The organism is Flavobacterium lipolyticum (assembly GCF_020905335.1).
GTDB classification, from domain to species: Bacteria; Bacteroidota; Bacteroidia; order Flavobacteriales; family Flavobacteriaceae; genus Flavobacterium; species Flavobacterium lipolyticum.
The window spans coordinates 1-115,343 of record NZ_JAJJMN010000001.1 but is presented as its reverse complement, the minus strand read 5'-3'; the positions used below and the strand labels follow the sequence as shown (position 1 = coordinate 115,343).

Sequence of the window (115,343 nt, the reverse complement as noted above, 5' to 3'; positions counted from 1 at the left end):
TCTATGCACAAATGAGGGTACTAGTTCTAAGGATAGTTTTTCGCTAACTTTTCTAGATATTAGTAATTGTTGTACATAAGTCATACGGTGCTTAAATTCTAAACCAGGATATTGATCTTTTTCCAAAAATGTATTGATATCCGCAACACTGTAGCTAACAATGTCTAAAGGAAAGCTGTCGCTTTGTCTCATCATTCGGTATTTCACTCCTGTTTCATATAATTTATTTAAGGTATGTCTGGACAGGCTTACGGATAGCCAATCGGTAACACCATAAATACCGCCAAGTTTTGTGGTGGCATTATCAAGGCCAAAAAAACTGTCAAAACCATCTTTAACAGTGCCAAAACGGTGTGAGACTACAAAATAGAACTCTTTTTTTGCAGGCATTTTTGTGGTCTGTAAGGTCACCAGCTGCAAGGCTTTAAACGTTGCTGTAGAAAAGTTTTTTTGTACCTGAGCAGAGTCAAGGCTGTTTAGTAAATCATCTTGCGAATAGGCTATAGTAGCCAGGAAGAAGCAGATTGGGACTAAAATTTTTTTCATAAATGGAGGAATTGATTTATTGATTAATGGTGCATTGGTCTAGTTTGACTTCTTGAAATAATTCATCAAAGCCAATGCATTTGCCTTTAACGGTTACTTTACTGTTCAATAATTTGTCTTTTGTTTTTTGGGTTAACAGGCAAAAAATGTTGTTTTCAAGTATCACGGCAGAATCGGTTTCTTTGGTTACTTTTCCGGTTATTTCTATCGTTTTATTGAGATATAATGAATCTGCTTTTTCTGTATTTGAGTTATAATCATCAAGCAATTTTGCTGTTGTTATGCTAAACTCAGGTATTTCAGATTCTATATTGCGTGCTTCCTTGAAGAGAAAACCGTAATAAAAATAGAGGCCTGTCGAAATCAATACTAACAAGGCTGTAATTGCAAATGCGATTTTTTTTGGGTTCATTTTTTATTCTTTTTTTGATAGGGTTCAGTAGTAAAACAGCTTTAATGCGGATTACCCTACTTTAAAAGCGATATTTTTAAAAAAAAGTACGATATTTTTTAAAATTCGGTTAGTAATAGTGTGAGGATGAGGTTTTAAGGCCTAGGCTCTTTAGTTGTTGTAAGGTTGGAGAAAAGGTAAAAAATCAAGTTAGCCCAACCGAAAGTTGAACTAACTTGAATAATAGCAGGCTAAGTGAGCGTATAAATGAATTGGATAGAAATAGTATGTTTCTTAGATCGCAAGCGGCGAATCTTTTACGGGTACTGGCCAAACAGCAGGACTTGGAAAACTAATTCCTTTATTGGCGCCTCTTACGTTAGCATCTTGACCAAAATAATACAAAGGCCAACCGTTGTAAACCAATTGAGATTTGCCAAATACCGTAATGACAGAAAATTTTGATTTGTCAAGAGTAGAAGGAACGACTATTTTGTCTGTTTCATAGATAGGCCAAACGGCATTGTTTGAAAAATCTGCTTTTGTAAAATTGTTTTTCTTGAAATTATCATTCTTAAAAGTATACAGCGTCAGTCCTTTTGCGTCTGTAAAGTACGTTGTAAGGCCATCACCAACAGTGTAATCAGATTTGTAGTTTTTTCCGTCATGTCCCAGAAGCTGACTTCTGACTAACATAATCGAATAGTCCGGTTTGGCTATAAACCAAACACCGCCAACACCATCTCCTGTTGTTTGTCCGGCAGTTTCGGGTGTATTAGTTCCGTTTACACTTGGCGCATAGTAATACAATGGCCATCCTTTGTAAGTCAGCTGTTTTTTACCCGATGTGGTGGTTATGGTAGCAAAATCAGAGAGTGTTAATCCGCTACTTAATTTTTCAGCAGTTAAATTGTCTATATAAAATGGAGGCCACACAGCTTCGCATCCGCCTGTACACGAGGCTTGCCCCTTGGCGTCTGTTGTGAAAAAATATAAAGATTTTCCATCTTTATCAGAAAGATAAGAACCTAATGTGGTACTTGTGGAAAGTGCAATTTCTTTTTTGGCTTCCGGACTAATCGTATCGTTGTCTTTGTCATTGCTACAGCCTGCAAAAAATAGGATTGCCGTAAGAGCAGTAAAAGCTAGTTTAAATGGTTTTGATTTCATGGTTTTTTAATTTAGGTTATATGAAGTGGGAAATGTGCTTTACATCTTTAGTAAAGTGTTTTATTATAATGTCCAGATATCAGCAAGAGGTACTTGCTTTGGGTAGGTAATTCGCGTAATGAATTTGATGTCTATGAACTGTCATAGAAAAAATACGCTAAATGGTATTGGATGAAGTTGTTTCCTAAAGTCACTTTTTATTTTTTTTGATAAGATTCAATAGTAAAACAGCTTTGATAAAGGTTACCCTACCAAAGAAATGTTGTTTTATGAAAAAAAAGAAAAAGTAATTTTAGGTAGACCTTGTGGAATAAGGTTAGAATGAAACTCTAAAACTCATGTTTGGAGTTCTTTGCAATGAGAAAGTTTCAACTTCTTCTATAGAATTAGTTAAAGAGCTTACTCTGTAATATTCACTGATTTCATTCTTTCGGTTTAGGATATTTAGAATCGACAAACCTAGTTTGTATTGAATTCCATTTGTAGTTTCCCACTTGTACGTAGAGGAAATGTTAACTTGTGAAAAAATATGGACATTGGTATTGTTTGGTTTGTTGTACACCAATACAGGATCTGAGAGATTAATTTGCGAAAAATCAGGCGAGGTTTTTGGTCTGCCGGACGACCATTTTGTACCCAGGGCTATTTTGAAATTGTTCTTTTCGTAAATTCCTGCCCACGATACCGTATGCATTACCTCAAAATTGTTGGGAAAACTTGGAGGTTCAAAATTGGAGAAATAATAATTATTGTGGTTATATGTATAACTCAACCAGGTTAAAAAGTGATTCATTTTTTTCTGAACCAACATTTCAGTTCCAAAAACCTCATAATCACCAGTCATTCGAACAAATTCCAATTGATTCTGAAAACCCTGACTCGAGGTTATAATTCCCGATACTTTTTTGTAGAAATTTTCTATATCCAGTAGCCAGTTGTTCTTTTTGTAGAATAAATTTAAAGAAACTTGTTTACTCCTTTGAATGGGAATGGTTGAATTGTTCGAAACAATCCAGCGTCTTTTTTCGATACCAAAATAATCTTTTTGCAAATCAATAATTTGCTGCGAATTTTGGCTTTTTAACTCAGCCAGCAGTTCTAAATTTAAACTCTTGTTGATGCCATAATTAAATTGAATGCGAGGTTCAATATTGTATTTTTTAAATTTTTCAATATAATTAAGACGAGCCCCTGCTTTAAAATAGATTCGGGAAAGTGTGTCGTTGTATTTTCCTTCTAAAATTAACGCATGGGTTTTTAGTACATCTTTTACTTTACGATAAAAATCTGGATTAGTTACTTGTTCTAAATTAGCAACACCAATCTCGTTGAACTGATAGCCATCGCTAAAGCTAAATCGGGAGTTGATAATATGGTGGTTTTCCAGATTAATTCCGTTATTATTCACCGTATTCTCCTGAATCACGATTTGATCTCCAATAGTCGTTTTTTGGTTGGCCAAAAGTTCATAAGCCGAATTATAAACATTAATTTTGGTTGTATTATAGTTGTTCCAGTTTCTTTTCCACGACAAATTTCCGCCATAATTTTGTTGGCGTAAAACATTGTTTTCCGATTTGTTCATGTTGTATACCGTTGCACTTTGAAAAACTTCCAGGTTGTCTTTAATCGTAATTAAATCGAGTACAATTTGATCTTTAGCACCTATTTTGTGCGTATATTTTAAGGTAGCATCATAAAAGTTAAATTTTTTATCACTGCGATAATTTATATTTTGTTTTTCTGAAAAGTCGGTGATCGTAGTGTTTTGAAATACTTTATTAAAATATTCCTTATAGGTTGGGGTTTCTACAAAATCGGTAATCGATTTACGTGCCGAAATTTCGATAGAACTCTTTTTGGAAAGATTGTACTTCGCGTAAACATCAGCGTTTATCATATTGATTCCGGCGCTAAAAGTATTTTTTTCAATTGTTTCAGGAGTAGAGGAAATGGCTACAACGCTGGACACACTCTCACCGTAGAATGCAGAGCTCCCGTTTTTGTAAATAGAAATGGTATGTGCTAAATTGGGGTTAAAAACAGATATTAAGCCAAAAAAATGTCCGGTTTGGAACATTCGTATGCCATTCCATAAAAATAAATTCTGATCGTGAGTGCCACCGCGTACGTTAATGCTGGAAACACTTTCGTCAAGACTGTTGACACCTGGAATTTGCTGCATGGTTTGCAAAGCATCAGGTTCTATAAGTCCTGGTAGAATACCAAATTTCTTAGGTTTAATTTCAAAAGATCCGTCCGGGCTTTTTGAAATCCCTGAAGCTAAAATAGCATTGGCTTTAATTTCTTGAAGCTCTGTTATTTCAGACTCTAATGTTATGTGCAGGCAATTTTTGAAAGAGGAATTATTGACTACAATTTTTTTGGTGATAAAGCCAACATGACTGACCAGAAGGGTGCTTTTGGAGTCTTTTTTAAATTCAAAGTAGCCATTGGAATCGGTTGAAACCTGAGTTTTGTTAAGCAGGTTAACATTGGCATTTTCAATAGGTTTTTTAGTGTCATTAGAAAAAACATAACCACAAATTAGTGGGACTTCGGTTTCGTTTTTATAAATATTGATAAATTGGTTTTCTATGTTTTCAAACGACAGATTCGTTTTTTCTGTCAGATATTGTAGTTTCTCATCTAAAGTAAGCGATTTTTTAGGAGGATTTAGTTGTAGACCGCTAATATTGTCTTCTGTGTAATTGAAGCTTACCTTATGTTGTTTTTCAATAGTCGCTATAATTTTTTTAAAAGGCACAGCTTTTCCTTTGTCTTGAGAGAAAACATTCAGGACAAGAAAAAATATAAAAAACAAAAAATGAAACCGTTTGGAGAATGACATTTATTTCTCGTCAAATATTATCTTATTTTTGGAGACTTTTTTAGCCTCTAAATGATAGGTTGTACTAATAATTTGTATCGCTGTATTTAAATCCTTAGCGGGTAATTTTCCGGTAAATAGAGAGGTGGTATCTTTTGTATTTAGTTCGATTGTAATGTTGTATTGTCTTTCAACTTCGTCCAGTATCGTTCTAATGTTTTCTTGGTAGAAATATATTTGATTGTCAATCCATTCGGGTTTTAACGAGTTTATAGTGGTGTTTACCTGTTTGCCATTTTCAAAATTAACGCTTTGTCCGTGAGTTAACACAATTTGAGTGTTTGCATAATTCACTCTTACACGTCCTTCATAACAAACGACATCAAACTTGTTTTTTCTTACCTTAACATTAAATTGAGTTCCTAAAACGGATACTTTTCCCAGGCTGGTCTGTACTTCAAATCGTTGGCCTTTGGCCACCTTAAAATAAGCTTCTCCTTTTAATTCAAGGTGTCTGTTGTTGGTCCAGTTCCATTTTTTATACCTTATTTCAGAACCGGAGTTTAGGACTACTTCAGAATTATCGGGTAACGAAAAAGTGGTTTTCTCTCCAAAATTTGCGGTTTGAGTCTGAGGAATCAAAAGTTTCATAACAAACGTAATTCCGAGTACCAACACAAAGACAGCGGCAGCTCGAAACATCCAGTTTTTGCGTAGCGGAATTACTTTTGGAGTTGCCTTTTTCTGATTCAGTATGTTAGATAGCATGGCATTTTCATCCAAATCACCTACTTCTAAGTGAGTAGTATAATTCTTGATTTTTTGGTATTTTTCAAAATCGGGACTTGCTTCAAATTCAGCTAATTCATCTTGAGATAAATCATTGTTAAGCCATTTTGCTAATAAGCGATTTTTTTTCATTATGCTGGTATTATGTTGTTAAAACAATTGAATCTAAATTTACCCTACTTCTATAAATCAATTTCTTTGCGTAAGCTTAACAAAGCTAGATGAATACGTTTTTCAACTGCCTTTATGCTAATATCTAACGCTATGGCAATTTCGCTGTATTTTTTTCCGTCAATTCGATGCATCAGAAAAGCGATACGTTGTTTTTCGTTTAAATTTTCAATGGCTTTCAAAAGTTTAGCTTGAAATTGTTTCTCTTCCAGAATATATTCCGGATTTTCATTTGTTTTATCTAAGCCGCTGAAGTTTTTCTCATATCTCAAAACAACTTTTTGATGTGCAATTGCGTTGAGACTGCTATTATTGGCAATCGTATAGAGGTATGATTTTGCTTTTTCCAGCGGTACCGAAGCGCAGTTTTGCCAAAGTTTTACAAATGCCTCCTGGGCTAAATCTTCTGCTTGATCGATATTGCCAAATTTGTAAAAAAGAAAATTGCGAAGTGCCTTTATGTGACTTTTAAAAAAATTCGAAAAGATCATTTCGTCGCAAGTATTGGATTGGTTTTTTTGTGGCATTTCGTTTTTCAGTTGTTACCTTGCAAAAGTATTTGTTTTTGGTTTAAGTAGGGTAAAAGCAAAGCTGATTGTTTTATACAAACAGGAAATATTGATTTCTGTTGATAATTAATGTTTTATAAAATGAAATGGAAGTCCCTGACGAGGATTTATTAGAAAACAAATTCTGAATTTTTGTTACCTTTGTAAAAATATAAGTATGTTCCCTTTAAAAAAATATTTATCTATAGTGGTCCTCTTGTTCTTATTGTCTTGTCAGAGCGAAACAGACGAGAAAGACGATACGGCACAAGGAACAGTCACAAATGTTTCGCCACTTGCTACTTATCTGCAAAGGGTTGCAATGGTACAAACAGTTCAGGATAATGTGATCGACGGATCGAGTTATTGTACCATTAGGTTGCCATATACCGTTACGGTTAACAATGTAAAAATTGCTATAAATTCCACTGCCGATTATAAAAAAGTCACAGACAATATAAATGCAAATGCATATGATGATGATATTGTTAAAATAGATTTTCCTGTAAAAATGGTATATTATAATTACATTGAAAAAAACATACCAGCTGAATCTGACTTCAAAGCTTTAATCGACTATTGGAATCTTAACCCTGATTTGTTGTCTAAAATTAATGGACTAAACATTAATTATCCCATAACGATTAATAGCTATAACAGTTCAAATCAAATTGCAAGTTCTGTTTCTATTATTAGTGATCAGGCTTTCTTCAATTTTATAAAAAATTTGAATAGCAGTCAGTATATCTCATTAAGATATCCCATTTCGATAGCAGATTATAATAATCAAACAAAATCAATTGCGAATAATTTAGAGTTCGAGAATGCAATAAAATATGCCATTGACAATGCTCCTGAAAATAATCTTGTAACACTCGATTTTGTGCAAACCATAACAAAGGGGAGTTGGGAGATACCATATTTTTTTGATGATTCAGAAAAGACGCCCTCTTATACAGGTTATTCATTTGTTTTTAAAAGTGACAAATCTGTAGTGGCTACTAAAGGAGCGGCATCACAAACTGGACAATGGGAAAGCACATTGCAAAATGGGGTTAGAGAAGTTAAAATAGAGTTTAATTCAGAGCCACTAAATAAATTGAATCGAAACTGGAAGTTGTTTGAGTTTAATAATTCTCAAGTTCGATTGCGTGATGTCAGTACTACTACTGATTATCTTTATTTGCAAAAACAATGATACTCGCAGAACAATGTTTTTCATGTCAGCCAGATGATTTTGCATGTACTCTTATTACAAAAGAAATTATTGATCGTTTAAATTAAATACCTGCTTATATAGAGTAACAACCCTACAGGTTTTAAAATCTGTAGGGTTTGTTTTTTGTTCCTATATATAAGAGTGGTTTTTGTCCAGCTGAGCGAAGTCGAAGCTTGGTGTTTGGAATTCTATACTATAATATAAGGAGTGATTTTGTCCAGCTGAGCGAAGTCGAAGCTTGGTATTCGAGATTCTATACTATATATAAAGAGTGATTCTGTCCAGCTGAGCGAAAATGCAAGAAAAGTAGTTTCTGTCCGGCTGAGCGAAGTTGAAGCTTGGTATTTGAGATTCTATACTATAATGTAAAGAGTTATTTTGTCCGGCTGAGCGAAGTCGAAGCCTTTATCCACTGCTATCGGGGCTAGGGGATGGGTTTTCAAAGGAAAGATCGGTCATAAAACAAAAACTTCGCGCCTTTGCGTCATTGCGAGATTAGTAAAAACCCAGTAAAAATGGGGCTTTGTATCTAAGAGTTTCATTTGAGAGAAGAAAAATCTTTCAAACCTGAAAATAGTTTAATTTGTAAAAGAGGTGTTATCAGACTGTTAAGAAGAAGTTTTAAAAAAGATTAAAAATAAGTTTAGAAAAAGCTTGTGAAAGCGGATAAAGTGACTACTTTTGCACCCGCAACAGCGATAAACGTTCACCGAAATACTGACAAGCAAAGGAGTTAAGGCGAAAAGAAATTTTCAAAAAAAGATTCGAAAAAGCTTGCGAGATTCGAAAACGGGTATTACATTTGCACCCCGCAAAACATGGGAAGTTCATTGAAAGATTGGTAAGGAGGGAAGTTAAAAATGAAAAGAAATTTTCTAAAAAAAAAACTTCAAAAAACTCTTGCCGATTAGAAATAAGTTTTCTACTTTTGCATCCGCTTTGAGAGATAAGCGAAACAATAAAAAGAACACGTTCGTAGACATATTGAATTGACAGCCGTTTCGATGAAAATCGGAACAAAAGAATAAGAGTAATAGAATCGTAAGATTCGAAAAGAACCGATAGATATTCATCGCAATATAATATTAAAATATACGATGAAGAGTTTGATCCTGGCTCAGGATGAACGCTAGCGGCAGGCTTAACACATGCAAGTCGAGGGGTATATGTCTTCGGATGTAGAGACCGGCGCACGGGTGCGTAACGCGTATGCAATCTACCTTTTACAGAGGGATAGCCCAGAGAAATTTGGATTAATACCTCATAGCATAGCAGTCTCGCATGAGATCACTATTAAAGTCACAACGGTAAAAGATGAGCATGCGTCCCATTAGCTAGTTGGTAAGGTAACGGCTTACCAAGGCTACGATGGGTAGGGGTCCTGAGAGGGAGATCCCCCACACTGGTACTGAGACACGGACCAGACTCCTACGGGAGGCAGCAGTGAGGAATATTGGACAATGGGCGCAAGCCTGATCCAGCCATGCCGCGTGCAGGATGACGGTCCTATGGATTGTAAACTGCTTTTGTACGAGAAGAAACACCCCGACGTGTCGGGACTTGACGGTATCGTAAGAATAAGGATCGGCTAACTCCGTGCCAGCAGCCGCGGTAATACGGAGGATCCAAGCGTTATCCGGAATCATTGGGTTTAAAGGGTCCGTAGGCGGTTTAGTAAGTCAGTGGTGAAAGCCCATCGCTCAACGGTGGAACGGCCATTGATACTGCTAAACTTGAATTATTAGGAAGTAACTAGAATATGTAGTGTAGCGGTGAAATGCTTAGAGATTACATGGAATACCAATTGCGAAGGCAGGTTACTACTAATGGATTGACGCTGATGGACGAAAGCGTGGGTAGCGAACAGGATTAGATACCCTGGTAGTCCACGCCGTAAACGATGGATACTAGCTGTTGGAAGCAATTTCAGTGGCTAAGCGAAAGTGATAAGTATCCCACCTGGGGAGTACGTTCGCAAGAATGAAACTCAAAGGAATTGACGGGGGCCCGCACAAGCGGTGGAGCATGTGGTTTAATTCGATGATACGCGAGGAACCTTACCAAGGCTTAAATGTAGTTTGACCGGTTTGGAAACAGATCTTTCGCAAGACAAATTACAAGGTGCTGCATGGTTGTCGTCAGCTCGTGCCGTGAGGTGTCAGGTTAAGTCCTATAACGAGCGCAACCCCTGTTGTTAGTTGCCAGCGAGTGAAGTCGGGAACTCTAACAAGACTGCCAGTGCAAACTGTGAGGAAGGTGGGGATGACGTCAAATCATCACGGCCCTTACGCCTTGGGCTACACACGTGCTACAATGGCCGGTACAGAGAGCAGCCACTGGGTGACCAGGAGCGAATCTATAAAACCGGTCACAGTTCGGATCGGAGTCTGCAACTCGACTCCGTGAAGCTGGAATCGCTAGTAATCGGATATCAGCCATGATCCGGTGAATACGTTCCCGGGCCTTGTACACACCGCCCGTCAAGCCATGGAAGCTGGGGGTGCCTGAAGTCGGTGACCGCAAGGAGCTGCCTAGGGTAAAACTGGTAACTAGGGCTAAGTCGTAACAAGGTAGCCGTACCGGAAGGTGCGGCTGGAACACCTCCTTTCTAGAGCCTTAATGTTAGCCTAGTGCACGTTAAGGAAAAAAGATGATTATTTATGGGTCTCTGAATTGGAGATTGTATTACTCTTGCTGTTAATTTAAAAAAATGAAAAGAATTAAGTAAAAACAGAGTCTCGTAGCTCAGCTGGTTAGAGTACTACACTGATAATGTAGGGGTCGGCAGTTCGAGTCTGCCCGGGACTACTTTTTAAAACAATTGACAATTGATAATTAACAATTGATAATTAATAACTAAAAAGACTGTAAGTTTAATTTAAAAGGAAATTTTAGAGGTTGAGTGACCGTTTTAAGTACTGTTAACTGAGAACTGTTAACTGACAACTAAAAAATGGGGGATTAGCTCAGCTGGCTAGAGCGCCTGCCTTGCACGCAGGAGGTCAACGGTTCGACTCCGTTATTCTCCACTAAGGGCTATAAGCTATAAGCTGTAGGCCGTAAGCTAAAAAGCTTAAAGCGTATTGCTTAAAGCCTAAAGCGAAACAAAGTTCATTGACATATTGAGATAAGAAAATAATAAGAAAGTAGAAAGCGTTTTTTGTTATTCGTAACAAAAGACAAAGAAAAACGGTCTTGTTTTATAGCAAGATTGGTACAATAAGCAAAATAAGGGCGTATGGGGGATGCCTAGGCTCTCAGAGGCGAAGAAGGACGTGATAAGCTGCGAAAAGCTACGGGGACGAGCACACATCGATTGATCCGTAGATATCCGAATGGGGCAACCCACTATGTTGAAGACATAGTACACCGATAGGTGGGCAAACCCGCTGAACTGAAACATCTAAGTAGGCGGAGGAGAAGAAAACAAAAGTGATTCCGTAAGTAGTGGCGAGCGAACGCGGATTAGCCCAAACCAATGATGTTACGGCATTGTTGGGGTTGTAGGACCACGACATTTTATGTACAAGGAACCAGAATCGACTGGAAAGTCGAGCCATAGAGAGTGATAGCCTCGTATGGGTAACAAGTATAATAGATAGTGGTATCCTGAGTAGGGCGGGGCACGTGAAACCCTGTCTGAATTTGGCGGGACCATCCGCTAAGGCTAAATACTCCTGAGAGACCGATAGTGAACCAGTACCGTGAGGGAAAGGTGAAAAGAACCGTGAATAACGGAGTGAAATAGATCCTGAAACCATACGCTTACAAGCGGTCGGAGCCCTTTAGTGGGGTGACGGCGTGCCTTTTGCATAATGAGCCTACGAGTTAACGTTGCTGGCAAGGTTAAGTGATTAAGTCACGGATCCGTAGCGAAAGCGAGTCTGAATAGGGCGCTTTAGTCAGTAGTGTTAGACGCGAAACCGTGTGATCTACCCATGGGCAGGATGAAGCGCTGGTAACACAGTGTGGAGGTCCGAACCGGTTGACGTTGAAAAGTCTTCGGATGACCTGTGGGTAGGGGTGAAAGGCCAATCAAACTCGGAAATAGCTCGTACTCCCCGAAATGCATTTAGGTGCAGCGTTATTTTAGTTATATAGAGGTAGAGCTACTGATTGGATGCGGGGGCTTCACCGCCTACCAATTCCTGACAAACTCCGAATGCTATATAATGATTGATAACAGTGAGGGCTTGGGTGCTAAGGTCCAAGTCCGAGAGGGAAAGAACCCAGACCATCAGCTAAGGTCCCCAAATATATGCTAAGTTGAAAGAACGAGGTTTGTCTGCCCAGACAGCTAGGATGTTGGCTTGGAAGCAGCCATTCATTTAAAGAGTGCGTAACAGCTCACTAGTCGAGCGGACGAGCATGGATAATAATCGGGCATAAGCATATTACCGAAGCTATGGATTTTGTAGTAATACAAAGTGGTAGGGGAGCATTCTAACAGGGTTGAAGGTGTATCGTAAGGTATGCTGGACTGGTTAGAAAAGAAAATGTAGGCATAAGTAACGATAATGCGGGCGAGAAACCCGCACACCGAAAAACTAAGGTTTCCACAGCTATGCTAATCAGCTGTGGGTTAGTCTGGTCCTAAGGCGAACCCGAAAGGGACAGTCGATGGCCAACGGGTTAATATTCCCGTACTACTAATTACTGTGATGGGGTGACGGAGTGATGAAAGCGCCGCGAACTGACGGAATAGTTCGTTGAAGTACCTAGCTATATTCTCTATAGGCAAATCCGTAGAGAATGGTGAAATACGATAGTACTCGGAGTCTTCGGACAAAGAGATAGTGCGCCTAAGGGCTTCCAAGAAAAACCTCTAAACTTCAGGTAATTAGTACCAGTACCGTAAACCGACACAGGTAGTTGAGGAGAGAATCCTAAGGTGCTCGAGAGATTCATGGCTAAGGAATTAGGCAAAATAGACCCGTAACTTCGGGAGAAGGGTCGCCCCGAGTAATCGGGGCCGCAGTGAAGAGGTCCAGGCGACTGTTTATCAAAAACACAGGGCTCTGCAAAATCGTAAGATGAAGTATAGGGCCTGACACCTGCCCGGTGCTGGAAGGTTAAGAGGAGATGTTATCTTCGGAGAAGCATTGAATTGAAGCCCCAGTAAACGGCGGCCGTAACTATAACGGTCCTAAGGTAGCGAAATTCCTTGTCGGGTAAGTTCCGACCTGCACGAATGGTGTAACGATCTGGACACTGTCTCAGCCATGAGCTCGGTGAAATTGTAGTAACGGTGAAGATGCCGTTTACCCGCAGTGGGACGAAAAGACCCTGTGCACCTTTACTATAGCTTAGTATTGACCTTGGATAAATGATGTGTAGGATAGGTTGGAGACTGTGAAGTGGCGTCGCCAGGCGTTGTGGAGTCATTGTTGAAATACAACCCTTTGTTTATCTGAGGCCTAACTCTTCGATGAAGAGGACAGTGCTTGGTGGGTAGTTTGACTGGGGTGGTCGCCTCCAAAAGAGTAACGGAGGCTTCTAAAGGTTCCCTCAGTACGCTTGGTAACCGTGCGTAGAGTGCAATGGCATAAGGGAGCTTGACTGAGAGACATACAGGTCGATCAGGTACGAAAGTAGAGCATAGTGATCCGGTGGTTCCGCATGGAAGGGCCATCGCTCAAAGGATAAAAGGTACGCCGGGGATAACAGGCTGATCTCCCCCAAGAGCTCATATCGACGGGGGGGTTTGGCACCTCGATGTCGGCTCGTCACATCCTGGGGCTGGAGAAGGTCCCAAGGGTTGGGCTGTTCGCCCATTAAAGTGGCACGCGAGCTGGGTTCAGAACGTCGTGAGACAGTTCGGTCTCTATCTACTGTGGGCGTTAGAAATTTGAGTGGATCTGATTCTAGTACGAGAGGACCGAATTGGACAAACCTCTAGTGTATCTGTTGTCCCGCCAGGGGCACCGCAGAGTAGCTACGTTTGGAAGGGATAAGCGCTGAAAGCATATAAGCGCGAAACCCACCACAAGATGAGATTTCTTTTAAGGATCGTGGAAGATGACCACGTTGATAGGCTATAGATGTAAAGGCAGTAATGTCATAGTCGAGTAGTACTAATAATCCGTAAGCTTATGTACACCCTTTTCCCTCCGAGCAATCGGAGGGAGGAAACTTTCTCTCTTCGACTCCAGCTCAGAGCTGAGTGAAGTCTTATTTGTTTCTTTATCTCAGTATGTTAAAATATTGTCCGCACGCGGAAAGTGACTAGTGAAGAGTGGCTAGTAAAGAGTCTAGGGACTAATTACTAAGGGCTAATAACTAATTACTAATGACCTTAAGGTGGTTATTGCGGCGGGGCTCACCTCTTCCCATCCCGAACAGAGAAGTTAAGCCCGCCTGCGCAGATGGTACTGCAGTTATGTGGGAGAGTATGTCGTCGCCTTTCTTTGAAAACCCTGTTCGTAATAAAACGGGGTTTTTTATTCTAATTTTGTTTAAATGAAAATTTAAATAAAAAAGGTACCTTAGCTCAGATGGTAGAGCAATGGACTGAAAATCCATGTGTCCCTGGTTCGATCCCTGGAGGTACCACATAATGCTCGGATGGTGAAATTGGTAGACACGCTGGACTTAAAATCCAGTGAACAGCAATGTTCGTGCGGGTTCAAGTCCCGCTCTGAGTACTAAATAAACTTCAACTGGTTGTACTAGTTGAAGTTTTTTTTCGAATAAAAGAGAGCTCAAGTTGTTCTCAAAGAAAAAACAACGGTTAAAGTTGTAAAATATTGGACGCATAGCTCAGCTGGATAGAGCACCTGCCTTCTAAGCAGGCGGTCGAAGGTTCGAATCCTTCTGCGTTCACAAAAAGCCACTCTAATCGGGTGGTTTTTTTGTTTTATATAGTTTTCGTGGATAGCTCAGCCGGATAGTGCATGGATCAGGTTCAAAAGTTGGGATCAGGCTCAAAAGTTGGGGATTAAGCAAAAAGCGGATCAGGTTCAAAAGGGATCAGGTTCAAAAGTTGGGGATTAAGCAAAAAGATTAGATAATCTGAACAAGAAAAAATCGGATCAGGTTCAAAAGTTGGGGATTAAGCAAAAAGCCACTCTAACCGAGTGTTTTTTTTTGTTTTATATAGTTTTCGTGGATAGCTCAGCCGGATAGTGCGTCCCGGTTTTTTATCGGGACGGTCGAAGGTTCGAATCCTTCTGCGTTCACAAAAAGCCACTCTAATCGAGTGGTTTTTTTGTTTTATATAGTTTTCGTGGATAGCTGAGCCGGATAGTGCATCCCGATTTTTATCGGGACGGTCGAAGGTTCGAATCCTTCTGCGTTCACAAAAAGCCACTCTAATCGAGTGGTTTTTTTGTTTTATATAGTTTTCGTGAATAGCTCAGGCGGATAGTGTATCCCGATTTTTATCGGGACGGTCGAAGGTTCAAATCCTTCTGCGTTCACAAAAAGCCACTCTAATCGAGTGGTTTTTTTGTTTTATATAGTTTTCGTGGATAGCTGAGCCGGATAGTGCATCCCGATTTTATCGGGACGGTTGAAGGTTCGAATCCTTCTGCGTTCACAAAAAGCCACTCAATTTGAACATGCTCCAAATAGTGTCTAGCTTTTTGGGGCATGTTTACTTAATTGGAGTGGCTTTTTATTTTGTATGGATTTTAGGGATATAGCTCGGTAGGAGAGAGCAGATCAAAAATGTACAAGCATTTATTGCATCATGCCCTTCATTTATTACATCAGATGCTTCAATTATTACAATTAATTACAGGTGAATTCTTGTTAAATTATATTTGTTGCGAATTGCAAGGTTCCGAGAAGGGTAAATCATTGTGAGGGAAATAAAACTGGGATTATTCCAAACCAAAAATGAATCTTGCATCAAAACTGTAACAAATGAATCTAACTAACGTCTTACGTGTTTATTATCAACCAAAAAAATAAATTTACCAATGGAATTAATCATTAAAAACCTGGACAAAAAGTACAGTAATGGCGTGCATGCACTGAATGATGTGTCACTTCATATTAAAAAAGGAATGTTTGGGTTACTTGGACCAAATGGAGCAGGAAAATCTTCTTTAATGCGAACACTGGCTACTTTGCAGGATGTTGACAGCGGTTCAGTTACTCTTGGAGACATTGACGTACTGAACAACAAAGAAGCGGTTCGTAAAGTTCTGGGTTATTTGCCACAGGAATTTGGCGTATATCCAAGAACTTCAGCGGTGGAACTTCTGGATCATTTAGCGTTGCTGAAAGGATTTGATAAAAAGTCTGATCGTAAACAAATCATAGAACAATTACTGGTCAAAGTCAATCTGTGGGAACATCGAAAAAATGCTGTGAGCAGTTACAGTGGAGGGATGCGCCAGCGTTTTGGGATTGCACAATGTTTAATAGGTAATCCACAGTTGGTTATTGTAGATGAGCCTACTGCAGGATTGGATCCTGGCGAGAGAAATCGTTTTTATAATATCTTGAGTGAAATTGGTGAAAATACTGTGGTTATCCTTTCTACTCATATTGTTCAGGATGTTCGTGAACTTTGCACAGAAATGGCGATAATGAACCAAGGAAGAGTTTTATTTAGCGGGAATACTGATGATGCTTTATTGCAAGTGAAAAGTAAAGTTTGGGAGAAAAAAGTAACCAAACTGGAATTACCTGAATACCAAAAAGACTACAAAGTCATTTCGAATAAATTAGTTGGCGGACAACCTTTGATTCACGTTTTTTCGAATACACATTTGAACAACGGATTCAGTCCGGCAGAGGAAAATCTCGAAGATGTGTTTTTCGCGAAATTAAACGAATTAGTTTAAGAAAAAAATGGTGGACTACCAGGATTATAGAAAGTTAGTCTGGTAGCCCCTCAGTATTGAAAAACGTCAATCTTTTATCCCTTTTTAAACAAAAAATTATGTGGAAATTTATACGATATGAATTAAAATATTGGTTGCAAACACCAATGATATGGATCTTTTTATTCATTAATACCCTGATCGTTTTTTTCGCGGTAGGATCAGAGCAGGTTACCATTGGCGAAAGCATTGGTAACATACACAAAAATGCACCTTTTGTAGTAGAACAATTCTACGGCATACTTTCAGTGATTTGTTTATTGATGACCACAGCTTTTATGAATGCCACGGCTAACCGTGATTTTCAAAGTGGAATGTATCAATTTATATTTTCCTCCCCGATCAAAAAGAGGGACTATTATTTCGGAAAATTTATTGGAGCATCGATTGTTTCGGTAATTCCTTTACTGGGTATTTCTCTCGGTGCCCTGATTGCCCCAATATTAGCTCCCATTTTTAATATGTGTCCGGCGGAAAGGTTTGGCGAAATCATTTGGTCCGGACACTTGCAAGGTCTTTTGGTTTTCGGAATTCCAAATGTCATTATTTCAGGTGTATTACTATTTGCTTTAGCGATTATTTTTAGAAGCAATATTGTATCCTTCATAGGGGCTATGCTTATTTTGGTATTTTATGTAGTCTCTTCCGGATTTACTAAAGATATTCATAAAGAATGGTTAGCCAATTTGCTCGATCCTTTTGGGCTTCGTCCGTTTAAGATTATGACCAAATATGCCACTGTTGCTGAAAAAAACTTAAACGCAGTCTCCTTGCATGGCGATTTATTAACCAACCGTTTGCTCTGGATAGGAGTAAGTTTGATTATTTTAGTGGCAGTTTATTTTAAATTTTCTTTTAATGCTAAAAAAGAAAAAAGTAAAGAAAGTAAAACAACAAAAGTATCTGAAGCTCCTTTTGTTGTTTCAAATAAGGTATTTGAAACAACAAAAGCCGATGTTTTTTCGATAAGTACCTTTTGGAATTTGGTAAAATTTGAAACTAAATCCATTATCAAAAATCCGACTTTTATTATCATTATTTCCATTGGAATGATTAATCTGATTGCAAGTCTTACGAGTTTTACAGGCCGTTACGGAATTGCTCAGTATCCTGTTACTTATGATGTAATCGACACTATAAGAGGTGCCTTTGGTATTTTTATGATTGGATTTATTACTTTTTATACCGGTGTTTTAGTGTGGAAAGAACGCGATGCCAAAATCAATGAAATTCAGGATGCAACCCCCATCAGAACGGGTACTTTATTCTCCTCCAAATTGGTAGCTCTTATTATTGCTTTAGCCATTGTTTTTGGCTTAACAATAGTTGTTGGGATTATTTCACAAACAGCTCATGGGTATTACAATTACAAATTGGATGTTTATTTTAAATCAATAATGTTGGTGTCTTTGCTGAGTTATTCTTTTATGGCGGTAATCTCTCTGTTATTTCATTATTTAATCAATAACCGCTATATCGCTTATTTTGCTTTCGTCACTTTTGTTATCGTTAATAATTTCATCTGGGGATTGCTCGAAATCAATACCAATATGTTGAATTTTGGTAACACACCAGCCATTACTTACTCGGACATGAATGGGTTTGGACCTTTTGTTTCCTCTACCATTTGGTTCAACATATATTGGATATTGTTTTGTTTGATCTTGTGTTTTGTCATTACGGCATTTTACATTCGTGGTAAAGAGCAGCAATTTAAATACAGATGGGTAAATGCAAAAGTACAGCTTAGAAAAAATAAGATTTCGATAGCCATTAGTTTGATTGCATTTGGACTTTGCGGTAGTTTTGTTTATTACAATACCAAAGTTTTAAACACTTACGATTCTTCAAAAGAGCAGGAGAACAAACAAGTGGAGTATGAGAAAAAGTATAAAAAATTTGAAAATTTGGTACAGCCACGTTTTTATAAATTCAATTACACGATTGACCTCATGCCCGAACAACGGAACATGACTGCAAAAATAGAAGCTTGGGCAAAAAACAAATCTAATGTATCGATACGAGAGCTCCATTTTACGTTGCCACAATTATCTGATAGTTTAAAAATTAGTATTGCCAGAGCAAAATTGAAGCTAAAAGATTCCCGTTTAGAGTATCAGATTTATGAATTAGATAAACCTTTATTGCCAAATGATTCCATTAGGATTAACATCGATGTAAAGAAATGGACAAAAGGATTCGAAAACGAAGTTAGTTTTACACAACTGACACAAAACGGAACCTTTTTCAATAATTCAGATATTTTACCTTCTTTCGGATATAATAGTGACGTGGAGATTTCAGATAAAAACAAACGAATCAAACTGAAATTGCCGAAGAGAGACAGAATGCCAAAACTGGATGAGGGAAATCTTTCGGCCAGAGCCAACACCTACCTCGGAAATGATTCGGATTGGGTTGAAGTGAATACTACGATAAGCACATCACCAGATCAAACGGCTATTGCTCCGGGATCATTATTAAAAACCTGGGAAGCCAACGGAAGAAAGTATTTCACTTATAAATTGGATCAAAAATCATTGAATTTTTATTCCTTTATTTCTGCAAAATATGAAGTAGTGCGCAAAAAATGGAATGGCGTTGATTTGGAAGTTTATTATGATAAGGAGCATGCCTATAACGTTCCGAATATGCTCAAAAGCATGCAAAAATCATTAGAATACTATACGAAGAACTTTGGGCCTTACTACCATAAACAATGCAGAATTATCGAGTTTCCAAGATATCAAAGTTTTGCACAAGCTTTCCCGGGTACTATGCCTTTTAGTGAGGGGATCGGTTTTATTGTGGATTTACGCGAAGTAAATAAAGATGATATCGATCAGGTTTATTATGTCACGGCACACGAAATGGGGCATCAGTATTGGGCACATCAGGTTTGCGGAGCCAATATGCAGGGAAGTGAAATGTTTAGCGAAGGTTTCGCACAATATTCTGCCTTGATGGTTATGGAAAAAGAATATGGGAAAGACAAAATGAAAAAGTTCCTGAAGTATGAAATGGATCGTTATTTAAGCGGTCGAAGCTCTGAACTTGAAGGAGAACAGCCTTTGATGAAAACCGAGCATCAACAATACATTCACTATCAAAAAGCAAGTGTCGTTATGTATTATTTAAAAGAAATGATTGGGGAGAAAAAAGTAAATCAAGCGCTGAAAAATTTGGTTGATGCTTATGCTTATAAAAACCCGCCGTTCCCAACTTCGATAGATGCCGTAAGTGAATTGCGAAAAGTAACTCCCGATAGTTTGCAATATTTAATTTCGGATATGTTCGAAAACATTACCTTATTTTCGAATCGAATGCTTGAAGCCAAGTATAAAAAAGTAGGGGCTGAGTACGAAATCACTTTAAAAACGTCTTCAGAAAAATTAAGATCGGATGCACTTGGAAAAGAAACTCAGGTACCGGTTGCGGATTATATTGATATTGCCGTTTTTGCAGAACCAAAAAATGATTCTGGTTTAGGAAAAGTTTTGGTTTACAAAAGATTGAAAATAACAAAAAAAGACAATGTTTATGTTTTTAGGACTAAAGAGAAACCTTTTGAAGCTGGTATTGATCCCTACAATTATTTGATTGATCGAATTCCGGATGACAATTTGAAGAAAGCAGAGGATTAATTTTTTAAGCAAAACTGCTAAAATATCGATTTAATTAAAAGATTTTAAATGAATTTTACCCTTTTTTTAAGGGTTTATGTTAATTCGAATGCTTGTGCGTTCGCAAAAAGCTACTCAAATCGAGTGGTTTTTTTGTTTATATCAGTTTCAACTACATAGTTCCGGATTGATACAAAAAATGGATCAGGTTTAAAAGTTGGTAATTTTGAAAAACTAAGCTAAGTGGAGATAAACATTAGCAATGGGTTCAGCCATTGTAATAAAGTAAATCTAGTAGAGAATAACAAGAGATCGCGACAGTGCTAATCTCACCAGATTAAGCCACTGGCAATAATCGAATCGAGAATAGACCAGGAGAAGTAAAAAAGGGTTTAGCTAGGATGAATGATCCTACTTTGTTTGGAAATAGAATAGCTAAAGGTTTTGAAGAGTATTCTTTTATGAAATCAGTAATTGTTGACTAACATATCGAATCTTGTAGCTAAAAAAAAAATCAAACTTTATACAAAAGCTAAAGTTGTATAAAGTTTGATAGTATTTTAAGAATGCTTCTTTTAATTCTCAATAAACACTCCTATTTGTTGCAGATGTTTTTCGGTTTGATATTTATTAAAGTTATTCCATTTCGGAGGTGAACTTGTTTTTTTTCCGTACATAAGATCCAAGCAGACGTTATTGTCTTTATATTTATCGTGTAAAACAGCCAAAATCTTAAAGAAAAACTGATCCAGTATAACAATGCCTTCAAATTCGGATTTTAGTTCATTATAATTACTATCTGATGGATTTAGTAATTGCAATAAGGTTAGGATTGTGTCTTTTTCAGTCTCAGTGATTTCGGTCAGGTAGCCAGTTTTTAAGGTTTTGAATACTAAATTGTTCCAAACCTTACTATCGTGTCCCCATTGAACGTCAGGTAGATTTAAGGAATGTTCGCAAATTAGAATAATCGAAAAAAGAACATCATTTAAGTATTCTGCCGGAAATTCGTCAAAACTTCTGAATTCAAAACCGCTTTGGTACATTTTCTCCTGATTAAAATCCAGACCCACTTCAGAAAGTAATTCGTACTCCATTTCTGTCTCAATCTGGTCGCGCCACCAAATATTATCTTCTTTTTTGAATTTTAGCAATTTTCTAAAGTCATCCACTTTATAGGTTAGAATTTTGCCTTTAGGCATTGCTTTATTAAAAGTTCCTACACCGATGTAGCGTGACATGGCATTTCTCATAGAACCTAGAGTAAATTTCTTGTCCAAACTATAGGTGTTGCTTATCACTCCCATAATATCAGGACTTCCAAGGGTGGCGATAAAAAAAGGCTCGAACCATTGCAATAAATAAATAGCATTGGCATGTGTTTTATTAAAATCACTATAATCGAGAATACGGCTGTCTTTTGTTAGCGAGGGTAAAGTAATGTGAAAATGATATGTTCCGTTATTAAACAAAACAAGATTTTCCTGGTTGGTCATGAACATGTTAAGGCCATTGTTGTAATCCGGAAAATTTAATTTACCATTAAGTATTGCTGAGTCATTAATTTTATCAAGAAATAACTTTTTGGTTGCCTTTAATTCTTTGCATGAATCAGCTATTGTTCGATTTTCAAAATATTTAGTTACAAATTCTATAGAATCACCATCGAAATGAACAGATCCCATCGTTTTGTTTCTTTGGGTAATCATGCTTTGAATATTGTATGGTTGATCTTCAAGGAAAAGTTCCATAATGGATTTTCCAAGATATTCCGGATTTTCAAGTGGTTGTGTATTTGCTTCAGCGGATTCGGCAGTAGGAACCAATGATTTTACGGGGGATAATGTTTTGTGCTGATAGTTTATATCCAGTTTTTCCAGCGAATGACTGTTCATCATTCTGCTCACTTTATAGCTCTCGTTTGTGTCAAAAGCTTTTTTAAGTACAGGTGCCAAACTTTCTGGTTTGTAGCATTTTCGATAGTCAATGCTGTATTTTTCAAACCCAATTTTTTTTTGTATAAATTCACCAGAAACTATTAGGGATTCTTCAAATTGCATGTAGGTTTCGTTTTCTAATCCAATTCCCCAAAAATATTTTTTTGTCTGATTGTCTTTCATTTATACTAATTTTCTTTTTTAAGGTTGTTTTAAAGTGTTTATTTTTATGCTAAACTAAGAAGTTCATCTACTGAAATTCTGAGTCGTAAGATCTTTTAACAGATAAGACCTAATGGCTTGCATCTCTTAAAAAAGCTTTGTTTTGTTTGTAAAATGGTATGAATTAATAGTAGTCTGGGAAGTTGTGTACTTGTATCGATTGAAAAATTGATTAAATAATTTTATAATGAGGGTATAAAATTATTATTCTTGTTAATTATCTTTTTATCAATTGTTTAAGTAAGCGTATAGCCGAATTACAACTCTTGCGATTTCTGTTTTTTTCAGGTTGCGAAAGTAGTTCTTTATTATGTTATTTCCAAACCGTTAAAAGGTTGTAAATCAGTAATGTTTGGTTATGCGGAGAATTGAAGGTATTCTTTTTATTTATTCATGGTAATAAAATACGTAGGAGGAGTATAATTCGTCATTCCACCAGTCTTTTCTAACTTCTGAAAAATAATTATAATTAAGCTTTCCTGCCTGTGATTGCAGGGGATATAGGACTACGCCATTCTCTCGATAGGCCAGATTTAAATTTGTTTCGGGAACAACGGGAACGATATGACCAGATAGTCCTTTTTCTCTTCTTTTAGCACAAATTATTCCTATTCCACCATTGGTATTTACTTTGTTTTGAATTTCATCGGGAGTAAACATTCTTTCCCAGCCAAATTGAGGACCCCATTTTAGAAACCAATCGTGTATAGCACTGGAGTAAATGCGTTCAACGGTTTGCTCAAAAACAGCTTCCACTTCCTTTCCTTGCACTATTTTTTCGAGTGCTTCTTCAGTCCACCAAACAGTTGGGAGATAAACGCCGCTGAAATAGCAATAATCATAAGAGTAAACATTACAGTAGGTATCTTCTACTGTCCTTTGATATCTAATATTGGTTTCGACATCGAGTTTATCGATAAGTTGGCTAATGCTTTTTTTCTTACTGGAAACATCTGTTTGATCTCTAAATGGGATGCTGGAATCAGAAAGGGGTCTTTCTTTCATGTAAACAGAATCTAAACGGGATTGGGGATCCGGTAATAAATCGGCTTTTTTTAGTTTACTATCCCATGTTAGATGTCCGTCTAGTGTTAAGGGTGTGGTTTCTGCTGTATATTTCTCCATCTTGACTGCTTATTATGAACTAGCATAACAGGGGGAATCGATTGTGTCCATAGTGTTATTCGGCTAGGTAAAAAGTAAATATAAGAATTTTAAGCTTTCCAATATGTTTTTTTACCGCCCCAAAGGTTAATAGTTGAGTTAATCGAATAAATAGAAGACGGACATTTTTTTATATTGAAGAAAAAAGAGTGTAAATAATTAATTAATAATGATTTATGATTTTGTTGAATTTTGTTATAAGAATTTCGGGCAATATCTGTTCTGGAAAAATAGCAACGCCCGTCTTATCATGCTGTCTGGTTAGTTTTTAGAGAGCTAAAAGGCAAGGGAGCAAAGGAAAATATCATGCAGACAGGTTAGATTTAGAAGTTTGATTGGATTAGCTTACGTGGATTTGTTTATATTTACTTCTTTCAATATATATTTATCATGAAATTAAGTTCTTCTTCCGCTCATACTTTATTTTTTCTGTTTGGACTTTTCTTTTATGGACTTTCTTCAAATGCTCAAAATGAATCCTATTCATCTGAGGATAACGAAGAAATTGCCGACACCACTTTTGTGAATTTAAAAGATTACAGTAGTGATTTCGTTTATGATATGAAATATGCTACAGAAGATAATTTTTTGAAGGCTAAAGTCTATGATTGTGCCGAATGTTTGTTGCGTTATAAAACGGTAAAAGCGCTGATAGCGGCGAATAAAGATTTTATGAAAGATGGGTGTAAGATAAAACTTTTCGATTGTTACAGGCCTTTATCGATTCAGAAAAAGATGTGGGAGATTGTATCGAATCCGGAGTATGTGGCAGATCCAAAAAAAGGCTCCATCCATAACAAAGGAGGAGCCGTTGATATAACTTTAGTAAATGCGAAGGGAGAGGAGCTGGAAATGGGTACTAATTTTGATTTTTTTGGCATTGAGGCCAGTCATAATTATAAAAAATTTCCAGTGTCAGTCAAAGCAAATCGAAAATATTTAAAAAGAGTGATGATCAAAAACGGATTCAATTCTTTTGATTCGGAGTGGTGGCATTATAATTTAAAGACAGGTCTAAAGGATAAAGTCTCGAACCAAAAGTGGAAATGCGATTAATTATTCAACACATCTTATGTTTTCCATGAAGTAAGTATTCGGATGGTAAACTTTACCATTCAGTTCAGAGGTTAATTCTCTTTTTACAATGTAATCTTCTATATTAGTCAGATACTTTATTCGCATAATTGAAATAGGGGATTTTTTGAGCTCTTCAAAACCTTCTTTCATGAACATAAAAATACCGGTATTGATACGATTGTCAAATCCTTTTTCATCATGAATAAGTGTACCACAACTTTCTTTGTCGATATGAATTAATGTTACGATTTTTCCGTTTTCTAATTGTAAAAAAACTTTTGAATTTTTATCAAAGCAGTTGGCTTTTATAAAATCTTTACTTTTTTGGATAAGTTGTAAATTTAAGGTCGGTAGACCGTCAGTTTGTGCGAGCGCGAAAAAGACATAATTAAAAGTGCCTCCAAAGTATTTTTCGCTGACCATGTAGTCGTTTGTTACTTTATAAGTCCCAAGGGAGTCAGTTACATTCGCACTGTATTCACATGGTTTTTGTGCAAAGGCGGTAAAGGTTAGTAAAAAAAAGGTTAGTGTAATTAGTTGTTTCATTTTTAAGTTATTTTTCTGCAAATTAAAACTATTTTGTTATCATTTTTATCCGTTGTAAAAAAACAATATAAATTTCCGCCGTTTTTTATTTTCCATTTTTTTCGAATGTTTTCTACTGTGTCCGGAAAGTTTCGCGTTGTGATATTGGCCTGCTGATTGGCAAGTTCAATTTTCATCTCATTCTTACTGTAGGAGATTGTTTTTTCGATTTCAAAACGTCGTCCCGGAAACTCGATTAAAGCTTCTGAGGTATAGAGATGGGAATGTTTATGAAGTTTGTTGATCTTAAAAATAGTACTTACTTCATCGAATCCTCCTGATTTCATAATAGACGAGTTGGGCTCGTAAACGTATTTTTGAGGAAGCTCGTAAGAAGGAAGATTAATTTCATTTCCTAAAATAAAATCAAAAGTATCGATTTTATCTTTTAGAATATTGGCCGTTTTTATAGTGATTGCGCCGGAATAATTTTTACGAATCTCAAAAAGCAATTCTTTTACTTCGTTTTCAAGGGCAATAACATGTATGTTTTTAACAAACTGTAGTTCGGATAATCCTGCAGAAAGATCTAATAACGGAGCTGTTTTTATCAGTATGGAATCTGTTTTCTCAAAGTAAAAATTTAGCAAATCAGGAACATTGGGTAAGCAGTCTTTCAGCATAAAAACTTTACCTTTAGCGTCGTTTCTGCGGGACGGATCAATATAAATCCAATCCCATTTTTTATTGGATTGATTTAAAACTGAAGTAGAATCATCAGCATAAAAAGTACAGTTTTCGACTTTAAGCTGTTTGAAATTATGTTTTACAATTTCCGATAAATCTTTATTGATTTCGCAATGCGCTATGTTTTTGAATTTTTGAGAGAAATAGTAATCATCGACTCCAAAACCTCCAGTAAGATCAATTAAACTCTCTCCGGAAAGTAAAGTTGCTTTATAAGCGGCAGTTCTTTCGGATGAAGTTTGTTCAACCGATATTTTAGAGGGATAAATAATATTTTCGGCAGCAAACCAGGTAGGCAACTTGTCTTTTGCTTTCGATTTTGCTTCTATCTGATTTAAAATTACAATCCAGTCTATTTCAGGAAATGGGTTTTTCTGAAGCGCTAATTTTGTAATCGGGACACCACTATTTTGAGTTATGAATTCCTGAATGTTTGGGGCTAAAATAGCAGTATTCAATGTTAAATTCTTTCGGTTAATACAGAGACAATTTTGTTGTCAGGAAAAAATTCCTTTAAAATTACTTTCACCATAGTAAAGGCCGGAATAGCAATAATCATCCCAACAATTCCAAAAGTAATTCCACTGATTAAAGTAATCAGGAATATTTCTAACGGGTGCGAATTTACGCTTTTTGATGAGATTATGGGCTGACTGATGTTGTTATCAATAGCCTGAACCAACAGAAAACCTATAAGCACATAGATTGTTTTAGGTAGTATTTCAGATTGAAAATCACTTCCGATCATACTAATCATGGTTAAAAGCCCTGCCAGTATGGTTCCTATAATTGGTCCTATGTAGGGAATAATATTCAAAATGGCACATAAAAAAGCAATAACAAAGGCATTTTTATTTCCAAAAATCATTAAAACAATTAAATACAGGATGAATACAACCGTTAACTGCAGTAAAAGCCCAACAAAATAGCGGGTCAGAAAATGGTTTATTTTGGTTATTGAATTTAAGATTTTGTCTTCATTGGTGTCAGGAAGAATTTTTCGGGCACTAACTTTAAAGGCATCCTGATCTTTGATAAAGAAAAAGGTAATAAAAAATACAGATACCAATCCCATTCCCATATTGGCCATGAAGCCTATAATTGAATTCAGGAAACCAGTAAAGTAACTGAAATCGATTATGGATGTGATTTTGGATTCTTTTAAAACCTTATTGAGATCCAGATGCTGTATATTAAAGTAATTTTCAATACTGCGTTCTGTTTCGAGAAATTGCTGTTGCAGAGTTTGAGTATCGAGTAATGATAAATTGTTGGCTTGCGAAATGATTAATGGTACAAACAATAAAATAAAACCAACAATTGCAAGTATGAATAAGATTAGCGCTGTAGTGGCGGCCAGTGAATTACTGAACTTTAGTTTATTCTTTAAAAATTGGATTAACGGATTGGCAATTAAACACAATAACAGCGAAATGCACAGATAGACAATTACGGTCTGAATTTGGTATAGAAAATATAGGACAGCTGCGACAATTAGGATTGTTGTTAGAGCTCTTAAAATTCCGTTAGATATTGTTTTCGATGTTATCATGATTCGATTTTAGATGATAAATATAGGAAAAAGCTTTTGAAATTTTATAGTAAACAAAAAAAAGCGGGATGTTGCCATCCCGCTTTTCAGTTTGTCTTTTATACTTGTTTTGTATTAGATTCCAAAAGAAGCTCTTGGACCTCCGGTAACAAATATCGCAGCCATTCTGCTTTTTTGTCCTTGAGAGAACATATACATTGCGTTGTCATCAACGTAATCCATGTAGTTCATCGTCATTTCAACAGGAGTTCCTGAACAAGTGCTATAGTGAGGATAAGCTGGTACACCATAGTTTGCTGTGTTGTGTGTAGGAGTATCTGATACTAAATCGCTTCCACAAGTTGCATCTCCCCAGATGTGACGTAAGTTCATCCAGTGGCCTACTTCGTGAGTAGCTGTTCTTCCTAAGTTAAACGGTGCATTTGAAGCTCCGGAAAGACCAACATATTTAGGGTCAACTACAACACCGTCTGTAGCAGAAGCTCCTCCAGGAAATTGAGCATAACCTAAGATTCCACCACCAATTGTGCAAGACCAAAAGTTAAGTTTTGTAGTTGGTGAAGTTGGTGCAATACCACCCTGAGCTGTTTTTTTCATGGCGTCATTTGTTCCCCATGAAGTTTTGGTAGTCGATTTTCTAATTACCTGATCTAAAACGAATGTAATTCCAACATTTGCTTTTACACCAGAAAAAAGAGCTGGTACACTATTGTAATCTGAATTTAAGGCATTGAAATCTTTATTTAAGACATCAATTTGTGTTTGAATTTGCGCATTAGAAATGTTTTCTGCTGCAGTTCTGTAAAGAACATTAACTACGACCGGAATTTCAATTTTACCGTTTACAAGACGTTTTGTCAAGATGGCATTTTCGGTAAATGCATTGATTTCGTTCATTCTGATTGCTAAGGTTGGATCAGCTTTCAGTTGAGCTTCTAAAACTTCCTGACTTGCGCATCCGCGATGTGCAATAGCTTCAACTTTTGAATCCGCAGATTCTGATTGGTCGTTTTGGCAAGAAAACAGCACTAATGCTGTAAATGCAGTAACAATGATTTTTTTCATAATAACTTGGGTTTTTGTTATAAAAAATTTGTTTTGGTTAATTATAATGCAATTTTATAACAAAAAAATTATTGTAACAAAAAAAACAGATAATATTATTTGTGAGAATTTTACAATCCCTTGTATAATCTAGTTCTTACAAAAAAATCGCAATAATAATTAAGAAGTAAATTCGTACAATGCTGTTTTTGAGAATGTTATTGTGTCGATTTTCATCGTTTATGGAAGATTTTTTTGACAAATATTACAAAGTGAAATTTTAGTAAGTATTTATACGTAAGAATAACTGTTAAATTAATGGTAATTTTGGTCAAATTAGCCATGAGATTCCATACGACAGTTGTCTTACATTTTGGACAATAATTCCTGTTGTTTCTTCATTTGGAGTAAATCCCGAAGAAACAACAAAAGCTAGCATCAAAGTAAGTTGTATACTTACAATTTAAAAGGTGAAAAAAATTAAAAAGAAGTAATTTCATAAAGTGCAATACTTGCCGCTTGCACAACATTCATACTGCTGTTCTTTCCACACATATTGATGTGGACAATTTGGTTTGAAATTTTTAAAAGCTCTTCAGAGATTCCGTTAATCTCACTTCCAATTAGAAGTGCAATTTTTTGATTTTCAGGAATAAGAACTTCTCTTAGTGGTTTGCTGTTGCTTGCGATCTCTAAAGCAATAATCTCGAAATTATTTTGAAGCAGATAGTCAGCCAGGTCAGCTGTTTCTTCAATGATGGTGTGGGCTACATGAAGATGGGTACTTCGTGAAGTTTTATTTATTTTTCGGGGAGTTAACGGAATATCTTTTCCTAAAAAAATGATATTTTCCACTCCAAATGCCTCACTGATTCTAAAAAGAGAACCAATATTTTGCTGAAAATAAATGTGATCACAAACTAATGTTATCGGAAATGTTTTTCTTTCAAATTGATTTTCTTCGTGAGTAAGCTGCACTTTCTAAAATTTAATTGGTAAAAATATAATTGATAATGTTAGCTCCCATTTTAAGAGCTTTATCTCTAACCGCGACAGGATCATTATGAACTTCAGGATCTTCCCAGCCGTCTCCTAAGTCACATTCATATGTATAGAGTAATACCAATTTGTTTTCGATAAAGATACCAAAGGCCTGAGCGCGTGTTCCGTCATGTTCGTGGATTTTTGGCAGACCATTTGGAAACGGGAAAGGTTTTTGAAATATGGGATGATTGGCAGGAATTTCGATTAAGTTATTGTTTGGAAATATTTTTTTAATCTCTTTTCGGATGTATTGATCCATTCCGTAGTTGTCGTCAATATGCAGAAAACCACCACCATTTAAATAATTTCTAAGATTACTTACATCAGCATCGCTAAAAACAACATTTCCATGTCCCGTCATATGAACAAAGGGATAAGAGAGCAGATCCGGATTACTCGGTTCAACTGTTGATGGTTTTGCTTTTATTCTCGTATTGATGTTAGCATTGCAAAACTTAATTAAATTAGGTAAGGATGTTGGATTGGCATACCAATCACCGCCACCGCTATATTTTAACAACGCAATCTCCTGTGAAAAGGAAGAGATTGAAACCATTAGTAATAATAGAAATATTTTTTTCATATCATTTAAGTCGTGGGATGTGAGTTATGGGGTATGAGTTATGAGTTATGAGTTATGAGTTATGAGTTATGGGGACAACTATAAGCGGTAAATTTAAACAATTTCAAATTTTCGGTTAAACAGCAAAACAAATAAACGATTAAACAGTTTAACAATACCGGGTTTAATTTTCATTAAAAAAAACAACACTATGGCAGGCTACAATTGCAGCAGTCTCCGTTCGCAATCGGGTATTTCCTAAAGTAACGGGCTGGAATTTGTGTTCTAAAGCCAGTGCAATTTCTTTTTCAGAAAAGTCTCCTTCCGGTCCAATAAGTAAGGTCACACTTTCATTGGGCTTTAAAACCTCTTTTAAAGATTTTTTATCGGTTTCTTCACAATGTGCTATTAATTGCAGGCCTTCGTTTTTTTGTTTGATGAATTCTTTAAACGAAATGGCTTCATTTAATTTAGGTAGATAGGTTTCGTTGGATTGTTTCATTGCCGATAAAATAATCTTTTCAAAACGCTCCGGATTAATTACTTTTCTTTCTGAACGATCACAAAAAATAGGAGTAATTTCCTGAATTCCTATTTCTGTGGCTTTTTCCAAAAACCATTCAAAACGATCATTCATTTTGGTTGGTGCAACTGCTAAATGCAGTCTGAATTTTGGAGCAGGCGATTTTTGGATCGAAATAACTTCTACTATGCATTTATTGTCTGATGCTAAAGTAATTTGGGTTTCAAACAACAAGCCCAAACCATTGGTTACGTGTAGAATATCGGAATCTTTTTTGCGTAAAACTTTTATAATATGACGGCTTTCTTCCTTGTCAAAAGAAAAGCGTTCTGTAGATTCGTCGATATCAGGATTGTAAAATAATTGCATAATTAAAATTGAATTCGCGCTTTCGAAACTACTGCTGAAGTTTCGAAACGTTTTGATAAATATTTTTGATACCCCACAATTCCTATCATGGCGGCATTGTCGGTAGTATATTCAAATTTTGGAATGAAGGTTTTCCATCCGTATTGAGCTTCGCTTTCTTTCAATCGGGTTCTGATGCCTGAATTAGCCGAAACTCCTCCGCCAATGGCAATTTGTTTGATTCCGGTTTCTTTTACCGCTAATTTCAATTTGTCCATCAAAATTTCGATAATGGTATGTTGAATGGAAGCACAAATATCATTCAGGTTCTCTTCAATAAAATTCGGATTTTCAAGTTTATTTTTTTGAATAAAATACAAGATGGCCGTTTTTAGTCCAGAGAAACTAAAGTCAAGTCCCGGTACTTTCGGTTTGGTAAAAGTAAAGGCTTTTGGATTTCCTAATTTTGCATATTTGTCGATCAGGGGTCCGCCCGGATAAGGAAGTCCAAGGATTTTGGCACTCTTGTCAAAGGCTTCGCCAACGGCATCATCGGTAGTTTCTCCAATAATTTCCATATCAAAAAAACCGTTTACTTTAACGATTTGAGTATGACCTCCGCTAATGGTAAGCGCCAGAAAAGGAAATTCCGGTTTATCAAACCCTTCTTCATCGATAAAATGTGCTAAAATATGGGCATGCATATGATTTACAGCAATTAGCGGAATTTTGAGCGCTAACGACAGTGATTTACTAAAAGAACTACCTACTAATAAAGATCCCATCAAACCGGGACCTTGCGTAAAAGCGATAGCAGTTAGTTGATCTTTTTGTACATTTGCCTTACGAAGTGCGGCATCAATTACCGGAACAATATTTTGCTGGTGTGCTCTTGAAGCTAATTCAGGAACAACACCTCCATATTGATTGTGAATTAGCTGATTGGCCACAACATTTGAGAGTACTTTGTCGTTATGTAGGACCGCGGCAGCAGTATCATCGCATGAACTTTCGATGGCGAGAATAAAAACCTCTGAATTTTGCATATAAAAGCACGATTTTTGGATTATATTTGACGAATCAAATATTTGATTTTCTTTTATTATAAGGAGAAGCCAAAATTAAAGAATTTTTATCAAAAACAGCCGTTCTTTGTCTGTTCAAAGTAAATTTAAAAGAAAACTAAAATATAGCAACTATCAGAAAAGTAAAGAAAATAATATCCCGAACCCTAATTGGTTTAATTTTACTTTTGTTAGCACTTGCTATCATCTTGGCTTTGCCTGTGGTTCAGACCAAAATAGCGAGATATGTTACAGAATCTTTAAACACTGATTTTAAGACTGATATTAGTGTTGAAAAAGTTGCCATAAATATTTTTGGAGGTGTAAAACTCAAGAAGGTTCTGATTCGCGACCATCATAAGAAGACTTTAATCTATTCTGACATCATTACCACTGATATTCTTAGCATTAAAAGATTATTAGATGGTGATTTGCTTTTTGGTGATATTAGGCTGACCGGTATGATTTTTAATCTCAAAACGTATAAAAACGAAGACGAGAATAATATCAACAAGTTTATTAAGCTGTTTGAAACAGGAAAAAAAACACCAAAATCCAACAAGCACTTTTTGTTGACTGCTAAGAATGCTTACATATCGCAAGGGGCTTTTTCTGTTGTGGATGAGAATAAAAACACGCCAAGATTTCTTGATTTTAAAAAATTGAATGCGTACATCAGCGAGTTTAAGTTATACGGACCGGATATAAATACAAATATTCACCGTTTTTCTTTCTTAGACCACCGTGGATTGTATGTATCAAATTTTGCCGGGAAGTTCAGTTACACTAAAAAGCAGATCAAGGTTGAAAATCTGGCGATAAAGACCAAAAGATCTTCTATTTACGGAAAAGCAATTCTGAACTATAAAATAGAGGATTTTCTTCATTTTACCGATAAAGTAAAATTTGATGTAGCCCTGGATTCTGCTTCCATTGCGTCAAATGATATTCGTTATTTTTATGATGGCTTGGGGAAAAACCAGCATTTTAAAATTAAAACAAAAATAAAAGGAACATTGAATGATCTTAATTTAAGACGTCTTAGATTGAGTGATACTAATGGTTCAAGAATCTTTGGGACCATTAACTTCAAGAATCTTTTAGGAAGCAAAACGCAGAAGTTTTCTATGGATGGTAAGTTCGAAAAACTGGTTTCGAGCTACGATAATCTGGTCGTTTTATTGCCGGGTATTTTAGGTAAAACACTTCCAAAGGAATTACGACGAATTGGTAAATTCAATATCGTTGGAAAAGCAAAAGTTTCGACCACAGCCTTAGAAACCGATTTTAAAATGATTACCGATTTAGGTAACGGTCAGGTCGATTTACACATGAATAATATCGATTTTATTGACAAAGCCTCGTATTCAGGAAATGTAATTCTGGAGAATTTTAATATTGGTGCGGTACTGAATCGTAAAGATATTGGAAGAACGACTTTGAATGTAGATGTAGACGGGGTAGGGTTTACCGAAAAATACCTCAATACCATTGTTAAAGGAGATATCGCAAAATTAGATTACAATAAATACACCTATAATAATATTGTTGTTAACGGTAATTTTAAACTGCCTTATTATAAAGGACAGGTTTCTATAAACGATCCAAATTTAAGTTTACTGTTTGATGGAATGGTGGATTTGAGTAAGCGTGAAAATCGCTATGATTTTCATATTAACGTTGAGAATGCCGACTTGCGAAAGCTAAAATTTATAAGCGATTCTATTTCACATTTTAAAGGGGATGCCGTTGTCGCAGTGACCGGAAATTCGATAGAGAACTTACAGGGAACGATTTCGATCAAAGAGGCTGTGTATCAAAACCCACAGGATACCTATGTTTTTGATGATCTTACAGTCAATTCACATTTTGATGCCGATAAACTACGCACAATTACTATTGGTTCTAATGACGTAGTAAAGGGTGAAATAGTAGGTAAGTTTCAATTTGCACAGCTGGACAAGCTGGTCATGAATTCAGTAGGAAGTTTGTATACCAATTATAAACCTTACAAACTTAAGAAAGGGCAATTTTTGCGTTTCAACTTTCATGTGTACGATAAGATAGTGGAGATGTTATATCCGGACATCAAAATTGATTCAAGTACCACAGTGAGAGGAAAAATTGATTCGGATCTTCAGGAGTTTAAATTTAAGTTTAATTCCGAAAAAATTGTCGCTGCCAAAAATACCTTTGACAATATTCGAATTACGATCGACAATAAAAATACGCTTTATAATGCTTATGTAGAGCTGGACAGTATTAAAACACCTTATTATAAAGTACGCGATTTTAATTTGATTAACGTTACGGCTAAAGATACCCTGTTTGTAAGATCCGAATTTAAAGGAGGGGATAAAGGGGAAGATTATTTTAATCTGGATCTCTATCATACCATCGATAAAAATAAAAACAATATCGTAGGGATTAAGAAGTCTGAGATGAAATTTAAAGACTATTTATGGTATCTAAATGAAGATGCTGAAAAAGACAATCAGATTGTTTTTGATCAGTACTTTAAAAATTTCACTATTGATAATATTGTATTGTCTCATGAGAATCAAAAAATAGATTTGAATGGTGTCATAAAAGGGAAAGATTATAAAGATTTGGTGTTGAACTTTGAAGATGTGGATATTAATAAAATCACACCTTTTAATTCTAAGTTCGTATTTAATGGTAATTTAAATGGAAATGTAAATTACAAACAGAATAAAGACGTTTATCAGCCCACGGCCTCTATTGTGATTGATCATCTGAATTTGAATAAAACGGATTTAGGTACGCTTAATTTTGATATTGCGGGAGATGAAAGTTTTAAAAAATTCACTATCAATTCCTCTATCCAAAACGGATTTACAGAATCGTTTAAAGCAGAAGGAACTTTTGCGGTTGAAAATAAGGAGACTTTTTTAGATTTGAGTTTGAAACTCGAAGGATTTAATCTGGCTACCTTAGGGACAGTTGGAGGTGAAGTGCTTTCTAATGTGAGAGGGTCGGTTTCAGGGAATGCCGCCGTGGTAGGGAATCTGAAAAAGCCTGAAATTAATGGACGTTTGTATGTGGAGAAGGCCGGGATGACCATCCCATACCTGAATACAGATTACGAATTAAGCGATCGTACCGTGATTGACTTAACAGATGAAAAATTTCTGTTTCGAAACAATCAGCTAACGGATACCAAATACGGAACAAAAGGCTTGCTGAACGGAAGTATTGAGCATCATAATTTTGGCGACTGGAAGCTGGATTTAAATATTACGTCTAAGCGATTGCTGGCACTGGATACTAAAGACAGTGAAGATGCAGCTTATTTTGGTACGGCATTTATAAATGGTACAGCCAGTATTAAAGGTCCTACAGAAGGATTGTTTATAAAAGTAGAAGCGAAATCAGAAAAAGGAACTCAGGTTAAGATTCCTATAAACAATGCCCAGAGTGTTGGAGAAAGCAACTGGATTCATTTTGTAACACCGCAGGAAAAGTACAATCTGGCAAATGGTATACTTGAAAAGACCAAGAATTACAACGGATTGGAACTGGAGTTTGATTTTGATATTACACCTGATGCCGAGGTAGAGGTAATTTTAGATCGAAGTTCCGGGCATGGAATGAAAGGAAAAGGATACGGATCGTTATTATTTAAAATTAATACACTGGGTAAATTTAATATGTGGGGAGATTTCCAGGCATACGAAGGAACTTATAATTTTAAATACGGTGGTTTAATTGATAAAAAATTCTCCGTTAAAAAAGGAGGATCAATTATTTGGGAAGGAAACCCAATGAAAGCACAATTAAATCTGGAAGCGGTCTATAAAACAACGGCAAATCCGGCAGTACTGTTAGATAATACTTCTTCATTTAATAAAAAAGTTCCGGTTGAGGTGGTAATCGGATTACGTGGAGATTTGGCCAGTCCGGAGCCTAATTTTGATATACAGTTCCCTTCTGTCAGTACTGTGCTTAAATCAGAGATACAATATAAGTTAGACGATAAAGACATTCGTCAGACACAGGCCTTGTATTTGCTATCTACAGGTTCGTTTATGAGTACAGACGGATTTAGTCAGGGCGATTTTTCAGGTACCTTAACCGAAACTGCTTCCAGTTTGTTAGGCGGTATCATAAAATCAGATAATGATAAGGTCAATATCGATTTGAATTATATCTCTGCTGATAAAAGACTTGGGCAGGAGGCCGACGGTCAGTTTGTAGCGAATATTTCTTCTCAGATCAATGAAAGAATTACAATCAACGGAAAATTGGGAGTTCCGGTAGGTGGAGTAAATGAATCTGCTATTGTTGGAGATATCGAAATCTTATATCGTGTAAATGAAGACGGATCGATGAATCTTCGTTTGTTCAATAAAGAAAATGATATTAATTATATAGGACAAGGAATTGGTTATACACAGGGAGTTGGTATTTCGTATGAAGTGGATTTTGATACTTTTAGCGAGCTGGTAAATAAACTTTTCAAAAATCATAAGCTGGAAAGAGCGATCAAAAATTCCACAAACGATTTGCAGGACAACAACCTGAATCCTGATTTTGTTAATTTCTCGAATAAAAAGAACGCAGATAAGAACAAAAAGAAGGAGGAGAAGAAAGAGAAAAAAGAAGAACCAAAAGTTCCTCCACCCATAAATAATGAAGGATTAATTCCTGACAATGACTTTTAGAGGATTTGTTAAAAAGATACAGATAAAAAACCATTCGTTACTGCGAATGGTTTTTTTGTTTTAATTTTAGAGACTTGCTTATTTTTTGCTAATAGGGATAGCTGTCAAATTTTATAACACTTCAGTAATGTATTGTTAATTTTAAATATTCAATTTAAATAGGCAACATTTATTATGGAGAATGAAATTTTTGCTTTAGAAAAACTTATTAACGAAAACGTTTGAATTTAACATATTTTGCTAATTTATTATAAAGATAACCCGATAAGTGGTGAATGTTTGCTAATTTTACACTTTAATACTTAAATAATGCCAAAAACGATAAAAAAAGTTGGTGTTCTAACATCAGGAGGTGACTCACCAGGAATGAATGCCGCAATACGATCAGTTGTTCGAACATGTGCTTATCATAATATAGAATGCATAGGGATTTATAGGGGATATCAAGGAATGATTGAAGGTGACTTCAAAGAAATGGGACCCCGTAGCGTAAATAATATTGTGAACAAAGGCGGAACGATTTTGAAATCAGCTCGTTCAGTTGAGTTTAGAAGCCCGGAAGGTAGAAAAAAAGCGCACGAAAATCTTTTAAAAGCCGGAGTAGATGCTTTGGTTGTTATTGGAGGAGACGGAAGTTTTACCGGAGGATTAATTTTTAATTCAGAATACGGCTTTCCGGTAATGGGTATTCCCGGAACAATTGACAATGATATTTTTGGAACCAGCCATACTTTAGGTTATGACACAGCCTTAAATACTGTTGTAGATTGTATCGATAAAATTAGAGATACTGCAAGTTCGCATAACCGTCTGTTTTTTGTAGAGGTAATGGGTAGAGATGCAGGTCATATTGCTCTTAATGCCGGAATTGGAGCCGGTGCAGAAGAAATTCTTATTCCTGAAGAAGATTTAGGGTTAGACCGATTATTAGATTCTCTTCAAAAAAGTAAAGCTTCAGGAAAATCATCAAGTATAGTAGTTATTGCCGAAGGAGATAAAATAGGTAAAAATGTTTTCGAATTAAAAGATTACGTTGAAGCCAATCTGCCGGAGTACGACGTTAGAGTATCTGTATTAGGACATATGCAGCGTGGAGGTTCTCCATCTTGCTTTGACCGTGTTTTAGCAAGCCGTTTGGGAGTAAAAGCGGTAGAATCTTTAATAGAAGGTAAATCAAATTATATGGTCGGTTTGCAGGCTGATAAAGTTGTTTTGACACCTCTTGAACAAGCAATTAAAGGTAAATCTGAGATTGACAGAGAATTGTTGAGAGTGTCCGATATCATGTCGACATAAAAAAAGTTTAAAAAAGGAAAGAAGTTTATTGTGAGGAAATTAGACTTTGAATTAGTGTAATAAAAAACAAAAAATTAAGTAAAATGTCAAAAGTAAAATTAGGAATAAACGGATTTGGACGTATCGGAAGAATCGTTTTTAGAGAAACTTTCAATAGAGATAATGTAGAAGTAGTAGCAATCAATGATTTGTTAGATGTAGATCACTTGGCTTACTTATTAAAATATGATTCAGTTCACGGACGTTTCAACGGAACTGTAGAAGTAATAGACGGAAAACTTTTTGTAAACGGAAGAAATATTCGTATCACTGCGGAAAGAAATCCTGCTGATTTAAAATGGAACGAAGTAGATGTAGATGTAGTTGCTGAATGTACTGGTATCTTCACAACAATCGAAACTGCAAACGAGCACATCAAAGGTGGTGCTAAAAAAGTAATTATCTCTGCTCCGTCTGCTGATGCACCAATGTTTGTAATGGGAGTAAACCATGAAACAGCAAAAGCTACAGATTTAGTGGTTTCTAACGCTTCTTGTACAACAAACTGTTTAGCTCCTTTAGCTAAAGTAATTCACGATAATTTCGAAATTGTTGAAGGTTTAATGACAACGGTTCACGCAACAACTTCAACTCAAATGACAGCTGATGGTCCTTCAAGAAAAGACTGGAGAGGTGGACGTGCTGCAAGCATCAACATCATTCCTTCTTCAACTGGAGCTGCAAAAGCAGTTGGAAAAGTAATTCCTGCTTTGAATGGGAAATTAACAGGAATGTCTTTCCGTGTTCCTACTGCTGACGTTTCTGTAGTAGATTTAACAGTAAAAGTAGCTAAAGAAACTTCTTATGAAGAAATTATGGCTGTTTTGAAAAACGCTTCCGAAACTACAATGAAAGGTATCTTAGGATATACAGAAGATGCAGTTGTTTCTCAGGATTTTATTTCTGACAAAAGAACTTCAGTAGTGGATGCCGGAGCAGGAATCGGTTTAAATTCAACTTTCTTTAAATTAGTATCCTGGTATGATAATGAGTACGGATATTCAAGTAAATTGATTGATTTGTCTGTGCATATCGCAGGTTTAAAATAATAATATATATTTTTGCAAAATCCCGTTATTGAATAGTAATGGGATTTTCTTATTTTGTTGCTTCTTTAATTAAGGTAAAAACACATTTTTTATTTAGCTAAAGAATGACTAATCCAAAAACTAAATAAAATGAAATTAATAGTTGATAGTGGATCTACTAAAGCCGATTGGATTGCAATTGATGATAATGGAAAAGTATTATTCACCACACAAACTTTAGGATTAAATCCTGAAATTCTTGACGGTCCGGAGATAGTAGAAAGATTAAACGATCGTTTTGATATTCTGCAAAATAAAAAGAACGCTACGCATTTGTTTTTTTACGGTGCAGGTTGCGGAACTGAGAGAATGAAAATAGAACTTTCCCGAATATTTCAGGAATATTTTGAGAATGCAATTGTAGAAGTTCAGGAAGATACTTATGCTGCAGTATATGCAACTACTCCAAAAGGACAAGCTGCCATTGTGAGTATTTTAGGTACCGGTTCTAATTGCAGTTTTTTTGATGGTAAAGTATTGCATCAAAAAGTTCAGTCACTTGGGTTTATCGCAATGGACGACTGCAGCGGAAATGTTTTTGGAAAAGAATTAATCAGAAAGTACTATTTCAATAAAATGCCAAAAGAACTGGCAGTTGAATTTGAGAAAGAGTATAATTTAGAACCTGATTTTATCAAGAATAAATTGTACAAAGAACCAAATCCAAATGCTTATTTGGCGACCTTTGCAAAGTTCCTGATCAAGCATAAAGACACTGAGTTTTGCAGAAAAATTATCTTCAAGGGAATGAAATCTTTCGTGAAAAACTACATCAAGCAATTTGACAATTGTAAAGAAGTTCCTGTTCATTTTGTTGGGTCAATAGCTTTTTATTTAAAAGACGAATTGCAAGAAACCTTTGATAAATACGGACTTCAGTTGGGTAATGTTTTAAGAAGACCGATTGATGGGTTAATTGCTTACCACGTTGCAAATCAATAAATAAAAATAGAATATGGAAATTGCTATCATAGCTCATGATGGGAAAAAAGCAGACATGGTTCAGTTTTTGAATAAAAACAAGACCTTACTGCTTCAGGAAAACATTAAGTTAATCGCAACAGGAACGACAGGGAGTAAAGCTGAAAACGCCGGTTTTAAGGTGAAAAGAATGCTCTCAGGACCAATGGGAGGTGATGCGCAGATTGCTGCGAGAGTGGCAGAAGGAAAGACAAAAATGGTTTTCTTCTTTAAAGATCCGTTGGCAAGCCATGCCCACGAAGTAGACATCAATATGTTGATTCGTGTCTGTGATGTTCATAATGTACCTCTGGCAACTAATGAAGCTTCGGCGCAGTTACTGCTTAATGCCATTGCGCTGCAATTATAGAATTTCTTTTTAGAATATAAAAAAAAACCGTTACGAGCTGTAACGGTTTTTTTGTTTCAGGTTTCAGGTTATGCTCAAAGTGTCAAACTTGAAACCTGAAACTTGAAACATTTTTTTATTGCACAGCAATTATTGAAATCTCTACATTTACATTTTTAGGTAAACAGGCAACCTGAACAGTTTCACGAGCAGGAGCCGTTTTTTCGTCGAAATAAGAACCGTAAACGGTGTTTATAGCTGCGAAATTATTCATGTCCATGATAAAAATCGTAGCTTTTACTACATTTTCAAAAGACATATCGGCAGCTTCTAAAATGGCTGCAATATTTTCCATTACCTGTTTGGTTTCATCATTGATATTGTCTGTTACAAGTTCGCCGGAAGTCGGATTGATCGCGATCTGACCTGAGGCATAAAGTGTGTTTCCTGATAATACAGCCTGATTGTAAGGACCAATTGGAGCCGGTGCCTTTTCGGTAAAGATGATTTTTTTCATAATAAATTATTTTTATTCGATGGTTTATCGATTTGAAGTACTACGCTTGTTCCATTTAATATCACTCAACATTCCGGATTTAATCCCAATAAAGAAGTTCCAGTTGGAGTTTGGACCAATTGGAGTCCAGTTAAAGGCCATTCTCCAGCTTAATAAGTCTCTTTCAAAACGAAATTGTGTAAAAGTAACTCCTTTTTGTACAAAATCGTAACCCGTAGAAACTCCGCCTTTCCATTTAGGTGTAATGTCCATATTGGCAGATATCATGATCGAGTTTCCGATAATTTTATTTTCTCTGGCGGCATTCGAGTAGGTTAGGGAGTATGCCATAGTCATATCCCACGGAAGTTTAGAGCGGAAAAACTCAGTTATCACATCTTTGTCATCATCTTTTTCGTTGGCAAACTGACTATTTCTGCTATCGTTTAGATCTGTATTTGTTCCGAACAAGTCGTCATTACGACCACCATTTCGCTGGCTCTGTGTGTTCTTTTCCTGTGCACCGCCTCCCTTGTTCGAGAAGGAATAGTTTACAGTAAGGTTGGCACTCGTCAATCGGAATAAACTCCCTCCGTTATCAATATTGAAGACATTCATTACTTGCCCTGCATTATCAATCGCATACGGGTTTAAAACAGCTCCGAAGTTCAGATTCATTTTGTTGTCCAAAAGCTGTGTTCCACCACTTATAATCACCGGCTGCCAGGCTAAAGTTTGTTTTCCGTCAGCATTGAAATTATAACTGGTGCTGAAGTTTAAGTTGTTTAGTAACATGATCTTTTTCGGCTCTGTTTTTGTGCTGTCACGATCTCTTACCTTGGCTTCGAAAGTATTGCTTAAAGCAAATGACACAATATTAGAGTTGCTGTTTCCGGGAGCGCCAAAAATACCATTGTCAAACCTGGAATATGTGCTGATTTTTCCGGTTGCGTCTACCGTATAATTGTCGTAATACTGATCAAAACTTGGAGTGTAAGAATACGTCATAGTGGGTCTCATGACGTGACGTATGGATTGAATTTTTTTGTTGTCACCAAAATTAAAAGTACCATAAATGGTAGTTCCTAAATTGGTGCTGAAATTATAAGTTCGGTAAGCATCAAAGCCATTAACAGTTGTGGTTACAGCCTGCCCTTTAGTAGCATCGTATTGTCTGTTTTCGGTTTTAGTTACCCAGGTTTCCTGATAATTGGTAGAGGCTCCGGCACTAAAATATTTAAACAATTTAAAGTTAGTACTAATTGGGATACTGTGTTGCATTCCAATCTTAGCATCTCTAAACATCTGTGGTTTGAAAAACAGGGAATCTGTTGTTGAGATACTGTTTTTACCACTTAAATTATATTGTAAATTGATGTTTTTTATAAATCCTTTTTTAACGCCGTCTTTTCCAACAAAAGGATATACACGATCCACACTTGCCTGTAAGGTTGGTAAAGTCATGTCGATTTTTTCCGTTTGAGTATTTTGCGAGTGCGTGGCAGTTAACGAAATACGTGCTTGAGGTATTGTATTGAATGTTTTGCTGTAGGAAATGGAAGAATTTAAAGTGTTATTTAAATTCGATCCTGCGTTCGCCTGATTAATAGATCGCTTGAAGTACTTACTACTACCCATGTTTACAGAGGCAGAAAAAGTAGAGTTAGGATTTGATTTTGTATCTTTCGAATGCGACCACTGAATGTTGTAGATTTTTTCTTTAGAATAATCAGGGTAACCACGCTCACTGTTGATTAGATTTTCATAACGAATATTAATATTTCCTCTGTATTTGTACTTCGCAGCATACGTTGATTCGAAGCGCATGGCATAACTACCATTGGTATAATAGTCACCCAGAACCGTCAAATCATAATTATCACTCAATGCAAAATAATATCCTCCATTTTGTAAAGAGAAACCTCTTGTATTAGAATCGTTGTAACTAGGTAAAATAATACCCGAAACACTTTTTTCCTGACTCATCGGGAAATAGGCGAAAGGCAATGCCAGAGGGGTAGGGACATCCGCAATGACCATATTCGTTAAACCGGTAATTACTTTTTTACCGGGTATAAATTTTACTTTATTGGTCTGAAAATAGTATTCGGGATTGTCAATGTCTTTTGCGGTTGTAAAACGGGCACCGCGTAAAAAGTAAACCGAGTCGTTTTCTTTTTTGGTAATGGCCGCTTTAATCTTAAATTCACCTTGTTCTGTTCTCGAATTATAGATCAGCGCCTTTTTTGTTTTAAAATTAAATCGAATAGAGTCCGGCTGAACTTCGCTGCCTCCTTGTTTGAAGTTTGGATATTGTATCAAAACACCTGCTGAGTCCCGAATACGTCCGGCATAAACTTCTTCCTTCTCCATGTTTAAAACAATGATACCCGATTTTAATTCGACATCTTTGTAATAAAGTTCGGCTTCATTATATAAGGTAAGAGTTTTTGCTTTTTTGTCGTATTTAGCGTAATCTTTAGCTTTGTATTTGGTAACAGCGTCCAGAAAATTCTTTTTTGCCTTAACCGTATCCAGCTTTATAGTGTCTGAAACGGCAACCTCAGGTTTCTCTGTTGTAGTGCTTTTGGGTTTATCTGTTTGTTTTACAGTAGGTAAAGGCTTTTTTTTGTTTTTTATCTCTTGCGAATATAAATTACCACATCCTAAAGTTAGGAAAAATGATAATAAAACGATATTAAATAAGTTTGTATGCAAAGGTTTAAATGCTATTTTTGTAAAATTATGGCTTGTTTTTTGACATGTCAAACTTACATATAATTTTTTGTCAAAAATAATCAATTGTAAAAATTATAGCTGTAGCGTTTTATTAAAATTAACTTTTAGATTTATGAATGGATTTAACAAAATTAAAGTAATATTTACTTTTTTTCTAACGATATTGTCTTTTTGTGCTTATAGCCAGGCAAATGTTTTTAAAGTAACACTTGATGCTGGACATGGTGATCACGACTTTGGAGCTGTTTACAGCGGACGTATTGAAAAAAATATTGCTTTAGCTATTGTTTTAAAAGTGGGTAAAATCTTAGAAGGAAGTCCTAATGTTAATGTAATTTATACTCGTAAAACGGATGTTTTTATTGATTTGGTCGAAAGAGCCAACATTGCAAACAGAGCAAATTCGAATATTTTTGTATCAATCCACTGTAATGCAAACAAAAACACAGCTGCCGACGGAACAGAAACCTATGTAATGGGTTTAAGTAAAGTAGCATCGAATCTTGAAGCTGCGAAAAAAGAGAACTCGGTAATTACTTTAGAAAAAGATTATAAACGTAAATACGAAGGTTTCGATCCAAATTCACCTGAATCAATGATTGGAATGACTTTAATGCAGGAAGAATATCTAGACAACAGTATTTCTTTGGCCAGTAAAATTGAAGACAATTTTGATAAACTTGGGAAAAAATTGAGACACGGAGGGGTAAAGCAAGCGCCTTTTATGGTACTTCATAAAGCTTATATGCCTAGGGTTTTAGTAGAAACCGGGTTCGTATCCAACCCAACAGAAGGAAATATTCTAAACTCAGAAGAAGGACAAAATGATATTGCAAAAGCGATTGCCGAAGCAATTTTGAGTTATAAAAGCGAATATTTTGGTTCAGGTGTTCCGGAAATAATAGATTCAAGACCGGCAAAAGACACTTCAACTCCGATAAAAACAAAGGAAGTTGAAACTCCTGCGGCAGTTAAAAATACTCCAAAAGGGACATTCTTTAAGGTACAGCTTATTGCCAGTATTAAAAAAACACCATTGGAACCTAAAAATTTTAAAGGACTTAAAAACGTAACCATGCTGTACGAAAATAATATTTATAAATATTTCTATCAGGAAACTTCAAGTTACGATGCTGCCAAAAAATATTTGGAAGAAGCTAAAGATAAAGGATATGGAGCTGCTTTTTTGGTTGCAACCAAAGATGGAGAAAAGATCAGTATTCAAGACGCCATTAAATAATAGCTTCTAGTTCGAATATTTATATTAATTTTGTACAAACACTAAGAATTTTGAAACTAACAAGAGAAATTAAAACGGCTATTTTAGTCATTGCGTCAATTTTATTATTTATTTGGGGCTATAGTTTTTTAAAAGGCAAAGACCTTTTTACAGATTACAAAACATTATATGCAGAATATGATAATGTTGAAGATTTGTCAGCGTCAGCTCCCGTTACCATAAACGGACTTACGATTGGTAAAGTAACTAAAATTACAATCAATGAAGTAACAGGGAAATTATTAGTTGAACTTCAATTAAAAACGGATTTTCCAATTTCTAAAACAAGTCAGGCATCTTTATATTCTCCAAGTTTAATTGGAGGGAAACAGATCAAAATTGTTCCTAATTTTGCAGACAAAGAACTGGCAGTTGATGGTCAGACTTTAGCTTCGGTTGTTGAGCCGGGACTGAAAGAATCTTTGGGTGGAAAAATTGAGCCAATTCAGGTGAAATTAGAAAAAATGTTGGTCAATATTGATAATCTGGTTTCTGGATTAAACAACGTTTTAGATAAAAAAGGACAAGAAGATCTGAAGAAAACTTTGGCTGAATTGAGTCAGACTATGGAGCAGTTTCATAAAGCTTCAGGAAGCATCAATACTATTTTAGATACCAACAAAGGACAGATTAACGGAGTGGTAAGCAACTTTAATAAAATGTCCAGTAACTTCAATAAAATCTCTGATTCTTTAAACAAAGCAGATTTAGGGAAAACTGTTCGAAACTTAAATCAGACATTAGCTAAAGTGGATGGTATTATGAGTAATTTGAACTCAGGAAAAGGTACTGCAGGTAAATTATTGAATGATGATGCTTTGTATAATAATCTGGCTAAAACTTCAAAAGAGCTTGAATTGTTGTTACAGGATGTTCGTCTTTACCCAACACGTTATGTAAATGTTTCGCTTTTCGGAAAGAAAAACAAACCTTATGTAGCACCAACAGAAGACGCTAACACAACCACTAAAAAATAATCAGAATGAGTTATTTAGATAATATTTTATTCGCTATACTTCTTATAATAGGTTTTGGCTTTTTTGCATCGAGCGTAAAAAAGATCATCCGAAACATTAATTTGGGAGTAGATGTAAATCGAAAAGATAATTCTAAAGCACGTTGGAAAAACATGGCATTGATTGCTTTAGGGCAGTCAAAAATGGTGAGACGCCCTGTAGCTGGAATACTTCATATTTTTGTATATGTAGGTTTTATAATTATCAACATCGAATTACTCGAGATCATTATTGACGGACTTTTTGGAACGCATAGAATTTTTGCGCCTTATTTAGGGGTAGTTTATGATGTTTTAATTGCGTCATTTGAGATATTGGCAATACTGGTCATTTTTGCTGTTACCGTTTTTTGGATTAGAAGAAATGTAATCCGATTAAAGCGTTTTGTGAACAAAGACCTGGACGGATTTCCAAAAAGCGATGCTAATTACATCTTGTATTTCGAAACCGTTTTGATGTTATTGTTTTTATTGATGAATGCTTCCGATCTTCATTTGCAAAATGTTCCGGGAGGAGTTTTTCATAAAGCAGGAAGCTTCCCTATTAGTCAGTTTATAGCACCAATTTTTAACGGAATGTCGAATGAATTGGTAGTGCTGTTGTTTGAAGTGTTCTGGTGGCTGCACATAGCGGGTATTTTAGTTTTCATGAACTATTTATATTTTTCTAAACACCTGCACATTCTTTTGGCTTTCCCCAATACGTATTTTGCAAACCTGAACCCTGAAGGTCAGTTTGATAATTTAGAGTCAGTAACCAAAGAGGTAAAGTTGATGATGGATCCAAACGCAGATCCATTTGCGGCTGCTCCGGTTGACGAAAATGCTGCTCCTGCAAAATTTGGAGCAAGCGATGTTCAGGATTTGAACTGGGTACAGCTTTTAAACGCTTATACCTGTACGGAATGTGGTCGTTGTACATCATCATGTCCGGCAAATCAAACGGGTAAAAAATTGTCTCCTCGTAAAATTATGATGGATACGAGAGACCGTTTGCAGGAAGTTGGTAAAAACATCGATGCGAATAAAGGAGTTTTTGTTCCGGATAATAAGACCTTATTGAACGATTATATTACACCTGAAGAATTGTGGGCTTGTACCTCGTGTAACGCCTGTGTAGAAGAATGTCCGGTAAACATCAGTCCGTTGTCTATTATTATGGACATGCGTCGTTATTTGGTGATGGAACAAAGTGCTGCTCCAATGTCATTGAATGCCATGATGACCAATATCGAAAACAATGGAGCGCCTTGGCAGTACAGCCAGCAGGATCGTTTGAATTGGAAAAACGAAAATTAGAAATAAAAGTTTAAAAGGTTATTGGTTTAACCGTTTAATCGATTGGAATAAAATAGTAAGGTTTTTGAGTAGGGTTATCGCAAAGAGTGCGATTAACCAAATAAACAATTAACCGATTTAACAACAAAAGAAGATGTCAGAAAGTTTAGTAGTGCCAACAATGGCTGAGATGCTAGCCCAGGGAACACAGCCTGAAGTTTTATTTTGGGTAGGTTGCGCAGGGAGTTTTGATGATAGAGCAAAAAAAATTACAAAAGCATTTGTGCGAATTTTAAATCGTACCAATGTGTCGTTTGCGGTTTTGGGTACTGAAGAGAGCTGTACCGGAGATCCTGCAAAACGTGCCGGAAATGAGTTCTTGTTTCAAATGCAGGCCATGATGAATATCGAGGTACTTAATGCTTATGAAGCAAAGAAAATTGTTACTGCTTGTCCGCATTGTTTCAATACTTTAAAAAACGAATATCCGGAATTAGGAGGTCAGTACGATGTTATTCATCATACAGAATTCTTAAAATCATTAATTGATGATGGAAGGCTAACCGTAGAAGGAGGTCAGTTTAAAGGAAAGAAAATTACTTTTCACGATCCTTGTTATTTAGGTAGAGCTAACAAAGTATATGAAGCGCCAAGAGACTTGATTCAGAAACTGGATGTTGAACTAGTGGAAATGAAGCGCTCAAAAGCAAACGGACTTTGTTGTGGAGCGGGTGGTGCACAAATGTTTAAAGATGCCGAACCTGGAAATAAAGAAGTAAACGTATTGCGTACCGAAGATGCTTTGGAAGTACAGCCGGATATTATTGCAGCCGGGTGTCCGTTCTGTAATACAATGTTGACCGATGGTATCAAGCATCAGGAAAAAGAAGGACAAGTGAAAGTAATGGATGTTGCGGAGCTAATTGCGAATGCACAGGATCTTTAATTTGAGGTTCTCAGATGCTAAGGCGCTAAGGTTCTAAGTTTTTCAACCTGAACTTGAAACCTGAAACCTGAAACTTTTTCAATCTAAAATCACCAATCTAAAATCTAAAATTAAAATGTATATACCTTTTGAAAATTTACCTGGTGAATCCAGAGTTTGGATTTATCAATCAAACAGAAAATTTTCTGAGGAAGAATTTTCTGAAATAGAAACCGACCTGAAAGCTTTTGTAGAAGAATGGGCGGCACACGGAACAAGTCTTGAGGCTTCGTATCAGCTAAAATACAACCGATTCATTATTTTGGCTGTAAACCAGGAAGTACAAGCGGCAACAGGCTGTTCGATCGATAGTTCGGTGGAGTTTATCCAAAGTTTAGAGAAAAAGTATAACGTTGATTTGTTAGACAAAATGAATGTGACTTTTAAACTGGGGGAACATATTGCACACAAACCTTTAATCGATTTCAAGAAAATGGTTAAAGATAAATCAGTTTCCGAGAACACTATTGTTTTTAATAATCTCGTTAACAATATTGAAGAATTCAACGAATCGTGGGAAGTTCCTGCTGCCGATAGCTGGCACAGCAGATTTTTCTAATAGAAATTTATGATATTTGAAAGGCGCAAAACTTAAGTTTTGCGCCTTTTTTATTGTGATGTGTGGCTTCAAAATCCGGTCACTTTTTTTAGGATCTGGTATAGTTTAGTTTTATTTTTTTTAAAGTAAGTATTTTTAGTAGAAAACCAAATACTAGAGCATATAAGAATGAAATTAGAATATTTTCCTGGAGAAAGGTAAAAATATCATGAGGACTATTTGAAATAATCAGGTATAAATTTTTCGGATATAATAATAGATCTCTAATAGAAGATTCTATAATGATATAGGCCAAGAAATAGGCTATGTATATTTTGCTGATAACGGCATAGGTTAACAACCAGTAGTTAGAAGGTTTATTGAATTTTATAAAAACATTTTTCAATTCTTCATTAAGTCTTTCTGTTAAATTGTGTATGGCGAAAAAATCAGATACTATCCAATACCCATCAGAGCGATATAATGGATCTAATGTATAGATAAAACGAAGCAAATAGATAAAAAGTAAATGTGTGGGATTAAATCTGAAAAATAGATTAGCAGCAAGTAATAGTGTTAGCATAATCATTTCAAAGTACAGACCTCCAAAATTAACGATTAATCGTTGTGCCTTTTTTAACTTCCATACATTAGTGACATCCGTATATAAAACAAGATTTAGTAAGTAAATACCACAGCCGATAGTACATGATTTCTTAGTGTACTTGTATAAACTGGAGGCGTGACCCAATTCATGAAAGATAGTGCTGATAAAGAATGTTATAAGATAGAATGAAAATGAATCATAAATAATCGATTTGTCAATGATAAGGTAATTGTAGAAAAGTAGAAAAATAAGTAAAATGGATGTACTTATAAAAACAGTACGATGAAACAGTGGATAAAGAATGATGCAGAATAAAGCAGTGGACTTTTCGGACAATAAATTACATTTGAATTTTATGTATTGATCTCTATTCTTTTTTAAATCAATATTTGAAGTGTCATCTATCAAAGCGTTAAAAAGATTTTGACTAATTATTGAGATAATTTCATCATTACTGGAATCGCCTAGATTTAGTTTGTTTTTTGCTTCTTCTAAATTTTCACTTTGTTTCCAAATTTGAATGAATTCTGCAATAAATTCATTTATGATAAATGATTTATTATATTTTGGTATAGTTAAAATGTGTCCGAAATCATTTACAGTAATTTCATAATCAGTAGCAATCTTATAAATTTTCTGGTGAGACATTTCATTCTGGATTAAAAGATTTATATTTTTCAATTGCTAATGCACAGAAGCTTGTGGTAATAACTTTATTCGCCCATAAGTAGGGCTTTTTATTTTCAATTGTAAGTGTTTGTTTTATAAAGGGCGATGGTCTAAATTCTCCATCTTCTTTCATTTCTTTTTCAAGAAAGTGGATTCCTTTTTTTATACTTTCTACTATTTCAGAATCTGGTGTTTCTTCGAATAAAAGTGTTAATACAGCGAAAGCTGTTTCCGTGCTGGCATGTTTCTCTTTCCCAAATCGACCTTCCGTTTTATTTTGTGATTTGATAATCCATGATTGTGCCTTTTTTATGGCTTCGTTGTATTTTACGGCATCTACTTTATATAAAAATTTAAGGCAGATGTAGGTAGGGTAGAAGCATCCCGAATACCACCTGCTGCCCAAACCAAAACTTCCGTCTTTTTCCTGATTATTTACAAGGTAATCTGCATTAGTGATTATAATGCGCTCAAAATCAATTTGATTAAGTATATTTGTCTTTTCTTTTGCGATATATAAACCACACCCCATGTTGGCTATGACAGCCAAATCGTTATCTCTTCCCCAGTATTTATCGGTATAAAAATTTAATTGTTTTGAATTTCTTTCAAAAATAGTCCAAGTTGGGAAAATACCATGATTGGACTCTGTTACTTTCAGTAAAGATAGAATTGGATTTTCAAACAAAGTATGAAATAATTCATTATCGTAATACTTTGAAAAAGATTGTAATATTTGACCTAAAGAATCTGCATCATAGGGTACTTCAATTAACAGAGGATGGTACGACCAGCCCATTTTATCAAGTCCGATTTGTGACAGGATGTAATTTTGTTCCTCTGTTATAATTTCTTTTAATGAATCTTTTTTTTGTATTTCAATCAAATGGGTTGTGGCCATCGCTCTTAGAAATGTGTCTCCCAAAGCATAATGCGTTGTAAGCAAATCGTTCAATGAAATAGGAGCCTGTATGTAGTTAAGATCAATAAAATCTTGAGACCATTTCTTTAAAATGTATCTTACCGGTTGGGATAGCGCATTATTGATTTCAGTCTTCTTAACAATTTGAATTTTTTCTTCAAAAGGGATGCTAATCTTGCTCTCGACGCATTCTTTCAGTCGCATATAGTTTTTATTTTCAAAAAGGGCTTTTGTACTTAATAGTCTACGTTCTAAAAGATAAGCATTCATTCCTAAACATAAATTCAAGGCTTTATCGATATAAGTCAAGGCTAATTTATAGAGATCGTCAAAGGCATAAACATAAAGTATTTGACTATTTAAATTTTCAGAGGATAATCCGTTGTCTTTCAAAAGCTTTTTGGTTTTGTGTATGGCAATATTGTACTGACCATTTTTTAGATCTTCATCAAAGTCAATAATGTCATCTAGGATTTGGTAAGCTATGTAGAATAGTTTATGGATTGTTGTTACCTTATCGTAGATGGCTTTACTTCCATTGGAGAATTCTTTGATAAAATCCAAAGGAATTAAAGCGACAGATACTTTTAATTCTGATAATTTTTCAAAATCAGCGATATCAAAGTCTTTAGTTTTGATTTCCTTTTCAAGTTGATACGACTGGTACCATTCTTTTGTACGGTTCTCGATGGCCTCCCAAAGTTTGTCAATACTTACCTTATCTGTACCAAGCTCTGTAACAATGATTCTAAGACTTTCTTTTTCGAGGGCATGTTGAACAAGTGTTACTTTCGAAGTTTGGTCTTTGTCAAATTGCCCGTCCGTTATCTTATCTAAAACCAGCAAAGACATCTTATATAATAATGAGGCATAGCAGATTTTTTCGACAATCTCATAATCGGTAAAGTCAAATGGCTCAGCAAACAGATAGGCGTAATAAATGTAAGGACTCTGGAGATTATTCTCGATTTCTTTCAGTACAAATGGGTGAAAGGGTTTCGGAAGTCTGCCATTTATTAATTGTTTTTTTATCCTTTCAGATTTTATATATTCATTTACTTTTTCTAGATGCATTAGATTATGTTATTTTTAAATTAATTTATGTTTTGTCATGAAAATTGTCAATACAATGACCTAATTGTTTTATACTATGAGTTTTTTTAATTTTATCTTAAAAGAATTTTGTAACTAATTTTCAAGATTTAAGATCATTTTATGGTTGATGGTTTAAAATGTCTTGTTTATTCGTAGAAGTCCATCTTAATTTCGAGGAAAGTGATCTATAACATTCTGCTTTTGGAAAATTAAACATACTTTGTAATAAATCAGTTTTTGTGTTTATTTTACAGAGAAACCTAATATATTATTAAAGGAGTAAGAGGGCATTTGCAGCCCTCTTGTTTTTAGCATTTTAGTGCTTGGGTTACTTCTTTTTCTTCGAAGGTTTACCCATTACGGCATCGCTATACATTGCCATTTCAAGTCGTTGTTCCAGTTCTTCTACGCGAAACTTTTTTACTTCGTTTAAATCAATTTTTTTCATATTAAAAATATTATTAATTATGCCTACTCTTTTAAAGATTTTCAGCTTCCTCTTAAATTGTTTTGATCTATAAGATCTCCATTGAATACAATTAGTTTGAACATACAGATTTTGGACTTAAAAAACATTTTTGGTATCCTTAAATATTGATCGCATGTAATATGAATGTTGCTTTGTTTATGTTTAGATTTTATAATTCAGAGTATTAAATGTATTTTATGATGCGAGCAATTAAGCTGTCTTAAATCAATTATTTTATTGCGAAAGTATTTATGATATGGGTATGGTTTTATCTGTTTGTAATAAGTGGATTAATGATGTAATAAATGGAGTCTTTAGGTAATGTAAGAAAAAACTTTCTTTTTATTTAATCGCGACCCCTGCCTATTTCATCTTAGATGATATTAATTTTAACATATTGAAAAAAAAATATTAAGTTTACTATTCACAAAAATCTAACAGTTTAAAAGAGCAACTAAAAGCTATTTTTAAGTACTTTCGTAGTTACTAAACTTAATACATGAAAATAGCAATAGTTTGTTATCCGACATTTGGTGGTAGTGGTGTAGTTGCTACGGAATTAGGCCTTGAATTAGCCAGACGCGGACACGAAATCCACTTTATTACCTACAGTCAGCCAGTTCGGTTGGCACTTTTAAATCCCAATGTTCATTATCACGAAGTAAACGTTCCTGAATATCCTCTTTTTCATTATCAGCCTTATGAGTTGGCATTGTCCAGTAAATTGGTTGATATGGTGAAATTGTATAAAATAGAAGTACTTCACGTGCATTATGCCATTCCTCATGCATATGCAGGTTATATGGCGAAGCAAATGCTGAAAAATGAAGGGATTAATCTTCCAATGATTACAACGCTTCACGGAACAGATATTACATTGGTCGGGAATCACCCCTTTTATAAACCTGCAGTGACCTTTAGTATCAATAAATCAGATTATGTGACTTCGGTTTCTCAGAGTTTGAAAGATGATACTTTAAAGCTGTTTAAAATCAAGAATAAAATTAAGGTTATCCCTAATTTTATCGAATTGGATAAAGTTAGAAAAGATCCTCAGGCACCTTGTCATCGTTATGTTATGGCCAAGGAGGACGAGCGCATTATCACGCACATTAGTAACTTTAGAAAAGTGAAGAGAATTCCGGATATCATTAAGATTTTCTATAATATTCAGAAAGAAATTCCGTCTAAACTGATGATGGTAGGTGATGGCCCGGAAAAAGAAAAAGCAGAAGTTTTATGTATGGAACTTGGTATCTATGACAAAGTGATTTTCTTTGGAAATAGTAACGAGATTGATAAAATTTTATGTTTTACCGACTTATTCCTGCTTCCATCAGAAACAGAGAGTTTTGGTTTGGCAGCTTTAGAAGCAATGTCAAGCGGAGTTCCGGTAATTTCAAGTAATTCAGGTGGTTTGCCGGAGGTTAATTTTGACGGCTTTTCAGGATATTTGAGCAATGTTGGTAACGTTGAAGAAATGGCTGCCAATGCAATCAAAATACTAAAAGATGATGACGTGTTGAATCAGTTTAAAGCAAATGCACTAGAAGTTGCCCGTAAGTTTGATATCAAAACAATATTGCCTAAGTATGAGGCGTTGTATCAAAAAGCAATTGATGATTACAAACAGGAGAAACACGAAAAACAATAATCTTAAAAGTTAACGTAAATGAAAAAAGTAATTTCGGTACTGGTGATTCTGGTTTTAGTTTCTTGCGGGGTTAAGAAAAACGCTGACGGAACCTCTAAAATTTTGTATGAAGTTCTCACAGAACAATCTGACGGAGGAGGAAATATCAAATTTTTTGAAATTCTGACGGAACCGAACGAAATCAAAATGCTGGAAAATGATCCCCATTTGAAAGCAAAAATGAAACAGGACGATATCAGTAATTCAAATTATGTAATTCTGAATATGGGAGAAAAAAATACCGGTGGCTATTCTATTGGTGTTGAAAAGGTAGAAGAAACGGATAAAAATATTATCATCACCGTTAAGGAAAATAATCCCGCTGCAGATGCTATGGTAACGCAGGTTATTACGTATCCGTACACCGTAATCAAAGTACACTCTAAAAAAGAGATCATCGTGAAGTGAGTTATGAGTTATGAGTTATGAGTTGTGAGTTGTGAGTTGTGAGTTGTGGGGTGTCAGGCTGAGCGAAGTCGAAGCGAATGTCAGGCTGAGCGAAGTCGAAGCCTCAATGTAAACATAAAAAAACCTGTCGCATTAAAAACGACAGGTTTCTTTTTATAATTATTTTTGTCTTTATTTAGAATCTGAATTTCACTCCTAAACCTACGTCAAATCCAAAATTGTCATCGTCATAATATCCGGAACCAACTTCAGGTCTCGCGTCTAATGATAGTGTGATTGGTGCTTCTTTAAATCTGTATTCTATACCAATATCTCCCGCAGCAAAAACATACGTTCCGTTATCTTTGTATCTGTTGTTGTTGGTGTAATAGTCGTGATTCCAGCTTGCAAGACCACCACCAACACCTGCATACCAGTTGAAACCGCCATCAATATTCCAAACCCATTGATAAAGTGCTACACCTTTAATAGCGTCAACGTTACTGCTATTTCTCCATCCTAAATCAAATTCCAGTCTGTTTTTTTGGTTTAATCCTAACTGATAAGATACTTCTCCGCCAAAACCGTTATTATCTCCTAAACGGATACCAAGGGCATGTTTCGAAATTTCTTGTGATTGTGCCGTAAACGCTAAACCTAATAGCATTAGGGCAGATAAAATGATTTTCTTCATAAAAAATGGTTATTAATTTTTATCAAATTTAATCCTCACAATAATTTTGAAACGTATAGGATTATTAAAAATTGTTATATAATTCACATTTTTAAGAAGCAATAAGGCAGGTTTCAAGTAGTTTTATTTGCGATAGGCAGTGTGTTTAGAGGTTTATTTGTTTAGAATGATAGTAGAAATTAACTGAGAGCTCAGTGTGTCCTCCATTTCAAAGAGATTTTCTTCCTCGGTAAAATTACTTTCGGCATAAGAGTATAATTTCCATCGCTTTTTATGGTATTCCAATGCAGTAAGATTTTCCACCCAATCTCCTGAATTAAGGTATAAAGTCGACCCGTGTTTGTTTTCTTTGGTGACAATTTTCGGTTCGTGTATGTGTCCGCAGATGACGTAATCGTATTTTTTTTCAATAGCCAGATCAGTTGCAGTAGTTTCAAAATCAGAAATAAATTTAACGGCTTTTTTCACGCTGGCTTTTATCTTTTTAGAGAAGGAGTAAGGTTCTCGTCCTAGTTTTGCAAGGCACCAGTTGGCAAATCGATTGCTTAGAATTAAGTAATCGTATCCTAGTCCGCCCAGTTTTGCAATCCATTTAGAGTGTTGAACGGAAGCATCAAAGACATCTCCATGAAAAATCCATGCTTTTTTATCGTCCAGTTCCAAAACTAATTTATCGACCAGTGCAAAATTCCCCATGTTCATATCGCTGAATTTCCGAAGAATTTCATCATGGTTTCCGGTGATGTAATATACTTTTGTGCCTTTAGATGCCATGCCGATAATACGCTGAATGACTCTTAAATGTGCTTTTGGAAAGTATGATTTTCTAAATTGCCAGGCATCAATAATGTCACCGTTCAGGACTAATGTTTTAGGCTTTATGCTTGATAAGTAGTTGTTTAGTTCTTTGGCGTGACTTCCGTAAGTTCCTAAATGGACATCTGATATAATGACCAATTCAACATTTCGTTTTTTCAATTTTTCTTTTTTTGAAGTTTAACAAATGAAAGAAACTCTTGTGAGAGAAATTTTATGAAATGGTTACCAATTTGGCTGCAATTTTAACAAATTGTGATTTTTAATCCCCTTAACCTTTGCTTAATAATACCAATTTTAAATTTTTTAATTTAATTCATAAAACTTACATTTGCTCAAAACTAATTACAATGGCAGGAAATAGCTACGGCAATTTATATAAAGTTACAACATTTGGAGAATCTCATGGTGAAGCTTTAGGCGGAATTATAGATGGTTGCCCATCAGGAATTGAACTTGATTTAGATGCAATTGAAGTTGAAATGTCCAGAAGAAAGCCCGGACAGTCGGCAATTGTAACACAACGTAAAGAACCGGATGCAGTTCAGTTTTTATCGGGTATTTTTGAAGGTAAAACGACTGGAACGCCTATTGGTTTTATTATTCCGAATACCAATCAAAAATCAGACGATTACTCCCATATAAAAGACAATTACAGACCTAGTCATGCTGATTATGTATACGACCAGAAATATGGTTTTCGAGACTATCGCGGTGGTGGAAGAAGCTCTGCCAGAGAAACAGCAAGCAGAGTAGTTGCGGGAGCGATAGCAAAACAAATGCTTCCTGAAATAAAAATTAATGCCTACGTTTCGTCGGTTGGTCCAATTCATTTGGATACACCTTATCAGGATTTGGATTTTTCTAAAATAGAGAGCAATCCTGTTCGTTGTCCGGATGAAAAATCGGCAGCGATTATGGAAGAATATATTCGCGATATCCGCAAACAAGGAGATACCGTTGGAGGTGTAGTTTCCTGTGTCATTCAAAATGTTCCGGTAGGTTTAGGAGAGCCGGTTTTTGATAAACTGCATGCTGAATTAGGAAAAGCCATGCTTTCGATCAATGCCGTAAAAGGTTTTGAATACGGAAGCGGATTTTCGGGTTCTGAAATGAAAGGAAGTGAGCACAACGATTTATACAATCCCGACGGAACTACAAAAACAAATCTTTCCGGAGGAATTCAGGGAGGGATAAGCAACGGAATGGATATTTACTTCAGAGTAGCTTTCAAACCTGTTGCGACTATCATGCAGACTCAGGATTCATTAGACAATAAAGGAAATATTACACCAATGACCGGTAAAGGCCGTCATGATCCGTGTGTAGTGCCTCGCGCAGTGCCAATTGTCGAAGCAATGGCTGCGATTGTTTTGGCTGATTTTTATTTGATCAACAAAACGTATTTATAAAAGTTAAGACAGTGAGGGTTTTGACATTTTAATTTAAAACAAACAAATTAATGCAAGAAGTTACAGAAACTAAAAAGAAATCTTTTCTTAAAGGATTAACAGGGCAGATTATTATTGCAATGGTTCTTGGAGCCGCTTTGGGAATAATTTTACACAATTCGATTTCGCCTGAGGCAGCACAATCTTTTAGCAATAAAATTAAAATGCTTGCCACAATCTTTATCAGATTGGTACAGATGATTATTTCTCCGTTAGTATTTACCACTTTAGTTGTAGGTATTGCAAAGCTTGGAGATATCAAAACTGTGGGGAGAATTGGAGGGAAAGCCCTTGGATGGTTTTTTACTGCTTCTTTTATCTCCTTATTGATTGGGTTGTTTTATGTGAATATTTTAGAGCCGGGTGTAGGTTTAAAACTGGATCATGTTGATATGGCTGCTGCTTCAGAAGTAACTGCTAAAACAAAAACATTATCTGTTGAAAATTTTGTAGAGCACATTGTACCTAAAAGTATTTTTGAAGCAATGGCAACCAATGAAATTTTACAGATTGTTGTATTTTCAATCTTCTTCGGGTTAGCTGGTGCCTCTTTGGGAAGTACAGTAAAACCGGTAATCAATGCTTTAGATAAGACTTCGCATATCGTTTTAAAAATGGTAAACTATGTGATGAATTTCGCTCCAATTGGAGTTTTCGGAGCCATTGCTGGAGTATTCGCTATTAGAGATGCCGAAGAGTTGGTCATTACCTATTTTAAATTCTTTGGATCGTTTTTAGTTGGAATCGGTACTTTATGGGTGGTTCTGGTTGCGGTAGGTTATCTTTTTCTGAAAGGAAGAATGACAGAGCTTTTAAGACGTATTACAGGTCCTCTGGCGATTGCTTTCGGTACAACGAGTAGTGAAGCTGTTTTTCCAAAATTAACAGAAGAATTGGAAGATTTTGGTGTAAAAGACAAAATTGTAGCCTTTATGCTGCCGCTTGGATACTCGTTTAACCTTGATGGTAGTATGATGTATATGACTTTTGCCAGTATTTTTATTGCTCAGTTTTATGGAGTGCATCTGGACTTAGGAACGCAAATGGTAATGCTTTTGGTTTTAATGTTAACCAGTAAAGGTATTGCAGGTGTGCCAAGAGCCAGTTTGGTTGTCGTAGCAGCTACTTGCGGTATGTTTGATATTCCGGTTGAAGGAATTGCATTAATCTTACCAATCGATCACTTTTGTGATATGTTCAGAAGTGCTACAAACGTTTTAGGAAATGCGTTGGCAACATCAGTTGTGGGGCAATGGGAGGATGATAAAGACCCTGAAATTGCTTCCGAAAACTTATAATTATTTTTATTCAGGTAGGAAAAGACTTTAAAAACTTTTAAAGTCCAAATAAAAAAGAAGCTGTATTTTTAATAGAAATACAGCTTTTTTTTATTTTTGATGTATATTTGGTCAAATTAGCCTATTTATGCCCCGAATACGGATTCTTTTGCTACTACTGCTGGTGTGTCTGAATTGTTTTGCCAATTCAGCCATTGTGCAATCTGAAACGGTGCCGGAGGCAAAGATTAATAAACTTGTAGAGGAAGCCTGGGGAGACTATAGGAAATCAAATTTTGAAAAGTCACTCATCACCTCGAGAATAGCATTAAACTATGCTACAGCCGCTAAGAATAATAATTTAATAGCAAAATCGTATAAAATAATTGCCGGGAATTACAATGAATTGTCGGAATTTGATAAAGCTATTTTCTTCTATAAAAAAGGATTGTTGTACGCCAGTAAAACCAATAACGATTCCTTAAAATACAGTCTTTATAATAATCTTGGTAATATTTATTGTTTTGAGAAAAAACAGTTCAACCGGGGAATTAATTATTACAAAAAATCCATAGCCTACAGTTTAAAATTAAACGAGATGCCGCAGGTATATTTTACAAACGTAAATATTGCCTGGGCTTATTTTGATATAGGAAAATTTCAAGAAGGATATCCGTTTCTAAAATTTGTAAACGGCAATAAGACTAAATATGGTGATGAGTCTACAGAGATCGTTGTAAACATGCTAAACGGGATGTATTATAGTTACCATAATGATTATGAGTTGGCGAATGTTTTCTTTCTCAAAGCAATTCAGGCAGGTAAAAATAGTGAGGAGCGATCGGATTTGTCGTATTCGCATCAGGAATATTCTAAGTTTTTAAACAAAATAGGGAAGTATGAAGAAGCTTATGTGAATCTGGCCTCATACAATAAGATAACAGAAGAATTGTACAATGAGGAAAAACTCAAAAAAGCCTCTATTGCCGGTTTTAATTTAGAATTAGACGAATACAAAAGGCAGATTGATAAGATTGAAAGCGAGAAAGATTCACAGTATCAAAGTCTTAAAAAGTCAAGGATTATTGTGATTTTATTTGTACTGATTTCACTGATACTTTTGGTTCTCATTATTACTCTAATTAAAAACATCAGGTTTAAGAAAAAACACAATGCAGAGCTTTTAGAAGCAAAAGAAATTGCTGAGGAAGCTTCGCTATTGAAGACTCAGTTTATTTCGACTATAAGTCATGAATTGCGTACGCCATTGTACGGTGTGGTTGGAATCACCAATATGCTGCTCGAAGAACACAAAGAACTGTCCAGAAGTCAGCATTTGAGTTCGTTAAAATTTTCGGCCCGTTATTTATTATCGTTGGTAAATGACATTCTTCAGATTAATAAAATTGAGGAGAATAAAGTGGTATTGGAGAATTTGACATTCAATATTTCCGATGAGATCGTGATGATTAAGAATTCGTTGTCCTTTTTGTCGCAAAAAAACAATGATAAAATCACAGTTTCTATTGATCCCTGTATTCCGGAATATCTGATTGGAGATAAGTTGCGACTTGCTCAGATTTTGATGAATCTGGTCAGTAATGCACTTAAGTTTACGAAAGATGGTGAAGTTGAAATTATCGTAAAACTGAATCGATTTGAAGGAAAGATGTATTTTCTGGATTTTTGGGTAAAAGATAACGGAGTAGGGATTGCAGCTGTAGATCAGGATAAAATTTTTGAGAAATTCGTCCAGGTAGGAAGAAAAGATGAAGATTATCAGGGAACTGGCTTAGGTTTGAGCATTGTAAAACGATTGTTGGGGCTTTTTGGCAGTACAATTGATTTGAAAAGCGAAGTAGGCTTTGGGACTTCATTTTCATTTACCATTCCGTTTGAATTCGATCCTCAAAAAACAAAACTGATTATTGAAGAAATAGAGGTTGATCTGAGTTCAAATGAGGTGTATAAGATTCTAATTGTAGAAGATAATCTCATCAATCAGCTGGTGACGAAAAAAATTATCGAAAAACACAATTATGTCTGCAAAGTAGTTGATGATGGTTTTGCGGCTTTAAAAATGCTGGAGAGCGAAAATTTCGACCTGATTTTAATGGATATCAACATGCCTTTGATGAATGGTTTTGAAACTACGAGAAGGATTCGTTCAAAAGGGCTTAAAACTCCCATTATAGCGCTTACTGCTTTTGATAAAGACGAGATTACAGATGAAGCGATTTCTTCAGGAATAAATGATATTATTATCAAGCCGTTTGAACCGGTACGCCTTTTTAAGATAATGAATTACTTAATACTGGAAACGAAAAACGCCGGTTAGTATCCGGAAGTCTGAACACAAATTCCACTAATTTGCACAAATTTGAATAGGTTAACCTTTTTTGTGAAATTAATTTCACAAACAAATTAGGGGTATTTCGTGTTGCTTTTCATACTTGTATCCACACGGTAGCTCATTATCGTTCCTTAAAAGAGGATGCAAAAAAAACTTTCACATAGCAAGATGTGTGCATTTAAATGTAGTGAAACGTCTTTTTTGCAGGTGTAGCACCTATGTTGCTATGTGTTAAAGTTATCCCCAATATAGTAAAATATTGATACTAAACGGGATAGTTGTAGTCTACCGTGTGAACACAAATTTCACAAATTTGCACAAATCTTAAAAGGATAACCTTGTCTGTGAAATTAATTCCATAAACAAATTAGTGACAATTTGTGCAATTCGTGTTATTTTTTATACTTGTGCCCACACGGTAATTTTAGTACCAGCGTTTTTTATTTTGTTTAGAAGCATTTGATTTTCTCGATTTATGAGCACCACCGCTTCGGTTTGAGTTTTTAGGTTTTTCATCCGTCGCCTCCGGGCTTCCTGAGTGCCATGGGTAAGGATGATCGGTAATGGTTTTTACCTCTACTTTTATAAGTTTCTGAATGTCTTTCCAGTAAGGCTGTTCGTCTTTACCGCAAAACGAAATGGCAATTCCGCCATTTCCGGCACGCCCCGTACGTCCAATTCGGTGTACATAAGTCTCCGGAATGTTGGGTAAATCAAAATTGATAACAAAAGGCAATTGGTCAATATCGATTCCTCTTGCAGCAATATCAGTTGCAACAAGAACGCCAACTTCTTTGTTTTTAAACGCATCTAAAACACGCTGTCTGGCATTTTGAGATTTATCTCCGTGAATAGCCTCGGCAGGAATGTCTTTTTTACGAAGCGCTTTTACCACATTGTCAGCACCATGTTTGGTTCTTGAAAAAACCAGCACATTAGACAGGTTTTCATTTTTGATCAAATGATACAATAAATTTCTTTTCTCTGTTTTTTCTACAAAGTAAATGCGCTGCTCAACTGTTTCTGCCGTTGATGAAACAGGTGAAACTTCTACCTTTTCAGGGTCTTTTAAAAACATTTCAGCCAGTTCGCGAATGGCAATCGGCATAGTAGCAGAGAACAATAAAGTCTGCCTGTTTTTAGGAGTTAGTTTAACAATTTTTTTGACATCATTGATAAAACCCATGTCCAGCATTTGATCGGCTTCATCCAGAACTAAAGTGTGTAAATGATCGAGATCCAGGAATCCTTGTTTGTGTAAATCAAGTAAACGGCCTGGGGTTGCAACTAAAATGTCAACTCCATTTTTTAGAGTGTCTACCTGAGGATTTTGTGAAACCCCTCCAAAAATAGTCAATTGTGTTAAGTTGGTATATTTGGCATAAGTGTCAAAACTTTGTCCAATCTGAACCGCTAATTCACGTGTAGGAGTAACTATAAGAGCACGAACTTGTTTGGCCTTTTTAGACGAGCCTACAATTCGGTGTAATTGATGTATGATTGGAATAGCAAATGCTGCTGTTTTTCCGGTACCGGTTTGTGCACAGCCAATTAAATCTCTTCCTGACAAAACGATCGGGATCGATTGTTCCTGAATAGGAGTAGGATTTAAGTAGCCTTCTTCAAATACGGCTTTTTGTATACTTTTTGAGAGTGACAGATCTTCGAATAACATATCTTGACTTATTAAGAATTTAGTTTTAAGTACTAAAATTCAGTGCAAAGATAGGTTTATTCGTTTAATCCTTTAATTGAATATTGCTTTATTTGGCAAACGCCTATTTTTTTTGATTGTTAAAGTTTCTGTCGCGATTAGATTTTTTCGTTATTCGCTTTAATAAAATCAGTTACTAAATAGCCTATCAGCTTGCCAATTAAATTGTTGTTCGGAGAATCGGCCAAATCTGGCGCACCTTCGCAAATATGCAGATAGGTCGCATTTTTATGTTGCCCGAAAAAGGAAACAAACTGACGTACTTGTTCTACTGAAAAACCGCTGATGGTCATCGCGCTGCTGGCAATGTTCGGAAGAGCATCCAAATCGATTTCGATTCCAAAAGAATCTGTTCTGATGAATTCTAAAGCCAAAGCCATTTCTCTGTCAAAATCTTTTTCCCTGCGAATGCCGACGCTGTCGTACGTATTGTAACGAACGCGGTCTTCCAGTTTTTTGATGATGTCTAAAACGCTTTTAGAAGTATAGTTTTCATGCAGACCAAAAATGAAGTATTTTTTTAAGAAACCTTCCTCATAGGCATACGAAAAACCGTTGCCGCTATGACGTCCTTCAAGGATTCTAAAATCAGAATGTGCATCAAAATTAATAGCATTGATTGGTTTTCCTTTGGCTAAAGCCGATCCTTTTATATTTCCGTAAGCATTATTGTGTCCGCCTCCAATTATGATAGGTGTTTTTCCAGCTTTTATAAGTGTAAAGATAATGTGTGAAACTTCTTTGTCAATTTTTTCGACTAACTGACTTAGCTTGGACCTGTCGTCAATATCATTAAAATCAAGATTTTCGACATCACGCATTTCCTGAGCAACGTCCAACTGTCCTAAAACCAAAATCTGACTGCCTTTAGAGAAACGATTGTGCTGAATATTGGCAATGCTTTTTATCGCACTTTCCCATGCCGATGCTGCTCCGGGTCTGCCGTAATTGGCGCGTACCCCAATATCTTCAGGTATCCCAAAAAGCACATATTTGGCCTCACTTCCTTTTAGAAAATTGATCTTGTCAGCCCCTTTGGGTATGATGACCATTTTTTCTCCAAATTTTATTTCACCACTTCGATGATTGGTGATTTTTGCCAAATCGTTAACAGTAAAAGGAATTAGTTTCTCCATGAAAAAAAAAATATTTTCCAAAAATAATATAATTGTGGCAACTTACGTTATTACCTTATATTAATTCTTAAATTTGTTTTAAAGAAAATTTTTTAAATATGGAAAACCCAAAGAACAACAACTCAAGTCTAAAAGCGGTAATCGCAGTTTTAGCAGTCCTACTGATTGGTAGCTTAGTGTATATTTTTAAATTATCATCTGATACAGATGTAGTTAAAACTGAACTTACAACGACAATGACAGAAAAAGAATCTGTTATGAAAGATTTACAGGAATTAAAAGCAACTTATGATGCTGCGATTGCTGAAAATACTTCAATGTCTGATGAGTTAATTCAGGAAAGAGATAAAGTAGTCGCTCTTATGGATGATTTAAATAAATCTAAAGGAGATGTTTCTAAGTACAGATCACAAGTTCAGGCAATGCAAGGTAAAATGAAAACTTTAGTTGCTGAAAACGATGAGTTGAAAAAACAAAATGGTGTTTTAACAGTTCAAAGAGACAGTACAATTGTAGTGTTAGGAGAGTCTAAGAAATACAATGAAGTTTTGGTTGGTCAAAACGAAGAATTGGCTAAAACAGTTGAAAAAGGAGCTAAATTATCAGTCTTAAATACTAAAACAATTGCTTATAAAGTAAGAAGCTCTGGTAAGCAAATTGAAACTGATAAAGCAAGCCGTGCTGATGTATTGAAAGTAAGCTTTACAATTGCTGAAAATCAAATCGCTAAATCAGGAGATAAAACGTACTATGTTCAGGTTATTGATTCTAAAAACAATGTTTTAGGAGAAAAGAAAACAGAAAGCTTTGGAGATAATACTTTAACGTATAGCTTTAAAACTACTGTGAAATATGAAAATAAAACAGTAAACGTTTCAGAAGATTTAATTGGTAAAGATTTCGAAAAAGGAACTTACTTTATTAACGTTTTTGACAATGACGAATTAGTTTCTAAAACTAGTTTCACTTTAAGATAATACGCCGTTTAGGACAAATACCACTAAAAGTAAAAAAGGTCTGTGATTTTTCACAGACCTTTTTTATGCTTTAACGCGTTGGGTAAACTCGAATGAAATTTAATTTTAGCACGTAGAAACATAGATTTTTACAGCTCTAAAAGAAGGTTGGAGAGGCACGTTTCGTTTACATAGTGTTATGTGGCTTATTTAAAGTGGAGCGCCTTTTTTGTACCAGTACAGAGCTTATGTTTCTATGTGTTAAAACAATTTTCTTCTAGCGATTATTTTACTGTTTTAGAATTTTTCCTTCAAGAAAAACACTTTCGATAAGATTGCTTCCAAAAGCGTAAGGAATTTGATAGTAAGAGGAAACGGGTTTTGTAAGGATCAGATTGGCTTTTTTTCCTCTGGTGATACTTCCGTGTGTTTCTGAAATTCCCATTGCGTAGGCGCCATTTATAGTAGCGGCATTTATAGCTTCTTCAGGAGTCATTTTCATTTTAATACAAGCCGTTGCAACGACAAAATTCATGTTTCCGGATGGAGTAGAACCTGGGTTGAAATCTGTAGCCAGGGCAATTGGCAGACCTGCTTTTATCATTTCACGAGCCGGGGTGTAAGGAATGCTTAAAAAATAAGAACAGGACGGTAAAGCAACAGGCATCGTTTCGGTGTTTTTTAAAGCCTCAATGTCTTCCGGGTTCATAATTTCAAGATGATCCACTGAAAGGGCGTTGTATTTGATTCCAGCCTGTATTCCGCCAATAGAATTGAATTGGTTCACATGAATTTTAGGTTTCAGCCCAAATTGTATTCCGGCTTCCATGATTTTTTCTGTTTCTTCAACTGAAAAGTAACCAGTTTCACAAAAGGCATCTATGTAATCGGCCAGTTTGTTTTGGGCAATCTCAGGCAGCATTTTGGTGATGATTTCATCAATGTAACCTGCTTTGTTTTCTTTGTAATGCAAAGGGAAGGCATGTGCTCCCAGAAAAGTGGCTTTTATGGCAATCGGATAATTCTGAGCTAATTTTTGAATTACGCGAAGCATTTTGAGTTCGCCTTCGATAGTTAGTCCGTAACCTGATTTAATTTCTACCGCTCCGGTTCCCAAATGCATGACTTCTTCTAAACGAAGTTTCGACTGCTCGTAGATTTCCTCTTCAGTAGTTTCATTGAGTTTTTTAGCCGAGTTTAGAATGCCACCGCCACGATTCGCAATTTCTTCATACGAAAATCCATTGATGCGGTCTACAAATTCCTGTTCGCGATTCCCTGCATATACAATGTGGGTGTGGCTGTCGCACCACGTAGGCAGTATAACTCGTCCAGTTGCATCGATTGTCAGATCGGCATTGGTTTCAGGAAGATTTTCCATCAGACCATAATCCTGAATAAGATCGTCTTTTAGAATTAAATAGGCATTTTTCAGTGTTGGAAGTATGGCCATTTCTGCTCCGGAAACTTTAGTGACTGAAGTTTCGCGGACCTGAAGTAATTCTTTTATGTTTGTTATAAGAGTTGTCATTATTTTGAGGTATAAAGTAAAAAGCACAAATTTCACAATTATCACACAATAGATTAGTGAAATTAGTGAAATCTGTGTTTGAAAATTTGTTCTTAATTATCTTATTCTGAAACGGTTATTTCGAAGATTTTGCTCCAGTTTTTACCGGTAACAAAAATAGTTTTAGTTTTGGGGTTGTAAGCAATTCCGTTTAAAACGTCATCTTTAGTCACATCAGTCATCAATTTGCGTAATCCTGACATGTCCAGAATTCCTTCAACGGCTCCGGAAACAGGGTTTACGACAGCAATAGCGTCCTTAAACCAAACGTTGGTATAGATTTTTCCGTTAATCCACTCCAATTCATTAATGGCTTTAATTTTTGAAGTTCCCGAGTATACGTTGATGTAATCTATCATTTTTTGCGTGGCAGGATCCATTTTCCAGATTTTTTCGGTTTTGTCCGTTTGATAAATGTATTTCCCGTCATTCGTCATTCCCCAGCCTTCGATATCTTTCTCGTAAGCAAAGGTTTTTTCCAGTTTTAAAGTGTTGGCATTGTAGATAAAACCTGTTTTGTTTTGCCAGGTTAGCTGAAATAATTTGCCGTTGATGAACGTAATACCTTCACCAAAGTATTTTTTGTCTAAATCAATTTGCTTGAAAATTTTCCCGGTTTTATAATCGTATTTTCTTAAGTAAGAGGCTCCTTCCTGACCGGTGCTTTCGTATAAAGTGTCTTTATAGAACTCTAATCCTTCAGTAAAAGCTTGTTTGTCGTGCGGATAGGTATTGATTATTTTATATTTTAATAATTTAGGTTCTATATTAGAAACCAGCTCCACACGTTTAGTAGCATCTGAGGAATCTGATCCAAAATAAACGGTAGCTTTTAGGTACTGATATCCTAATCTTTGTTCTTTTAATTCAAATTTGAATTTTTCCGCACCTTTAGTGCTTCCCACTTTTTTATCGTTTACAAAGTAGGCAATGCTGTCGATTTCTTTCGAATTTGGGTTTAAAACACCGATCGAAATGGCTTCCTGAGGTAAAAAATGGGCCGGAAAAGCCGAATCATCGATAGTAAACAAAGAATTTTCACCTTTTTTTGTATCTCCACATCCAATTAATGTGATTCCTAATAAAATGACAGTTAGGAAGTTATAATTTTTCATAGTTTAAAATTTGAATAAGCCAATATACGATGATATTTTTATAGCAACAAAGGTCTTGCAAAAATATAAAAAGATTGTATATTTGCACCGGCAAGTCCTACACGACCAGCTCCTGCAGACTCCCCCAGGATGGGAACATAGCAAGGGTACGTGGTTGAGCGGTGCGATGTAGGTCGCTTGCCATTTTTTTTTTTTTTTTAGTTCCCGATCTTTCGGGATTTTTTTTAGAATTAATTTAAAAGTAGTCTTCCTTATGGAGGATTTTTTTATTTTTGACCCTTTTGAAAGTTAAAGTTAAGTGTTGGAAATTAAAAATTTCTCCACATAACCCATAACCCATAACTCATAACTCAAAACTTAAATAATGAGTAAAGTTGTTTTAATTACCGGCGGATCTTCAGGAATTGGAAAGTCTATTGGAGAGTATTTACATCAAAAAGGTTTCGTGGTATACGGAACGAGCCGAAATCCTGAAAAGGTCCAGCATTCTGTTTTTCCTTTGGTTGCTTTGGACGTTCGTAATGCGGAATCTATACAGTTGGCAGTGAATCAGGTTATTGCAGCATCCGGAAGACTGGATGTTGTCATTAATAATGCCGGGGTTGGAATTACCGGACCTTTAGAGGAGATTCCGACGGAGGAAATCAAGAATAATTTTGAAACCAATTTTTTCGGACCAATTGAAGTGATGAAGGCTGTTTTGCCTCAAATGCGAGAGCAAAAATCGGGTTTGATTATCAATATTACTTCGATTGCAGGTTATATGGGATTGCCGTATCGCAGCGTGTATTCGGCTTCCAAAGGGGCTTTAGAATTAATTACCGAGGCTTTGCGAATGGAAGTGAAGTCGTTTGGAATTGAAATTACGAATGTGGCTCCGGGTGATTTTGCTACAAATATTGCAGCAGGTCGTTATCACGCACCGGTGGTAAAAGGTTCGGCTTACGAAAAAGTGTATGGCGATATTCTGGCAACGATGAACGAACATGTTGATGCAGGGGGGAATCCGAATGAAATGGCTGAAGCTGTTTATAAAATCATCCAAAAGGAAAAACCAAAAGTGCATTATAAAGTAGGGGCTTTTATGCAGAAGTTCTCTATTGTTTTAAAACGTGCATTACCGGATAAAGTTTATGAAAAAATGCTGATGAATCATTATAAGTTGTAATTTTGCACGAAATTTTTAAACACACAATTAAATATAAATAGATTATGAAATTTTTTATTGACACGGCTAATTTAGCTCAGATTAAAGAAGCGCAGGCTTTAGGAGTTTTGGATGGTGTAACCACTAACCCATCATTGATGGCTAAAGAAGGAATTACCGGAAAAAACAACATTTTGAAGCACTATGTTGACATCTGTAATTTGGTTGAAGGAGATGTAAGTGCTGAAGTGAATGCGCTGGATTTTGACGGTATGGTTAAGGAAGGTGAGGAGCTGGCTGAATTACATGACCAGATCGTGGTAAAATTGCCTATGACGAAAGAAGGTGTTATGGCGGCAAAATATTTTTCTGATAAAGGTATTAAAACGAATGTAACTCTTGTGTTTTCAGTGGGACAAGCTATTTTGGCTGCAAAAGCGGGAGCAACTTATGTGTCTCCGTTTGTGGGTCGTTTAGATGATGTTTCAACTGACGGATTGAATTTAATCGAAGAGATTAGATTAGTATATGATAACTACGGTTACGAAACTCAAATTTTAGCAGCTTCTGTACGTCACACGATGCACATTGTAAATTGTGCTAAAATTGGTGCTGATGTAATGACAGGGCCTCTTTCTGCAATTTACGGATTGTTGAAACATCCATTAACAGATATTGGATTGGCTCAGTTTGTAGCTGATTTCGAAAAAGGAAACAAGTAGTCCTTAGCTAATAAAAACTTAAAAACGCCATTTTTCAATAGAAAGATGGCGTTTTTTTATGATATAAACCCAACAGATTTTTGTAGCCTGTCTCGTTTGTTGTGAGTATAGGAAAGTAGTACTAAAAAAAAAATCTCAAATTCCAAATTCCAAACACTCACTAAGGTTTGGAATTTGGAATTTGAGATTTGGAATTTAAAATTTTATTCGGTTTAGTGACCTCCACCTCCACCTTCAACGTGATTGATTCCTTGTCTTTTTAAAATTTTAGGGCAATAGAAACCATAAAACCCTAAATAAGCAAAGCCTAAAAGAGGAACGATATAGGAGAAGTGTGTCCATGTGATTCCAAAAATTCCGTTTGGACTTGTAAGGTCGATATCACAGATGCTTCCCTGAATTAGAGGGATAATTCCTCCTCCAAGAATCATCATGATTAAGAATGATGACGCTTTTCCAGTGTTTTTACCTAAGCCGGCAATTGCTAAATCAAAGATAGACGGCCACATGATAGATAAGAATAAACCTCCGGAAATAAAGAAGAATTTAGCAATTTGCGGATCCGGGTAAACCAATCCGGCAAACATCATCAACACACCAGAAATTCCGAAAAGCATTAAGGTTTTACCTGCATTTTTACCTCCAACAAAACTTACTGCTATAAATAGTAAGATCCAGATTGGGTAAATGTAAAAAGAAGAAACATCGTGCGCGGCAAAAAGGTTAGCGCCAATGATTACTCCAAATGCCAATGCAGGAACAATAAATTTAAGCGCTGTATTTACTAAGTTTGAAGTGTTGAAAACGTTAACCCCGCCATTCCAGCGGCCAATCATTAAACTTCCCCAGTAAAGGGCAATAAATGGAGCAATAGCATCTTCGAGGATGTTTCCAAATTCATGTGTATGCAATAAGGCAGGTAAGTTACTGATGATGGTTACTTCTGTACCCACGTAGATAAAAATCCCTAACATTCCTAAATAAAGCTGCGGGTAGTCTAGTATGTTGAATTTTTCATGAGCTACTTTAATCTCTTCTTCGTCCTCTTTTGCAGGATCTTCAATTTTGGAGAAGTTCATGAAAACGGCTACTATGATAAAAGCAAGTCCAAGAATAATAAAAGGCAGTTTAATGTCCTCTAAAGAAAGAGCTGTTTTTTTGTTGTCCCCCATTCCGAATAAAGCGATTCCCAGTAAGATAGCGCCAATTGTAGTTCCGAAAGAGTTAATTCCACCTGCTAAAGTCAAACGGTGTGCACCTGTTGCAGGGCTTCCCATTTTAATGGCAAGAGGATTGGCAACAATTTGCTGGATAGAGAATCCTAATCCAACTGTAAATAAAGCGGTTAAAAAGAAAGGGAAGCTTTCCATTGTTGCAGCGGGAATGAATAAAAATGATCCAACGGCAGATAGGAGTAAACCGGCAGAAAGTGTTTTTTTGTATCCAAATTTTTGTAAAACATCTAATTTTAAGGACACCAAAAAGAAAATCAAGGAACCTACGAAGTATGCCGCATAAAAGGCCCAGGCTACTAATTGTGATTGTACTTGCGATAAGGTGAATACTTTCTTGAAAACAGGAATCAGGATGTCATTGGCAGAACCAACAAAACCCCAAAAGAAGAAAACAATTATCAACGAGATAAACTGTCCCCATTTGGTTTGAACATTTTCTGAACTCATAATTTAAGAGGTTAATTTTTTATTTTATTGTTTTTTGAAGACCGTAAATATATTTGTTAAGTGTATCAAAAAAAAATAAAAAGCTACAAATAATGTTAAATTTAAACCAACGACATTATTTTTTCAACAATGTGTTAGTTTTTACTGAGTTACAAAAACGATTTAGGAAGCTGAATTTATTCCAGAATTTTGTTTTTTACTTCTTTGCTGTAATTTCTTCCAATAGGAATGGTGTAGGATTGTATTTGAATACGATTACCTTCTATAGATTTTACTTTGTTGAGTGCGATTACGTATGATTTGTGAATGCGCAGGAATCGGTCAGCCGGTAATTCTTCAGATAAAGAAGTTAACGATTTATGTGTAATATAGGTTTTGTCGGAAGTCACCACTTTTATGTATTCTTTCATGCCTTCAACAAAAAGAATTTCTTCAATATTAATTTTCATCATTTTTTTATCGACTTTAATAAAAATATGAGAGTCTCCTTTTACGGTTTCGACTTTAATATTGTTTTTTAAATTGTATTCGGTGGTGATTTTATTAATGCATTTTATAAATCTTGGAAGCGGGATAGGTTTTACTAAATAATCCAGAACATCCAGATCGTAACTTTCGGCGGCAAATTCTCTAAAAGCCGTTGTGATGATAACTTTGGTTTTGTTTTCGATTAAGCTAATAAGTTCGAATCCTGTCATCATAGGCATGTTAATGTCTAAGAATACAGCATCGACAGTGGTACTGTTTATAAAATCAAGCGCTTCCAAAGAATTATTAAATGTGCCGATTACTTCAAAATCTGTAAAATTGGTAAAATAATTTTGCAGGACTTTGATTGCTAAAGGCTCATCATCAACCAACACACATTTAATTTTCATTATTAAGAGGTATTTGCAAACGGATTATATAGTAATTTAATTTGATTGTGTTTTTTAGACTAAAATCGTTCTTGTAAATCAGTTTTAATCTTTTTTTGGTATTCGCCAGGCCAATACCACCTTTCGAGTTAAGATTTTGTGAAATTACAAAATTATTTAAGATTTCAAAGTCTAACATTTTATTGTCGATAACTTTACAATTGATTTTGATTTTTATATTGTTGTTATTGACTCCGCCATGTTTAAAGGCATTTTCTACCAATGAAATAAAGATCAGCGGAGGTACCACAATATCCTCGATATTGGATTCCAGATTGATCGTAACTTCTACATTTTCAAAACGTAACTTCTCGATTTCGATATAATTTTGTATGTAATCAATTTCTTTGATTAAGGGAACAGATTTGGTTCCTTTGACATCGTATAAAACATACTCCATCAAATTAGACAGTTTTAAGATTACGTCCGGTACTTTATCTGAAGATTCAAGCGACAAAGCATACAAGTTATTCAGCGTATTAAAAAAGAAATGAGGCTGAATTTGATTTTCCAGATATTTTAGTTTGATCTTAAACTGATTTTCTCTTAATGATCGGTTTCTTTCACGTTCTCGCAACCAGGTTAAGGTAAGGTAAACGGAAGACGCCATGGCAACAACGTACAATTCTCCAATGCAGACTGCCAGTACGTGGTTAATGTCGAAAGTGTGGTATTCACGGTTCGCTTCCGGCCAGATATTTTCGGATATAAGATAATAGGTAAGACCGGTTTTTATTAAGTAGACCCCCAATAGGCTAGCCACCATCATAAAGGTGTACTGAATGTACTTTTGTTTTAGCACCAAACGAGGAACCAGTACAAATAAATTAAAATAGACTAATGGAATGTGTAAAGAGAATTCTATCAAGTTTGACTTGAACGAATAGGAGTAGTCATTAAAGTAGGCTCCCCATCTTAAAAAATTTAAGGTAAAATAGCAGCTCCAAAACCAAACATGATTTTTAAGTTTTAAGTCAAATTTCAATTTTTGCAGTTCGTTCAATTTTTAGGAATAGTTTATTAAGGATTTTCTTTAGCTTAAATATTGTGCAACTTTAAACAATTACTTGCTAAAACACAATTCTTTTGAATAAAACTTTGACAAAAAAGAAGCACTTGTGTTTTTTTAATAAGATAATGTTTTTATGAAAGATAGTAGAGCGTAAATAATGTAATTCAATTATCAATGGTATTATGTTATTCAATTGATGTTATAGCACGGTCTATTAAGAATTATTTTACGTAAGAAATCACAGTCATTTATCTATATTTTATCAGAAAATGGTTATAAAATAACTCTTAAACAGTGTTTTATGGATTGTTTTGTGTCGTTTGTGTGAAGTTTAGTGCTGTATGTTTATGATAATTTCTTTAACAATATTTTAATAGTATTTTTACCTTATAACTAACAAAATAAATTATCATGAAAAATTTTTTTTTAATCTTTATGATTGTTTTTACAGCGCAGGTTTCTCTTGCTCAGGTAAAGAGCATTAAAGGTGTGATTACAGATTCTGACGGAATGCCATTGCCGGGAGTTTCTGTTGCAGTTCAGGGAGGTCCAAAAGGAGCTACTAGCGATTTTGACGGATTGTATTCAATTGAAGTGCGAATAGGAGAGACTTTAGTTTTTACATATGTTGGTCTTGAAACAAAAAAAATTGTTGTAGGTGATGAAGCTACAATCAATGTAAAAATGGTACAGGCAGCTTCTAATGCTTTAAATGAAGTAGTTGTCACTTCATTAGGTCTTAAGAAAACCAGAAAATCTTTGACTTATGCTGCTCAGGAACTTAAAGGAGAAGAGTTAACACGTGTAAAAGATGCCAACCTTATTAACACTGTTGCGGGTAAAATTGCCGGTGTTGCTATTACAAAAAGTTCTTCAGGATCTGGAGGATCTACAAAGGTAGTTATTCGTGGAAATTCTTCTTTTACAAATAACCAGCCATTATATGTAATAGACGGTATTCCTTTGCTTAATGCAGGTATGACACAACCAAACGGTACATTTGGGGATTTAGCAGGAGGTAACCGTGATGGCGGAGATGTTGTTTCATTAATTAATCCGGACGATTATGAAGGAATGACAGTTCTTAAAGGTGCTGCGGCATCTGTACTATATGGTTCTCAGGGAGCCAGAGGTGTAATTTTGCTTTCTTCTAAGAAAGGAAAAACCGGTAGTGAAACTTTTAATGTAAATTCAGTTACAACAATTGATGCGGCGGCTTATTTGCCTAAATTCCAATCAGATTATACTTCAGCCCCCGGCGATTTAAGAACTTGGGGAGCCAAACAAAAAGTAGAAAGTAATATTAAAGGTTTTTTTGAAACCGGAGTTACAAAAATTACTTCTATGGCTTTTTCAAAAGCGACTGATGGTGCAGCGCTATCTTTAACTTATGCGAATACAGATGCTTCAGGCATTATTCCGGGGAATCATTTGAAAAAGAATAACTTTGGTATTCGTCAAGCAGGGAAATTCTTTAAAGACAAATTAAATGTTGCTGTTACTGGTAACTATGTTAATCAGATAATTAATAACAGACCGGTAAACGGATTATATTTTAACCCAGTTAGCGGTGTTTATTCTCATCCAAGAGCATTTAGTCTGAATGACTTGAAAAACTATGAGGTTTATGATCAGTCAAAAAACTGGATGGCTCAAAATTATCCTGGTTTTGAAACAGCCCAGATTAATGAAAGTAACGAAAACCCATACTGGCAGATTAACAAACAAAAATCTTTTGATACGAATAGTTTCTTCAATGGTGCTATCGCTTTTGATTACAAAATAAATAGCTGGCTGAACTTAACATCAAGATATAGCTATAACAGAAATGAAAGCAATTTTCGAAAAGAAATGTATGCTACTTCAGCTTCTTCACTGGTACATCCAAAAGGAAGATATATCAACTCTACTTTAATTACAACTCAAAATTATGCTGATTTTATAGCTTTAATTCATACTAAATTATCCGAAGATTTCTCATTAAACGGAACGCTGGGAACCAGTATCAATAATGGGAAAAGTGCAGGTATAGTTCTTGACTCAGGAATTGGAGGAGGATTGGCGAATGCAAATATCTTTACATTAGGAAATTTTGTTAACAATAATGGTAATGTAGAGACCACTTATCAAAGAGAAGTACAATCCATATTTGCAGCTGCTACACTTGGTTACAAAGACTATTTATTTTTAGACGTTGCCGGAAGAAAGGACTGGTCATCTACTTTAGTAAATACAGATGATGCAGGATATTTTTATCCATCATTAGGATTAACAGGTATCTTAAGCGAAATGACTGCAATGCCGGACTTTGTTAACTTCGGAAAAGTTCGCGCTACCTATGCACAGGTAGGTAATGATATTGCTGCTTTTGTTACTAGCCCAACTTATTCTATTGTAGCCGGTACTCCTATTAATCCTCCTGCAGGACCAAGACCGGGCACTACATTAAAACCGGAATTAAAATCAGAGGTTGAGGTAGGTACGGAATGGAGAATGTTCAATAACAGATTTGGTTTTGAGCTGTCCTATTATAATTCAAAAACTAAAAACCAATATATGTTAGTTCCTGCAGAATCAACAAATATAAATGGTTATACAAACTATGCTATCAATGCAGGAAGTATTTCAAACAAAGGTTTTGAGGCAGTTGTATTTGCTGATATCATCAGAGGTGAAAAATTCAATTGGGAATCAAGAGTTAACTTCTCACAAAATAGAAGCATGGTAAATGATATTCCGGCTCAAAATGAAGAAGGAAGAATTGTTTTAACTGATCCGGGATCTAACAGTTATCGATATTCATTAGTCGAAGGAAGGCCATTTGGAGTGATAGAAGGTTATAGATTTAAGAGAGATGCCCAGGGAAGAATATTAGTAAACAAGGACAACACAATCCAAAGGACTGATTGGGAGGAACTTGGTAATGCAAATCCTGATTTTATGCTAGGATGGTCTAATACATTTAAAATAGGAGCATTTACTGCAAGCATTTTAATTGATGCGCGTTTTGGGGGTGAGGTTTTAAGTTTGACCCAGGCTATAAATGATCAAAATGGAGTTTCTAAAGCTTCCGGAGACGCAAGAAATGCAGGAGGAGTTCAAATTAACGGAGTCAGAGCCAGTGACGGAACCACACCGGTTACTACAATGGACGCAAAAGAATACTACAATACAGTTGGAGGAAGAAATGGAGTTAGCGGAGAGTATATTTATGATGCTACAAATGTGAATGTTAGAGAGGTTTCTATTGGATATACATTTAAGAAAGATAAATTACCATTCGTACAGACTGCAAGTATCTCCCTAATTGCAAGAAATCTATTCTTTATTTACAAAGATGCTCCTTTTGATCCAAATGTGGCTCTAAGTACCGGAGAAGGTTTACAAGGTGTTGATGTTTTTGGAATGCCATCAACAAGAAGCGTCGGTCTAAATTTAAACTTAACTTTCTAATCTTACTATCATGATACTAAATAAAATTAAAAAAACAGCGCTTTGCTTTTCTTTACTGGCAGCTGTAAGCTGTACAGATAATTTTGAGGAGATTAACACAAATCCCAAAGAAGCAACAACACAACAACTAGATCAGGATTATAACAGTATTAAAAGTTTATTTAAACCTGCTTTCAACAGAATGTACATTTGTGACGTTACCTGGCAATATCAATTGCAGCAAAGTCTGCAAGCTGATGGTTGGTCCGGTTATATGACAACACCGGTTGCTTTTGGAGCATTTAACAATCATGATTATGCGTTAAATGTTGGATGGAATAGTTTTGCATGGGATGATGCGTATGTAAACATCATTGCCTACTTATATAAAGTAGAACAAAGATCTAAAGGGAAATTTGATCAGTTTTATGCCTGGTCATTAATATTTAAGGCAGCTACAATGCAGAGAATAACCGATATGTACGGGCCGGCAGTATATTCTAAATTTGGCGCTGATGCCGTAACATACGATTCACAGGAAGAGATTTATAAGCAGATGTTCAAAGATTTAGATTTTGCAGTTGCAGAATTATCTAAAAGGATTACAGCAAAAGAGAAAACATCTTTTGCTGAAACAGATTTATCAACCTATGAAGGTGATTATACAAAATGGGTGAAATATGCCAATTCACTTCGTTTGAGAATGGCAATGCGCATTTCTAAAGTAAACCCTGTATTAGCAAAAGCAGAAGCAGAAAAAGCAGTAAATGACCCTATCGGAGTTTTTACTACCGTTGCCGATCTTATGAAAGTTAAATCTCCGGTAAATTTAAATGTAATAGATGTAATGAGCCACGCCTGGGCAGGACTTTTTATGGGTGCTGATATGGAGTCAATTTTAGGAGGTTATGAGGATCCTCGTATTGCTAAATACTGGGAAACTTCTGATGTTACTTCGGGGCAATATAAAGGCGTTAGAACGGGTATCGTTTATCCTTCAGGAACAACTTATGGTAAATTCTCTAAAACTGCTGCAAGAACAAAAAACGGTGAAATTACCTGGATGTCGACTGCTGAAGTGTACTTCCTGAGAGCTGAAGGAGCTTTAAGAGGATGGAACATGGGCGGGGCAGCCAAAGATCTTTATGAGGCAGGTATTAAAGCATCATTTGATCAGAATGGTGTTGAAGGTGTAGCCGCATATACTGCCAATAATGTTAAAAAACCTAAAGATTATGCAGACCCGATTAATGCTGCCAATAATGCTGCGGCCGTCTCTAAAGTTACTGTGGCATGGGGAGCAACTAAAGAGGAAAATCTTGAAAAAATTATCACTCAAAAATGGATTGCAACTTACCCTGATGGACAAGAAGCCTGGTCAGAATTTAGAAGAACAGGTTATCCAAAATTGTTCAGAATTACCAATAACAAAAGTGGTGGTGTAATCAGTACTGAATTAGGGGTTAGAAGATTGGGGTACTCTCAATCTGAGATTAACAATAATAAAGTCGGAGTTGAATCCGGAATTGCCAAATTAGGAGGACCTGATAATGGAGCTACCAGACTTTGGTGGGATGTTAACAAAGCAAACTTCTAAAATACAAACAGAATTAAAAGAATTTAAGTTTGGTTAGTAAATGGCGTAGACAACGCAAGTTGTTTATGCCATTTCATAAACCAAAATTGTAAATGTTATAAAAAGAAAAGAAATGAAAAGTGCTTTAGAAATAATACCTGATATCAGCTATAAAAGCGCGGGGAAATTTGAAGAGACACGATTTGAGAAAATCCACAATGAAATCTTCAGGAATTCCGCAGAAGCTTCGGTAATTGTAGCACAGGAAATTGCGCAATTAATCCGATCTAAACAAGAAAAGAATAAATCTTGTGTATTAGGTTTAGCCACAGGTTCTTCTCCTATCAAAGTTTATGAAGAGTTGGTGAGAATGCACAGAGAAGAAGGCTTAAGTTTTAGCAATGTGATCACTTTCAATCTGGATGAATATTATCCGATGAGCAAAGAGAACAATCAGAGCTATCATTATTTCATGCACCAACATCTTTTTAATCATATTGATATCAAACCCGAGAATGTAAATATTCCCGACGGAACCGTTGCCATTGAAGAATTGAATCAATGCTGCATCGATTATGAAATGAATATTAAAAATGCCGGGGGACTGGATTTTCAATTACTGGGAATTGGTCGTACGGGTCACGTAGGTTTCAACGAACCTGGATCCCACATCAACTCCGGAACCAGAATCATTACACTGGATCACATTACCAGAGTCGACGCTTCGTCAGATTTTAACGGGATCGACAACGTTCCTAAAAGAGCGATTACCATGGGAGTTTCTACTATCATGAGATCGGAAAGAATTGTACTAATGGCCTGGGGACAGAACAAAGCCGATATCATCAAGAGAACTATTCAGGGCGATATCAGTTCAGAAGTTCCGGCTACATTTTTACAAAACCATCCTAATGCGACTTTCGTATTAGACCAGTCAGCAGCTTCAGAATTAACCCGTTTCAAAACGCCTTGGTTAGTAGGAGAATGCATCTGGACACAAGAATTAAAAAGCAAAGCGATTGTTTGGTTGTGCCAAAAAACAAAACAATCTATTTTAAAATTAACAGACCGTGATTACAACAACAACGGAATGTCAGATCTTTTGGCGCAGGAAGGTTCTGCTTACGATTTGAACATCAATATGTTCAATGTTCTGCAGCATACCATCGCCGGATGGCCGGGTGGAAAACCTAATACCGACGATTCACATCGTCCTGAAAGAGCCAATCCGGCAAAAAAACGAGTGATTCTTTTTAGTCCGCATCCCGATGATGATGTGATTTCTATGGGAGGAACTTTTTCAAAACTGATCAAACAAGGTCACGATGTACATGTGGTATATCAAACCTCCGGAAATATAGCCGTTACAGACGACGAGGCACTTAAATTTGCCGAAGTGGCTAAGGATTTTCTTGGTGATGCTGCCTTGGGAATCAACTTTAAAGCTGTCATTGAATTTTTGAATAGTAAGTCTGAAAACCAAATAGATTCTTTGGAAGTCCGCAAATTAAAAGGATTGATCCGAAGAAGAGAATCTTATGCAGCGACCCGATACATCGGTTTAAAAGATGAGAACACGCACTTTTTGGATCTTCCGTTTTATGAAACCGGACAGGTAAAAAAGAATCCATTGGGGCCTGAAGACATTGCTATTGTAAAGGACATTATTGCACAAATTAAACCCCATCAGGTATTTGCAGCGGGAGATTTAGCAGATCCGCACGGTACACACGAAGTTTGTCTGAATGCCATCTTTGCAGCAATGAAACAACTGAAACCGGAAAAATACATGGACGACTGCTGGTTGTGGCTGTATCGCGGTGCCTGGCACGAATGGGACATTCACGAAATTGATATGGCCGTTCCGCTTTCTCCATCTGAAGTATTACTAAAACGTCACGCAATTTTGTACCACCAATCACAAAAAGACCGCGTAATGTTCCAAGGAAATGATTCCAGAGAATTTTGGGTAAGAGCCGAAGACCGTAACAAAAATACTGCCGTTTTGTATGACGAATTAGGACTGGCAGAGTATGAAGCCATTGAAGCTTTTAAACGTTTTGATTATTAAAATTACATTATAAGATCCGGGTGAGAGTGGATCGAAACACAAAATTCAGATTGATTTCATTATGAATAGTGAGGATTCGAGAGAAGCTATTCTGAATTTTGTTTCTTTTTATTTAATAGTACTTAGAGGTTTGTTACTTATGAAATGCATTATATATTATGTAGGAGAAAAAAAAATGTTGCGTTTTGGAAAAAGAATATTCGTGTAGAGTATATCAGTATATAGTTAGAATAATTCAACTATAAATGCCCTTAAGATGTTAATGATTATTAAATGATTGTTTAATAAAAGTGATTTTTTTTGTAGTAAATATTTATTTTGTTGTAAAATTTTACCAGAAAATGGCTAGAAAACGTTTTCGAATAGCATATTATTGATTGTTTTATGTCGTTGGTTTAAAATTTAATGTTGTTTGTATAAATTATTTTTTTTAACAATCCCTTAAGAATAATTTTACCCTATAACTAACAAAATAAATTAACATGAAAAAAATTTTCTTAATCTTTATGATTGTTTTTACGGCGCAGGTTTCGCTTGCTCAGGTAAAAAGCATTAAAGGTGTGATTACAGATTCTGATGGAATGCCATTGCCAGGGGCTTCCGTTGCAGTACAAGGAGGTCAAAAGGGAACTACTTCCGATTTTGACGGGGTGTACTCGATTGAAGTTCAAAAAGGACAGACTTTAGTTTTTACTTATGTTGGTCTTGAAACACAATCAATTGTTGTAGGTGATGCTGCTACAATTAATGTTAAAATGCTACAAGCGGCATCAAATGCACTTACAGAAGTTGTTGTAACTTCATTAGGTATCAAGAAAACAAGAAAATCTTTAACTTATGCGGCTCAGGAACTTAAAGGGGAAGAGTTAACACGTGTAAGAGATGCGAACGTTATCAATACAATTGCAGGTAAAATTGCGGGTGTTGCTGTAACAAAAAGTTCTGCCGGTACCGGTGGTTCTACAAAAGTAGATATTCGTGGTAGCTCTTCAGCAACAAACAATCAGCCTTTGTATGTTATTGATGGTATTCCAATGTTAAACTCTGGTTCAGGTCAGCCAAATGATACTTTTGGTAGTTTAAATGGTGGTAACCGTGATGGTGGAGATGTTGTATCTTTAATTAACCCGGACGATTACGATGGTATGACGGTTCTTAAAGGAGCAGCAGCTTCTGTATTATATGGATCGCAAGGAGCAAATGGAGTAATTTTACTTTCGTCTAAAAAAGGAAAAGTAGGACAGTCAAGTTTTTCAGGTTCGTCTGTAACTACTTTTGAATCGGCTGCTTATTTGCCAAAGTTTCAAAAAGATTATGCTGCAAGAACAGGGGAAGATGAGTCTTGGGGTGCGAAACAAAACATAAAAGATCATGTTAAAGATTTCTTTCAAACCGGAGTTACTCAAATTACATCGGTAGGATATTCTGCAGCAACTGAAAATTCTTCTACAGCATTGACTTATGCTAATACATCAGGATCGGGGATTATTCCAGGTAACGGAATTAAGAGAAATAACTTTGGAATTCGTCAAACGGCAAAGTTTTTTGATAACAAACTTACAGTGGGGGTAACCGGAAATTATACTACACAATCAATTGCCAATAAACCGGTAAATGGTCTTTACTTTAATCCACTTACAGGAGTTTATTTAATGCCAAGAGGAAATGATTTCAATTTTTATAAAAATAATTATGAAGTTTTTAATCCGACTAGAAATTTAATGGCTCAAAATTGGATGACGAACAGAGATATTATGCAAAACCCATATTGGGCTATTAACAGAAATAAATCTGAAGACACAAACACTTTCTTCAACGGAGCAATTTCGGCTTCATACAAAGCAAATGAATGGTTAACAATTGCTTCAAGATATAGTTATAACAGAGTTGACAGTGGATTTGAAAAGAAAATTTTTGCTACTACTCAAGGAACACTTTCTCACGCTAATGGTAGATACATTAGTAATGATGCAGTAAGTACTCAGCGTTATGGAGATTTAATTGCTACGATCAATACAAAATTCAGTGATGATTTTTCATTCAATGCTAATATTGGTACCAGTATTACAAATACGATGACGAATGACAGAACAATTTTAGATTCTGGAATTGGTGCCGGATTAAAAATAACAAACTGGTTTACACTTAACAATTTTGTAAACAATACAGGAAATTATCAGACAATCGACTCAAAAAGAGAAATACAGTCTGTATTTGCAGCTACTACATTGGGGTACAAAGATATGTTGTTCTTAGATGTTGCAGCTAGAAATGACTGGTCTTCTACATTAGTGAATACGAATAAAGGATCCTATTTTTACCCTTCTGTAGGTTTGACAGGTATCCTTAGCGAGATGTTCAAAATGCCGGAGTCAATTAGTTTTGCAAAAGTTCGTGCAACTTACGCTCAGGTGGGTAATGATGTTGCTGCTTTTGTTACTACTCCTGTAGATTTATATGTTCCGGGTAATAATAGTACACAACCTCAGGTTGGATTACAAAGAGGAACTACTTTAAAACCGGAGTTGAAATCAGAGTATGAATTTGGTACAGAGTGGAGATTCCTGAACAACAGATTTGGTATTGAGCTTTCTTATTATAATTCAACAACAAAAAATCAATACTTCCAATCTGCTGCGCCGGACGGAAGCCCTGAGGGAGTTAGATTTTACGGATTTAATGCCGGAAGTATCGAAAATAAAGGTTTTGAAGTTGTAGTAAATGCTGGTATTGTTAAAGGAGATAAATTCTCATGGGATTCATCTGTGAACTTTTCTCAAAACAAAAATACAGTAAAAGAACTTCCTGCTTCATCTAAAGGAATAGTGAATTTGACTGTTCCTGGAGTTAATAATTACCAATACTCTTTAATTGAAGGAAGACCGTTTGGTGTTATCATGGGAAAAAACATTCTGAAAGATGCACAGGGTAGAATTTTATTAGATAAAGATGGTAAAATTCAAGGTACTGAAGGTTTTACTGAAGTAGGTAATTCAAATCCTGATTTCATGTTAGGTTTCTCTAACACTTTCAAAGTTGGTGCTTTCTTCGCAAATGTTTTAATTGACGGACGTTTTGGTGGTAATGTTATGAGTATGACTGAAGCTCAGAATGATTTCTTTGGAGTTTCTAAAGCAACAGGTGATGCCAGAAACGCAGGAGGAGTTCCAGTAAATGCAATTAAACCAGACGGAACGGTAGTAACAAGTATACCAGCTGAGGATTATTATAAAAAAGTTGGTGGTAGAGATGGAATTACAGGTGAATATGTTTATAAAGCGACAAATGTAAGTGTAAGAGAGATCTCTGTAGGATATACTTTCAACCCTAAAAAACTTCCTGTTTTTCAAACAGCTTCTATTTCATTAATTGCCAGAAATTTATTCTTTATATACAAAGACGCTCCATTTGATCCAAACATTGCATTAAGTACAGGAGAAGGATTGCAAGGTATTGATATCTATGGTTTACCTTCTACCAGAAGTATTGGTCTTAATTTAAATGTAACTTTCTAAATTAAAAAAAATGAAACTAAATAATATTAAAAAAACAGCTATCTGTATGTCGATACTTGCTACGGTAGGTTGTACAGGTAATTTTGATGAGATTAACACCAATCCAAATGGTTTTAGTAATGAGCAGTTAAAAGATGATTTTAACGACATCAAAAAAGGATTTGCTCCAATGTTTAACAACATTCAGGTGTTAGGAGATCAGCTTGAGTCTCAGTATCAATTACAACAGAATCTAAATGCAGATATTTGGTCCGGTTATATGGCCACTCCAACTCCTTTTAGAGGAGGAAGTAACAATACAACTTATGACTTAATTGACGGATGGAACAATGCTATTTGGACAAATGCTTATCCTACTGTTATGTTTAATGCATATGATATTGCAAACAAAACTAAAGGGAAGTTTGATCATTTTTATGCACTTTCTCTTATCTTGAAAGTAGAAGGAATGCACCGTGTTACGGACATCTTTGGTCCTATCATCTATTCTCAATACGGTAAAAATGCGCCAATTGCTTATGATTCTCAGGAAGAAGTATACAACCAAATGTTTAGCGAGTTGGATTTTGCTGTAGATGAATTAACAAAAAGAGCAGATGCCGGAGAGCCTTTTGTATTTAAAGATGCGGATTTATCTGGTTATGAAGGTAACTATGCTTCTTGGGTAAAATTTGCCAACACTTTGCGTTTGAGATTAGCGATGCGTATCGTAAAAGTAAAACCTGCTTTAGCAAAAGCTCAGGCTGAAAAAGCGGTAGCACAAAAATTCGGAGTATTTACAGCTAAAAAAGATGCGTTTAGAATTGTATCTCCAACTTTTACAAACCCTATTGCTACCATTAGTGGTTCATGGTTAGACATTAGAATGTCTGCTGATATGGAGTCTATATTAAAAGGATACAACGACCCTAGAATGCCAATTTACTTTGATAAATCAGCTCAATTTACGGGTCAGTATAAAGGAATTCGTACAGGTATAGCCATTGGAGGAAAAGGAGACCGTGAGCGTTTTTCAGGTATTGGAGAAGTGGTTAGATCTAAAACCATTTATTTAGTTACTACCGCTGAAGCCTATTTCTTAAGAGCAGAAGGAGCTTTAAGAGGTTGGAATATGGGAGGTGATGCTAAATCATTATACGAGGCAGGTATTGGAGCGTCATTTGACCAAAGAGAAGCTTCTGGTATTGCTAAATATTTAACGGATAATACTAGTTTGCCTGTAGCCTATGTTGATCCTGTTGCTGCTGTAAACAATTCAGCTCCGGTAAACAATATTACTATTGCCTGGGATGATGCAGCTACAAATGAGGTGAAATTGCAAAGAATTATTACTCAAAAATGGATTGCAGGTTTCCCGGAAGGACAAGAGGCTTGGTCTGATTACAGAAGAACAGGATATCCAAAATTATTCCCTGTAGTGGTAAACAATAGTGGAGGAAAAATTTCTACCGCACTTGGAGCCAGAAGAATCAACTTTACTTCAAATGAAGTACTAAATAATAAAGAAGGTGTAGCAACTGGTGTAGCTAAGTTAGGTGGTCCGGATAACGGAGGAACCAGACTTTGGTGGGATGTTAACGCTCCAAATTTCTAAAAAAAATAATCAAAGAATTAAAAGAATTTAAGTTTGGTTAGTAAATGGCGTAGACAACGCGAGTTGTTTATGCCATTTCATAAACCAAAATTGTAAATGTTATAAAAAGAAAAGAAATGAAAAGTGCTTTAGAAATAATACCTGATATCAGCTATAAAAGCGCGGGGAAATTTGAAGAGACACGATTTGAGAAAATCCACAATGAAATCTTCAGGAATTCCGCAGAAGCTTCGGTAATTGTAGCACAGGAAATTGCGCAATTAATCCGATCTAAACAAGAAAAGAATAAATCTTGCGTATTAGGTTTAGCCACAGGTTCTTCTCCTATCAAAGTTTATGAAGAGTTGGTGAGAATGTACAGAGAAGAAGGCTTAAGTTTTAGCAATGTGATCACTTTCAATCTGGATGAATATTATCCGATGAGCAAAGAGAACAATCAGAGCTATCATTATTTCATGCACCAGCATCTTTTTAATCATATTGATATCAAACCTGAGAATATAAATATTCCCGACGGAACCGTTGCCATTGAAGAATTGAATCAATACTGCATCGATTATGAAATGAATATTAAAAATGCCGGGGGACTGGATTTTCAATTACTGGGAATTGGTCGTACGGGTCACGTAGGTTTCAACGAACCTGGATCCCACATCAACTCCGGAACCAGAATCATTACACTGGATCACATTACCAGAGTCGACGCTTCGTCGGATTTTAACGGGATCGATAACGTTCCAAAAAGAGCGATTACCATGGGAGTTTCTACTATCATGAGATCGAAAAGAATTGTACTAATGGCCTGGGGACAGAACAAAGCCGATATCATCAAGAGAACCATTCAAGGGGATATCAGTTCAGAAGTTCCGGCTACATTTTTACAAAACCATCCTAATGCGACTTTCGTATTAGACCAGTCAGCAGCTTCAGAATTAACCCGTTTCAAAACGCCTTGGTTAGTAGGAGAATGCATCTGGACGCAAGAATTAAAAAGTAAAGCGATTGTTTGGTTGTGCCAAAAAACAAAACAATCTATTTTAAAATTAACAGACCGTGATTACAACAACAACGGAATGTCAGATCTTTTGGCGCAGGAAGGTTCTGCTTACGACTTGAACATCAATATGTTCAATGTTCTGCAGCATACCATCACCGGATGGCCGGGTGGAAAACCCAATACCGACGATTCGCATCGTCCTGAAAGAGCCAATCCGGCAAAAAAACGAGTGATTCTTTTTAGTCCGCATCCCGATGATGATGTGATTTCTATGGGAGGAACTTTTTCAAAATTGATTAAACAAGGTCATGATGTACATGTGGTATATCAAACCTCCGGAAATATAGCCGTTACAGACGACGAGGCTCTTAAATTTGCCGAAGTGGCTAAGGATTTTCTTGGTGATGCTGCCTCGGGAATCAACTTTAAAGCTGTCATTGAATTTTTGAATAGTAAGTCTGAAAACCAAATAGATTCTTTGGAAGTCCGCAAATTAAAAGGATTGATCCGAAGAAGAGAATCTTATGCAGCGACCCGATACATTGGTTTAAAAGATGAGAATACCCACTTTTTAGATCTTCCGTTTTATGAAACCGGACAGGTAAAAAAGAATCCGTTGGGGCCTGAAGACATTGCTATTGTAAAGGACATTATTGCACAAATTAAACCCCATCAGGTATTTGCAGCGGGAGATTTAGCAGATCCGCACGGTACACACGAAGTTTGTCTGAATGCCATCTTTGCAGCAATGAAACAACTGAAACCGGAAAAATACATGGACGACTGCTGGTTGTGGCTGTATCGCGGTGCCTGGCACGAATGGGACATTCACGAAATTGATATGGCCGTTCCGCTTTCTCCATCTGAAGTATTACTAAAACGTCACGCAATTTTGTACCACCAATCACAAAAAGACCGCGTAATGTTCCAAGGAAATGATTCCAGAGAATTTTGGGTAAGAGCCGAAGACCGTAACAAAAATACTGCTGTTTTGTATGACGAATTAGGATTGGCAGAATACGAAGCAATTGAAGCTTTTAAACGTTTTGATTATTAAAATTACATTATAAGATCCGGGTGAGAGTGGATCGCAATGCAAAATTCAGATTGATTTCATTAGGAGTAGTGAGGGTTCAATCGAAATCATTCTGAGTTTTGCTTTTATTATTTATTATTAATGTTGTGTAAAAGCAACATCTTTCCAAAAACAAAAAAAATGAAATATTTATTAGTCCTACTATTAGCGGGTGTAACTGCTAGTGCTCAGATTAAAAAAGAGCAGTTAAATCTTATGCCCTGGCCCCAAAGCGTTGTGTTAAATGATGGTAATTTTGCGTTAAATAAAAATTTTAAAGTAAATATTACCGGAAATCCAAATCCCCGAATTTTTGGCGGAGTAACTCGCTTTTTGCGCCGACTAGATGGTAGAACCGGTATTTTTTTCGAACAGGGATTTATTACCAAATTAAATGAAGTCCCAACAGCTGAACTTCAAATCAATTGTACTAAGAGTGGAAAAATTGGTTTGTATGAAGATGAAAGCTATCATTTGGATATCAAAACAAACAAAATTACAATCAATGCAACAAGCGATTTAGGTGCCCTGCACGGTCTTGAAACCTTATTGCAAATGTTGCAGAATAATAACACCTCATTTTATTTTCCTGCATCCAAAATTTCAGATTTTCCAAGATTTACCTGGAGAGGTTTGATGGTTGATGCTGCCAGACATTTTCAGCCAGTAGATGTAATCAAAAGAAATATTGATGCATTAGCAGCTACAAAAATGAATGTCCTTCACTGGCATTTGGTAGACGACCAGGGGTGGAGAATTGAAATGAAAAAACATCCAAAACTTATTGAAAAAGCTTCGGATGGAATGTATTACACACAAGAGGAAATTAAAAATATCGTAAAATATGCTGATGAGCGCGGTATTTTAATCGTTCCGGAAATAGATGTTCCTGGTCACGCATCTGCAATACTTACAGCTTATCCTGAGATTGGAAGTAAAGTAATCACACTGACAGGAGGAACTTCTGAAAAAAATATTCAGGGAACCGCAATTGCGACCTATGGAATTGAAAGAAATGCGGGTATTTTTTCACCAACATTAGATCCTTCAAATCCTAAAACATATCAATTATTAAGTGAATTATTTGATGAGGTTTGTCCGTTATTTCCGGGGGCTTATTTTCATATCGGAGGAGATGAAAACGAAGGAAAGGACTGGGATTCAAACCCTAAAATTCAGGAATTTAAAAAGAAAAATAAGTTAACAACCAATCATGAGTTACAGACTTATTTTACCATGCAGTTGATTCCGATGCTTAAAAAACATGGAAAACAGTTAATGGGATGGGAGGAAATTCTGACCAAGAACATGTCAAAAGACGCCATTATTCATGCCTGGAGAGGCCCTAATGAAGGAGTAGTAGCAGGACAGTCCTTGATTGAATCAGTAAAAAAAGGATATAAAACCGTAATGTCTAACGGATATTATATTGATTTATTATATCCGATAGCAAGTCATTATCTAAATGACCCTATGCCCAAAGGCGCTGATTTAACCGCTGAAGAAAAAGCGAGAGTATTGGGAGGAGAAGCGACAATGTGGACAGAACTTGTGTCGCCACTAACAATCGATTCGAGACTTTGGCCGAGAACAGTTGCAATTGCAGAACGCCTTTGGTCAGCCGAAGATATTACAGATTTAGCCAGCATGCGCAGACGTCTTGATGTAGTTTCTTTCAGATTGGAAGAGTTAGGAATTACGCACATTCGCAATAAGGATGTGATCTTAAGAAATATCTCGAACAATCAGAATATTGATTTCGTAGAAGAATTTACAAATGTTTGCGAGCCTTTAAAAGGTTACAAACGAAATAAAGGAGGAACTGAGTATCAAATGTACTCTCCGCTAACTCTTTTTGCTGATGCCTGTACACCGGATGCTAAAGATTCTCTGGCTTTTGACGATGCAGTAGCACAATATTTAGCAAATAAGACACCGGAGAATAAAGCAAAAGTAACAGCATTTTTAAACAAGTGGATTGCTGTAAACAAAGGATTGGTAGAATTGAGTGCAAATGCACCTTTGATACAACACTTTTTACCTCTGTCTAAAAAATTGAATGATGCATCACAAGAACTATTACTTGTTTTAGATAACAAATCAACTTTAAAAGTGGATGATCTGAAAAATTTAATCGAGCTATGTAACAGTAAAGACCACGCTGATGTTGAGTTGTCAGTATATGAAAGTCTTAAAAAATTAATTTAAAGATTTGTTTGAGTTAGTATTTAGTATGTTTTTTTTACCATGATTATTTAGTAATTCGTTATCTCTGCCATATAGGTTTCTGGCAGAGATAATTGTGGTAGACTTTACTACATCTTTAACTTCGGAACAATTAATAAGCATAAAATTATAACCAAAAAAAGTATTAACATTTAAAAACCAAATAGTAAGTCGCATACCACAAACATGACAAAAAGTAAAGTATTTAGATTGATGAATCCCAAATTTATCTTCTGTGTTTAAACTAATTTTTTTTAAAATTAAATAAATATCAGTCACTACTATTCACTAATGATTATGGCTAGAATCAGTAATAGTAATATTTATTTTTAGAAGTAATGAATTAAAAATCCAGTGTGTCGTGATGTTATCTATTCGCGGTGTATTGAACCCCGATTGCCGTATTTATTTGCCGCATTTTGGCAGGTAAGGTATTGTAATTGGAATATTTATTATCTATTAACCAATATTTATTAACTATGAAACATTATTACAGATTACTCTTTATGTTACTGTTTCCCTTACTTGCGTCGGCCCAACCAGCCCACGGCAAAAAAGTAGTAGGGTATTATGCGCAATGGGCTATTTATGCCCGGGATTTCAACGTTCCCAAGATAGACGGGAGCAAGATAACCCATTTGAATTATTCTTTTTACGGGACAACTTTTGACCCTGCCCGTCCGGAGAATACAAAATTAAAATGTTTGGATACCTATGCTGATTATGAGCATACGGAAGGCGGAATTCCATGGGATGCTCCTGTAAAAGGGAATTTTTATGACTTGAAAAAGTTAAAAGAAAAGTATCCGCATTTAAAAATTTTAATCTCTGTTGGAGGATGGACTAAAGGTCAGGATCTTTCTCCAATCGCCGCAAGTCCGGTGGCAAGAGCTGCTTTAGCTGCAGATATGGCAAACTTCATCGTCACTTATCCGTTTATTGATGGATTTGATATTGACTGGGAGTATCCTCTTATGGGAGGAACAGACGGTACTGAAATCGTGAACGGAATCCCGGTTCCTCCGCAAAAGTACCACCCGGATGACAACAAAAACCTTGTACTTTTACTAAAAGCCATGCGTCAGGCAATGCCTAATAAACTGGTTACTATTGCAGCCGGAAACAATGTTCGAAATGTGCCTAAACAATATTTAGGACCAAACAACAGGGCAACGTATGGAATGACCGAAGATATTTCAACGTACTGTGATTACATTACTTACTTTGGATATGATTTTGGTGGAAACTGGTATGATAAAACATGTTATAATGCTCCTCTTTATGGAAGCGGAAACCCGAATGATCCATTATATGGTGCAACTCAGTCAGAATCACTTGATGAGTTAACGAACATCTATTTGAATGTAGTTGGTTTTCCTGCCAATAAATTAATCATGGGATTGCCTTTTTACGGTAAAAAATTTGACAACGTTGCCAATAACGGAACCAATCCAAACTTTCCTGGGTTATTTGTTGCTGCACCAAGATATAATGTTGCAGGTTGTACAAATCCGCAAAACCCAACAGGAACCTGGGACGGGCCGGCAGCTTGTGAGAAATCCGGCAGCATCGAAATTTGTGGCCTGGTTGGAAATCCGGTTACCAATTCACATGCTTTTTTAGATCCAAATACCATGTTAGTTACGCCAACGGCAGCTGCCGCAGGTTGGGTAAGGTATTTTGATAATACTACTAAAGTTCCTTATTTGTACAACAGTAGTTTGAAACAGTTTATCAGTTATGAAGATAAACAATCAATGGATTTAAAAGTACAGTACATCAAATCTAAAAATCTGGCCGGTGGTATGATTTGGGAATTATCTCAGGATACCAGAGGCTCTATCCCTAATTCACTTTTAACTCAGGTAGATACTTCGTTTAAAAGTATTGTTCCCGGAACGGTTAGCATTGGAGGTTCTGTAAAAAATGGAACAGCTTTGGTTACTAACGTTACTATAGAGATTAGAAATGCAAGTAATGCAGTTATAGAAAGTGTAGTGTCTCCAACAGGTAATTTTGCATTTTATAATTTGCCAAAGAATCAAAACTATACCCTTACAGCGATAAAGGCGGCCTATAATTTTACACCGGTTAGCTTAACAAATGTTGCTGCTGATCAGACAGGTGTTGTGATTCAGGGAACACAGCCTTTGTACACAGTAAGCGGAACTATTGTAGTCGGCACAAGTACAACACCGGTTTCAGGAGTTACCGTTACAGCAACTTCCGGTACGACTGTTTTAACTGCTGTTTCCGGTACTAATGGAACCTACAGTATTACAGGTTTAACAGCCGGACTTAATTTTACAGTTACAGCTGCCAAAACTGGCTTTCCTTATACACCAGCTTCGACAGTGTATAATGCAATTGATAGCAATAAAACGTTAAATTTTGCTCAGGGTGATCCAATTGTATATTATATTGTTAGTGGTACGATCTTAAACGGAACTGCCCCTGCTGTGGGAGTTAATGTTACAGCAGCATCCACAGGAGCACCTATTACAGGAACTTCTAATGCAAGTGGTTTTTATACCCTTACCTTACCATCAGGAGGAAATTATACCATAACAGCTGCGGCTACAGGAAAAACTTATACGCCAGCTTCAACAGTTTATACCAATTTATTAGCCGACAAAACTTTAAATTTAACCGAGTATAACGTTGGAACTAATAAAATTAGCGGTACGGTTAAAAACGGTACAGTTCCGGTTGCAGGAGCTAAAGTAGAAATCGTTTTACCTTGGACCGACAATACACACGGATGGAAAAGCGTTCTAGCAACTACAGATGCACAAGGAAATTATAGCTTTGCCAATTCAGTTGTCGACGGATATGCTATTATTTCGAGTTTGAAATTGAATGCGTGGCAAAATAATGACGTTAATTATTTTCCAAATAATCTGACCAGTTTTGCTGTTCCGTCAACCCCAACGGTTTATAATTTCAATACCGCCGCTACCGCAAGAACGTCCTCTTATGCAATGAGCGGAAAAGTTCTAAACGGAACTACTCCGGTATCAGGAGCTGTAGTTTCGGCAGTTTCAGGTACGACAGTTTTAACTGCTACAACAGATAGAAATGGAGCTTATTCTTTTGCAGGTTTAACTTCAGGATCAGATTATAAGGTATCTGTTGCTAAAACAAACCTGACATTTGCTCCGGTTTCGGCGGTTTCGACAACACAGTCTGGTAACAAAACTCTTGATTTTACACAAAATTTGGCCAGTACAAATCTAATTAGCGGAACCGTTAAAAATGGTTCAGTTCCGGTTGCAGGAGCGAAAGTAGAATTAGTTGTGCCTTGGACTGATAATACACACGGATGGAAAAGTGTTATCGCAACAACAGATGCTCAGGGGAATTTTACCTATGACAATACAGTTACAGCAGGTTATGCACAAGTTTTAAGTTTAAAATTGAATGGATGGGAGAATAACGGAACGAATTATTACCCAAACAATCTGGTGAATTTTGCAATGCCAACAACGCCAACGGTTTATAACTTCAATACGCAGGCAACGGTTGTAACTAAACCAGTAGTTGCCATTACAGCGCCAACGACTCCGACGATTGCAATAAATTTAGGGTCAGCGATTAATTTTGTGGCTAGTGTTGGATTAAGTGCTGCAGATGCTACTACAATCTCGTCTGTTTCCTTTAGTTTAAACGGACAAAGCCTGAGTGCTACCAATTCTTCAGGAACTTATACCTCAACTTGGACACCAGTAGCCAATCAGTTTTCGCTTAGTCATACATTAACAGTTACGGCTACTGCCTCAAACGGTACCACAGATTCAAAAACATATAATTTTGTATTAAACTGTTCAGGTGCAAACTGTCCAAATACATTGCCAGTAATTACTTGGAATTCACCATCTAATACTACTATATTTCAGCCTTCTTTCCAAGTTGTGCCAATTTCAGTGACAGCTGTGGATAGTGACGGATCGGTTTCAGGTGTAACGATTACAATAAACGGAGGTACATTTAACATGACAGCAGGTACAAATAATACCTATACGTATAATTTTACACCAACTGCTTATCAGGATTATCCGATTGTAATCAAAGCAACCGATAATAAATCCGGGCTAACTACATTAAACAATACCATTAAAATTACTTCGGTAGGTACTAGATTCGTTCCGCTTCCACCAGGCAAAATTATTTTAGGATACGCACATTCCTGGGAAAATGCTGGTGCTCCATTTTTATATTTTTCTCAAATGGTAGGAAGTAAGTTTAACGTAGTGGATTATGCATTCGTAGAAACCGTTAACCGTGATGGTTATACTCCGGTATTAACTACAAATGATGCCAGATATTTGACCAATGGAGTTTTCAATAAACAATTGTTGAAAAATGATATCAAATCCTTAAGAGATAGCGGAGTTCCTGTTATTGTTTCTATTGGAGGTCAAAATGGTCATGTTGTTTTAGAGAACGTAACTCAAAAGAATATTTTTGTTAATGGTCTGAAGGCAATTATTGACGAGTATCAATTTGATGGAGTTGATATCGATTTTGAAGGTGGATCGATGAATTTTAGTGCAGGAGGTTTAAGAGATATTTCTTATGCGGGTATTTCTGCTTATCCAAGATTAAAAAATGTAGTAGATGCTTTCAAAGAATTAAAAGCGTTCTATGGTCCTGGATTTTTATTAACTGCAGCTCCGGAAACACAATACGTACAAGGAGGATATTCAACCTATAATGATACCTTTGGTTCGTTCCTTCCAATCATTCAAAACTTACGTAATGAATTGGATTTGTTAGCCGTACAATTGTATAATACAGGAGGAGAAAACGCATTAGACGGTCAATATTATGGTTCAGCTAAGAAATCAAACATGGTAACTGCCCTAACGGATATGCTGATAAAAGGGTACAACATTGGTACAACAGGAATGCGTTTTGATGGTTTACCGCCTTCAAAAATCCTTATTGCATTACCAGCTTGTCCAAGTGCAGCAGGAAGTGGTTTTTTAACGCCGACAGAAGGAATTAATGCAATGCATTATTTAAGAACCGGGACTACTTTCTCAGGAAGAACCTATACCATGCAGCCAGGCGGACCATATCCTGCTTTGAGAGGTTTAATGACTTGGTCTGTAAACTGGGATTTTTCTTCTTGTGGGAATTCAGCTGAATTGTCTAAAGCGTATGCCGCTTATTTTGCAGGACAGACAGCTGCAAGGGCATTACCTGAAGGGATCGAAACGAAAAACACGACTATCGCTTACTTTAAAAATGATGCTTTATTAGTGACAACTGACTCTGGAGATATTGCTCAGGTAGAAGTTTTCAATACCATTGGACAACCATTGGTGAGTCATAGAAATGTTCATCAAAACAAAGAAGTGGTGCTTCATAACTACAGCTTTACCACTAAGCAATTATTTTTAGTTGTGGTGACGGACAAAGCAGGAAATAAAAAATCATTCAAAGTAATGAACTTTTTGAACTAAAAGGACAGTATGGAAGAATGAAAAATACAGAAATAAAAAGTTGGAATGGTTAAAATTGAGTTTGGTTATTTATTTTTTAATCTAATTTTTATTTCGAATAAATGCTGCAAATTGAGGTGATTTGTTATTTGGTTTTCACCTGAAGGAAGCGCATTATAAACCCGACAATTGTATTGTCGGGTTTTTTTTTGTCCAAAAAATAATAATTACTCTTTGCTTTTATTTTATAAGTTTTATCGGATATTTAAAATTTTACCCGATGATAGTTTTGTAAATAATTTCTTATATTTGACAAAAAAAAGAATGATTGGGGAGAATGTAAGAAAGATTAGGGTTATTAAGGGATATTCTCAGCAATATATGGCTGATTTGTTAGAAATTTCGCAAGCTGCCTACTCAGATATGGAGACAGGTAAAACAAAGATTAGTTTTGAGAAATTGCAGAAAATTTCTTTAGCCTTAAATCTTGACATGAATTATATCGTTAATTTTCATGAGAGTAAATTGTTCAGTTCTAATTTGAATAATTTGATGACAAACAAAGAAGAGATTAATGACCTTAAAACTCACTTTGCTAAAGAAAGAGAACTTTATAAGGAACAAATCAATACTTTAAAAGGGGAGATAAGCTATTTAAGGAATAAACTTGATAGTAAAGAATAAGTAGATAATGTAAGGCGAAAACTAAATCTTTTTTGAACGTTTTGTGAATCATGCAGTATTCTTTAAAGAAGGAAGTTTTTTTAAGGATAAGTGAACCCACAAAGTGCTATTTTTTTTGCTGCTTTATGGACCCTAAAATTGAATTTTAAGTACTTTTGAATTTCATAAATTCATTAAAAAAGTCATGCAAAAATTTATCGGTCTCTTAGTCCTATTTATAATTTCTATTACAGCCACAGCTCAGACAAAATTTAGCGAACCCGAAGTTGATCCTATCCAGATTCAAAAAAACTTTAAGGACTGGTCTGTCTATCAAAGTAAAAATATTATGCTTTCAAGAGATTTTCTAGCGTTGGATGCTCTTTCAACGGAAATTTCCAAAGAAACTTTTTTGGATCAATTAGCAAACGAAAATTACATTCCAATTCGATTAAAGTCAGAGCAGGGGATCTATTGCTACAAATTGTTTACAATTCAGCCCAATTCAGATACCAGTATAAAAGCAACAATAAATCAAATAGGTTTTGATGCTCTAAAAAACTATAAAATGGAAGGAACTGTTTTTCCTCCATTCTCTTTTAAAGATTTAGAAGGTAACCTGGTTTCAAACGAATCGATGAAAGGAAAGATAGTAGTCATCAAATGCTGGTACATTCATTGCACACCCTGTATCAGAGAATTTCCACAAGTCAACAAATTAGCCGCGGAATACAAAGATCGAAAAGACATGCTGTTTGTAAGCCTTGCAGAAGATTCTGCCACGCAATTAAAAACATTCCTCTCCAGAAAGCCATTGTCCTATGCTGTAATTCCAGACATGAAAGTATACATGAATGAAGCCTTGCAGTTAAATTCATTTCCAACGCATTTTATTTTAAACAAAGAAGGAATGATTGCTAAAGTCCTGCCTAATTTCGAAAGTTTAGAAGTCGCTTTGGATAAAGAGAGTAAATTATAGTGTGTGAGATGTAAAGCGTAAGATGTTATCACATTGGAGCGAAATGAAGTGTTTTACAATTAACAATTAACAATTGGCAATTAACATTTCACATCTCACAATCCACATTTTACAATAAACATAAGGGCTTTGCAACTCTGAACCTTTTTTCATACTTTTGCACCAAATTAATTAAAAAGACATTCATGTTAACAGTCAATAATTTATCAGTTCAGTTTGGCAAACGAATTTTGTTTGACGAAGTAAATACAACTTTCACTCATGGAAATATTTACGGAGTTATTGGAGCCAACGGTGCTGGAAAATCTACTTTTCTAAAAATCATCTCAGGTGATATCGATCCAACTTCGGGGCATATTCATTTAGAACCGGGAAAACGTATGTCGGTTTTGAACCAGAACCACAACATGTTCGATGAGCATACGGTTTTGGAAACTGTGTTGATGGGAAATAAAGTTTTGTATGCTGTTAAGAAAGAAATGGATGAACTTTATGCAGACTACAACGATAAAAACGCAGACAGAATTGGAGAACTTCAGGTTCAGTTTGAAGAAATGAACGGTTGGAATGCTGATTCTGATGCTGCGGCCATGTTGTCTAACTTAGGAATCACAGAAGCAGATCATTATACTCTGATGGGGGATTTGGAAGGAAAAATTAAAGTACGTGTGCTTTTAGCGCAGGCACTTTTTGGAAATCCCGATTTGCTTATTATGGATGAGCCTACCAACGACTTGGACTTTGAGACCATTGCGTGGTTAGAGAATTTCCTTGCGAATTATGAAAATACGGTAATTGTAGTATCTCACGACCGTCACTTTTTAGATGCGGTTTGTACACATATTTCTGACATTGATTTTGGAAAAATAAATCACTACTCAGGAAACTATACGTTCTGGTACGAGTCTAGCCAATTAGCGGCAAAACAACGTGCACAGCAGAATAAAAAAGCAGAAGAGAAGAAACAGGAGCTTGAAGAATTTATTCGTCGTTTTAGTGCGAACGTTGCGAAATCGAAACAAGCTACTTCTCGTAAAAAAATGATTTCGAAATTGAATATTTCTGAAATTAAACCTTCAAGCCGTCGTTATCCTGCAATTATTTTTGATCAGGATCGTGAAGCCGGAGATCAGATTTTGAATGTTGAAGGCCTGGGAGCTTCCATCGATGGCGATCTTTTGTTTAAAGACGTTGATTTGAATATGGCAAAAGGCGATAAAATCGTTCTTTTTTCTAAAGATTCACGTGCTACAACAGCATTCTACCAAATTTTGAACAACCAGCAAAAGGCAGATGCCGGAACTTTTGATTGGGGAATTACAACCAATCAGGCTTATTTACCGGCTGAGAATCATTCTTTCTTTGAAAATGATCTGACTTTGGTAGATTGGTTACGCCAATACGCCAAAACAGAAGAAGAGCGTGATGAGGTTTTTATTAGAGGATTCTTAGGGAAAATGATTTTTTCCGGAGAAGAGGCGTTAAAAACAAGCCGCGTATTATCAGGAGGAGAAAAAGTACGTTGTATGCTATCCAGAATGATGATGGAGAGAGCTAATATCTTAATGCTTGATGAGCCAACCAATCACTTAGATCTGGAGTCCATTACAGCTTTTAATAACTCATTGAAAAATTTTAAAGGTTCCGTAATTTTCACCACACATGACCACGAGTTTGCACAAACAGTTGGTAACAGAGTAGTGGAATTAACACCAAACGGAGTCATAGACCGTTACATGACATTTGACGAATACCTGGACGATGAAAAAATTCAGGAATTAAGAAAAAAAATGTACAACCTGTAATTTTATAATTTATAATAAGAGAAATCCCGTTCGCTAGCTGAACGGGATTTTTTTTGATTTATTTTTTGCCAAACAGTTTGGCGAGAATGAAGATAATTATCGCAATAATAAAAATAACGATAAAGATACCAAAGCCCATTCCGGCTTTAAAAATGTCTCCGATAACTTCGCAGCTCGTAAATGAAAATACTATTACAAATACCATTAACAAACGTTTGATTTTATTTTGCATGACTTTGATGTTTTAAGAACCTACTGTTCTGATTCGTATAACTTAAAATTAGGCCAAAGAATAAGAAAGATCTTATATGATTTAATTAAAAAGTTCTATGATTTAAATTAAAAACAACGAGGTGCAAAAGGTTAAACAACTTTACAATAAAGAGAAGTAAAGATAAGGGAAAGGTAATGTTCTCTTAAAAGCTATTACGTTTTCGAACAATACTTTTGTTCAGTCTAAACAAAAAAAACGTATGAAAAAACTTTACTTATTATTTATGCTTCTGGGGCTAAGTTATGCTTCAAAAGCGCAAAATTTATTTCCTTATCTGCAAAACGCGACACCAACATCTATCTACGTTAACTGGAAAACGGATAGTAATCCGGAATCTATCGTAGAGTACGGAACAACAGCATCGAATCTAAATGTTACCGTTACCGGTAATACTAATGTTTTTACAGATTCAGGTTATCCGGGGAATTATTTCTATCATAGTGCAAAGCTGACGAACCTTTCGGCTAACACGAAATATTTCTACAGAATAAAAACCGGAGCAGATGTGTCTTCGGTTTATTCTTTTAAAACATTGCCCAATCCGGGACAAGCAGCCACAGCTAATGGACACATTCGGTTTTTGATTATGGGGGATAATCAACTGAAAGCTGTTCCGCGTTATGATTCTTTGGTGTCAGCTGCTAAAAGAAAAATAAAACAGAAATGGGGAAAAGACGCATCTCCGGATGATAATATCTCTATGACTTTTATGGTGGGAGATCAGGTTGATGTGGGAACTTTAGATCATTATGAAAATGTGCATTTTAAAAAGAACAGAGGTTTGTCAGGTAATGTGCCTATTCAGACCACAGTAGGAAACCATGAAACTTATGGAACGCTGGGAATGAATTCCTATTACGATCATTTTTATATAAGTGAACTTTCATACAAAGGCATTTCGTCGGGAACAGAGAATTATTATGCCCAGCAGGCCGGTAATGTCTTGTTTATCAGTTTAAGTTCAGAACATACAGGTGCTGAACAGCTAAGCTGGTTGCAAAAAGTTCTTACCGCTGCAAATGCGGATAATACCGTAGAATGGATTTTCTCTTTAAGCCACAGACCATATCAGGCAGAGCAATATGTGGGGGATATTTCGACCTGGGTTCGTAATACAGCCGTACCGCTATTGGTTACTTCTCCAAAATATTCGATGCATATTGGAGCGCACCATCATTTGTATCATCGCGGACAATTGAAAAATACACCTACCTATAATATTATTTCGGGAGGTACAGCCTGGGATCAATATTGGGGATCTTCTACAGAGCAGGATTTTGATGATGTACAGAAAACCATTTGTAACTGGATTTACCAAATTGTAGATATTGATGTGACAAACGGAAAAATGGACATTGAAAGCTATTCTATTGGAAGTGTTGATAAATGGAAGAACAACCAGCTAATGGATGAATTTCATCGATATAAAAACAAAGCGGCACCTGCCAAACCTTCGATTACGAATACTTTTACTGCGACAAATACATTGCCGCTAACCGTTTCCGGATCGACTTATACGACAACTACAGAGGAGAAGTTGAATACCAGTCAGTTTTTGATTTCTCAGACACCAACATTCGATATTGTAAAGAAAGAAGTATATAGAGATTTCGAAAATTTATACGGAAAGTATGGCACTAAGAAAGATTCGACTGTAAACATCAATCTGGGTGTAGATATTACCAAAATGGATTTGGCTTCTAATTCACTTCCAAATGGCAAATACTATGTGAAGTTAAGATACAGAGATCGTAATCTTGAATGGTCGCCATGGAGTGATGTTCAGACTTTTACGATTACAGGAAGTAACAATGTAAATACGGCAATAGTTACAGGTGCTGTTACTTATTCGTTGAACGCACCCATAAAAGTTGATTTTACTGATGCTCCGGCCAGTACTTCAACGTGGATTGGTTTATACAAAGAAGGGCAGACTCCGGGAGGTTCTTCGCCATCGCAAACCTGGAAATATACGGACGGAAGTGCCAGCGGGTTTATCACTTTTTCTAGCGGACTGGCTACTAAAGGACGTTATTATGCTGCAATATTTTCAAATGGAGGGTACACGGAAATTGCACCGCGAAAATACTTTTATGTAGGGCCGGTACCGACCTTAACGACTGATAAAACGGAATATTCTGTTGGAACTCCTATCCTTATTAATTATACAAATGGTCCACAACTGGCAAAAGACTGGATCGGTATTTACAGAATGGGAGTTAATCCCGGATCCGGAGTTACAGCAACAAGCTGGCAATATGTTACAACGGCTGCAGATGCTAAATCTTTCACAGGACTGCCAAAAGGCTACTATTATGCCGAGTATTATTTACAGGACGGATTTAATCCGATTGGAAACAAAGTATTTTTTAAAGTAGGAGCGGTCGTTACCGAATTATGGATCAATAAACCGGTTTATGATTTGGGCGAGCAGATTACCGCTTCGTGGACAGACGCTCCGGGAATTGTAAAAGATTGGTTGGGGATTTATCATGATGGAGATAATCCGAATGAAAAACCACTGGTGAGTTATACCTATTTCGAAGGACTTTCTGAAGGAACAAAAAATATTGCAGCTACGGAATTACCAACACAAAAAGGGAAATACTTTTTGGTAATGTTTACTAACGATTCTTATAATGAAGTTTCCAACAGAGTATCTTTTGAAGTAATCGATCCACATCTGAACAATGATGAATTTAAAATCGATAATGGTTTGAGAGTCTATCCAAATCCAACAAAGAATGATACGGAAACCTTTATTCAGTCCGAATATCCTATTGATGAAATAGAAATTTACAGCATGGAAGGGAAATTATTATATGCTACAAAAAATGTAAACAATAATAAGTTTTCTCTAATCAATCAGGATTTACCAAAAGGAGTTTATATTCTAAAAATACATTCCCGTAAATTGTTTACGGCTAAACTAATTGTGAAGTAGATTTTTTTTTTTTTTTTTTTGAAACCCCATTTGCGTTTGTAAGTGGGGTTTCGTTTTTTAGGTTATGACAGTTCGTGTTCGGGAACTGTCTTTTTTATTGATTCTTTTATGGTGTCAATTTGATTCAGATGTCGTAGGATATGATGAATAAAAAACTGAAAAGTATCTCCCAGTTTTAATCTTAGTAAACGGGATAAAGAAGTGGGGATTTTGATACGATTCAAACTCACCTTTTTGGATTGTTCCAGTAACGCTAATAATTCAAATTGTTGATTGATGAATTTGTCAATTACACTTTTGTCAAGCTCAGAGTTTAATGGATTTTTGTCTTTAAAGGTTTTCATTTTGTTCAGTTTTTCTTTTGGAAGCATACTTTTGGCAAAATAACCGCCTAAAAATCCGCTATTAAAATGAGTTTCAGAAGAGGTTTTCGAGTTCTTTATCTTGTCTTTTATCTGAGGCAGGTAATAATCACCATACAAATTCAAATGCTCCATGCATTCGAGAATGTTCCAGGACGCAGGATCTTCTTTCCACGTCAAAGTTTGTATGTGATCATTCTTAAGTTTCTCCGCCTGATTGATGCTATCTTTCGTTTGATCGATTAGTAATTGTATGAGTTTTTCTGATTGCATAGGTTTTATTTTTGAAGCAAAGTTTCAAAAAGTTTTTCCGGAAATGATTGATTGAAATCAAGACTTTTTTAATCTCGATAAAGTCTCAGGTGTCATTCTTAGATAGTTGGCAATGTGTTTGTTTGGCACTTCCTGAAAAAGCTGCGGACTTCTCCTTAAAACTCTTTGGTATCTTTCTTTTGGAGAATTGGTTAAAATATCAATTTCGCGTTCCATTTGCTGCACTACTAAGTTTTCTAAAATAGTAATCCATAGGTTTTTATTGACTTCAATTTTTAAAAACTGATCGATTTGCTTCTTTGTGATGACCTTCAGAACTGTTTTTTTAATGGCCTGAATACACAGGTCAGAAGGTTTTCCTGTTAAGAAAGAATCCAGTGACACAATTAAATTTTGCTGGTAACCAAATCGAATGACTTGTTCGTCATCATCGTCCAAAACAAAAAGCCGTAAGCTTCCGCTCTCGACCAAATAGATATTGTCGTCTATGCTTCCTTTTACTTTAAGAAATTCATTTCTGTTTAGGGTTATTGTTTTTTCAGAAAGTGCAATGATTTCTTTCATTTTTTTGAGCAATTAGTATCGTATGAATTTCAATATTTTCGGATTTTGGATATTTAATTTCAAACGATTTAATGATTTTGAAATTATGTATAGAAAGCTGTTTTTCTATGTTCTTTAAATTATGATAATAGAAATAGGTTCGGTCGCCGGTGCTTCCCGAAATGAAACCTGATTCAGTCGAATGCCCTTCAACAAAACTAAGATAAAAAATACCACCAGAACAGAGTATTTTATAAATGTTGTTGATTAGTTTGGAACAATCTTCTTCGGACAAATAGGGCAGACAAAAACCACAAATAATGGCATCAAATTGTTGATTTACTTTGTTGAGGTCTCGCGTGTCCATTACTTCAAACTGGGCAGAAGGATTATTCTTTTGTGCTAATTCAATCATTTTGGGAGCAATGTCAATCCCCCTAATTTTTAAATTGGGTTTCTTTGATAATAAATATTTTGTGATGTTTCCCGGGCCACAGCCAATTTCAAAGATATGAAGCTGTTCGTTTTTCAAAGCATCGCAAAAGAAGTCGTAAGTTTCATTATACAGCTTTAAATCCATGAACTTATCTTGATAAATAGTTGCAATTTTATCCCAGGTTTCGAAAGTTTCTTTGTATTGATCCATAGCTTTAATCTTGTGTTTGGTCTGTAAGCAAGAAGTATAGGTAAGTGCTGTACTGCTAAAATATAATTTTAAATTTAGAGACGGAAATAGTTTTTTTGATGTAGACTTTTAGTCTGGTCTCCAGCTTTAAAGTTTTTTTTGACAGTTTATGGTCGGCTCAAAATGATTGGGCAATGGTTCCGGTAAAATTTAATTAGCGGGTTATTTTACGCATAAGGGCTTCAAATGGGCCGTTCTTAAAGTGTCTTGCCCAAAGTTTACTAAAGTAGTAACTGAGTGCAAAGTACGCAATTGAAAACAGTAAAATATAAATTGGTTTTGTCGCTTTCGGATCTGTTGAATATTGGACCAGATCATTACCTGTTAGCGCAGAAAATAAAATTAAACCAATGGTAAGATGAGAAATATAATGCGTAAGCGTCATTTGACCCGTTGGTGCAAAATTTTGTACATATTGGTTATTTCCGTTTTTTTCTCCGATGTACATAAAAAAGGCAATCAGCATCAGAGCAAATCCGGAGGTGCTTAGCATAAAAGGAAGGTACGGAGGGAGATAATCGGCATTGATAAATAAATGTAAATTCTCTGAAAGTACAAATTGGCCGGACAGTAATTGAAGTAATGCTATCGATACATATAGTAAAAGTCCAAGCACAAACATTTTTTTCTGCATTTTGATGCTGCTCCAGTTTAGTCTTCCGAGATACATTCCTAAAAGAAAATAAGCAATCCAGGGGAATACAGCATTCCAGCCATTGTAAAAAGTATTTCTGATAAACCCGTTCAGGGTATAAAAATCTTTGTATTGAAAAGTGGCAATGTTCCAGCCCGTTTCATAAGGGACGATAAAAATTAAAAGGTGAAAACCAAATACCGCCACAGCTGCCAGAAACAGAAAAAACCTTTTGTCTAAAAAGATTATAAAAGAAATTATGAACATATAGCAACCGTAAAAGTGCAAAATATCGGCAGGCCAGATCAGGTTAAGTAAAAGTCCGATGACAAATAAAAAACCAGCTCGTTTGAGGATGGTATTTCTCAGCTTGTTTTTCTCGGCAGCAGTATATTCCACTCTGTTGGTCATAAGCGCAATACCCATTCCGGCCAGTATCACAAAAACAGAACTTGAGTTGCCGCTAAAAAGAGACATAAATTGTGCAATGGTGCTTTGGTCGTTATGGGAGCCAAAAACCATATTGAAATTCACAATAAACATTCCGAAGATGGCATATGCTCTTGCCAGGTCAAATCCTATAATTCTTTGTTTCATTTTTTTATATTTTATGAAACAAATGTCGAAATGAAAAATCGCGGGAAATTTGACTTAAGTCAAATAATACATTTAAATTCGGGACCGGATCCTGCTTAGCGTTTCCAAAGATATTCCAAGATAAGAAGCAATATGTGTAAGCTGGATGTTTTTAATGATATGCGAATGTTCTTTAGTTAATTTAAGATAGCGGGTCGTAGCGTCGAGTGTGCGAAACTGAAACAATCGATCCTCCAGCCAAATTACGTAATATTCGGTGAGCATCAAATCCAATTCTGTCAATTTTGGGAATTGCTTTTTTGCATTCTGAAATCCTTTAAAGTCAGTTTGTGAAACGGTGATGTCTGTCACGGCCTGAATAAATTCGTTGCTTGTCGTTTGAAGGCAATAACTATTAAAAGACACCGCGATATCATCTTTAAAGTATAATTCTGTCGTGATTTCTTTTCCATCATCGAGGTAGTACTTTCTAACAATCCCTTCTTCTATAAAATAGCTTTTACTGCAAATTTCATCTTGCCGTAATAAAAAGGCTCCTTTTTTTAAAGTTCTGGTAGTGGAGATGTTATTTAAAGCGGCTAAGGTTTCCTGATCAAGGGTGTTTATAAAAGCATCTATTTTGGTGAGATAGGAATTCATTTTTTCGGTATGTATTCGGTTTTTAAAAGTAATCATAGCCAAGGATGATTAAATTTCTCCTAATCTTAGGTGTTTTGATTGGTCAAATATAATAAAATAGCAAAAAGGATCTGATTAAGTTAAGAGATGTTGATGAGGTTGTACGAAAGGTTCTTTGACTTGTATAGTTTCATGAGCAACGAATTTCAATTTTGTGCTGTACTATTATTCATTTCTACGGAATTTAAAGAGAATGCTTTGTGCTATTACAACGCTAAAAATTTATTCAAATATTTGTATTTAGAAAGAGACTGCAAATAAATTCTGATTTTGTATATTTGCCCAACCAAACATTATACTTAATTATGAGCCAAAAAGTATTACTTAATTCAAAAGAAGTTACTATCATACTCCATCGTTTGGCTTGTCAGTTAATCGAAAAACATCTTGATTTTTCAGATACTATTTTAATCGGAATTCAGCCAAGAGGTGTTTTTTTAGCCGAACGTTTGAAACAAATATTAGAAAGCGAGTACAAAACGCCCGAAATTTCTCTGGGTTATTTAGACATCACCTTTTTTAGAGACGATTTCCGCCGCACCGAAAAACCGCTTGAAGCGAATAGAACCCAAATCAATTTTATAGTCGAAAATAAAAAAGTCATTTTTATTGATGACGTTTTGTTTACCGGACGAAGCATTCGTTCCGCGTTAACTGCTATTCAGTCTTTTGGAAGACCTTCAGAAATTGAATTGTTAGTTTTAATTGACCGACGTTTTAGCCGTAATCTGCCAATTCAGCCCGATTATCGTGGCCGTCAGGTAGATGCTATCAATGACGAAAAAGTAAAAGTAAGCTGGAAAGAAAATGACGGTGAAGATGTTGTTCACTTGGTAACAAATTAGTTTAATCGGTTAACCGGTTAATTGTTTAATCGGAAGGAATCGATTAAACAGTTAAACAAATAAACGATTAAACAGTAAAAACAGTTAAACATTAAACATGAAAGAATTAAGCGTAGATCATTTATTGGGAATTAAATATATCAATGAAAATGATATTAACCTGATTTTTGAAACGGCCGATCATTTTAAAGAAGTCATTAACAGACCTATTAAAAAAGTTCCTTCATTACGAGATATTACCATTGCCAATATTTTCTTCGAGAACAGTACAAGAACTAAACTTTCCTTTGAATTGGCACAAAAAAGATTATCGGCTGATGTGATTAGTTTTTCGGCAGCCCAGTCTTCGGTTAAAAAAGGGGAGACCCTGATTGATACTGTAAATAATATCCTTTCAATGAAAGTTGATATGGTTGTAATGCGCCACTCCAATCCCGGAGCGGCTTATTTTTTATCCAAAAATGTCAAAGCCAGTATCGTGAATGCCGGAGACGGAGCACACGAACACCCAACTCAGGCTTTATTAGACAGTTATTCGATTAGAGAAAAATTAGGCGATGTGGCCGGAAAAAAAGTGGTCATTGTAGGAGATATTCTGCATTCGAGAGTAGCTTTGTCTAACATATATGCTTTGAAGATGCAGGGAGCTGAGGTAAAAGTATGCGGGCCAAAAACACTGATTCCGAGATATATTGAATCACTTGGTGTCACAGTTGAACCCAATTTGCGTAAAGCTTTAGAGTGGTGTGATGTTGCTAATATGCTTCGTGTTCAAAATGAACGTATGGATGTGAATTTTTTTCCATCGACACGTGAGTATGCACAGCAATACGGAGTAGATAAACCGTTACTCGACTCTCTTGGGAAAGAAATCGTCATCATGCACCCGGGACCAATTAACAGAGGGGTAGAGATTACTTCCGAAGTGGCTGACTCCGATCATTCTGTTATTCTAAATCAGGTCGAAAACGGAGTAGCGATCAGAATGGCAGTGATTTATTTGCTAGCGTCTAAGATTCAACAGTAATGTGATATAGTCTTCAGTCTCGGTTCTCAGTCTCAATATTGACAGGGAAATTTCCCTGAGACTGAAAACTGAGACTGAAAACTGAGACTGAAAACTGAGACTGAAAACTGAGACTGAAAACTGAGACTGAAAACTGAGACTGAAAACTGAGACTGAGACTGAGAACTGGGAATAAGAACTGAAAACTAAAAAAACTTCGTACCTTAGCTTTTCAAATCAGAAGTGTATATATTATAAAGATGAAAGTAGATCAAAAAGGACATACCGTTACCATTAAAGATACTCAGGGAGATTTTAATGCTTTTTTGGAAAGAGTAACGCAACAGTTTAAAACCTTTGAAAAACAAAATATTATAATCGATTTATCAGCAGATAGTGATGTGTCGGAAAAAGAGGTGAAACTTTTTTTACCCCTTGCCAAGCAGCAGAAGAAAGCCAAAAAATCATTTGTAATAGTAGTTTCAGATCTAGACTTTAATGCCGTTTCAGATAAATTAGTCGTTGTTCCGTCACTTTTGGAAGCGCACGATATTATCGAAATGGAGGAAATCGAAAGAGACCTCGGGTTTTAATTGTAGATTTTAGAGTTCAGATTTTAGATTTTGAATGTTGAAATCTAAAATATATATTCAATCTAGAATCTAAAATCAACAATCTAAAATGAAGCTTACCATACTTGGCTGTTATGCCGCTACTCCCAGAACAATTACGAACCCTACTTCGCAGGTTTTAGAAATAAGAAATCGGTTATTTTTAATTGATTGTGGTGAGGGAACACAGGTGCAACTTAGAAAGAATAAGATTAAATTCTCAAAAATAAATCACATCTTTATCTCGCATCTTCACGGAGATCACCTTTATGGATTAATTGGAACTATTTCTACTTTTTCTCTTTTAGGAAGAACGACCGATTTACATATTTACGGACCGAAAGGGATTAAAGAACTTATTCTGCTTCAATTAAAATTGACGGAATCCTGGACGACCTATAAATTGTTTTTCCATGAATTAGAGTCAAAAGAAAGCGAAGTTATTTTTGAAGACAATAAAGTTATTGTAAAAACGATTCCGTTGAAGCATCGCGTGTATACAAACGGATTTTTGTTTCAGGAAAAACCCGGTGACCGAAAATTAAATGTAGAAGCGGTTCAGCAATACAATATTCATACGGCCTATTTTCAAAAAATAAAAGGAGGGGGTGACGTTACACTTGACGATGGAACTGTAATAAAGAACAAAGAATTATCCTTTGATCCTATTCCGTCAATGAGTTACGCGTTTTGTTCTGATACAGTGTATCACGAAGACGTACTTCCTATAATTAAGGATGTTGACGTTTTGTATCACGAATCTACCTTTTTGGAGTCAGAAGCCGCTTTGGCACTGAAAACGTTACACTCAACCGCAAAAGAAGCCGCAACAATTGCACTTAAAGCAAATGCAAAAAAGTTAATTCTGGGGCATTATTCAACACGTTACGATGGTATCGAACGTTTTAAAGTAGAAGCCGAAACCGTTTTTCCAAACACACTTTTGGGAGATGACGGGAGGAGTTTTGAGTTTTAAAATGTGAGTTATGAGTTATAAATGACAAAATGGTAAATTGTTTTTTTTTTGTAAGAATTTGAAATCAAAAAAAATCTACAATCTACAATCTACAATCTACAATCTACAATCTGCAATCTACAATCTACAATCTAAAATCTACAATCTAAAATCAACAATCATGAACGATTTAAGCAATTATAGAAAATCTTACGAAAAGAGTGAATTATTGGAAACCAATATTCCCGAAGACCCAATCAATCTGTTCAACCGATGGTTTCATGAGGTAGAAGATTTTGGTGCAAGCGGAGAAGTTAATGCCATGACGGTATCGACAATTGGATTGGATGGTTTTCCGAAATCGAGAGTGGTTTTATTGAAGAAATTCTCGGAAGAAGGGTTTATTTTTTATACCAATTATGATTCGGAAAAAGGGAAGGCGATAGCCGCAAACCCGCATGTTTGTTTGTCATTCTTTTGGCAGGAAATGGAACGTCAGGTCATCATCAAAGGAATCGCTACCAGAACATCAGATAATATATCTGATGGCTATTTTGATTCTCGTCCTGATGGAAGTAAATTGGGTGCGATTGTTTCAAAGCAAAGCGAAGTGATTCCGTCCCGAACTTTTTTGGAAGAAAATTTGAAAAAACTGGAAAAAGAATTCGAAGGAAAACACATTCCCAGACCTGAAAATTGGGGTGGTTTTTTAGTAACTCCTTTAGAGGTAGAATTTTGGCAGGGGAGACCCAATAGATTGCATGACAGAATTCGTTATCAAAGTCAATCTGACTTTTCATGGAAGATGGAAAGGTTATCCTCTTAGCTTGTAGGATTATTACTTTCGATTGTAGAATTATTGCGTATTTTATCGATATTATTTGTAGTTTAACGATAAATTGAATAAGTTTGAGAAAGAAACAAGTCAATTTATTTTAATAAATATTTAAAGGATTTGCCCCAACATCTACTTTAAAAATTAAACTACTATGTCATTATGAAAAAGATGATGCGTAACATGAGGTTCGTTGCAATAGTTGCCCTACTTGTTGCAATGAGCTCCTGTTCAGCGGACAGCGCAGAGGGTAGCGAAAACCCTGCTACAGCCGAGGCTGTCGTTGCTAACTACAATTACAATGATTCAGAAATCGAATCGATGAAACTTATCAATGATTATCGGGTAAGTATTGGTCTGAATGCTCTGAAAGGAATCAATCACGTTTCATTTAAGTGCGAAGAACACAACAAATACATGATCGCAAACAATGTGGTTGATCATAATGATTTTACTTCGCGTTCCAATAATATCATGAGTGTTTTAGGTGCTAAAAAAGTAGGCGAAAATGTTGCTTACAATTATAAAACTTCTGAGGCTGCTTTAAGAGCCTGGTTGGATAGCCCCGGACACAAGGCAAATATTGAAGGAGACTATACTCATTTTGGTTTGTCAGTTTCGATTGACTCTAAAACCGGAAAGAAATACTATACGAACATCTTTGTGAAGATGTAGAGAAAATATTGGACTGGTTTAGTTTTTATTGATCGTTGTAATTCAGAGAATTGCAACGATTTTTTTTTGGCTATGTATGAAATTAGTTCTTAAGATGTACTGATGTAAAAGTGGGTTAGTTGTTCTCAAAGAGTCTAAATAAAGCATAAAGTTAAACGCTATGAGTGACGAAAACTATGGTTGGTGTGAAGCCTAATCCCAAATAAGTAAAGAAGACGAATCATACAGATTCGTTTCACGAAAGCGGAATTTTAAAGGAGTTATTTACAAGTTTAAAAAAAACAAATTCCAAATTCCAATCAGTATTTAATCTGCTTTTGGAATTTGGAATTTTAGAGTTTAAGATATTACGTTTTTTTAGAATTATTTGAATTTGGTTTTTTACAAGGCTGTGATAATAAATTCGCTTCGTCTGTTCATTTGATGTTGTTCTTCTGTACACGGTACACCATCAGAACAGCCATTTACCAGTTGGGTTTCTCCATATCCTTTTCCGGTTAGTCTGTTTTTAGCGATTCCGTTTTTAACGAGCCATTCAATTGTTGATTTAGCTCTTCTGCCGGATAAGGCTTCGTTGTATTGATGTGTAGCACGACTGTCTGTGTGTGAACGAATATCAAGTTTCATCGTTGGATGGCTGTTTAAGACATCAAGTATTTTTTCTAAATCCAGAGCAGCTTCTGTACGGATATTTGATTTATCCAGATCAAAGTAAATCATTTTGATACCAAAACATTTTCCTAAATCATCGCCAATAGTGACTTTACAGGCGGATTTTTCCAATGCAATAGGAAGACTGGTTTTTCCAGTTAGTTTTCCAATGGTAATATTGATTTCTTTGGTGGTATATTCTTCTTTTTCTGCTCTTACATTATACGTTTTTCCACATTCAACAGGGAAACTGTAAAAACCGGTTGCATCTGAAATAGTAGTGTTTTTTATATTGCCCAGATTGTCATACAAGGTTAATTTTGTGTTTGGTAAAACAGCTAAGGTTTCAGCGTCTGTAATGATTCCGTTTAGCTCTTGTATGCATTGCAGTTTTCTTGTTTCGAGAAATTTGTAGATGTCATCAGAACCTTGTCCGCCATCTTTATTAGAGCTAAAATAGCCTCTTCTGGATACAGGATCAATAATGTAGGCAAAATCATCTTTAGGCGAGTTAACATCCGCTCCAAGATTCTGAATATTGCTTATGGTTCCGTTATCTTCAATTTGACCTACAAAAACGTCCAGACCGCCAAGTCCGGGATGTCCGTCAGAAGCAAAATAAATTTCATTATCGCTGGTAACAAACGGAAATGTTTCTTTTCCTTGTGTATTTATCACTTTACCTAAATTCACAGGTGTGCCATAACTGCCATTGCCATTGATGCTTACTTTGTAAATGTCAGACTGACCTACTGTTCCGGGCATGTCTGAAGCGAAATACAGCGTTTTTTCATCAGGACTAAGTGCAGGATGTGCTGTACTGTAATTATCACTGTCAAAAGGAAGTTCGGTTATGTTGGTCCATTTTCCGTTTTCAAGAGTGGCTCTGTATATTTTGATTAAAGTAATTTTGTTGTCATCTTTTCCTTTTTTACCGTTTATATAATTGTTTCTGGTGAAGTAAACCGTTTGTCCGTCTTTCGTAAAAGCGGGAGAAGACTCGTGAAACTTTGTATTAAGTGATGTTTTGAATTTATTGACTTTCACTGTACTGTTAGCAGGAGGGTCTGTATCGGCAAAATACAAATTCGTAAAATATTCTCCGGTCCATTTGTGTTTGCGTTGTGAAAAGTTTCCGGTATCCCGGGCAGAGGCAAAGTATATTTTACCGTTGTAAACATAGGAACTGTAATCAGAGTATTTAGAGTTGATTCCGGCATCTTCAATTTTGTATCGGCCGGAATTGGCTTTGATTTTGTCCAGATAGTTTACATCCTCGGCATATAATTTTGCTCTGTCATCGTTCTTAGATTTAGCCAAAAAATCAGCCATAATTTTACCAGCCTTATCGGTTTGTCCGATTGATTTCAGACATTGTGCATATCGATAGTAATACTCTGGCTCGACAGCGGTGTTCATCGCAAATAATTCACCGTACCATTTTGCGGCAGCTTCAAAGTTAGAGTTGAAGTAGTGTGAGTTTCCGAGCTTCTTAAACAAATCTTCCGATTTGTATCCTTTATCAGCTACACGTTCATAGGTTTTAATAGCGTCGATATACGCATAATTGTCGTAGTTCTTATCGGCAGTATTAATTTTCGATTGTTGCGCATAACTGCCGGCTGAAAAAGAACAGATAATTGTTAAGCAAAGGAGTATATAATTTTTCATAATCGTTATTTTTAGAAGAAACGTGGCGTTGTCATTTTACCATTGTTTTTGAAGAATTCGTAACGCAGGAATATCTCATGTGATCCTGAATTATAGTTGTTTAAACGTGTGGTTTCGCGGTCGTAACCATAACCAAGATAAAGACCGTCAGTAATCTGGAATCCTACCATAGCACTAAGTGAGGCGCTCCATCGGTAGGCCGCTCCAACCACAAGTTTATCCATGAACATAAAGTTGGCAGAAACATCTACCTGAAGCGGTGCTCCTTGGACCATTTTGGTTAGTAAGGCGGGTTTGAATTTGATGTATTGAAGTCTATCAAGATCAAACACATATCCGGCTATTAAATAATAATTGATTTTATCTTTGTAAATGGCATAATCATTATCACTGTACCGGTTGGTTTCGATAAAATTAGGTACCGATAAACCAATGTATGCTTTATCAGAATGCCAATAGACTCCGGCTCCCACATTCGGTGAAAACTTATTGTTTAAATCCTGAAACTGTGGATCTCCCTGACTCTCCGGATTTAATTTGCTGACATCCAAATTGAACAGGTTGGCTGTTCCTTTGATACCAAACGAAAGTTTAAAATCGGCTGAGGTCTGAATAGTATAGGAAAGGTCAACCGAAAAGTTATTTTCGTTAGTTGGGCCAATTTTATCATTTATTAAAGAGGCTCCAATTCCTAAATTACTATTATTTATAGGGCTATTGATTGAGAAAGCGCTGGTTTCTGGTGCCCCGTCGAGTCCAACCCATTGGGTGCGGTATAATCCAAAAACACTTAAAGCTCCTCGCGATCCTGCATAAGCCGGATTAATGTTTATGGTATTGTACATGTATTGCGTAAATTGTGCATCTTGCTGTGCATAGCTCGCAATTGTTACAAACATAATGACGAAGAAAAATAATTTTGTTCTCATAGTGGTATTTATTATTTTCATTAGTACTACTTTTTATCAATTTAAATTGTAAAAAAGTCTATGCATTTGTATATTCAAAAATAAGGATTTTTTTATTAATTAATTGTAAATTGTCTCTTTATGTGCTTGCTATGCAGTAAGATATGTTTAGTTTTTTATTTCGATAAATAAAGATATCCGTCTTTTTTATTATTCTGTAGTACATTATTTCCGTCCAGTGATTTGTAGTTAATAATGTAGAAGTAAGTTCCTGTTGGCAGCCCGTCAGATTGTTTCACAGTGGTTCGGCCTCTTGAAATTCCATCAAAGGCATTGGTTTGATTGTTGTAATTGTGTGTTTCAAATACTAATACCCCCCAACGGTTATAGATTTCTACATCATTCTCAGGATAACAAGTGGTATCGCCAATACTGTCTATAGTGAAGACATCGTTGATTCCGTCACCATTTGGAGAGAAAGCATTGTGAACTACTATACTTCCACAGGCAAGTACTTTACAATCATCATTTATTGCCATATTCAGTACAATACTTCTTGGACAGCTAGCATCAGGTATTTTGTATTCGAATGTATAATTGCCTATTGCCAGACCTAAAGGATTGAAATTGTTTCCTTGTATGCTGTTAGTATTACTGTTATCTACCCAGATTCCGTTAGTAGGAGTATTTTCAGGTAACAAGGATAGCAAGTTAATAATGGTCGAATCATCGTTACAGGCTGTACTGCTAACATTTGTTGTTTCGTTAGGAGTTGCCGTGATTGTAACAGTTGCAGTTGCAGTACATGCTTGATTTCCCTTGTTTACAGAAGATGTTGCTGTAAGCGTGTATGTACCGGCCGGTAAATTGGTATTTCCAACAGTTTCATTTTTTTCATTTTTAATGATAACAGTTGAGCCTGGACTATTAGTTACCAGAATCGAACCAGTTCTTCCGTTCGAACAGTTCACATTTGTAGCAACTCCAGATACTGAAACTTTGTTTTGTACCGTAAAGGTTTGAGTTAATAGTGTTTTATTACCGGCACAATCTGTTAAAGTATAGGTTCTTGTTAGGATGTAAGGACTTCCGTCACAACCGCTTCCTCCATTATTGGCGTCACTTACAGTAATATTTACCGTACTGCTGCAATTGTCCACAGCATTGGTGATGTCGCTCGGATTTCCAACAGGGATATCAGCAATAGTTTGCAGATTTGCCACATTTACCGGAGCGGTTCCTGTAGGTGGAGTGGTATCTCTAACAGTTATGATTTGAGTGTAAGAAATTGTATTACCACTACAATCACTGGTGGTCCATTTACGGGTTAAAGTGTAATTTGTACTACATTGATTTTCAGTATTACTTTTTGTTTCGCTGAAAACAATTGGTAAGTTACCACTACAATTATCGGAAGCTTCCATATTTGCCGGTTGAGGTACAGCATCACAAGAAACAGTAATATCGGCAGGTAGCGTTCCTGTAAAGGTTGGTTTTGAAGTATCCTGAATAGTAATCACCTGAGTGAAAGTATCTGAAGTATTTCCACAATCGTCTTTCACAGTCCAGGTATTGGTATACGTTCCGGCATTAGAACAACCTTCAGAAGCTACAAATGAACCGCTTACTTTTACGATGTTTGAGACATTAGTGTCGCAAGCGTCTGTAGCCGTTGGGAATAAAGCCTGTGCGGCAGTTAAAGCTGCTGTATCGCTGCATTCTACTGTTTTGTTTA

Annotated in this window: 78 protein-coding genes, 7 tRNA genes, 3 rRNA genes and 1 other RNA gene (1 of these 89 running past the window's edge); 51 read left to right on the top strand and 38 right to left on the bottom strand. The window is 35.9% G+C overall.

Features of this window, described 5'->3' with window-relative positions; translation table 11 throughout:
- The 6 genes from LNQ34_RS00445 to LNQ34_RS00420 form a co-directional block, all read right to left on the bottom strand.
- On the bottom strand, positions 1–546 hold the 5' portion of the coding sequence (locus LNQ34_RS00445) for a DUF5777 family beta-barrel protein (RefSeq protein ID WP_229998312.1). Its footprint begins 297 nt before the window's first position; 546 of the gene's 843 nt are visible here — the first part of the coding sequence; its start codon is at positions 544–546; the stop codon falls past the left edge of the window.
- 16 nt (positions 547–562) lie between these two features.
- The gene (locus LNQ34_RS00440) at positions 563–958 is read right to left on the bottom strand and encodes an OB-fold putative lipoprotein (protein ID WP_229998311.1); all 396 of its coding nucleotides are present in this window, start codon (positions 956–958) and stop codon (positions 563–565) included.
- A 273-nt stretch (positions 959–1,231) separates the two neighbouring features.
- Positions 1,232–2,107 (bottom strand): COG4315 family predicted lipoprotein, encoded by an 876-nt coding sequence (locus LNQ34_RS00435; protein ID WP_229998310.1) that lies wholly within the window; start codon positions 2,105–2,107, stop codon positions 1,232–1,234.
- 316 nt (positions 2,108–2,423) lie between these two features.
- Positions 2,424–4,931: a TonB-dependent receptor gene (locus LNQ34_RS00430; protein ID WP_229998309.1), complete on the bottom strand. Its 2,508-nt coding sequence runs from the start codon at positions 4,929–4,931 to the stop codon at positions 2,424–2,426.
- 27 nt (positions 4,932–4,958) lie between these two features.
- The gene (locus tag LNQ34_RS00425; RefSeq protein ID WP_229998308.1) at positions 4,959–5,858 is read right to left on the bottom strand and encodes a FecR family protein; all 900 of its coding nucleotides are present in this window, start codon (positions 5,856–5,858) and stop codon (positions 4,959–4,961) included.
- Positions 5,859–5,908: 50 nt separating this feature from the next.
- A complete protein-coding gene (locus LNQ34_RS00420; protein WP_229998307.1) occupies positions 5,909–6,424 on the bottom strand; it encodes an RNA polymerase sigma factor in 516 nt (171 codons plus the stop codon).
- A gap of 199 nt (positions 6,425–6,623) precedes the next feature.
- Between LNQ34_RS00420 and LNQ34_RS00415 the strand changes: the two genes are divergently transcribed.
- The 13 genes from LNQ34_RS00415 (at position 6,624) to LNQ34_RS00355 (ending at position 20,142) form a co-directional block, all read left to right on the top strand.
- Positions 6,624–7,643, top strand: a complete 1,020-nt coding sequence (locus LNQ34_RS00415) for a hypothetical protein (protein ID WP_229998306.1) — start codon at positions 6,624–6,626, stop codon at positions 7,641–7,643.
- A gap of 1,115 nt (positions 7,644–8,758) precedes the next feature.
- A 16S ribosomal RNA gene (locus LNQ34_RS00410) occupies positions 8,759–10,272 on the top strand.
- Positions 10,273–10,398: 126 nt separating this feature from the next.
- Positions 10,399–10,472, top strand: a tRNA-Ile gene (locus LNQ34_RS00405).
- Between the two features lie 147 nt (positions 10,473–10,619).
- A tRNA-Ala gene (locus LNQ34_RS00400) sits at positions 10,620–10,693 on the top strand.
- 188 nt (positions 10,694–10,881) lie between these two features.
- A 23S ribosomal RNA gene (locus tag LNQ34_RS00395) occupies positions 10,882–13,762 on the top strand.
- Positions 13,763–13,960: 198 nt separating this feature from the next.
- A 5S ribosomal RNA gene (rrf, locus tag LNQ34_RS00390) occupies positions 13,961–14,070 on the top strand.
- Together the 16S, 23S and 5S rRNA genes with 5 tRNA genes alongside form the textbook arrangement of a ribosomal RNA operon.
- Before the next feature lie 73 nt (positions 14,071–14,143).
- Positions 14,144–14,216 (top strand) — tRNA-Phe (locus tag LNQ34_RS00385).
- A 6-nt stretch (positions 14,217–14,222) separates the two neighbouring features.
- Positions 14,223–14,308, top strand: a tRNA-Leu gene (locus tag LNQ34_RS00380).
- Positions 14,309–14,412: 104 nt separating this feature from the next.
- A tRNA-Arg gene (locus LNQ34_RS00375) sits at positions 14,413–14,486 on the top strand.
- Positions 14,487–15,011: 525 nt separating this feature from the next.
- A tRNA-Lys gene (locus tag LNQ34_RS00370) sits at positions 15,012–15,082 on the top strand.
- 49 nt (positions 15,083–15,131) lie between these two features.
- Positions 15,132–15,201, top strand: a tRNA-Lys gene (locus LNQ34_RS00365).
- A gap of 385 nt (positions 15,202–15,586) precedes the next feature.
- On the top strand, positions 15,587–16,459 hold the full coding sequence (locus LNQ34_RS00360) for an ABC transporter ATP-binding protein (RefSeq protein ID WP_229998305.1): 873 nt from the start codon (positions 15,587–15,589) through the stop codon (positions 16,457–16,459).
- 98 nt (positions 16,460–16,557) lie between these two features.
- Positions 16,558–20,142: an ABC transporter permease/M1 family aminopeptidase gene (locus LNQ34_RS00355; protein ID WP_229998304.1), complete on the top strand. Its 3,585-nt coding sequence runs from the start codon at positions 16,558–16,560 to the stop codon at positions 20,140–20,142.
- A 554-nt stretch (positions 20,143–20,696) separates the two neighbouring features.
- On the opposite strand, the gene LNQ34_RS00350 is transcribed toward LNQ34_RS00355, so the two are convergent.
- On the bottom strand, positions 20,697–22,241 hold the full coding sequence (locus tag LNQ34_RS00350; protein ID WP_229998303.1) for a hypothetical protein: 1,545 nt from the start codon (positions 22,239–22,241) through the stop codon (positions 20,697–20,699).
- Between the two features lie 426 nt (positions 22,242–22,667).
- Positions 22,668–23,405 carry a hypothetical protein gene (locus LNQ34_RS00345; protein ID WP_202703983.1) on the bottom strand — a complete coding sequence of 246 codons (738 nt, stop codon included), beginning with the start codon at positions 23,403–23,405 and terminating at the stop codon, positions 22,668–22,670.
- A 429-nt stretch (positions 23,406–23,834) separates the two neighbouring features.
- On the opposite strand from LNQ34_RS00345, the gene LNQ34_RS00340 reads away from it, so the two are divergent.
- On the top strand, positions 23,835–24,500 hold the full coding sequence (locus LNQ34_RS00340; protein ID WP_202703984.1) for a M15 family metallopeptidase: 666 nt from the start codon (positions 23,835–23,837) through the stop codon (positions 24,498–24,500).
- Here LNQ34_RS00340 and LNQ34_RS00335 read toward each other — a convergent pair whose 3' ends face one another.
- The 8 genes from LNQ34_RS00335 to tsaD all read right to left on the bottom strand — a co-directional run bounded on the left by LNQ34_RS00335 (position 24,501) and on the right by tsaD (position 31,912).
- Positions 24,501–25,067: a hypothetical protein gene (locus LNQ34_RS00335; protein ID WP_202703985.1), complete on the bottom strand. Its 567-nt coding sequence runs from the start codon at positions 25,065–25,067 to the stop codon at positions 24,501–24,503.
- A gap of 2 nt (positions 25,068–25,069) precedes the next feature.
- Complete coding sequence (locus LNQ34_RS00330; protein ID WP_229998302.1) at positions 25,070–26,251, bottom strand: THUMP-like domain-containing protein; 1,182 nt, start codon at positions 26,249–26,251, stop codon at positions 25,070–25,072.
- Between the two features lie 2 nt (positions 26,252–26,253).
- The gene (locus tag LNQ34_RS00325) at positions 26,254–27,345 is read right to left on the bottom strand and encodes an AI-2E family transporter (protein ID WP_202703987.1); all 1,092 of its coding nucleotides are present in this window, start codon (positions 27,343–27,345) and stop codon (positions 26,254–26,256) included.
- Positions 27,346–27,459: 114 nt separating this feature from the next.
- A complete protein-coding gene (locus tag LNQ34_RS00320) occupies positions 27,460–28,410 on the bottom strand; it encodes a zinc metalloprotease (protein ID WP_229998301.1) in 951 nt (316 codons plus the stop codon).
- A 459-nt stretch (positions 28,411–28,869) separates the two neighbouring features.
- Positions 28,870–29,367, bottom strand: coding sequence for a TrmH family RNA methyltransferase (locus LNQ34_RS00315; protein WP_229998300.1), 498 nt, complete (start codon positions 29,365–29,367; stop codon positions 28,870–28,872).
- A gap of 10 nt (positions 29,368–29,377) precedes the next feature.
- A complete protein-coding gene (locus LNQ34_RS00310; RefSeq protein ID WP_229998299.1) occupies positions 29,378–30,016 on the bottom strand; it encodes a DUF4159 domain-containing protein in 639 nt (212 codons plus the stop codon).
- Positions 30,017–30,179: 163 nt separating this feature from the next.
- Positions 30,180–30,887 carry a 16S rRNA (uracil(1498)-N(3))-methyltransferase gene (locus LNQ34_RS00305; RefSeq protein ID WP_229998298.1) on the bottom strand — a complete coding sequence of 236 codons (708 nt, stop codon included), beginning with the start codon at positions 30,885–30,887 and terminating at the stop codon, positions 30,180–30,182.
- A gap of 2 nt (positions 30,888–30,889) precedes the next feature.
- Positions 30,890–31,912 (bottom strand): tRNA (adenosine(37)-N6)-threonylcarbamoyltransferase complex transferase subunit TsaD, encoded by a 1,023-nt coding sequence (gene tsaD / locus LNQ34_RS00300; protein WP_089076967.1) that lies wholly within the window; start codon positions 31,910–31,912, stop codon positions 30,890–30,892.
- A gap of 206 nt (positions 31,913–32,118) precedes the next feature.
- On the opposite strand from tsaD, the gene LNQ34_RS00295 reads away from it, so the two are divergent.
- The 5 genes from LNQ34_RS00295 (at position 32,119) to LNQ34_RS00275 (ending at position 40,368) form a co-directional block, all read left to right on the top strand.
- Positions 32,119–36,615 (top strand): translocation/assembly module TamB domain-containing protein, encoded by a 4,497-nt coding sequence (locus tag LNQ34_RS00295; protein ID WP_229998297.1) that lies wholly within the window; start codon positions 32,119–32,121, stop codon positions 36,613–36,615.
- A 309-nt stretch (positions 36,616–36,924) separates the two neighbouring features.
- A complete protein-coding gene (pfkA, locus tag LNQ34_RS00290) occupies positions 36,925–37,911 on the top strand; it encodes a 6-phosphofructokinase (RefSeq protein WP_017497661.1) in 987 nt (328 codons plus the stop codon).
- An 83-nt stretch (positions 37,912–37,994) separates the two neighbouring features.
- Entirely contained in the window at positions 37,995–38,999 is a 1,005-nt protein-coding gene (gap, locus tag LNQ34_RS00285) for a type I glyceraldehyde-3-phosphate dehydrogenase (RefSeq protein WP_017497660.1), read from the top strand.
- A 129-nt stretch (positions 39,000–39,128) separates the two neighbouring features.
- A complete protein-coding gene (locus tag LNQ34_RS00280; RefSeq protein WP_229998296.1) occupies positions 39,129–39,980 on the top strand; it encodes an N-acetylglucosamine kinase in 852 nt (283 codons plus the stop codon).
- 13 nt (positions 39,981–39,993) lie between these two features.
- On the top strand, positions 39,994–40,368 hold the full coding sequence (locus tag LNQ34_RS00275) for a methylglyoxal synthase (RefSeq protein ID WP_070908888.1): 375 nt from the start codon (positions 39,994–39,996) through the stop codon (positions 40,366–40,368).
- 115 nt (positions 40,369–40,483) lie between these two features.
- Here LNQ34_RS00275 and LNQ34_RS00270 read toward each other — a convergent pair whose 3' ends face one another.
- The gene (locus LNQ34_RS00270) at positions 40,484–40,864 is read right to left on the bottom strand and encodes a RidA family protein (RefSeq protein ID WP_229998295.1); all 381 of its coding nucleotides are present in this window, start codon (positions 40,862–40,864) and stop codon (positions 40,484–40,486) included.
- A gap of 24 nt (positions 40,865–40,888) precedes the next feature.
- Positions 40,889–43,612 (bottom strand): putative LPS assembly protein LptD, encoded by a 2,724-nt coding sequence (locus LNQ34_RS00265; RefSeq protein WP_370528155.1) that lies wholly within the window; start codon positions 43,610–43,612, stop codon positions 40,889–40,891.
- A gap of 82 nt (positions 43,613–43,694) precedes the next feature.
- Between LNQ34_RS00265 and LNQ34_RS00260 the strand changes: the two genes are divergently transcribed.
- The 5 genes from LNQ34_RS00260 (at position 43,695) to LNQ34_RS00240 (ending at position 48,698) form a co-directional block, all read left to right on the top strand.
- The gene (locus LNQ34_RS00260) at positions 43,695–44,822 is read left to right on the top strand and encodes an N-acetylmuramoyl-L-alanine amidase family protein (protein WP_229998294.1); all 1,128 of its coding nucleotides are present in this window, start codon (positions 43,695–43,697) and stop codon (positions 44,820–44,822) included.
- Positions 44,823–44,872: 50 nt separating this feature from the next.
- On the top strand, positions 44,873–45,838 hold the full coding sequence (locus tag LNQ34_RS00255; protein WP_202704431.1) for an MlaD family protein: 966 nt from the start codon (positions 44,873–44,875) through the stop codon (positions 45,836–45,838).
- A gap of 5 nt (positions 45,839–45,843) precedes the next feature.
- On the top strand, positions 45,844–47,175 hold the full coding sequence (locus LNQ34_RS00250; RefSeq protein ID WP_202704430.1) for a 4Fe-4S dicluster domain-containing protein: 1,332 nt from the start codon (positions 45,844–45,846) through the stop codon (positions 47,173–47,175).
- Positions 47,176–47,308: 133 nt separating this feature from the next.
- Positions 47,309–48,100 (top strand): (Fe-S)-binding protein, encoded by a 792-nt coding sequence (locus LNQ34_RS00245; RefSeq protein ID WP_017497653.1) that lies wholly within the window; start codon positions 47,309–47,311, stop codon positions 48,098–48,100.
- 115 nt (positions 48,101–48,215) lie between these two features.
- The gene (locus tag LNQ34_RS00240; protein WP_017497652.1) at positions 48,216–48,698 is read left to right on the top strand and encodes a hypothetical protein; all 483 of its coding nucleotides are present in this window, start codon (positions 48,216–48,218) and stop codon (positions 48,696–48,698) included.
- Between the two features lie 88 nt (positions 48,699–48,786).
- Here LNQ34_RS00240 and LNQ34_RS00235 read toward each other — a convergent pair whose 3' ends face one another.
- Positions 48,787–49,932, bottom strand: a complete 1,146-nt coding sequence (locus tag LNQ34_RS00235; protein WP_229998293.1) for a hypothetical protein — start codon at positions 49,930–49,932, stop codon at positions 48,787–48,789.
- Between the two features lies 1 nt (position 49,933).
- Positions 49,934–51,949 carry a prenyltransferase/squalene oxidase repeat-containing protein gene (locus tag LNQ34_RS00230; RefSeq protein ID WP_229998292.1) on the bottom strand — a complete coding sequence of 672 codons (2,016 nt, stop codon included), beginning with the start codon at positions 51,947–51,949 and terminating at the stop codon, positions 49,934–49,936.
- Positions 51,950–52,938: 989 nt separating this feature from the next.
- On the opposite strand from LNQ34_RS00230, the gene bshA reads away from it, so the two are divergent.
- Together bshA and LNQ34_RS00220 are read left to right on the top strand one after the other, a co-directional pair.
- On the top strand, positions 52,939–54,093 hold the full coding sequence (bshA, locus tag LNQ34_RS00225; RefSeq protein WP_202703601.1) for an N-acetyl-alpha-D-glucosaminyl L-malate synthase BshA: 1,155 nt from the start codon (positions 52,939–52,941) through the stop codon (positions 54,091–54,093).
- Positions 54,094–54,111: 18 nt separating this feature from the next.
- A complete protein-coding gene (locus tag LNQ34_RS00220) occupies positions 54,112–54,540 on the top strand; it encodes a protease complex subunit PrcB family protein (RefSeq protein ID WP_202703600.1) in 429 nt (142 codons plus the stop codon).
- Positions 54,541–54,715: 175 nt separating this feature from the next.
- On the opposite strand, the gene LNQ34_RS00215 is transcribed toward LNQ34_RS00220, so the two are convergent.
- Positions 54,716–55,213, bottom strand: a complete 498-nt coding sequence (locus tag LNQ34_RS00215) for a hypothetical protein (protein ID WP_202703599.1) — start codon at positions 55,211–55,213, stop codon at positions 54,716–54,718.
- Between the two features lie 153 nt (positions 55,214–55,366).
- On the bottom strand, positions 55,367–56,191 hold the full coding sequence (locus LNQ34_RS00210; protein WP_017497648.1) for a UDP-2,3-diacylglucosamine diphosphatase: 825 nt from the start codon (positions 56,189–56,191) through the stop codon (positions 55,367–55,369).
- Between the two features lie 188 nt (positions 56,192–56,379).
- On the opposite strand from LNQ34_RS00210, the gene aroC reads away from it, so the two are divergent.
- The 3 genes from aroC (at position 56,380) to LNQ34_RS00195 (ending at position 61,095) form a co-directional block, all read left to right on the top strand.
- Entirely contained in the window at positions 56,380–57,441 is a 1,062-nt protein-coding gene (gene aroC / locus LNQ34_RS00205; protein WP_017497647.1) for a chorismate synthase, read from the top strand.
- 50 nt (positions 57,442–57,491) lie between these two features.
- A complete protein-coding gene (locus tag LNQ34_RS00200; RefSeq protein WP_202703598.1) occupies positions 57,492–58,778 on the top strand; it encodes a dicarboxylate/amino acid:cation symporter in 1,287 nt (428 codons plus the stop codon).
- Between the two features lie 127 nt (positions 58,779–58,905).
- On the top strand, positions 58,906–61,095 hold the full coding sequence (locus LNQ34_RS00195; protein WP_229998291.1) for a response regulator: 2,190 nt from the start codon (positions 58,906–58,908) through the stop codon (positions 61,093–61,095).
- 439 nt (positions 61,096–61,534) lie between these two features.
- On the opposite strand, the gene LNQ34_RS00190 is transcribed toward LNQ34_RS00195, so the two are convergent.
- A complete protein-coding gene (locus LNQ34_RS00190; protein ID WP_202703596.1) occupies positions 61,535–62,785 on the bottom strand; it encodes a DEAD/DEAH box helicase in 1,251 nt (416 codons plus the stop codon).
- A 137-nt stretch (positions 62,786–62,922) separates the two neighbouring features.
- A complete protein-coding gene (locus LNQ34_RS00185) occupies positions 62,923–63,960 on the bottom strand; it encodes a formimidoylglutamase (RefSeq protein ID WP_229998290.1) in 1,038 nt (345 codons plus the stop codon).
- Positions 63,961–64,058: 98 nt separating this feature from the next.
- Here LNQ34_RS00185 and LNQ34_RS00180 point away from each other — a divergent pair, with 98 nt between their 5' ends.
- Positions 64,059–64,937, top strand: coding sequence for a hypothetical protein (locus tag LNQ34_RS00180; protein ID WP_202703594.1), 879 nt, complete (start codon positions 64,059–64,061; stop codon positions 64,935–64,937).
- 268 nt (positions 64,938–65,205) lie between these two features.
- Here LNQ34_RS00180 and hutI read toward each other — a convergent pair whose 3' ends face one another.
- Positions 65,206–66,447, bottom strand: a complete 1,242-nt coding sequence (gene hutI, locus LNQ34_RS00175) for an imidazolonepropionase (RefSeq protein WP_229998289.1) — start codon at positions 66,445–66,447, stop codon at positions 65,206–65,208.
- A 101-nt stretch (positions 66,448–66,548) separates the two neighbouring features.
- Positions 66,549–67,601 carry a glutaminyl-peptide cyclotransferase gene (locus tag LNQ34_RS00170; RefSeq protein WP_229998288.1) on the bottom strand — a complete coding sequence of 351 codons (1,053 nt, stop codon included), beginning with the start codon at positions 67,599–67,601 and terminating at the stop codon, positions 66,549–66,551.
- Positions 67,602–67,689: 88 nt separating this feature from the next.
- Here LNQ34_RS00170 and ffs point away from each other — a divergent pair.
- The 3 genes from ffs to fsa all read left to right on the top strand — a co-directional run bounded on the left by ffs (position 67,690) and on the right by fsa (position 69,470).
- Positions 67,690–67,787: signal recognition particle sRNA small type (gene ffs, locus LNQ34_RS00165), an RNA gene on the top strand.
- Between the two features lie 178 nt (positions 67,788–67,965).
- Positions 67,966–68,769, top strand: a complete 804-nt coding sequence (locus LNQ34_RS00160; protein WP_229998287.1) for an SDR family oxidoreductase — start codon at positions 67,966–67,968, stop codon at positions 68,767–68,769.
- Between the two features lie 44 nt (positions 68,770–68,813).
- Positions 68,814–69,470 (top strand): fructose-6-phosphate aldolase, encoded by a 657-nt coding sequence (gene fsa, locus LNQ34_RS00155; RefSeq protein WP_017497638.1) that lies wholly within the window; start codon positions 68,814–68,816, stop codon positions 69,468–69,470.
- A gap of 212 nt (positions 69,471–69,682) precedes the next feature.
- On the opposite strand, the gene LNQ34_RS00150 is transcribed toward fsa, so the two are convergent.
- From LNQ34_RS00150 to LNQ34_RS00140, 3 genes are all read right to left on the bottom strand, one after another.
- Positions 69,683–71,152 (bottom strand): MFS transporter, encoded by a 1,470-nt coding sequence (locus tag LNQ34_RS00150; protein ID WP_202703590.1) that lies wholly within the window; start codon positions 71,150–71,152, stop codon positions 69,683–69,685.
- A 176-nt stretch (positions 71,153–71,328) separates the two neighbouring features.
- The gene (locus LNQ34_RS00145) at positions 71,329–72,030 is read right to left on the bottom strand and encodes a LytR/AlgR family response regulator transcription factor (protein WP_017497635.1); all 702 of its coding nucleotides are present in this window, start codon (positions 72,028–72,030) and stop codon (positions 71,329–71,331) included.
- Positions 72,020–73,072 (bottom strand): sensor histidine kinase, encoded by a 1,053-nt coding sequence (locus LNQ34_RS00140; RefSeq protein ID WP_202703589.1) that lies wholly within the window; start codon positions 73,070–73,072, stop codon positions 72,020–72,022. The genes LNQ34_RS00145 and LNQ34_RS00140 overlap by 11 nt, the downstream gene beginning before the upstream one ends.
- A 420-nt stretch (positions 73,073–73,492) precedes the next feature.
- On the opposite strand from LNQ34_RS00140, the gene LNQ34_RS00135 reads away from it, so the two are divergent.
- From LNQ34_RS00135 to LNQ34_RS00085, 11 genes are all read left to right on the top strand, one after another.
- Entirely contained in the window at positions 73,493–76,534 is a 3,042-nt protein-coding gene (locus LNQ34_RS00135; RefSeq protein ID WP_229998286.1) for a SusC/RagA family TonB-linked outer membrane protein, read from the top strand.
- A gap of 10 nt (positions 76,535–76,544) precedes the next feature.
- Complete coding sequence (locus LNQ34_RS00130) at positions 76,545–78,110, top strand: RagB/SusD family nutrient uptake outer membrane protein (protein ID WP_229998285.1); 1,566 nt, start codon at positions 76,545–76,547, stop codon at positions 78,108–78,110.
- Between the two features lie 112 nt (positions 78,111–78,222).
- Positions 78,223–80,160 (top strand): glucosamine-6-phosphate deaminase, encoded by a 1,938-nt coding sequence (gene nagB, locus LNQ34_RS00125; RefSeq protein ID WP_229998284.1) that lies wholly within the window; start codon positions 78,223–78,225, stop codon positions 80,158–80,160.
- A gap of 482 nt (positions 80,161–80,642) precedes the next feature.
- Positions 80,643–83,675, top strand: a complete 3,033-nt coding sequence (locus LNQ34_RS00120) for a SusC/RagA family TonB-linked outer membrane protein (protein WP_202704434.1) — start codon at positions 80,643–80,645, stop codon at positions 83,673–83,675.
- A 10-nt stretch (positions 83,676–83,685) separates the two neighbouring features.
- The gene (locus LNQ34_RS00115; RefSeq protein ID WP_202704433.1) at positions 83,686–85,269 is read left to right on the top strand and encodes a RagB/SusD family nutrient uptake outer membrane protein; all 1,584 of its coding nucleotides are present in this window, start codon (positions 83,686–83,688) and stop codon (positions 85,267–85,269) included.
- 116 nt (positions 85,270–85,385) lie between these two features.
- On the top strand, positions 85,386–87,323 hold the full coding sequence (gene nagB / locus LNQ34_RS00110) for a glucosamine-6-phosphate deaminase (RefSeq protein ID WP_229998283.1): 1,938 nt from the start codon (positions 85,386–85,388) through the stop codon (positions 87,321–87,323).
- Between the two features lie 159 nt (positions 87,324–87,482).
- Complete coding sequence (locus LNQ34_RS00105) at positions 87,483–89,549, top strand: beta-N-acetylhexosaminidase (RefSeq protein WP_229998282.1); 2,067 nt, start codon at positions 87,483–87,485, stop codon at positions 89,547–89,549.
- A 497-nt stretch (positions 89,550–90,046) separates the two neighbouring features.
- Positions 90,047–95,035 (top strand): T9SS-translocated chitinase ChiA, encoded by a 4,989-nt coding sequence (gene chiA / locus LNQ34_RS00100; protein WP_229998281.1) that lies wholly within the window; start codon positions 90,047–90,049, stop codon positions 95,033–95,035.
- A gap of 288 nt (positions 95,036–95,323) precedes the next feature.
- On the top strand, positions 95,324–95,698 hold the full coding sequence (locus LNQ34_RS00095; RefSeq protein ID WP_229998280.1) for a helix-turn-helix domain-containing protein: 375 nt from the start codon (positions 95,324–95,326) through the stop codon (positions 95,696–95,698).
- A gap of 184 nt (positions 95,699–95,882) precedes the next feature.
- A complete protein-coding gene (locus LNQ34_RS00090) occupies positions 95,883–96,656 on the top strand; it encodes a TlpA family protein disulfide reductase (RefSeq protein ID WP_229998279.1) in 774 nt (257 codons plus the stop codon).
- Between the two features lie 185 nt (positions 96,657–96,841).
- A complete protein-coding gene (locus LNQ34_RS00085; RefSeq protein ID WP_202702698.1) occupies positions 96,842–98,461 on the top strand; it encodes an ABC-F family ATP-binding cassette domain-containing protein in 1,620 nt (539 codons plus the stop codon).
- Positions 98,462–98,519: 58 nt separating this feature from the next.
- Here LNQ34_RS00085 and LNQ34_RS00080 read toward each other — a convergent pair whose 3' ends face one another.
- Entirely contained in the window at positions 98,520–98,693 is a 174-nt protein-coding gene (locus LNQ34_RS00080; protein WP_202702699.1) for a hypothetical protein, read from the bottom strand.
- Between the two features lie 241 nt (positions 98,694–98,934).
- Here LNQ34_RS00080 and LNQ34_RS00075 point away from each other — a divergent pair, with 241 nt between their 5' ends.
- Positions 98,935–101,679, top strand: coding sequence for a fibronectin type III domain-containing protein (locus tag LNQ34_RS00075; protein ID WP_229998278.1), 2,745 nt, complete (start codon positions 98,935–98,937; stop codon positions 101,677–101,679).
- Positions 101,680–101,741: 62 nt separating this feature from the next.
- Here the strand turns inward: LNQ34_RS00075 and LNQ34_RS00070 are convergent, their stop codons facing one another.
- The 5 genes from LNQ34_RS00070 to LNQ34_RS00050 form a co-directional block, all read right to left on the bottom strand.
- Positions 101,742–102,314 (bottom strand): DinB family protein, encoded by a 573-nt coding sequence (locus tag LNQ34_RS00070; protein WP_229998277.1) that lies wholly within the window; start codon positions 102,312–102,314, stop codon positions 101,742–101,744.
- A 57-nt stretch (positions 102,315–102,371) separates the two neighbouring features.
- Positions 102,372–102,878 carry a Crp/Fnr family transcriptional regulator gene (locus LNQ34_RS00065; RefSeq protein ID WP_229998276.1) on the bottom strand — a complete coding sequence of 169 codons (507 nt, stop codon included), beginning with the start codon at positions 102,876–102,878 and terminating at the stop codon, positions 102,372–102,374.
- Positions 102,853–103,503: a class I SAM-dependent DNA methyltransferase gene (locus LNQ34_RS00060; protein WP_229998275.1), complete on the bottom strand. Its 651-nt coding sequence runs from the start codon at positions 103,501–103,503 to the stop codon at positions 102,853–102,855. The genes LNQ34_RS00065 and LNQ34_RS00060 overlap by 26 nt, the downstream gene beginning before the upstream one ends.
- 193 nt (positions 103,504–103,696) lie before the next feature.
- Complete coding sequence (locus LNQ34_RS00055) at positions 103,697–104,773, bottom strand: DUF418 domain-containing protein (protein ID WP_229998274.1); 1,077 nt, start codon at positions 104,771–104,773, stop codon at positions 103,697–103,699.
- A 72-nt stretch (positions 104,774–104,845) separates the two neighbouring features.
- Positions 104,846–105,448: a Crp/Fnr family transcriptional regulator gene (locus LNQ34_RS00050; protein WP_229998273.1), complete on the bottom strand. Its 603-nt coding sequence runs from the start codon at positions 105,446–105,448 to the stop codon at positions 104,846–104,848.
- Between the two features lie 308 nt (positions 105,449–105,756).
- On the opposite strand from LNQ34_RS00050, the gene pyrR reads away from it, so the two are divergent.
- From pyrR to LNQ34_RS00020, 6 genes are all read left to right on the top strand, one after another.
- On the top strand, positions 105,757–106,296 hold the full coding sequence (gene pyrR, locus LNQ34_RS00045; RefSeq protein WP_202702705.1) for a bifunctional pyr operon transcriptional regulator/uracil phosphoribosyltransferase PyrR: 540 nt from the start codon (positions 105,757–105,759) through the stop codon (positions 106,294–106,296).
- Positions 106,297–106,393: 97 nt separating this feature from the next.
- Positions 106,394–107,323 carry an aspartate carbamoyltransferase catalytic subunit gene (locus LNQ34_RS00040; protein WP_017497616.1) on the top strand — a complete coding sequence of 310 codons (930 nt, stop codon included), beginning with the start codon at positions 106,394–106,396 and terminating at the stop codon, positions 107,321–107,323.
- Between the two features lie 239 nt (positions 107,324–107,562).
- The gene (locus LNQ34_RS00035) at positions 107,563–107,895 is read left to right on the top strand and encodes a ribonuclease Z (protein ID WP_070908864.1); all 333 of its coding nucleotides are present in this window, start codon (positions 107,563–107,565) and stop codon (positions 107,893–107,895) included.
- Positions 107,896–107,983: 88 nt separating this feature from the next.
- A complete protein-coding gene (locus tag LNQ34_RS00030; protein ID WP_202702720.1) occupies positions 107,984–108,889 on the top strand; it encodes a ribonuclease Z in 906 nt (301 codons plus the stop codon).
- 160 nt (positions 108,890–109,049) lie between these two features.
- On the top strand, positions 109,050–109,694 hold the full coding sequence (gene pdxH, locus LNQ34_RS00025) for a pyridoxamine 5'-phosphate oxidase (RefSeq protein WP_202702706.1): 645 nt from the start codon (positions 109,050–109,052) through the stop codon (positions 109,692–109,694).
- A gap of 171 nt (positions 109,695–109,865) precedes the next feature.
- Positions 109,866–110,378 carry a CAP domain-containing protein gene (locus LNQ34_RS00020; RefSeq protein WP_202702707.1) on the top strand — a complete coding sequence of 171 codons (513 nt, stop codon included), beginning with the start codon at positions 109,866–109,868 and terminating at the stop codon, positions 110,376–110,378.
- 381 nt (positions 110,379–110,759) lie between these two features.
- Here LNQ34_RS00020 and LNQ34_RS00015 read toward each other — a convergent pair whose 3' ends face one another.
- The 3 genes from LNQ34_RS00015 to LNQ34_RS00005 all read right to left on the bottom strand — a co-directional run.
- Entirely contained in the window at positions 110,760–112,700 is a 1,941-nt protein-coding gene (locus tag LNQ34_RS00015) for an OmpA family protein (RefSeq protein WP_229998272.1), read from the bottom strand.
- A gap of 11 nt (positions 112,701–112,711) precedes the next feature.
- On the bottom strand, positions 112,712–113,629 hold the full coding sequence (locus LNQ34_RS00010) for a PorP/SprF family type IX secretion system membrane protein (protein ID WP_230000570.1): 918 nt from the start codon (positions 113,627–113,629) through the stop codon (positions 112,712–112,714).
- A 155-nt stretch (positions 113,630–113,784) separates the two neighbouring features.
- Positions 113,785–115,343: T9SS type B sorting domain-containing protein (locus tag LNQ34_RS00005; RefSeq protein WP_229998271.1), on the bottom strand; the 1,559-nt coding region annotated here is incomplete at its 5' end.

What these genes read in the sequence shown, in the direction of transcription:
- LNQ34_RS00240 (WP_017497652.1), top strand. Translation starts at nt 48,216, where the DNA reads ATGTATATACCTTTTGAAAATTTACCTGGTGAATCCAGAGTTTGGATT.
- LNQ34_RS00415 (WP_229998306.1), top strand. Translation starts at nt 6,624, where the DNA reads ATGTTCCCTTTAAAAAAATATTTATCTATAGTGGTCCTCTTGTTCTTA.
- LNQ34_RS00130 (WP_229998285.1), top strand. Translation starts at nt 76,545, where the DNA reads ATGATACTAAATAAAATTAAAAAAACAGCGCTTTGCTTTTCTTTACTG.
- LNQ34_RS00425 (WP_229998308.1), bottom strand. Translation starts at nt 5,858, where the DNA reads ATGAAAAAAAATCGCTTATTAGCAAAATGGCTTAACAATGATTTATCT.
- nagB (WP_229998284.1), top strand. Translation starts at nt 78,223, where the DNA reads ATGAAAAGTGCTTTAGAAATAATACCTGATATCAGCTATAAAAGCGCG.
- LNQ34_RS00420 (WP_229998307.1), bottom strand. Translation starts at nt 6,424, where the DNA reads ATGCCACAAAAAAACCAATCCAATACTTGCGACGAAATGATCTTTTCG.
- pyrR (WP_202702705.1), top strand. Translation starts at nt 105,757, where the DNA reads ATGAGCCAAAAAGTATTACTTAATTCAAAAGAAGTTACTATCATACTC.
- LNQ34_RS00135 (WP_229998286.1), top strand. Translation starts at nt 73,493, where the DNA reads ATGAAAAATTTTTTTTTAATCTTTATGATTGTTTTTACAGCGCAGGTT.
- LNQ34_RS00215 (WP_202703599.1), bottom strand. Translation starts at nt 55,213, where the DNA reads ATGAAGAAAATCATTTTATCTGCCCTAATGCTATTAGGTTTAGCGTTT.
- LNQ34_RS00260 (WP_229998294.1), top strand. Translation starts at nt 43,695, where the DNA reads ATGAATGGATTTAACAAAATTAAAGTAATATTTACTTTTTTTCTAACG.
- LNQ34_RS00150 (WP_202703590.1), bottom strand. Translation starts at nt 71,152, where the DNA reads ATGAGTTCAGAAAATGTTCAAACCAAATGGGGACAGTTTATCTCGTTG.
- fsa (WP_017497638.1), top strand. Translation starts at nt 68,814, where the DNA reads ATGAAATTTTTTATTGACACGGCTAATTTAGCTCAGATTAAAGAAGCG.
- LNQ34_RS00320 (WP_229998301.1), bottom strand. Translation starts at nt 28,410, where the DNA reads ATGAAAAAAATCATTGTTACTGCATTTACAGCATTAGTGCTGTTTTCT.
- LNQ34_RS00145 (WP_017497635.1), bottom strand. Translation starts at nt 72,030, where the DNA reads ATGAAAATTAAATGTGTGTTGGTTGATGATGAGCCTTTAGCAATCAAA.
- LNQ34_RS00250 (WP_202704430.1), top strand. Translation starts at nt 45,844, where the DNA reads ATGAGTTATTTAGATAATATTTTATTCGCTATACTTCTTATAATAGGT.
- LNQ34_RS00105 (WP_229998282.1), top strand. Translation starts at nt 87,483, where the DNA reads ATGAAATATTTATTAGTCCTACTATTAGCGGGTGTAACTGCTAGTGCT.
- LNQ34_RS00160 (WP_229998287.1), top strand. Translation starts at nt 67,966, where the DNA reads ATGAGTAAAGTTGTTTTAATTACCGGCGGATCTTCAGGAATTGGAAAG.
- LNQ34_RS00190 (WP_202703596.1), bottom strand. Translation starts at nt 62,785, where the DNA reads ATGTTATTCGAAGATCTGTCACTCTCAAAAAGTATACAAAAAGCCGTA.
- LNQ34_RS00080 (WP_202702699.1), bottom strand. Translation starts at nt 98,693, where the DNA reads ATGCAAAATAAAATCAAACGTTTGTTAATGGTATTTGTAATAGTATTT.
- LNQ34_RS00345 (WP_202703983.1), bottom strand. Translation starts at nt 23,405, where the DNA reads ATGGAGAAATATACAGCAGAAACCACACCCTTAACACTAGACGGACAT.
- chiA (WP_229998281.1), top strand. Translation starts at nt 90,047, where the DNA reads ATGAAACATTATTACAGATTACTCTTTATGTTACTGTTTCCCTTACTT.
- LNQ34_RS00350 (WP_229998303.1), bottom strand. Translation starts at nt 22,241, where the DNA reads ATGAAAGACAATCAGACAAAAAAATATTTTTGGGGAATTGGATTAGAA.
- LNQ34_RS00170 (WP_229998288.1), bottom strand. Translation starts at nt 67,601, where the DNA reads ATGAAAAATTATAACTTCCTAACTGTCATTTTATTAGGAATCACATTA.
- LNQ34_RS00230 (WP_229998292.1), bottom strand. Translation starts at nt 51,949, where the DNA reads ATGCATCTAGAAAAAGTAAATGAATATATAAAATCTGAAAGGATAAAA.
- LNQ34_RS00020 (WP_202702707.1), top strand. Translation starts at nt 109,866, where the DNA reads ATGAAAAAGATGATGCGTAACATGAGGTTCGTTGCAATAGTTGCCCTA.
- LNQ34_RS00435 (WP_229998310.1), bottom strand. Translation starts at nt 2,107, where the DNA reads ATGAAATCAAAACCATTTAAACTAGCTTTTACTGCTCTTACGGCAATC.
- LNQ34_RS00355 (WP_229998304.1), top strand. Translation starts at nt 16,558, where the DNA reads ATGTGGAAATTTATACGATATGAATTAAAATATTGGTTGCAAACACCA.
- LNQ34_RS00185 (WP_229998290.1), bottom strand. Translation starts at nt 63,960, where the DNA reads ATGGAGAAACTAATTCCTTTTACTGTTAACGATTTGGCAAAAATCACC.
- gap (WP_017497660.1), top strand. Translation starts at nt 37,995, where the DNA reads ATGTCAAAAGTAAAATTAGGAATAAACGGATTTGGACGTATCGGAAGA.
- LNQ34_RS00085 (WP_202702698.1), top strand. Translation starts at nt 96,842, where the DNA reads ATGTTAACAGTCAATAATTTATCAGTTCAGTTTGGCAAACGAATTTTG.
- pdxH (WP_202702706.1), top strand. Translation starts at nt 109,050, where the DNA reads ATGAACGATTTAAGCAATTATAGAAAATCTTACGAAAAGAGTGAATTA.
- LNQ34_RS00055 (WP_229998274.1), bottom strand. Translation starts at nt 104,773, where the DNA reads ATGAAACAAAGAATTATAGGATTTGACCTGGCAAGAGCATATGCCATC.
- LNQ34_RS00305 (WP_229998298.1), bottom strand. Translation starts at nt 30,887, where the DNA reads ATGCAATTATTTTACAATCCTGATATCGACGAATCTACAGAACGCTTT.
- LNQ34_RS00030 (WP_202702720.1), top strand. Translation starts at nt 107,984, where the DNA reads ATGAAGCTTACCATACTTGGCTGTTATGCCGCTACTCCCAGAACAATT.
- LNQ34_RS00015 (WP_229998272.1), bottom strand. Translation starts at nt 112,700, where the DNA reads ATGAAAAATTATATACTCCTTTGCTTAACAATTATCTGTTCTTTTTCA.
- LNQ34_RS00115 (WP_202704433.1), top strand. Translation starts at nt 83,686, where the DNA reads ATGAAACTAAATAATATTAAAAAAACAGCTATCTGTATGTCGATACTT.
- LNQ34_RS00090 (WP_229998279.1), top strand. Translation starts at nt 95,883, where the DNA reads ATGCAAAAATTTATCGGTCTCTTAGTCCTATTTATAATTTCTATTACA.
- nagB (WP_229998283.1), top strand. Translation starts at nt 85,386, where the DNA reads ATGAAAAGTGCTTTAGAAATAATACCTGATATCAGCTATAAAAGCGCG.
- pfkA (WP_017497661.1), top strand. Translation starts at nt 36,925, where the DNA reads ATGCCAAAAACGATAAAAAAAGTTGGTGTTCTAACATCAGGAGGTGAC.
- LNQ34_RS00440 (WP_229998311.1), bottom strand. Translation starts at nt 958, where the DNA reads ATGAACCCAAAAAAAATCGCATTTGCAATTACAGCCTTGTTAGTATTG.
- LNQ34_RS00280 (WP_229998296.1), top strand. Translation starts at nt 39,129, where the DNA reads ATGAAATTAATAGTTGATAGTGGATCTACTAAAGCCGATTGGATTGCA.
- LNQ34_RS00235 (WP_229998293.1), bottom strand. Translation starts at nt 49,932, where the DNA reads ATGTCTCACCAGAAAATTTATAAGATTGCTACTGATTATGAAATTACT.
- LNQ34_RS00335 (WP_202703985.1), bottom strand. Translation starts at nt 25,067, where the DNA reads ATGAAACAACTAATTACACTAACCTTTTTTTTACTAACCTTTACCGCC.
- LNQ34_RS00220 (WP_202703600.1), top strand. Translation starts at nt 54,112, where the DNA reads ATGAAAAAAGTAATTTCGGTACTGGTGATTCTGGTTTTAGTTTCTTGC.
- LNQ34_RS00275 (WP_070908888.1), top strand. Translation starts at nt 39,994, where the DNA reads ATGGAAATTGCTATCATAGCTCATGATGGGAAAAAAGCAGACATGGTT.
- bshA (WP_202703601.1), top strand. Translation starts at nt 52,939, where the DNA reads ATGAAAATAGCAATAGTTTGTTATCCGACATTTGGTGGTAGTGGTGTA.
- LNQ34_RS00010 (WP_230000570.1), bottom strand. Translation starts at nt 113,629, where the DNA reads ATGAGAACAAAATTATTTTTCTTCGTCATTATGTTTGTAACAATTGCG.
- LNQ34_RS00200 (WP_202703598.1), top strand. Translation starts at nt 57,492, where the DNA reads ATGCAAGAAGTTACAGAAACTAAAAAGAAATCTTTTCTTAAAGGATTA.
- LNQ34_RS00195 (WP_229998291.1), top strand. Translation starts at nt 58,906, where the DNA reads ATGCCCCGAATACGGATTCTTTTGCTACTACTGCTGGTGTGTCTGAAT.
- LNQ34_RS00050 (WP_229998273.1), bottom strand. Translation starts at nt 105,448, where the DNA reads ATGATTACTTTTAAAAACCGAATACATACCGAAAAAATGAATTCCTAT.
- LNQ34_RS00270 (WP_229998295.1), bottom strand. Translation starts at nt 40,864, where the DNA reads ATGAAAAAAATCATCTTTACCGAAAAGGCACCGGCTCCAATTGGTCCT.
- LNQ34_RS00070 (WP_229998277.1), bottom strand. Translation starts at nt 102,314, where the DNA reads ATGCAATCAGAAAAACTCATACAATTACTAATCGATCAAACGAAAGAT.
- LNQ34_RS00325 (WP_202703987.1), bottom strand. Translation starts at nt 27,345, where the DNA reads ATGATAACATCGAAAACAATATCTAACGGAATTTTAAGAGCTCTAACA.
- LNQ34_RS00060 (WP_229998275.1), bottom strand. Translation starts at nt 103,503, where the DNA reads ATGGATCAATACAAAGAAACTTTCGAAACCTGGGATAAAATTGCAACT.
- LNQ34_RS00065 (WP_229998276.1), bottom strand. Translation starts at nt 102,878, where the DNA reads ATGAAAGAAATCATTGCACTTTCTGAAAAAACAATAACCCTAAACAGA.
- LNQ34_RS00075 (WP_229998278.1), top strand. Translation starts at nt 98,935, where the DNA reads ATGAAAAAACTTTACTTATTATTTATGCTTCTGGGGCTAAGTTATGCT.
- LNQ34_RS00340 (WP_202703984.1), top strand. Translation starts at nt 23,835, where the DNA reads ATGAAATTAAGTTCTTCTTCCGCTCATACTTTATTTTTTCTGTTTGGA.
- hutI (WP_229998289.1), bottom strand. Translation starts at nt 66,447, where the DNA reads ATGACAACTCTTATAACAAACATAAAAGAATTACTTCAGGTCCGCGAA.
- LNQ34_RS00035 (WP_070908864.1), top strand. Translation starts at nt 107,563, where the DNA reads ATGAAAGTAGATCAAAAAGGACATACCGTTACCATTAAAGATACTCAG.
- LNQ34_RS00040 (WP_017497616.1), top strand. Translation starts at nt 106,394, where the DNA reads ATGAAAGAATTAAGCGTAGATCATTTATTGGGAATTAAATATATCAAT.
- tsaD (WP_089076967.1), bottom strand. Translation starts at nt 31,912, where the DNA reads ATGCAAAATTCAGAGGTTTTTATTCTCGCCATCGAAAGTTCATGCGAT.
- LNQ34_RS00180 (WP_202703594.1), top strand. Translation starts at nt 64,059, where the DNA reads ATGGAAAACCCAAAGAACAACAACTCAAGTCTAAAAGCGGTAATCGCA.
- LNQ34_RS00245 (WP_017497653.1), top strand. Translation starts at nt 47,309, where the DNA reads ATGTCAGAAAGTTTAGTAGTGCCAACAATGGCTGAGATGCTAGCCCAG.
- LNQ34_RS00120 (WP_202704434.1), top strand. Translation starts at nt 80,643, where the DNA reads ATGAAAAAAATTTTCTTAATCTTTATGATTGTTTTTACGGCGCAGGTT.
- aroC (WP_017497647.1), top strand. Translation starts at nt 56,380, where the DNA reads ATGGCAGGAAATAGCTACGGCAATTTATATAAAGTTACAACATTTGGA.
- LNQ34_RS00360 (WP_229998305.1), top strand. Translation starts at nt 15,587, where the DNA reads ATGGAATTAATCATTAAAAACCTGGACAAAAAGTACAGTAATGGCGTG.
- LNQ34_RS00310 (WP_229998299.1), bottom strand. Translation starts at nt 30,016, where the DNA reads ATGAAAAAAATATTTCTATTATTACTAATGGTTTCAATCTCTTCCTTT.